This window comes from Streptomyces sp. NPDC001868 (genome assembly GCF_040297125.1).
Taxonomy (GTDB): Bacteria; Actinomycetota; Actinomycetes; order Streptomycetales; family Streptomycetaceae; genus Streptomyces.
Window position 1 is genome coordinate 1 of record NZ_JBEOYO010000010.1, and the last position, 115,343, is coordinate 115,343.

103 protein-coding genes and 3 tRNA genes (1 of these 106 running past the window's edge) are annotated in these 115,343 nt (G+C 69.5%); 59 read left to right on the forward strand and 47 right to left on the reverse strand.

Features of this window, described 5'->3' with window-relative positions:
* Positions 1-6: 6 nt before the first annotated feature.
* On the forward strand, positions 7-174 hold the full coding sequence (locus ABT147_RS47315; protein WP_502983092.1) for a hypothetical protein: 168 nt from the start codon (positions 7-9) through the stop codon (positions 172-174).
* Here ABT147_RS47315 and ABT147_RS14505 read toward each other — a convergent pair.
* Positions 137-1,585 carry a CCA tRNA nucleotidyltransferase gene (locus ABT147_RS14505; protein ID WP_351405643.1) on the reverse strand — a complete coding sequence of 483 codons (1,449 nt, stop codon included), beginning with the start codon at positions 1,583-1,585 and terminating at the stop codon, positions 137-139. The genes ABT147_RS47315 and ABT147_RS14505 overlap by 38 nt on opposite strands.
* A 235-nt stretch (positions 1,586-1,820) precedes the next feature.
* Here ABT147_RS14505 and ABT147_RS14510 point away from each other — a divergent pair, with 235 nt between their 5' ends.
* The 7 genes from ABT147_RS14510 (at position 1,821) to trxA (ending at position 11,495) form a co-directional block, all read left to right on the forward strand.
* Entirely contained in the window at positions 1,821-4,229 is a 2,409-nt protein-coding gene (locus ABT147_RS14510) for a DUF6049 family protein (RefSeq protein ID WP_351405645.1), read from the forward strand.
* Positions 4,230-4,276: 47 nt separating this feature from the next.
* Entirely contained in the window at positions 4,277-6,496 is a 2,220-nt protein-coding gene (gene murJ / locus ABT147_RS14515; RefSeq protein WP_351405647.1) for a murein biosynthesis integral membrane protein MurJ, read from the forward strand.
* 118 nt (positions 6,497-6,614) lie between these two features.
* Positions 6,615-8,342, forward strand: a complete 1,728-nt coding sequence (locus ABT147_RS14520) for a protein kinase family protein (protein WP_351405649.1) — start codon at positions 6,615-6,617, stop codon at positions 8,340-8,342.
* A gap of 24 nt (positions 8,343-8,366) precedes the next feature.
* Positions 8,367-9,077: an RNA polymerase sigma factor SigM gene (gene sigM, locus ABT147_RS14525; protein ID WP_351405651.1), complete on the forward strand. Its 711-nt coding sequence runs from the start codon at positions 8,367-8,369 to the stop codon at positions 9,075-9,077.
* A complete protein-coding gene (locus ABT147_RS14530; RefSeq protein WP_351405653.1) occupies positions 9,074-9,976 on the forward strand; it encodes an anti-sigma factor family protein in 903 nt (300 codons plus the stop codon). The genes sigM and ABT147_RS14530 overlap by 4 nt, the downstream gene beginning before the upstream one ends.
* 173 nt (positions 9,977-10,149) lie before the next feature.
* On the forward strand, positions 10,150-11,121 hold the full coding sequence (trxB, locus tag ABT147_RS14535) for a thioredoxin-disulfide reductase (RefSeq protein WP_351405655.1): 972 nt from the start codon (positions 10,150-10,152) through the stop codon (positions 11,119-11,121).
* Between the two features lie 41 nt (positions 11,122-11,162).
* A complete protein-coding gene (gene trxA, locus ABT147_RS14540) occupies positions 11,163-11,495 on the forward strand; it encodes a thioredoxin (RefSeq protein WP_045558506.1) in 333 nt (110 codons plus the stop codon).
* Positions 11,496-11,547: 52 nt separating this feature from the next.
* Here the strand turns inward: trxA and ABT147_RS14545 are convergent, their stop codons facing one another.
* From ABT147_RS14545 to rpmH, 9 genes are all read right to left on the reverse strand, one after another.
* Positions 11,548-12,165: a GNAT family N-acetyltransferase gene (locus tag ABT147_RS14545; protein ID WP_351405658.1), complete on the reverse strand. Its 618-nt coding sequence runs from the start codon at positions 12,163-12,165 to the stop codon at positions 11,548-11,550.
* 324 nt (positions 12,166-12,489) lie between these two features.
* A complete protein-coding gene (locus tag ABT147_RS14550; RefSeq protein WP_351405660.1) occupies positions 12,490-13,587 on the reverse strand; it encodes a ParB/RepB/Spo0J family partition protein in 1,098 nt (365 codons plus the stop codon).
* Complete coding sequence (locus ABT147_RS14555; RefSeq protein ID WP_351406009.1) at positions 13,584-14,657, reverse strand: ParA family protein; 1,074 nt, start codon at positions 14,655-14,657, stop codon at positions 13,584-13,586. The genes ABT147_RS14550 and ABT147_RS14555 overlap by 4 nt, the downstream gene beginning before the upstream one ends.
* Positions 14,658-14,945: 288 nt before the next feature.
* Positions 14,946-15,662 carry a 16S rRNA (guanine(527)-N(7))-methyltransferase RsmG gene (gene rsmG / locus ABT147_RS14560; RefSeq protein WP_351405662.1) on the reverse strand — a complete coding sequence of 239 codons (717 nt, stop codon included), beginning with the start codon at positions 15,660-15,662 and terminating at the stop codon, positions 14,946-14,948.
* A gap of 115 nt (positions 15,663-15,777) precedes the next feature.
* Entirely contained in the window at positions 15,778-16,290 is a 513-nt protein-coding gene (locus tag ABT147_RS14565) for a Jag family protein (RefSeq protein WP_351405664.1), read from the reverse strand.
* A gap of 15 nt (positions 16,291-16,305) precedes the next feature.
* Entirely contained in the window at positions 16,306-17,604 is a 1,299-nt protein-coding gene (yidC, locus tag ABT147_RS14570; RefSeq protein WP_351405666.1) for a membrane protein insertase YidC, read from the reverse strand.
* A gap of 3 nt (positions 17,605-17,607) precedes the next feature.
* On the reverse strand, positions 17,608-17,961 hold the full coding sequence (gene yidD / locus ABT147_RS14575; RefSeq protein WP_351405668.1) for a membrane protein insertion efficiency factor YidD: 354 nt from the start codon (positions 17,959-17,961) through the stop codon (positions 17,608-17,610).
* Positions 17,958-18,329 carry a ribonuclease P protein component gene (gene rnpA, locus ABT147_RS14580; RefSeq protein ID WP_078853524.1) on the reverse strand — a complete coding sequence of 124 codons (372 nt, stop codon included), beginning with the start codon at positions 18,327-18,329 and terminating at the stop codon, positions 17,958-17,960. The genes yidD and rnpA overlap by 4 nt, the downstream gene beginning before the upstream one ends.
* Before the next feature lie 21 nt (positions 18,330-18,350).
* The gene (rpmH, locus tag ABT147_RS14585; RefSeq protein WP_005482975.1) at positions 18,351-18,488 is read right to left on the reverse strand and encodes a 50S ribosomal protein L34; all 138 of its coding nucleotides are present in this window, start codon (positions 18,486-18,488) and stop codon (positions 18,351-18,353) included.
* Between the two features lie 417 nt (positions 18,489-18,905).
* On the opposite strand from rpmH, the gene dnaA reads away from it, so the two are divergent.
* The 9 genes from dnaA to ABT147_RS14630 all read left to right on the forward strand — a co-directional run bounded on the left by dnaA (position 18,906) and on the right by ABT147_RS14630 (position 31,977).
* Positions 18,906-20,909, forward strand: coding sequence for a chromosomal replication initiator protein DnaA (dnaA, locus tag ABT147_RS14590; protein ID WP_351405670.1), 2,004 nt, complete (start codon positions 18,906-18,908; stop codon positions 20,907-20,909).
* Between the two features lie 881 nt (positions 20,910-21,790).
* On the forward strand, positions 21,791-22,921 hold the full coding sequence (gene dnaN, locus ABT147_RS14595) for a DNA polymerase III subunit beta (RefSeq protein ID WP_215456970.1): 1,131 nt from the start codon (positions 21,791-21,793) through the stop codon (positions 22,919-22,921).
* 207 nt (positions 22,922-23,128) lie between these two features.
* Complete coding sequence (gnd, locus tag ABT147_RS14600) at positions 23,129-24,004, forward strand: phosphogluconate dehydrogenase (NAD(+)-dependent, decarboxylating) (protein ID WP_351405673.1); 876 nt, start codon at positions 23,129-23,131, stop codon at positions 24,002-24,004.
* 112 nt (positions 24,005-24,116) lie between these two features.
* A complete protein-coding gene (gene recF / locus ABT147_RS14605) occupies positions 24,117-25,241 on the forward strand; it encodes a DNA replication/repair protein RecF (RefSeq protein WP_351405675.1) in 1,125 nt (374 codons plus the stop codon).
* Positions 25,238-25,771, forward strand: coding sequence for a DciA family protein (locus ABT147_RS14610; protein ID WP_351405677.1), 534 nt, complete (start codon positions 25,238-25,240; stop codon positions 25,769-25,771). The genes recF and ABT147_RS14610 overlap by 4 nt, the downstream gene beginning before the upstream one ends.
* A gap of 395 nt (positions 25,772-26,166) precedes the next feature.
* Complete coding sequence (gene gyrB / locus ABT147_RS14615; protein WP_351405679.1) at positions 26,167-28,230, forward strand: DNA topoisomerase (ATP-hydrolyzing) subunit B; 2,064 nt, start codon at positions 26,167-26,169, stop codon at positions 28,228-28,230.
* 42 nt (positions 28,231-28,272) lie between these two features.
* Positions 28,273-30,879, forward strand: a complete 2,607-nt coding sequence (gene gyrA / locus ABT147_RS14620) for a DNA gyrase subunit A (RefSeq protein WP_351405681.1) — start codon at positions 28,273-28,275, stop codon at positions 30,877-30,879.
* An 18-nt stretch (positions 30,880-30,897) separates the two neighbouring features.
* Complete coding sequence (locus tag ABT147_RS14625) at positions 30,898-31,731, forward strand: DUF3566 domain-containing protein (RefSeq protein ID WP_351405683.1); 834 nt, start codon at positions 30,898-30,900, stop codon at positions 31,729-31,731.
* A gap of 169 nt (positions 31,732-31,900) precedes the next feature.
* Positions 31,901-31,977: transfer RNA gene (locus tag ABT147_RS14630), tRNA-Ile, on the forward strand.
* Positions 31,978-32,032: 55 nt separating this feature from the next.
* Here the strand turns inward: ABT147_RS14630 and ABT147_RS14635 are convergent.
* The 12 genes from ABT147_RS14635 to ABT147_RS14690 all read right to left on the reverse strand — a co-directional run bounded on the left by ABT147_RS14635 (position 32,033) and on the right by ABT147_RS14690 (position 39,176).
* Positions 32,033-33,190, reverse strand: a complete 1,158-nt coding sequence (locus tag ABT147_RS14635; protein WP_351405685.1) for a tyrosine-type recombinase/integrase — start codon at positions 33,188-33,190, stop codon at positions 32,033-32,035.
* Positions 33,190-33,378, reverse strand: a complete 189-nt coding sequence (locus ABT147_RS14640; protein WP_351405687.1) for a helix-turn-helix domain-containing protein — start codon at positions 33,376-33,378, stop codon at positions 33,190-33,192. The genes ABT147_RS14635 and ABT147_RS14640 overlap by 1 nt, the downstream gene beginning before the upstream one ends.
* Positions 33,375-34,799: a replication initiator protein RepSA gene (repSA, locus tag ABT147_RS14645; protein WP_351405689.1), complete on the reverse strand. Its 1,425-nt coding sequence runs from the start codon at positions 34,797-34,799 to the stop codon at positions 33,375-33,377. The genes ABT147_RS14640 and repSA overlap by 4 nt, the downstream gene beginning before the upstream one ends.
* Positions 34,796-35,449, reverse strand: a complete 654-nt coding sequence (locus tag ABT147_RS14650; RefSeq protein ID WP_351405691.1) for a DNA cytosine methyltransferase — start codon at positions 35,447-35,449, stop codon at positions 34,796-34,798. The genes repSA and ABT147_RS14650 overlap by 4 nt, the downstream gene beginning before the upstream one ends.
* Complete coding sequence (locus ABT147_RS14655; protein ID WP_351406011.1) at positions 35,449-35,661, reverse strand: hypothetical protein; 213 nt, start codon at positions 35,659-35,661, stop codon at positions 35,449-35,451. Before ABT147_RS14655 ends, ABT147_RS14650 begins: the two co-directional genes overlap by 1 nt.
* Before the next feature lie 5 nt (positions 35,662-35,666).
* The gene (locus ABT147_RS14660; RefSeq protein ID WP_351405693.1) at positions 35,667-35,849 is read right to left on the reverse strand and encodes a hypothetical protein; all 183 of its coding nucleotides are present in this window, start codon (positions 35,847-35,849) and stop codon (positions 35,667-35,669) included.
* Positions 35,850-35,942: 93 nt separating this feature from the next.
* Positions 35,943-36,248 (reverse strand): hypothetical protein, encoded by a 306-nt coding sequence (locus ABT147_RS14665; protein ID WP_351405695.1) that lies wholly within the window; start codon positions 36,246-36,248, stop codon positions 35,943-35,945.
* Between the two features lie 14 nt (positions 36,249-36,262).
* A complete protein-coding gene (locus tag ABT147_RS14670) occupies positions 36,263-36,454 on the reverse strand; it encodes a mobile element transfer protein (protein WP_055519984.1) in 192 nt (63 codons plus the stop codon).
* A 19-nt stretch (positions 36,455-36,473) separates the two neighbouring features.
* Positions 36,474-37,151, reverse strand: a complete 678-nt coding sequence (locus ABT147_RS14675; RefSeq protein ID WP_351405697.1) for a DUF2637 domain-containing protein — start codon at positions 37,149-37,151, stop codon at positions 36,474-36,476.
* 80 nt (positions 37,152-37,231) lie between these two features.
* Positions 37,232-37,399 (reverse strand): hypothetical protein, encoded by a 168-nt coding sequence (locus ABT147_RS14680; RefSeq protein ID WP_351405698.1) that lies wholly within the window; start codon positions 37,397-37,399, stop codon positions 37,232-37,234.
* Positions 37,400-37,482: 83 nt separating this feature from the next.
* On the reverse strand, positions 37,483-38,844 hold the full coding sequence (locus ABT147_RS14685; RefSeq protein WP_351405700.1) for an FtsK/SpoIIIE domain-containing protein: 1,362 nt from the start codon (positions 38,842-38,844) through the stop codon (positions 37,483-37,485).
* Between the two features lie 2 nt (positions 38,845-38,846).
* On the reverse strand, positions 38,847-39,176 hold the full coding sequence (locus ABT147_RS14690) for an SCO3933 family regulatory protein (RefSeq protein ID WP_351405702.1): 330 nt from the start codon (positions 39,174-39,176) through the stop codon (positions 38,847-38,849).
* Between the two features lie 191 nt (positions 39,177-39,367).
* Between ABT147_RS14690 and ABT147_RS14695 the strand changes: the two genes are divergently transcribed.
* The 3 genes from ABT147_RS14695 (at position 39,368) to ABT147_RS14705 (ending at position 42,370) form a co-directional block, all read left to right on the forward strand.
* Positions 39,368-39,688, forward strand: a complete 321-nt coding sequence (locus ABT147_RS14695) for a putative quinol monooxygenase (protein ID WP_351405704.1) — start codon at positions 39,368-39,370, stop codon at positions 39,686-39,688.
* 32 nt (positions 39,689-39,720) lie between these two features.
* Positions 39,721-40,920 carry a helix-turn-helix domain-containing protein gene (locus tag ABT147_RS14700; protein WP_351405706.1) on the forward strand — a complete coding sequence of 400 codons (1,200 nt, stop codon included), beginning with the start codon at positions 39,721-39,723 and terminating at the stop codon, positions 40,918-40,920.
* Positions 40,921-41,794: 874 nt separating this feature from the next.
* Positions 41,795-42,370 (forward strand): hypothetical protein, encoded by a 576-nt coding sequence (locus tag ABT147_RS14705; protein ID WP_351405707.1) that lies wholly within the window; start codon positions 41,795-41,797, stop codon positions 42,368-42,370.
* A gap of 848 nt (positions 42,371-43,218) precedes the next feature.
* On the opposite strand, the gene ABT147_RS14710 is transcribed toward ABT147_RS14705, so the two are convergent.
* Positions 43,219-43,566, reverse strand: a complete 348-nt coding sequence (locus tag ABT147_RS14710) for a DUF6344 domain-containing protein (RefSeq protein WP_351405708.1) — start codon at positions 43,564-43,566, stop codon at positions 43,219-43,221.
* Positions 43,567-43,974: 408 nt separating this feature from the next.
* Here ABT147_RS14710 and ABT147_RS14715 point away from each other — a divergent pair, with 408 nt between their 5' ends.
* On the forward strand, positions 43,975-44,103 hold the full coding sequence (locus ABT147_RS14715; RefSeq protein ID WP_003999697.1) for a DLW-39 family protein: 129 nt from the start codon (positions 43,975-43,977) through the stop codon (positions 44,101-44,103).
* A 405-nt stretch (positions 44,104-44,508) separates the two neighbouring features.
* Positions 44,509-46,047, forward strand: a complete 1,539-nt coding sequence (locus tag ABT147_RS14720) for a hypothetical protein (protein WP_351405710.1) — start codon at positions 44,509-44,511, stop codon at positions 46,045-46,047.
* 199 nt (positions 46,048-46,246) lie between these two features.
* Here ABT147_RS14720 and ABT147_RS14725 read toward each other — a convergent pair whose 3' ends face one another.
* Positions 46,247-48,178, reverse strand: a complete 1,932-nt coding sequence (locus ABT147_RS14725; protein WP_351405712.1) for a serine/threonine-protein kinase — start codon at positions 48,176-48,178, stop codon at positions 46,247-46,249.
* Between the two features lie 280 nt (positions 48,179-48,458).
* Positions 48,459-49,007, reverse strand: coding sequence for a helix-turn-helix domain-containing protein (locus ABT147_RS14730; RefSeq protein ID WP_033530590.1), 549 nt, complete (start codon positions 49,005-49,007; stop codon positions 48,459-48,461).
* A gap of 182 nt (positions 49,008-49,189) precedes the next feature.
* On the opposite strand from ABT147_RS14730, the gene ABT147_RS14735 reads away from it, so the two are divergent.
* Positions 49,190-49,262: transfer RNA gene (locus ABT147_RS14735), tRNA-Ala, on the forward strand.
* A 454-nt stretch (positions 49,263-49,716) separates the two neighbouring features.
* On the opposite strand, the gene ABT147_RS14740 is transcribed toward ABT147_RS14735, so the two are convergent.
* Positions 49,717-50,421, reverse strand: a complete 705-nt coding sequence (locus tag ABT147_RS14740; RefSeq protein ID WP_351405714.1) for a DUF5324 family protein — start codon at positions 50,419-50,421, stop codon at positions 49,717-49,719.
* 361 nt (positions 50,422-50,782) lie between these two features.
* Here ABT147_RS14740 and ABT147_RS14745 point away from each other — a divergent pair, with 361 nt between their 5' ends.
* Both ABT147_RS14745 and ABT147_RS14750 read left to right on the forward strand, forming a co-directional pair.
* Complete coding sequence (locus ABT147_RS14745; RefSeq protein ID WP_351405716.1) at positions 50,783-51,316, forward strand: peptidylprolyl isomerase; 534 nt, start codon at positions 50,783-50,785, stop codon at positions 51,314-51,316.
* 154 nt (positions 51,317-51,470) lie between these two features.
* The gene (locus ABT147_RS14750; protein WP_351405718.1) at positions 51,471-52,367 is read left to right on the forward strand and encodes a rhomboid family intramembrane serine protease; all 897 of its coding nucleotides are present in this window, start codon (positions 51,471-51,473) and stop codon (positions 52,365-52,367) included.
* Positions 52,368-52,670: 303 nt separating this feature from the next.
* On the opposite strand, the gene crgA is transcribed toward ABT147_RS14750, so the two are convergent.
* The gene (gene crgA, locus ABT147_RS14755; RefSeq protein WP_045558527.1) at positions 52,671-52,925 is read right to left on the reverse strand and encodes a cell division protein CrgA; all 255 of its coding nucleotides are present in this window, start codon (positions 52,923-52,925) and stop codon (positions 52,671-52,673) included.
* 142 nt (positions 52,926-53,067) lie between these two features.
* Here crgA and ABT147_RS14760 point away from each other — a divergent pair, with 142 nt between their 5' ends.
* The 6 genes from ABT147_RS14760 to ABT147_RS14785 are packed head-to-tail and all read left to right on the forward strand — an operon-like array spanning position 53,068 to position 57,534.
* Positions 53,068-53,916, forward strand: coding sequence for a DUF881 domain-containing protein (locus ABT147_RS14760; RefSeq protein WP_351405720.1), 849 nt, complete (start codon positions 53,068-53,070; stop codon positions 53,914-53,916).
* 17 nt (positions 53,917-53,933) lie between these two features.
* Entirely contained in the window at positions 53,934-54,626 is a 693-nt protein-coding gene (locus ABT147_RS14765) for a class E sortase (RefSeq protein ID WP_351405722.1), read from the forward strand.
* A gap of 53 nt (positions 54,627-54,679) precedes the next feature.
* The gene (locus ABT147_RS14770) at positions 54,680-54,841 is read left to right on the forward strand and encodes a hypothetical protein (RefSeq protein WP_351405723.1); all 162 of its coding nucleotides are present in this window, start codon (positions 54,680-54,682) and stop codon (positions 54,839-54,841) included.
* Positions 54,838-55,488, forward strand: coding sequence for an aminodeoxychorismate/anthranilate synthase component II (locus tag ABT147_RS14775; protein ID WP_060884000.1), 651 nt, complete (start codon positions 54,838-54,840; stop codon positions 55,486-55,488). Before ABT147_RS14770 ends, ABT147_RS14775 begins: the two co-directional genes overlap by 4 nt.
* Positions 55,485-56,768, forward strand: coding sequence for a class E sortase (locus ABT147_RS14780; RefSeq protein ID WP_351405725.1), 1,284 nt, complete (start codon positions 55,485-55,487; stop codon positions 56,766-56,768). Before ABT147_RS14775 ends, ABT147_RS14780 begins: the two co-directional genes overlap by 4 nt.
* Positions 56,769-56,793: 25 nt before the next feature.
* Positions 56,794-57,534 (forward strand): class E sortase, encoded by a 741-nt coding sequence (locus ABT147_RS14785; protein ID WP_351405727.1) that lies wholly within the window; start codon positions 56,794-56,796, stop codon positions 57,532-57,534.
* 199 nt (positions 57,535-57,733) lie between these two features.
* Here ABT147_RS14785 and pknB read toward each other — a convergent pair whose 3' ends face one another.
* The 6 genes from pknB to ABT147_RS14815 all read right to left on the reverse strand — a co-directional run bounded on the left by pknB (position 57,734) and on the right by ABT147_RS14815 (position 65,857).
* Entirely contained in the window at positions 57,734-59,722 is a 1,989-nt protein-coding gene (gene pknB / locus ABT147_RS14790) for a Stk1 family PASTA domain-containing Ser/Thr kinase (RefSeq protein WP_351405729.1), read from the reverse strand.
* 169 nt (positions 59,723-59,891) lie between these two features.
* A complete protein-coding gene (locus tag ABT147_RS14795) occupies positions 59,892-61,358 on the reverse strand; it encodes a peptidoglycan D,D-transpeptidase FtsI family protein (protein ID WP_351405731.1) in 1,467 nt (488 codons plus the stop codon).
* The gene (locus tag ABT147_RS14800; RefSeq protein WP_351405733.1) at positions 61,355-62,791 is read right to left on the reverse strand and encodes an FtsW/RodA/SpoVE family cell cycle protein; all 1,437 of its coding nucleotides are present in this window, start codon (positions 62,789-62,791) and stop codon (positions 61,355-61,357) included. The genes ABT147_RS14795 and ABT147_RS14800 overlap by 4 nt, the downstream gene beginning before the upstream one ends.
* 27 nt (positions 62,792-62,818) lie before the next feature.
* Positions 62,819-64,348: a Stp1/IreP family PP2C-type Ser/Thr phosphatase gene (locus ABT147_RS14805; protein WP_351405735.1), complete on the reverse strand. Its 1,530-nt coding sequence runs from the start codon at positions 64,346-64,348 to the stop codon at positions 62,819-62,821.
* Positions 64,349-64,476: 128 nt separating this feature from the next.
* Positions 64,477-65,001, reverse strand: coding sequence for an FHA domain-containing protein FhaB/FipA (locus tag ABT147_RS14810; protein WP_351405737.1), 525 nt, complete (start codon positions 64,999-65,001; stop codon positions 64,477-64,479).
* A gap of 10 nt (positions 65,002-65,011) precedes the next feature.
* A complete protein-coding gene (locus tag ABT147_RS14815) occupies positions 65,012-65,857 on the reverse strand; it encodes an FHA domain-containing protein (RefSeq protein WP_351405739.1) in 846 nt (281 codons plus the stop codon).
* Between the two features lie 485 nt (positions 65,858-66,342).
* Between ABT147_RS14815 and ABT147_RS14820 the strand changes: the two genes are divergently transcribed.
* Together ABT147_RS14820 and ABT147_RS14825 are read left to right on the forward strand one after the other, a co-directional pair.
* Positions 66,343-66,426 (forward strand) — tRNA-Leu (locus tag ABT147_RS14820).
* A 445-nt stretch (positions 66,427-66,871) separates the two neighbouring features.
* The gene (locus tag ABT147_RS14825; protein WP_351405741.1) at positions 66,872-69,682 is read left to right on the forward strand and encodes a beta-L-arabinofuranosidase domain-containing protein; all 2,811 of its coding nucleotides are present in this window, start codon (positions 66,872-66,874) and stop codon (positions 69,680-69,682) included.
* A 97-nt stretch (positions 69,683-69,779) separates the two neighbouring features.
* Here the strand turns inward: ABT147_RS14825 and ABT147_RS14830 are convergent, their stop codons facing one another.
* Positions 69,780-70,433, reverse strand: a complete 654-nt coding sequence (locus ABT147_RS14830; protein ID WP_351405743.1) for an FMN-dependent NADH-azoreductase — start codon at positions 70,431-70,433, stop codon at positions 69,780-69,782.
* Positions 70,434-70,534: 101 nt separating this feature from the next.
* On the opposite strand from ABT147_RS14830, the gene ABT147_RS14835 reads away from it, so the two are divergent.
* From ABT147_RS14835 to ABT147_RS14850, 4 genes are all read left to right on the forward strand, one after another.
* Positions 70,535-70,912 carry a winged helix-turn-helix transcriptional regulator gene (locus ABT147_RS14835; RefSeq protein ID WP_351405745.1) on the forward strand — a complete coding sequence of 126 codons (378 nt, stop codon included), beginning with the start codon at positions 70,535-70,537 and terminating at the stop codon, positions 70,910-70,912.
* Between the two features lie 117 nt (positions 70,913-71,029).
* Positions 71,030-72,538: a DUF2252 domain-containing protein gene (locus ABT147_RS14840; protein WP_351405747.1), complete on the forward strand. Its 1,509-nt coding sequence runs from the start codon at positions 71,030-71,032 to the stop codon at positions 72,536-72,538.
* Between the two features lie 186 nt (positions 72,539-72,724).
* Complete coding sequence (locus ABT147_RS14845) at positions 72,725-73,639, forward strand: J domain-containing protein (RefSeq protein WP_351405749.1); 915 nt, start codon at positions 72,725-72,727, stop codon at positions 73,637-73,639.
* A 159-nt stretch (positions 73,640-73,798) separates the two neighbouring features.
* Positions 73,799-74,128: a rhodanese-like domain-containing protein gene (locus ABT147_RS14850; protein ID WP_351406013.1), complete on the forward strand. Its 330-nt coding sequence runs from the start codon at positions 73,799-73,801 to the stop codon at positions 74,126-74,128.
* Positions 74,129-74,207: 79 nt separating this feature from the next.
* Here the strand turns inward: ABT147_RS14850 and ABT147_RS14855 are convergent, their stop codons facing one another.
* Positions 74,208-75,407 carry an acyl-CoA dehydrogenase family protein gene (locus tag ABT147_RS14855; protein WP_351405751.1) on the reverse strand — a complete coding sequence of 400 codons (1,200 nt, stop codon included), beginning with the start codon at positions 75,405-75,407 and terminating at the stop codon, positions 74,208-74,210.
* A 346-nt stretch (positions 75,408-75,753) separates the two neighbouring features.
* Here ABT147_RS14855 and ABT147_RS14860 point away from each other — a divergent pair, with 346 nt between their 5' ends.
* From ABT147_RS14860 to ABT147_RS14870, 3 genes are read left to right on the forward strand one after another with little or no spacing between them, the layout of a single operon-like run.
* Positions 75,754-76,731, forward strand: coding sequence for a DUF5819 family protein (locus ABT147_RS14860; RefSeq protein ID WP_351405753.1), 978 nt, complete (start codon positions 75,754-75,756; stop codon positions 76,729-76,731).
* A gap of 5 nt (positions 76,732-76,736) precedes the next feature.
* Complete coding sequence (locus tag ABT147_RS14865) at positions 76,737-78,062, forward strand: HTTM domain-containing protein (protein ID WP_351406015.1); 1,326 nt, start codon at positions 76,737-76,739, stop codon at positions 78,060-78,062.
* A complete protein-coding gene (locus tag ABT147_RS14870) occupies positions 78,059-78,847 on the forward strand; it encodes a TrmH family RNA methyltransferase (protein WP_351405755.1) in 789 nt (262 codons plus the stop codon). The genes ABT147_RS14865 and ABT147_RS14870 overlap by 4 nt, the downstream gene beginning before the upstream one ends.
* 94 nt (positions 78,848-78,941) lie before the next feature.
* On the opposite strand, the gene paaN is transcribed toward ABT147_RS14870, so the two are convergent.
* Entirely contained in the window at positions 78,942-80,648 is a 1,707-nt protein-coding gene (gene paaN, locus ABT147_RS14875) for a phenylacetic acid degradation protein PaaN (RefSeq protein ID WP_351405757.1), read from the reverse strand.
* A gap of 146 nt (positions 80,649-80,794) precedes the next feature.
* Between paaN and ABT147_RS14880 the strand changes: the two genes are divergently transcribed.
* Positions 80,795-82,312, forward strand: a complete 1,518-nt coding sequence (locus ABT147_RS14880; RefSeq protein WP_351405759.1) for a 3-hydroxyacyl-CoA dehydrogenase — start codon at positions 80,795-80,797, stop codon at positions 82,310-82,312.
* The gene (locus ABT147_RS14885) at positions 82,309-82,899 is read left to right on the forward strand and encodes a TetR/AcrR family transcriptional regulator (protein WP_351405760.1); all 591 of its coding nucleotides are present in this window, start codon (positions 82,309-82,311) and stop codon (positions 82,897-82,899) included. Before ABT147_RS14880 ends, ABT147_RS14885 begins: the two co-directional genes overlap by 4 nt.
* 66 nt (positions 82,900-82,965) lie before the next feature.
* On the opposite strand, the gene ABT147_RS14890 is transcribed toward ABT147_RS14885, so the two are convergent.
* Positions 82,966-83,451, reverse strand: a complete 486-nt coding sequence (locus ABT147_RS14890) for an Lrp/AsnC family transcriptional regulator (protein WP_319692808.1) — start codon at positions 83,449-83,451, stop codon at positions 82,966-82,968.
* A 189-nt stretch (positions 83,452-83,640) separates the two neighbouring features.
* Between ABT147_RS14890 and pdhA (ABT147_RS14895) the strand changes: the two genes are divergently transcribed.
* From pdhA (ABT147_RS14895) to ABT147_RS14920, 6 genes are all read left to right on the forward strand, one after another.
* On the forward strand, positions 83,641-84,777 hold the full coding sequence (pdhA, locus tag ABT147_RS14895; RefSeq protein WP_351405762.1) for a pyruvate dehydrogenase (acetyl-transferring) E1 component subunit alpha: 1,137 nt from the start codon (positions 83,641-83,643) through the stop codon (positions 84,775-84,777).
* Positions 84,774-85,778 (forward strand): alpha-ketoacid dehydrogenase subunit beta, encoded by a 1,005-nt coding sequence (locus ABT147_RS14900; RefSeq protein ID WP_351405764.1) that lies wholly within the window; start codon positions 84,774-84,776, stop codon positions 85,776-85,778. Before pdhA (ABT147_RS14895) ends, ABT147_RS14900 begins: the two co-directional genes overlap by 4 nt.
* Positions 85,778-87,181, forward strand: coding sequence for a dihydrolipoamide acetyltransferase family protein (locus ABT147_RS14905; RefSeq protein ID WP_351405766.1), 1,404 nt, complete (start codon positions 85,778-85,780; stop codon positions 87,179-87,181). The genes ABT147_RS14900 and ABT147_RS14905 overlap by 1 nt, the downstream gene beginning before the upstream one ends.
* Positions 87,182-87,262: 81 nt before the next feature.
* Positions 87,263-88,204 carry an NTP transferase domain-containing protein gene (locus tag ABT147_RS14910; RefSeq protein WP_351405768.1) on the forward strand — a complete coding sequence of 314 codons (942 nt, stop codon included), beginning with the start codon at positions 87,263-87,265 and terminating at the stop codon, positions 88,202-88,204.
* The gene (locus tag ABT147_RS14915) at positions 88,201-89,571 is read left to right on the forward strand and encodes a molybdopterin molybdotransferase MoeA (RefSeq protein ID WP_351405770.1); all 1,371 of its coding nucleotides are present in this window, start codon (positions 88,201-88,203) and stop codon (positions 89,569-89,571) included. The genes ABT147_RS14910 and ABT147_RS14915 overlap by 4 nt, the downstream gene beginning before the upstream one ends.
* Before the next feature lie 111 nt (positions 89,572-89,682).
* Positions 89,683-90,774, forward strand: coding sequence for a potassium channel family protein (locus ABT147_RS14920; protein ID WP_351405772.1), 1,092 nt, complete (start codon positions 89,683-89,685; stop codon positions 90,772-90,774).
* Between the two features lie 98 nt (positions 90,775-90,872).
* Here the strand turns inward: ABT147_RS14920 and ABT147_RS14925 are convergent, their stop codons facing one another.
* On the reverse strand, positions 90,873-91,721 hold the full coding sequence (locus tag ABT147_RS14925; protein ID WP_351405774.1) for an ABC transporter permease: 849 nt from the start codon (positions 91,719-91,721) through the stop codon (positions 90,873-90,875).
* Entirely contained in the window at positions 91,718-92,749 is a 1,032-nt protein-coding gene (locus ABT147_RS14930) for an ATP-binding cassette domain-containing protein (protein WP_351405776.1), read from the reverse strand. Before ABT147_RS14930 ends, ABT147_RS14925 begins: the two co-directional genes overlap by 4 nt.
* A gap of 284 nt (positions 92,750-93,033) precedes the next feature.
* On the opposite strand from ABT147_RS14930, the gene ABT147_RS14935 reads away from it, so the two are divergent.
* Positions 93,034-94,014, forward strand: coding sequence for an NAD(P)H-quinone oxidoreductase (locus tag ABT147_RS14935; RefSeq protein WP_351405778.1), 981 nt, complete (start codon positions 93,034-93,036; stop codon positions 94,012-94,014).
* Between the two features lie 58 nt (positions 94,015-94,072).
* Here the strand turns inward: ABT147_RS14935 and ABT147_RS14940 are convergent, their stop codons facing one another.
* A complete protein-coding gene (locus ABT147_RS14940) occupies positions 94,073-94,471 on the reverse strand; it encodes a hypothetical protein (RefSeq protein WP_351405780.1) in 399 nt (132 codons plus the stop codon).
* Between the two features lie 1,060 nt (positions 94,472-95,531).
* Here ABT147_RS14940 and ABT147_RS14945 point away from each other — a divergent pair.
* Positions 95,532-96,074 carry a bacterial proteasome activator family protein gene (locus ABT147_RS14945; protein WP_351405782.1) on the forward strand — a complete coding sequence of 181 codons (543 nt, stop codon included), beginning with the start codon at positions 95,532-95,534 and terminating at the stop codon, positions 96,072-96,074.
* Positions 96,075-96,161: 87 nt separating this feature from the next.
* On the opposite strand, the gene ABT147_RS14950 is transcribed toward ABT147_RS14945, so the two are convergent.
* A complete protein-coding gene (locus ABT147_RS14950; RefSeq protein WP_351405784.1) occupies positions 96,162-97,811 on the reverse strand; it encodes a protein kinase domain-containing protein in 1,650 nt (549 codons plus the stop codon).
* Positions 97,812-98,201: 390 nt separating this feature from the next.
* Here ABT147_RS14950 and ABT147_RS14955 point away from each other — a divergent pair, with 390 nt between their 5' ends.
* A complete protein-coding gene (locus ABT147_RS14955) occupies positions 98,202-99,776 on the forward strand; it encodes a protein kinase domain-containing protein (RefSeq protein ID WP_351405785.1) in 1,575 nt (524 codons plus the stop codon).
* Positions 99,777-99,840: 64 nt separating this feature from the next.
* On the opposite strand, the gene ABT147_RS14960 is transcribed toward ABT147_RS14955, so the two are convergent.
* On the reverse strand, positions 99,841-101,145 hold the full coding sequence (locus ABT147_RS14960) for a phosphotransferase (protein WP_502983087.1): 1,305 nt from the start codon (positions 101,143-101,145) through the stop codon (positions 99,841-99,843).
* Between the two features lie 551 nt (positions 101,146-101,696).
* Between ABT147_RS14960 and pdhA (ABT147_RS14965) the strand changes: the two genes are divergently transcribed.
* Genes pdhA (ABT147_RS14965) through ABT147_RS14975 form a run of 3 tightly spaced genes read left to right on the forward strand, consistent with a single transcriptional unit; the run spans position 101,697 to position 105,387 of the window.
* Positions 101,697-102,920, forward strand: a complete 1,224-nt coding sequence (gene pdhA / locus ABT147_RS14965) for a pyruvate dehydrogenase (acetyl-transferring) E1 component subunit alpha (RefSeq protein ID WP_351405789.1) — start codon at positions 101,697-101,699, stop codon at positions 102,918-102,920.
* The gene (locus ABT147_RS14970; RefSeq protein WP_351405791.1) at positions 102,917-103,933 is read left to right on the forward strand and encodes an alpha-ketoacid dehydrogenase subunit beta; all 1,017 of its coding nucleotides are present in this window, start codon (positions 102,917-102,919) and stop codon (positions 103,931-103,933) included. The genes pdhA (ABT147_RS14965) and ABT147_RS14970 overlap by 4 nt, the downstream gene beginning before the upstream one ends.
* A gap of 11 nt (positions 103,934-103,944) precedes the next feature.
* The gene (locus tag ABT147_RS14975; protein WP_351405793.1) at positions 103,945-105,387 is read left to right on the forward strand and encodes a dihydrolipoamide acetyltransferase family protein; all 1,443 of its coding nucleotides are present in this window, start codon (positions 103,945-103,947) and stop codon (positions 105,385-105,387) included.
* A gap of 334 nt (positions 105,388-105,721) precedes the next feature.
* Here ABT147_RS14975 and ABT147_RS14980 read toward each other — a convergent pair whose 3' ends face one another.
* Complete coding sequence (locus ABT147_RS14980; protein WP_351405795.1) at positions 105,722-106,570, reverse strand: D-alanyl-D-alanine carboxypeptidase family protein; 849 nt, start codon at positions 106,568-106,570, stop codon at positions 105,722-105,724.
* A gap of 322 nt (positions 106,571-106,892) precedes the next feature.
* On the opposite strand from ABT147_RS14980, the gene ABT147_RS14985 reads away from it, so the two are divergent.
* The 3 genes from ABT147_RS14985 to ABT147_RS14995 all read left to right on the forward strand — a co-directional run bounded on the left by ABT147_RS14985 (position 106,893) and on the right by ABT147_RS14995 (position 109,757).
* Positions 106,893-107,555: a GntR family transcriptional regulator gene (locus ABT147_RS14985; protein ID WP_351405797.1), complete on the forward strand. Its 663-nt coding sequence runs from the start codon at positions 106,893-106,895 to the stop codon at positions 107,553-107,555.
* Complete coding sequence (locus tag ABT147_RS14990) at positions 107,552-108,868, forward strand: MFS transporter (RefSeq protein ID WP_351405799.1); 1,317 nt, start codon at positions 107,552-107,554, stop codon at positions 108,866-108,868. The genes ABT147_RS14985 and ABT147_RS14990 overlap by 4 nt, the downstream gene beginning before the upstream one ends.
* A gap of 121 nt (positions 108,869-108,989) precedes the next feature.
* Complete coding sequence (locus ABT147_RS14995) at positions 108,990-109,757, forward strand: TSUP family transporter (RefSeq protein ID WP_351405801.1); 768 nt, start codon at positions 108,990-108,992, stop codon at positions 109,755-109,757.
* Between the two features lie 91 nt (positions 109,758-109,848).
* On the opposite strand, the gene ABT147_RS15000 is transcribed toward ABT147_RS14995, so the two are convergent.
* Complete coding sequence (locus ABT147_RS15000) at positions 109,849-110,673, reverse strand: maleylpyruvate isomerase family mycothiol-dependent enzyme (RefSeq protein WP_351405803.1); 825 nt, start codon at positions 110,671-110,673, stop codon at positions 109,849-109,851.
* 232 nt (positions 110,674-110,905) lie between these two features.
* On the opposite strand from ABT147_RS15000, the gene ABT147_RS15005 reads away from it, so the two are divergent.
* Positions 110,906-111,724, forward strand: a complete 819-nt coding sequence (locus tag ABT147_RS15005; protein WP_351405805.1) for a carbon-nitrogen family hydrolase — start codon at positions 110,906-110,908, stop codon at positions 111,722-111,724.
* Positions 111,725-111,788: 64 nt separating this feature from the next.
* Here ABT147_RS15005 and ABT147_RS15010 read toward each other — a convergent pair whose 3' ends face one another.
* The gene (locus ABT147_RS15010; RefSeq protein ID WP_351405807.1) at positions 111,789-112,283 is read right to left on the reverse strand and encodes an LURP-one-related/scramblase family protein; all 495 of its coding nucleotides are present in this window, start codon (positions 112,281-112,283) and stop codon (positions 111,789-111,791) included.
* A 176-nt stretch (positions 112,284-112,459) separates the two neighbouring features.
* Here ABT147_RS15010 and ABT147_RS15015 point away from each other — a divergent pair, with 176 nt between their 5' ends.
* Entirely contained in the window at positions 112,460-114,298 is a 1,839-nt protein-coding gene (locus tag ABT147_RS15015) for a thioredoxin-like domain-containing protein (protein ID WP_351405809.1), read from the forward strand.
* Positions 114,299-114,340: 42 nt separating this feature from the next.
* On the opposite strand, the gene ABT147_RS15020 is transcribed toward ABT147_RS15015, so the two are convergent.
* Together ABT147_RS15020 and ABT147_RS15025 are read right to left on the reverse strand one after the other, a co-directional pair.
* Entirely contained in the window at positions 114,341-114,577 is a 237-nt protein-coding gene (locus tag ABT147_RS15020) for a DUF6458 family protein (RefSeq protein ID WP_351405811.1), read from the reverse strand.
* 120 nt (positions 114,578-114,697) lie between these two features.
* A protein-coding gene (locus ABT147_RS15025; protein WP_351405813.1) for a M18 family aminopeptidase crosses the window boundary here: on the reverse strand, positions 114,698-115,343 show its final stretch. Its footprint extends 653 nt past the window's final position; only the last 646 of its 1,299 coding nucleotides appear in the window; the start codon falls outside the window, past its right edge; the stop codon is at positions 114,698-114,700.

Below are 115,343 nucleotides of genomic sequence, written 5' to 3' on the forward strand. Positions count from 1 at the left end.
CGGCTGCTGGACTACGAGGCGTCCGTGGCGCCGCTGTTCGCGGACCCGCTGTTCACCGCGATCTGCTGGTACGACCGCCAGCGGTTCGACGAGGATCACCGCGCTGCTTTCCTCTCAGGCGGCGAAGTACCTGTCGCTACGAAGCCTGAGACGTCTGGGCCCACCACTCCTTGAGCGCCGTCACCGCTTCGTCGTGCCCCATCGGCCCGTTCTCCAGCCGCAGCTCCAGCAGGAACTTGTACGCCTGCCCGATCACCGGGCCAGGCCCGACGCCCAGGATCTCCATGATCTGGTTGCCGTCGAGGTCCGGGCGGATGGCGTCCAGCTCCTCCTGCTCCTGGAGCTGGGCGATGCGTTCCTCCAGACCGTCGTACGCGCGGGACAGAGCGGTCGCCCTGCGCTTGTTCCGCGTCGTGCAGTCGGAGCGGGTCAACTTGTGGAGCCGGTCCAGGAGCGGGCCGGCGTCGCGCACATAGCGGCGGACGGCGGAGTCCGTCCACTCGCCCATGCCGTACCCGTGGAAGCGCAGATGCAGTTCGACCAGGCGCGAGACGTCCTTGACGAGGTCGTTGGAGTACTTGAGGGCCGTCATACGCTTCTTGGTCATCTTGGCGCCCACCACCTCGTGGTGATGGAAGGAGACCCGGCCGTCCGTCTCGAATCGACGAGTGCGGGGCTTACCGATGTCGTGCAGCAGCGCGGCAAGCCGCAGAGTGAGATCCGGTCCGCTGTCCTCGAGCGCGATCGCCTGCTCCAGGACGATCAGTGTGTGGTCGTAGACGTCCTTGTGCCGATGATGCTCGTCTCGTTCGAGTCGCAGCGCCGGCAGCTCGGGCAGGACATGCTCGGCGAGGCCGGTGTCGACCAGCAGGCTCAGGCCCTCACGGGGGTGAGCGGACAGGATCAGCTTGTTCAGCTCGTCCCGTACCCGTTCCGCCGAGACGATCTCAAGACGGCCTGCCATGTCGGTCATCGCCGAGACGACCTCGGGGGCCACCTCGAAGTCCAACTGAGCGGCGAAACGCGCGGCCCGCATCATCCGCAGCGGATCGTCGGAGAAGGACTCCTCAGGGGTGCCGGGGGTACGCAGCACGCGCGCCGAGAGGTCCTCGAGCCCACCGTGTGGGTCGATGAACTCCTTCTCAGGAAGGGCCACTGCCATCGCGTTCACGGTGAAGTCGCGGCGTACGAGATCTTCCTCGATCGAGTCGCCGTACGACACCTCGGGCTTGCGCGAGGTCCGGTCGTACGCCTCGGAGCGGTAGGTCGTGACCTCGATCTGGTAGCCGTCCTTGTGCACTCCCACCGTGCCGAAGGCGATCCCGACCTCCCAGACGGCGTCCGCCCAGGGGCGCACGATCTTCAGCACGTCCCCGGGCCGGGCGTCCGTCGTGAAGTCCAGGTCGTTGCCGAGCCGGCCCAGCAGCGCGTCCCTGACCGAACCGCCGACCAGGGCGAGCGAGAACCCGGCTTCCTGGAAACGGCGGGCGAGGTCGTCGGCGACAGGGGACACCCGCAGCAGTTCACTCACCGCGCGGCGCTGCACCTGGCTCAGGGCACTGTTGTCTTCGTTGGCGTTCGGCACAACAGAAAAGGGTACGTGGCGCCGGTGGCAACGGTCGCCTCCATTGAATGTGCACAAGAGCTTCGCGCAGGCGACCCCCTCACCGACCTCCTTGATACGTGCGCATACAGGGACAGCCCTGCCTCGTCCCCGATCTTGTGGGGCGGACCGCGGCACTTCCACTCAGCGCGCATCGTTACCATGCGTGGACGCACATTCCGACGACCACTGACGACGACGAGGGACGGGCGAGCGCGTGGCCGAGGCGGCAGACTTCCAGGGGACCAGTCCCTCACCTGCCCGCCGGTGGCTGCTGCGCACCGGAGCGCTCTTCGCCGGGGCACCCCTGCTGGCCGGTCTGTTCCAGCTGCCCGCGGCCCCGTCCGTGCAGGCGGCGCCAAAGGCCTCCCTGGCCGAGGCCACGGGGTCGAACACCGTCGAGGTCTCCCTGGACTCGCTCACCCCCAGCGTGCCCACCGACGGCGACACGGTCACCGTCTCGGGCACGGTCACGAACAAGGGCAAGCAGACGGTCACGGACGCCCATGTGGGCCTGCGCGTGGCCTCGACGGCCGTGACGGGCCGCTCGGCCATAGACACCGCGGCCAAACGCACCGGCTTCGACCCGTACAGCGACGGGGAGGAAGTCGGCGGGAAGTACGTGGAGAAGTTCTCCAAGCTCACCTCCGGTGTGGCCCAGCCCTTCACCATCTCGGTGCCCGTGAAGGAGCTGGATCTCGGCTCGGACGGGATCTATCAGCTAGGTGTCTCGCTCTCGGGCAGGACCGCGGCCGCTCAGTACGACCAGGTCCTCGGCATTCAGCGCACCTTCCTGCCGTGGCAGCCCGACGAGGCCGGCACCAAGACCAAGACGACCTACCTCTGGCCGCTGATCTCCACCACCCATCTGACGGCGGAAACCGGTCCGGGTGAGCAGCAGACACCGTTCTTCCTCAACGACGACCTCGCCAAGGAGATCTCGGCGGGCGGACGCCTGGAGCAGATGCTGACGCTGGGCAAGGACCTGGACATCACCTGGGTGATCGATCCGGACCTGCTGGCGTCGGTCGTCGCGATGACCGAGAACTACCGGGTCCGGAGCGGGAGCACCACCGTCGCGGGCACGAACCAGGCCGTCGCCAAGCAGTGGCTGGCGGACCTGGAGACAGCGGTCCAGGGCGAGGAGGTGATCGCCCTCCCCTTCGCAGACCCCGACCTCGCGTCGCTGGCCCACAACGGCAAGACGATCACCGGCTCCCTCAGCCGGCTGAAGGACGCCACCGATGTGGCCTCGGACACCGTCCAGAACATCCTCCGCGTGGCACCGGAAACGAACTTCGCCTGGCCCGTCAACGGCGCCGTCGACCCGTCGATCGTCAAGGTCGCCATTTCCGCGGGAGCCGACAAGGTGATCGCCCGCAGCGACAGCCTGCAGGAGAGCAGGAGCCTGTCCTACACGCCCAACGCGGCCCGGCCCATCGGCGGCGGCACCACGGCGGTGGTCGCGGACGCCCGGCTGTCGACGGCGTTCCAGGGCGACATGACGAAGGCCGAGAAGTCCACGCTGGCGGTGCAGCGGTTCCTCGCGCAGAGCCTGATGACGGACCTCCAGAACAACAAGCAGCGCAGCGTCGTGATCGCCCCGCAGCGCATGCCGACGGCGAGCCAGGCGCAGACGATGGCGCAGGCTCTGACCGCCCTCCAGGGGGGGAACTGGTCGCAGCCCCAGGAACTGTCCGCGGCCGCCGCCGCGAAGCCCGACCCCGACGCCAACACCAAGATCCCGTCGGCCTCGACGCGCTCCTCGACTGTGTGCAGGCAGGCGCTGCCGAAGTCGGCGTTCGAGGAGATCCAGGCCACACAGGTCGGCCTCGACCGGTTCAAGGTGATCCTCTCCGACCAGTCCCGCGTGGTCACGCCGTTCGGCAGGACCATGGACCGGGAGATGTCCACCTCCTGGCGGGGCCGCTGCATGGAGGCGGCGGTCTACCGCAACGACGTGCAGAACTACCTCGACTCGCTCACCGAGCAGGTCCGGCTGATCGAGAAGTCCGAGACGAAGCTCTCGGGGCGCAGCGCGACGATTCCCGTGACCGTGCAGAACAACCTCGTGCAGGGTGTCGACAACCTGACGCTGCGCCTCACCTCGCTGGCCCCCAAGCGCCTGAAGATCGGTGACGACGACTTCGACGAGCAGTCCGTCGACATCTCCGGCGAGCGCCGCGAGTCGGTGAAGTTCACCACCAACGCCGAGGCCAACGGCAAGGCCGACGTCGTCGCCCAGCTCTACACGGCGGACGGCGAGAAGTACGGTGACGAGGTCAGGTTCACGGTCAACGTCACCGAGATCACACCCACGGTGATGCTGGTCATCGCCGGTGGCGTCCTGCTCCTCGTCCTCGCCGGCTTCCGGATGTACACCCAGCGCAAGCGCGCCGCCGCCCGGCTGGAGGCGGAGGGAACCCCGACGGACGACGACGCGTCGGAAAGCACTGTGGAGAGCGAGGACGCGAACACCGAAGCGGCCTCAGTCGTACACACTGCCGAGGAGGAGGTCCCGGCGAAATCCGGGACGGACGAGCCGGAGCACCCGAGTGACCCGGCACCGGACACCGCTCCGGAAAGCGCCGACCCGTCCGGCACGGGTGAGAGAGTGGACCGTTGAGCGATTGTCGTGGCCGGTTGGCCCGGGGACGATGAGGTGGGGTAGCCATGAACGCGCCGTACGACGGTGACCGCGGCCAGGGCGCGGCCGACTCGGGGTATCCCGACGGCCCGCTGCCCGGGCCGGGCCAGGTCCCGCCGCAGCCTCCCGCGGACATGTACCTCCAGGACGCCTACGACCAGGACCCCTTCCGCGCGCGGGATCTCGCCGCCCAGGACCCGGTGGCCGAGGCGCTCTACGACCGTGCCGCGCACCCGCCGCCCGCTCCGGGCACCTACCAGCCGCAGCAGCCGCTCTACTCGCAGCCGTCGGCGCCGCAGTACGCCCCCGACCCGCGTGTATGGGCGCAGACGCCGGCGCCCGAGCCCGAAGGGCCGACACGGCATCTGCCGTACGGCGACGACGCACGCACGACCCAGTTCGTCGGTGTGGACGACCTGGTGACCCAGGCCGGCGAGGAGCGCCACGAGCCGGACGCGTTCGCCCATCTCTTCCGCGACCAGCAGCAGAGCGGCCCTGCCCCCACGGGTCAGCCCTCCGTTCCCGGTCCGGCTCACGCCCCGACGCCCGGTCCGGGCCGCCCGGCCCACGAGGAGCCCGCACCCGCTCCGACGCCCGCGCCTGCCGCGAAGAAGGGCGGGCGGGCCTCCGGCCTGCTGAAGTCGAGCGCCGTGATGGCGGCGGGCACCATGGTGTCGCGCCTCACGGGGTTCATCCGCTCGGCGATGATCGTCTCGGCGCTCGGCCTCGCCCTGCTGGGCGACGCCTTCCAGGTGGCCTACCAACTGCCGACGATGATCTACATCCTGACAGTCGGCGGCGGCCTCAACTCCGTTTTCGTACCGCAGCTCGTACGTGCCATGAAGGACGACGACGATGGTGGCGAGGCCTACGCCAACCGTCTGCTGACCCTCGTCATGGTGATCCTCGGCCTCCTCACGGCGCTCGCGATGTTCGCCGCTCCGCTCCTGGTCCGGGCGCTGTCCGTGGGCGTCGCCAACAATGCTGCGGCCAACGAGACCGCGATCACCTTCACCCGCTACTTCCTGCCCTCCATCTTCTTCATGGGCGTCCATGTGGTGATGGGTCAGATCCTCAACGCGCGTGGCCGGTTCGGCGCGATGATGTGGACCCCGGTCCTCAACAACGTCGTCATCATCGTTACCCTCGGCGCGTTCCTCTGGGTCTACGGCAGCGCGGCAGACTCCGGCATGACGGTGGAGAACATCCCGCCGGAAGGCGAGCGGCTGCTCGGTATCGGCATCCTCCTCGGTCTCGTGGTCCAGGCCCTCGCGATGATCCCGTATCTGCGGGAGACCGGTTTCCGGCTAAGGCTTCGCTTCGACTGGAAGGGACACGGCCTCGGCAAGGCCGCGATGCTCGCCAAGTGGACGATCCTGTTCGTGCTGGCCAACCAGGCGGGCGCGCTCGTGGTCACACAGCTGGCCACGTCCGCGGGTATCGACTCCGCCGCCAAGGGCACCGGCTTCGCCTCCTACGCCAACGCCCAGCTCATCTGGGGCCTGCCGCAGGCCATCATCACCGTCTCGCTCATGGCCGCCCTCCTGCCGCGCATCTCGCGCTCGGCCGCCGAGGACGACACGGGTGCCGTTCGTGACGACATCTCACAGGGCCTGCGAACCACGGCGGTCGCCATCGTGCCGATCGCCTTCGGCTTCGTCGCGCTCGGTATCCCGATGTGCACGCTGATCTTCGGTTCCTCCGGCACCGGCGCGGCCACGAACATGGGCTTCATGCTGATGGCCTTCGGGCTCGGCCTGATCCCGTACTCCGTGCAGTACGTCGTCCTCCGCGCCTTCTACGCGTACGAGGACACCCGGACCCCGTTCTACAACACGGTCATCGTGGCCGCCGTCAACGCGAGCGCCTCCGCGGTCTGCTTCTTCGTGATCCCGGCCCGCTGGGCCGTGGTCGGCATGGCGGCCTCGTACGGTCTGGCGTACATGATCGGTGTCGGCGTCGCCTGGCGTCGGCTCAAGAAGCGGCTGGGCGGGGACCTGGACGGATCCAAGGTCATGCGGACGTACGCGCGGCTGTCCATCGCCTCGCTGCCCGCCGCGCTGCTCAGCGGCGCCGCCTGCTACGGCATCAGCCGGACCCTGGGGCAGGGCGTCGGCGGCTCGATGCTCGCACTCGTCGGGGGAGGAATCGTTCTGCTCGGTGTCTTCTACGTCGCCGCACGACGCATGCGCATCGAAGAGCTCAACTCGATGGTCGGTATGGTCCGGGGACGGCTGGGGCGCTGAGGCTGGGGTACGCGCACAACCATCGTCCGCCGACGCGTGTCGCTCATAGCGGCGGACTGTGGGCACAATTGGCTTTGGCGTCTCAGAGCGCTCAACGGATGGGGAGGCAGGAACGACGGTGGCGGAACGGAGCACGGCTGCCGTCGACGTGGCAGACAACAGCGGCGACGAGCCGCTGACCGCACAAGCGGACCAGTCCACGGCCGACGGGGAGGCCCAGAACCGGGAGCGGGACACGGAAAGCTCGGCGAGCGAAGAGGCACAGGGGAGCGGCGGTACCGAGAGCCCTTCGAAGACGACACCGCCCGAACTGCACAGCGGCCACAAACTCGCCAGGCGCTACCGCCTCGAAGAGTGCGTCACCCGTCTGGACGGTTTCAGCAGTTGGCGTGCCGTGGACGAGAAACTGCGCCGAGCGGTCGGGGTGCATGTGCTGCCCGCCGACCACGCGCGCGCTCGTTCCGTGCTGGCGGCGGCCCGCTCCTCGGCGTTGCTGGGTGATCCCCGCTTCGTCCAGGTGCTGGACGCGGTCGAGGAGAACGACCTCGTGTACGTGGTGCACGAATGGCTGCCGGACGCCACGGAACTGACGGCTCTGCTGGCCTCCGGTCCGCTGGAACCGCACGACGCGTACCAGATGGTCACGCAGATCTCCCACGCCATGGCCGCCGCGCACCGCGAGGGTCTCTCTCATCTGCGGCTCAACCCGAGCGCCGTGCTGCGTTCCGCCTCCGGGCAGTGGCGCATCCGCGGTCTCGCGGTGAACGCCGCGCTGCGCGGCATCGGCTCGGACACCCCGCAGCGTACGGACACCGAGGCGATCGGCGCCCTGCTGTACGCGGCGCTCACCCAGCGCTGGCCGTACGAGAACGACGCGCACGGCCTCTCCGGGCTCCCCAAGGGCGTCGGCCTCATCGCACCCGACCAGGTCCGGGCGGGCGTCCACAGAGGGCTGTCGGAGCTCTCCATGCGCGCGCTCGTCAACGACGGTGCCACCGCATCCCGCCACGAGTCCCCGTGCACGACGCCGGAGGAGCTGGTGAAGGCGGTCGGTGAGATGCCGCGTATCCGCCCGCCGGAGCCCACGTTCACCGCGCCGCCCGACTACCAGCGCACGACGTACCAGCAGGGGACGTACGGCCGTCAGGCCCCACACCCCGGCGCCACCCAGCCGATCCAGACCCCGCCGCCCCCGCTGCAGAGCCGGACCGGCAAGGCCCTCAAGTGGGCCGTCTCGGCACTGCTGATCGCCGCACTCGGACTCGGCAGCTGGCAGTTGGCCGACACGCTCATGAACCGGGCGGACCAGTCCAGCGACCCGGACACGAGCCAGACGACGGACGGCAACGACAAGGGCACCGACAAGGCCAAGCCGATCACGACCCTCAGCATCAAGGACGCCGCGGAGTACTACCCGGACGGCAAGCCCCAGCACGCGAACGACGCGGACCTGACGTACGACAACGACGCGTCGACGTACTGGCGGTCCTACTCCTTCACCGGCGGCCCCACGCTGGCGCCGTACAAGCAGGGCATCGGCATCGTCTACGACCTCGGCTCGGCGCAGGAGGTGTCGGCGGCCTCGATAGGGCTTTACTACGCCGGCGACCACACGACGGCCACGCTCTACGCGGCCGACTCCCTGTCGTCGTCCGCTCCGCTCAGCAGCATGACGAAGATCGCCACCAACAGGACGACCGGAACGGAACTGAAGATCTCCACGAAGAAACCGGTGAAGACCCGGTACGTTCTCGTCTGGCTCACGGATGTACCCAAGGCGGCCGGCGATCAGTACAGCAACCCCGGCTACAAGCAGGCGATCACCGATGTGAAGTTCACGGGCTGAGAGTTCATCGAGGGAGGGGGTCCGATGGCGCACAGCGCTGATCACAGCGGGGTAAGCGATCAGGATCTCCTCGCCCGGCATGTCGAAGGCGACCCCGACGCCTTCGGTGAACTCGTACGGCGGCACCGAGACCGGCTGTGGGCGGTGGCCCTGCGGACCCTGGGCGACCGCGAGGAGGCCGCCGACGCCGTCCAGGACGCTCTCGTGTCCGCCTATCGGGCCGCCCATACCTTCCGGGGCCAGTCGGCGGTCACGACCTGGCTGCATCGCATCACCGTGAACGCCTGCCTGGACCGCGCCCGCAAGGCGGCCTCCCGCAAGACGTCACCCGTCGACGACACCGAGCGCCTGGAGCAGCTCCTGGAGCCGCACGAGTCGGCTTCCGCTCCGGCTGAGCGCAACGATCTTCACCGCCAGCTGCTGGAGGCTCTGGGCACCCTGCCGCGGGACCAGCGGGCGGCGCTCGTGCTGGTGGACATGCAGGGCTACCCGGTGGCGGAGGCCGCGCGGATCCTCGATGTGCCGACCGGCACGGTGAAGAGCCGCTGTGCCCGTGGCAGAGCCAGACTTCTGCCGCTCCTGACCCATCTCCGTACGGATGGCGAGGGTGATGGCGGCAAAAAGTCGGGGCGTGGAAGGAACCGGGCGCAGGGGACATCCGTCCCACCCGCAGCGGGACCAGATGCAGGGCCAAGCGATTCAGCTGCTGTGAAGGGCGGAGGTGGGCGAGCGTGACATCCACGACCGACACGGCCGGGCACCCGGAAGTCACGGAGATCTCCGACCTCAGCGAAGGTCTGCTCCCCCCTTCCCGTACCGCGCATGTCCGCAGCCACCTGGACGAGTGCCCTCTCTGCGCCGACGTGTACGCCTCACTGGAGGAGATCCGCGGTCTGCTCGGCACCCTGCCCGGCCCTCCCCGCATGCCCGACGACGTGGCCGGACGGATCGATGCCGCCCTGGCCGCCGAGGCCCTTCTGAACGCCACGGCACCCGAGCACGAGACCGCCGAGGAACCTGCCGCCGCTGACGCCGCCCTCACGGCGGGGACCACGGACACCGCGCATGTTTCACGTGAAACATGCGCGGTGGATCGCCCCGCCGGTCGTCCACGCGCGTCCACCGGCCCGGGCCGGACACGTCAGAAGCGCCTCACGCGTCGTAGGACGGTCATCGGTGCCGTCTTCGCGATGGCGGCCCTGGGGTTCGGTGCCGTCCTCGTCCAGTCGAGCGGGGAGAACGAAGGCCCCTCGAGCGCGACCAGGACACCGGCCTCGGACACGTTCTCCGGCGTCAAGCTGGAGAAGCGGGTCGACGACCTCCTGAGCGAGACCGAGACCCGGAGCACGCCTGAGAAGGACGGCTTCGGCACTCAGGCGACCCCGGACAAGACCACCAACACCTTCGTCAAGATCGAAGTGCCCGACTGCATCGCGAAGGGCATCGGCGACACCACGGGCGCGATCGCTTCCGAGCCGGGTACCTACCGGGGAGCCGACGCATATCTCGTGCTGCTGCCCGACCGCTCCGACGACGCACGCGTCACCGCCTACGTGGTCGACGCCTCCTGTCTGGGCCAGGCTCCGAAGCCCGTCGGCGACGTTCTCCTGAAGGAGTCCTACGCTCGCCCCTGAGGACTGTCCCTCGCGCTGTGCCACCCCCTGGCATCCCTGTGCGGTGTCCCGTCTCCGTGTGCCCGGACACACCGGGAATGCACGCCCCTTAGGATCCGTTGGGTGGGGTGAGAGTTCCGAGTACAGCTCCCACCGGCAGTACGCAGCAGTCTCCAGAGACGAGGAATCAAGCCGTGAGCGACGTCCGAAACGTGATCATCATCGGCTCCGGGCCCGCCGGCTACACGGCGGCGCTCTACACCGCGCGCGCGTCGCTGAAGCCGTTGGTCTTCGAGGGCGCCGTCACCGCAGGCGGCGCGCTGATGAACACCACCGAGGTGGAGAACTTCCCCGGTTTCCGGGACGGCATCATGGGCCCCGACCTCATGGACAACATGCGGGCCCAGGCCGAGCGCTTCGGTGCCGAGCTCATCCCGGACGACATCGTCGCCGTCGACCTGAGCGGCGAGGTCAAGACCGTCACGGACACCGCCGGCACGGTGCACCGCGCCAAGGCCGTCATCGTCACCACGGGCTCCCAGCACCGCAAGCTCGGGCTGCCCAACGAGGACGCCCTCTCCGGCCGCGGAGTCTCCTGGTGCGCCACCTGTGACGGGTTCTTCTTCAAGGACCAGGACATCGCCGTGATCGGCGGCGGTGACACGGCGATGGAGGAGGCGACGTTCCTCTCCCGGTTCGCCAAGTCCGTGACCATCGTCCACCGCCGGGACACACTGCGTGCCTCCAAGGCGATGCAGGACCGCGCGTTCGCCGACCCGAAGATCTCCTTCGTGTGGGACAGCGAGGTCGCCGAGATCCAGGGCGACCAGAAGCTCGCCGGACTCAAGCTGCGCAACCTCAAGACGGGCGAGACCTCCGAGCTGCCGGTGACGGGTCTGTTCATCGCGATCGGCCACGACCCGCGCACGGAACTCTTCAAGGGCCAGCTCGACCTGGACGACGAGGGCTATCTGAAGGTGGCCTCCCCGTCGACCCGGACGAACCTGACCGGTGTCTTCGGCGCCGGTGACGTCGTCGACCACACATACCGCCAGGCGATCACCGCCGCCGGCACCGGCTGCTCCGCCGCCCTCGACGCCGAGCGCCACCTCGCCGCCCTCGCCGACGGCGACCAGGCCGCCGAGCCCGAGAAGACCGCCGTCTGACCCCCGTCCGCCCCACCGCACCAACCAGTTAGGAGCCCTCAGTGGCCGGCACTCTGAAGAACGTGACCGACGACTCCTTCGAGCAGGACGTCCTCAAGAACGACAAGCCCGTCCTGGTGGACTTCTGGGCCGCCTGGTGCGGTCCGTGCCGCCAGATCGCGCCGTCCCTCGAAGCGATCGCCCAGGAGTACGGCGACAAGATCGAGATCGTCAAGCTCAACATCGACGAGAACCCGGCCACGGCTGCCAAGTACGGCGTCATGTCCATCCCGACGCTGAACGTGTACCAGGGTGGCGAGGTCGCCAAGACCATCGTCGGTGCCAAGCCCAAGGCAGCGATCGTGCGCGACCTTGAGGACTTCATCGCCGAGTGATGTTTCACGTGAAACACAAAGGGGCCGACCCGAGCGGGTCGGCCCCTTCGTTTTAGAGCGGTCGCAACGCCGGCTCCTTCTGAACGGCTCCCAGAAGCCGGTCCAACGCCAACTCGACGTCCTCCTTCCAGGAGAGCGTCGTCCGCAGCTCCAACCGCAGCCGGGGATAGGTGGGATGGGGGCGAACCGTCTTGAAGCCCACGGCCGTCAGATGATCGGCGGGAAGGACACACGCCGGTTCCTTCCAGCGGGCGTCCCCGAACGCCTCGATCGCCTTGAAGCCCCGCCGCAGCAGATCCTTGGCTACCGTCTGGACCATCACACGGCCGAGCCCCTGGCCCTGGTAGCCCTGCATGATGAACGCGGTCATCAACTGGACCGCGTCGGGAGACACCGGACTCGTGGGGAACGCCGTCGCGCGGGGCACATAGGCCGGAGGCGCGTACAGCACGAAGCCCACCGGCACCTCGTCCACATAGACGACCCGGCCGCAGGACCCCCAGTCCAGCAGGACGGCGGAGATCCACGCCTCCTTCTCCAGGGCGGGGGTGCCCGCTCTTACCGCGGCCTCGCCGCTGACTGGGTCCAACTCCCAGAAGACACACGAGCGACAGCGCTTGGGAAGGTCCTGAAGGTTGTCCAGCGTGAGCGGTACGAGCTGACGCCCCATGAAGGCTGTTCCTCGCTTCCTTCGCCCGCAGCGTCGCGAGCGGCTGTCAGAGCGCTCCGCTCCCTGAGCAGGCTGCCGACGAATCCGCCGACCGCCCCCAGTCCCAGGCCTGCGGTCACCAGTCCGGAACGGCTCACGGTTCGCATGGGCCCGCCTCTCCACAAAAGACCCGCCAGGTCGATGCGCCATACCCGAACGCATCGTATCCACGATGCGATTGCCTAGATACCGCCTCAAAGCAAAGAGCGGGCTGTGTCCGGTATACATCGGACACAGCCCGCTCAGGCGGTCGACGAGCCGAAGGCCGTCCTTTCCTTCGGAGACTCAGGCCTCCGCGTCCTCCGAGTCGTCGTCCAGGAGACTCTTCTGGAGGGCGAGCTTCTCGCCCGGGGCGAGCGTGCTCAGAATGCGCTCAAGGTCCTCCGTGGACGCGAACTCCACGGTGATCTTGCCCTTCTTCTGACCAAGATCGATCTTCACTCGCGTCTCGAAGCGATCCGAGAGACGGGTCGCGAGCTCGCCCAGCGCCGGGGAGGGGACGGAGCCTGCTCGTGGCCCCTTGGACCGTCCCGAAGCCTTAGGGTGCGAACCCATGAGGGTGACGATCTCTTCGACGGCTCGAACCGAGAGTCCCTCGGCCACGATCCGGTGAGCCAGCTTGTCCTGCTCCTCCGAGTCGTCGACGGAGAGGAGCGCCCGGGCGTGCCCGGCGGAGAGAACACCGGCGGCCACACGGCGCTGGACCGGCGCCGAGAGCTTCAGCAGACGCAAGGTGTTGGAGACTTGCGGACGGGACCGACCGATACGGTCCGCCAACTGGTCATGCGTGCAGTTGAAGTCCTTGAGCAACTGGTCGTAGGCGAACGCCTCTTCCAGCGGGTTCAGCTGAGCACGGTGCAGGTTCTCCAGCAGCGCGTCCAGGAGAAGCTTCTCGTCGTCCGTGGCCCGCACGATCGCCGGGATCGCGTCCAGCTCGGCCTCGTGGCAGGCGCGCCAGCGTCGCTCGCCCATGATGAGTTCGTAGCGGGCCGGGCCCACCTGCCGAACGACGATGGGCTGGAGAAGGCCGACCTCCTTGATGGAGGTGACGAGTTCCTGGAGAAGGTCCTCGTCGAACACCTCGCGCGGCTGACGCGGGTTCGGGGTGATGGAGTCGAGAGGCAGCTCGGCGAAGTAGGCACCGACCGGTGCTGCGGGCAGCTCCGCCGCGCCGTTCGGCGACAACTCCTCTGTTTCACGTGAAACAGGCGGCAGAGTGGCCAACTTCGAGGCTGCCACCCCACGCTCCGGGGTGAAGACAGATGGCGCCGCCGGCGGTGCGGATGCGGGTGCTCCCGCTGCCGGCGATTCCTTCTCTCCTGTCGCGGCCGCGGGGATCAGTGCGGCGAGGCCACGGCCCAACCCCCTCCGTCGATCACTCACTGGATCCCCTCCACCACACTCGGATTGTTCTGAGCACCGATGTGGGCGTGCGTCGGGTCGTACCCCACGCCGACGCCCTTCAGTGCGATTTCTCGTGCTGCCTCAAGGTAGGAGAGGGCACCGCTCGATCCTGGATCATAGGTCAGCACCGTCTGCCCATAGCTCGGCGCCTCGGAGATACGGACCGAGCGGGGAATGCTCGTCCGCAGCACCTCCTCGCCGAAGTGGGTGCGCACCTCGTCCGCGACCTGGGACGCCAGGCGCGTCCGGCCGTCGTACATGGTGAGCAGGATGGTCGACACATGAAGGACGGGGTTGAGGTGCCCCCGTACCAGGTCGACATTGCGGAGCAGCTGGCCGAGGCCCTCCAGCGCGTAGTACTCGCACTGGATCGGGATGAGAACTTCCTGGCCGGCGACCAACGCGTTCACCGTCAGCAGGCCGAGCGAGGGCGGGCAGTCGATGAGGATGTAGTCCAGAGGCTGCTCGTACGCCTGAATCGCTCGCTGCAGCCGGCTCTCTCGTGCCACCAGGGACACCAGCTCGATCTCCGCACCGGCGAGATCGATCGTGGCGGGTGCGCAGAAGAGACCCTCTACATCGGGAACGGGCTGGACGACTTCTGCCAGCGGCTTGCTGTCGATCAGCACGTCATAGATGGACGGCACATCGGCGTGATGATCGATGCCCAGCGCGGTGGAGGCATTGCCCTGGGGGTCGAGATCGACCACCAGGACACGGGCACCGTGCAGAGCCAGCGAGGCGGCGAGGTTGACCGTCGTCGTGGTCTTCCCGACGCCGCCCTTCTGATTGGCGACCACCATGACTCTGGTCTGCTCGGGCCGAGGCAGACCTTCGCCGGCACGGCCCAGAGCCTCTACCGCCAGTTGGGCAGCACGACCGATGGGAGTGTCGTCCATCGGGGGCGGTGTTTCACGTGAAACATCCTCCCCCATCGACTCGGTACGGGGACCGGGGACCGGATCGGTCATCGGTCCCGCGATGTTGGCGTCGGACCGCAAGGATTCACTCTCCTCGACTTCAGGCTCGCAATGAACAGAGCCTCCCATGTCTTCGGGGTCGTGAACCAGTGAGGCCTGGCGTTCTGTGGAGAATTCCACCTCTGTGGAAAACTCCGTTACCTCTCCGAGTGACCCGAGAGGCTTCCGGTCGCGCGGTTCGGCCGCGGCGCGGCCACGGCTGATGATGCCGTGAAGCAGTGAGCGACGTTTCACGTGAAACACGATGCCTAGCGGCACACGCCCCGCTCGCGCGACACTCCGAGATGCGTAGGTTTGGAAGCTTGTGTGGAGTACTACTCGTCGTCAGGACGGATCAGCGAACGTCCAGATCAATGCCTAGCGGCGGCGACGTGCTCGCCCGGTCCGGGCCGCCTTCGCCCGCTTCGCCGCGAAGCGCACGCCACCCGGGCTCTCCCCGACCTCCACACGGACCACCGTGGACAGGGGATCGACCACACCTTCGCCGACATGGTGGATGGAGGTCTCCACCGCACCGAGCTTGCTGAGGGCCGTGGCAGCGCTCTTCAGCTCCTCCTCCGCGGTGTCGCCCTTGAGCGCCAGCATCTCTCCGTAAGGACGCAGCAGAGGGATACCCCACCCGGCCAATCGGTCCAGCGGGGCCACAGCCCGAGCCGTCACCACATGGACGGGCTGCAGCGTCCCGAGGACCTCTTCGGCCCGCCCCCGGACGACGGTCACATGGTCGAGGCCCAGGAGCTCGACGACCTCGGTCAGGAAGTTCGTGCGCCGCAGCAGGGGCTCTAGCAGCGTGATCTTCAGATCCTCCCGGACCAGGGCCAGTGGAATGCCGGGCAGGCCGGCACCGGAACCGACATCGCACACCGTCACCCCCTCGGGCACGACCTCGGAGAGCACCGCGCAGTTCAGCAGATGCCTCTCCCACAGGCGAGGCACCTCACGCGGGCCGATGAGCCCTCGCTGTACTCCCGCCTCAGCCAGGAGCTCGGCGTACCGGACCGCGTCCGCGTAGCGATCACCGAATACGTCGCGCGCCTGCTCGGGCGCAGGGGGGAGCTCCGCTGACTCCGTCACGGGGACCGTCCTTCCGTACCGCAAGAGCGCACTGGGCGCTGACATCAGAACAACAGGCTGACAAAGTTCGGCCCCGCCTGCGGGCAGACGGGGCCGGAGAAACGTACGGACCGAATCAGGCGGGCAGCACGACGACGAAGCGCTGCGGCTCCTCGCCCTCGGACTCGCTGCGCAGTCCCGCTGACTTGACCGCGTCGTGCACGACCTTGCGCTCGAAGGGCGTCATCGGCTTCAGCTTCACGGGCTCGCCGGTGCTCTTGGCCTCGGCTGCCGCCTTGGCGCCCAGCTCGGAGAGCTCGGCGCGCTTCTGGGCGCGGTAACCCGCGATGTCCAGCATCAGACGACTGCGGTCGCCGGTCTCTCGGTGCACGGCCAGGCGCGTGAGCTCCTGGAGTGCCTCGAGCACCTCGCCCTCCCGGCCGACGAGCTTGGTCAGATCGCGGCTGCCGGAGTCGCTGATGATCGAGACAGAGGCACGGTCGGCCTCGACGTCCATGTCGATGTCGCCGTCGAGATCGGCGATGTCCAGCAGACCTTCCAGGTAGTCCGCAGCGATCTCACCCTCCTGCTCCAGGCGGGTGAGGGTGTCGCCACCCTCGGAGGCGGTGGAGGTGGTGCCTTCCGTCACGGGATGGGCTCCTTCTTACTTCTTGGACGGGGACTTGGGGCGCTGCTGGCCCTTGCGCTGACCGGACTGGGCCTTGCTGCGGCCACCGGTACCGGACTTGGGCGCGGCCTTCTGGGCAGCGGCCGCCGGCTTGGTGTCCTCCGGCTTGGCGTCCTGGGGCTGGTCGGACTTGGTCAGCGAAGTGGGCTCGGTCTTCGGCTCGTCGTCGTCGGCGGTCTTCGCAGCACCGGACTGACGCTGGGCCTTGGTCAGGCGCTTGGGCTGCTGACGCTTGGGGGTGCCAGGTGTGGGCGTACCGTCCTCGGCCGTCGCGACGGCGGCGGCCTCGCTCTTGACCACGGTGCCGTCGCCCTGGGCCGCGAGGCCCTCCTTGCCCAGGCCGGTGATGAACTTCCGCTCGTGCTCGTTGCGGTCACGGCCCTTGGCGACGATCGCCTTGACGATGGCGCGCTCACGACGGTTGCGGGTCTTGCCGTGCCGCGTGACGTGCTTGAAGAGGCGCTCCAGGTAGGCGGCCTGGGCCTTGGAACCCGGGGTCGGATTGTTGTGGATCACGTACATCTGCTGGCCCATGGTCCACACGTTGGTGGTCAGCCAGTAGACGAGGACACCGACCGGGAAGTTGATGCCGAAGACAGCGAACATGATCGGGAAGACGTACATCAGCATCTTCTGCTGCTGCATGAACGGCGTCTTCACCGTGGTGTCGACGTTCTTCGTCATCAGCTGACGCTGCGTGTAGAACTGCGACGCCGACATCAGGACGATCATGACCGCGGTCACGATGCGGACGGTGGTCAGCGAGGCGTCGAGCGCGGCGACGTCCGCGGAGCTGTCGGTGAACTTCGCGGCCAGGGGAGCACCGACGATGTGCGCCTTCTGGGCACTCTGCAGCAGGCTCTCGTTGATGACACCGATGGTGTCGTTGTTCGCGATGCTGTTGAGCACGTGGTACAGCGCGAAGAAGAACGGCGACTGGGCCAGGATGGGAAGGCACGAGGAGAGCGGGTTGGTACCCGTCTCCTTGTACAGCTTCATCATCTCTTCGGACTGACGCTGCTTGTCGTTCTTGTAGCGCTCCTGGATCTTCTTCATCTCGGGCTGAAGCGTCTGCATCGCCCGGGTCGCCTTGATCTGCTTCACGAAGAGCGGGATCAGGCAGATACGGATCAGGATCACCAAGGACACGATGGACAGGCCCCAGGCCCATCCGGTGTCAGCGCCGAAGAGGGCGCCGTACACGCTGTGGAACTGGACGATGACCCAGGAGACAGGTGTCGTGATGAAGCTGAAGAGGCTGGCAATCGTGTCCACTAATCATGCTCCTTGGGCATGGGACGGGCTCTCGGCGGCCGGGCTCGAGGGAACGTGCCCCTCGGTGGCCGGTTCGGCGGCGGAGGACCCGCCCTTGCGTGCGCGCCACGTGCCACGCAACATCTCGTGCCACCGTGGACGCTTGCGCTGCGGGACATGGTCCACACCGCCGAGCGACCACGGATTGCACCGCAGGATGCGCCAGGCAGTGAGTGCCGTTCCCTTGATCGCACCGTGCCGGTCGATGGCCGTGTAGCCGTAGTGGGAGCACGACGGGTAGTACTTGCACACCGGCCCGAGCAGCGGACTGATCGTCCACTGGTACAGCTTGATCAGCGCCAGCAGCGGGTACTTCATCGTGCGCCCCCTCCCAGCAGCCGCCCTATGGCGGCATCCAGGTCTTGGGCCAGTTGTACGTGGTCGGCGTCACCCGCTCCGGGCAGCGCTCGTACGACTACCAGGCTACCGGGGGGGAACAGGGCGACTCGATCGCGCATCAGATGGCGAAGCCTGCGCTTCACCTTGTTGCGTACGACCGAACCACCGACGGCCTTGCTCACGACGAAACCCGCACGCGTCGGGGGAGCGCTCTCCCCAGGCGCGTGCGGGTCCGTGGCACCGCTACGTAGGTGAACGACGAGGAGTGGGCGTCCGGCCCGGCGTCCTCGTCGTACCGCGGTCGCGAAGTCCTCGCGCCGCCTCAGCCGATGCTCGGTAGGCAGCACGACGTCATGACCTGATCGGGATCAGGCGGACAGGCTGGCGCGACCCTTGCTGCGGCGGTTCGCGAGAATCGCGCGACCGGCACGGGTACGCATCCGCAGGCGGAAGCCGTGGGTCTTCGCGCGACGACGGTTGTTCGGCTGGAAGGTGCGCTTGCTCACTCGGGGGCTCCAGAAAGAAATCGGTGTTTGCGGGTGCCGTCCTGGCTGTCACCGTGCGCCCACGAGTAGCTCGTATAAACGCCCGAGTGCACCGCTGTCCGATCACCTGACGCGATCTGTGCCCATCGGAGGCAGGCGGCAGCAGCCATCGACAACTCGACCTGGTTACGGTACGCGCGGCTACGCCATCCGGTCAAACCGAAGGTCACAGGGAGACACTATCCACAGGCTGGGGACAACAACTTGAACCGTACCCGTCGCCGTGACTACCGTGACTGAACTCCGATTCGTTCCTTTTCCTTTGGCTGCTGGGCACCGACCCACCCACCAGCACCTCGTTTCGAGCGCCCCACCCGAGTTTCAAACCGACCTGTCCCAGAACCACACGTTCGTGGGACCTGTGAGAGAGCGTGCCCTGTGGCTGACGTACCTGCCGATCTTGCCGCAGTGTGGCCACGAGTACTGGAGAAACTCCTCGGTGAGGGCCGCGGTCAAGGCGTCGAGGTGAAGGACGAGCGCTGGATCAAGCGCTGTCAGCCGCTCGCTCTCGTCGCGGACACGGCGCTTCTCGCCGTCCCGAACGAGTTCGCGAAGGGCGTACTCGAAGGCCGTCTCGCGCCGATCGTCAGCGAGACCCTGAGCCGGGAGTGCGGCCGCCCGATCCGTATCGCGATCACCGTCGACAGCTCCGTCGGCGAGACTCCGCCCCCGCCGGCCCAGCGCCGTTTCGAGGAGCCGGAGCTCCCTTCCGTCCCGGCCCAGAGCCGCGACGGTTACGACAACAGGAACGCGTACGACGGCCAGGGGCGCGACGCCCGCGGCGGGTACGAGAACCAGAACACGTACGACGGCCAGAACGGATACGACGGCCAGGCCCGCGATCCCTACAAGGGGTACGGCCGGCATCGCGCCGACGACCGGGGTCCGGGACGCGGCGAACAGCTGGGCGGCGGGCCCGGCGACCAGCTGCCGCCGCCGCGCGCGGACCAGCTCCCCAACGGCCGCTCGGACCAGCTGCCGACCGCGCGCCCCGCGTATCCGTCCGAGTACCAGCGGCCCGAGCCGGGCGCCTGGCCGCGGCAGGACGACTACGGCTGGCAGCAGCAGCGGCTCGGTTTCCCGGAACGGGACCCGTACGCCTCGCCGTCGTCGGACTATCGCTCGCAGTCGATGGACCGGCCGCCGTACGACCAGCAGCGCTCCGAGTACGACCAGCCCCGCGGCGACTACGACCGGCCCGGTGCCGACTCCGACTACGCGCGGCCGGACCGGCGTGAGCGGCCCGAGCCGCCGCCGGGCTCGGGACATGTGCACCGGGGCGGCCCGGCGAGCAGCGCGCCCGGTCCGCTGGCGGCGCAGCCCGCGCCGGCGCCCGGTCCCGGCGAGCCGACGGCCCGCCTGAACCCGAAGTACCTCTTCGACACCTTCGTCATCGGCGCCTCGAACCGTTTCGCGCACGCGGCGGCGGTGGCCGTCGCCGAGGCGCCGGCGAAGGCGTACAACCCCCTCTTCATCTATGGGGAGTCGGGGCTCGGCAAGACGCACCTCCTGCACGCGATCGGGCACTACGCGCGCAGCCTCTACCCGGGCACGCGGGTGCGGTACGTGAGCTCGGAGGAGTTCACCAACGAGTTCATCAACTCCATCCGCGACGGCAAAGGCGACAGCTTCCGCAAGCGGTACCGGGAGATGGACATCCTGCTCGTCGACGACATCCAGTTCCTCGCGGACAAGGAGTCGACGCAGGAGGAGTTCTTCCACACCTTCAATACGCTCCACAACGCGAACAAGCAGATCGTGCTCTCCAGCGACCGGCCGCCCAAGCAGCTGGTGACCTTGGAGGACCGGCTGCGGAACCGTTTCGAGTGGGGTCTGATCACCGATGTCCAGCCGCCCGAGCTGGAGACGCGTATCGCGATCCTCCGCAAGAAGGCGGTGCAGGAGCAGCTCAACGCCCCGCCGGAGGTGCTGGAGTTCATCGCGTCCCGTATCTCGCGCAACATCCGCGAGTTGGAGGGCGCGCTGATCCGGGTGACGGCGTTCGCGTCGCTCAACCGGCAGCCGGTGGACCTCGGGCTGACCGAGATCGTCCTCAAGGACCTGATCCCGGGCGGCGAGAACGCGTCCCCGGAGATCACCGCCACCGCGATCATGGCCGCGACCGCCGACTACTTCGGGCTCACCGTCGAGGACCTCTGCGGCACCTCGCGCGGCCGTGCGCTGGTGACGGCCCGCCAGATCGCCATGTACCTGTGCCGCGAGCTGACCGACCTGTCGCTGCCCAAGATCGGCGCGCAGTTCGGCAACCGTGACCACACCACCGTCATGCACGCCGATCGCAAGATCCGTGCGCTGATGGCCGAGCGGCGCTCCATCTACAACCAGGTGACGGAGCTGACGAACCGCATCAAGAACGGCTGACAGAGAGCCGTCGTACGTCGCTGAGGGCGCCCCGGGACGAGTTCCCGAGGGCGCCTTCGGCGTTCCCGGGAGGCCTCGTCCGTCGCCGGGCCGTCATCAGCTGTTCGAATACCTGCCGCGTTACGGCCCCCCTCCACAGATTCGGGGACTTTTTCCCGTCCACACCCTGGGGACCGGGAAGTTATGCAGATCGTGTCCACAGGGCCGGTGGGCACGAGATCATCGAGGCAGGTCAGCCCCCTGTGGATTCGTGGACGAAAGATCTCCACAGGCTGTGGACGAAGCGGGGATCCACAGGCTGTGGACGGAGTTGTCCACCGACGACCCACAGGCTGAGGCCGGTTGTCCCCAGTGATCGTCGGCTTCTCCACATGCCTGTCCACTGTTCGGCAAGCCAACGCGCCTTCTCACCGTGTCGAGTGAAAGGCGTCACACGAAGTTGCCCGGTTGGGCTGTGGGAAAGACGGGTAAACCTGGGGACGCCGTTGGGGAGAAGTACCCCCGGGCTGTGCACGGTGTGTGCAGAACTTTCTGTTCTCCACAGATACCCCTGGTTGTCCACCGCCTCCACCCACAGGGTCGGTGGACAAAATTTGCCGCCTGAGCTGCGAAAACGGGGTTATCCACGGTTTCCACAGGCCCTACTACTACTCCCAACTAGAGAGAGCTGGGAATCCGTTTCGAAGTGGGTCCTGTGCACAACTCGCTCCGGGCTGCCCGACCGCGCCTCGTCACGACTTGACCCCGAGAGGCTCCGAGTGTCAGCGGTGTGCGTCAGACTGTTCCCCGGTGTCCTTCCCCTCACCAGACGCAGCGACACCGAGACAGACGACGAAGCCAGGCAGGGCGAGAAGCGCCGGCAACAGCAGGAGGCGGCAACAGTGAAGATCCGGGTGGAACGCGACGTACTCGCGGAGGCCGTGGCCTGGGCGGCGCGCAGCCTCCCGGCCCGTCCGCCGGCGCCGGTCCTCGCCGGCCTCCTTCTGAAGGCCGAGGAAGGCCAGCTGAGCCTCTCCAGCTTCGACTACGAGGTCTCCGCGCGGGTCTCCGTGGAGGCGGAGGTCGACGAGGAGGGCACGGTGCTCGTCTCCGGCCGCCTGCTCGCCGACATCTGCCGCGCCCTCCCCAACCGCCCGGTGGAGATCTCCACAGACGGTGTACGGGCGACGGTGGTCTGCGGCTCCTCCCGGTTCACCCTCCACACACTGCCTGTGGAGGAGTACCCGGCGCTGCCGCAGATGCCGAACGCCACGGGCACCGTCCCCGGCGAGGTCTTCGCCTCCGCCGCCGCCCAGGTGGCCATCGCGGCCGGCCGTGACGACACGCTGCCCGTCCTCACCGGTGTGCGCATCGAGATCGAGGGCGACACGGTCACGCTGGCCTCCACCGACCGCTACCGCTTCGCGGTCCGCGAGTTCCTGTGGAAGCCGGAGAACCCCGAGGCGTCCGCGGTCGCCCTGGTGCCCGCCAAGACGCTCCTGGACACCGCCAAGGCCCTCACGAGCGGCGACAGCGTCATCCTGGCGCTCTCCGGCTCGGGCTCCGGCGAGGGCCTGATCGGTTTCGAGGGCGCGGGCCGCCGTACGACCACGCGGCTGCTGGAGGGCGACCTCCCGAAGTACCGCACGCTGTTCCCGACGGAGTTCAACAGCGTGGCCGTCATCGAGACCGCCCCCTTCGTGGAGGCCGTCAAGCGTGTCGCCCTGGTCGCCGAGCGGAACACCCCGGTGCGGCTGAGCTTCGAGCAGGGCGTGCTGATCCTGGAGGCGGGCTCCAGCGACGACGCACAGGCTGTGGAAAGGGTCGACGCCCAGCTGGAGGGCGACGACATCTCGATCGCGTTCAACCCCACGTTCCTGCTGGACGGCCTGAGCGCCATCGACTCCCCGGTCGCCCAGCTGTCGTTCACGACGTCCACCAAGCCCGCGCTGCTCAGCGGCAAGCCGGCCGTGGACGCCGAGGCGGACGAGGCGTACAAGTACCTGATCATGCCGGTGCGGCTCAGCGGCTGACCGGCCGGACGCCTCCGCGGCCGGGCCGCCGGAGGTTGTCCACAGTGCTGCGGGGCCCGGTGGATCACCGGGCCCTCGGTGCGAAGCCGCAGGTCGGGGCGTACTTATGAGCGCGTATGCCCACAGGTGTGCGTGAGCGTCCGGGTTTAGGCTCGTGCGTGGGTACGCAGGTGCCCTCATGCCACGTCGCAACCTAAGGAACAACTGATGGAGCTCGGTCTCGTCGGCCTCGGCAAGATGGGCGGCAACATGCGCGAGCGGATACGCCGCGCTGGCCACACCGTCATCGGATACGACCGGAACCCGGATCTCGCCGATGTCCACAGCCTCGAAGAGCTTGTGGGCAAGCTCAAGGGCCCGCGGGTCGTGTGGGTGATGGTCCCGGCCGGTGCCGCCACCCAGTCGACCGTCGACGAGCTGGCCGAACTGCTGCAGCCCGGCGACGTCGTCGTGGACGGCGGCAACTCCCGCTGGACGGACGACGAGAAGCACGCCGAGGAGCTGGCGGCCAAGGGCATCGGCTTCGTCGACTGCGGTGTCTCCGGCGGCGTCTGGGGCCTGGAGAACGGCTACGCGCTGATGTACGGCGGCGACGCGGAGAACGTCGCCAAGGTGCGGCCGGTCTTCGACGCGCTGAAGCCGGAGGGCGACCTCGGCGCGGTGCACGCCGGCAAGGTCGGCGCCGGGCACTTCGCGAAGATGGTCCACAACGGCATCGAGTACGCCATGATGCAGGCGTACGCCGAGGGCTGGGAACTCCTGGAGAAGGCCGACTCGGTGACGGACGTCCGCGAGGTCTTCCGTTCCTGGCAGGACGGCACGGTCATCCGCTCCTGGCTGCTCGACCTGGCGGTGAACGCCCTCGACGCGGACGAGCACCTGGACGGACTGAAGGGCTACGCACAGGACTCCGGCGAGGGCCGGTGGACCGTGGAGGCCGCCATCGACCACGCCGTGCCGCTGCCCGCGATCACGGCCTCGCTCTTCGCGCGGTTCGCGTCGCGCCAGGAGGACTCTCCGCAGATGAAGATGATCGCGGCGCTGCGGAACCAGTTCGGCGGCCACGCGGTCGAGAAGAAGTAGCCCACGGCACCGAAGCCGAGAACGGCCAAGAACGAACACACGCCCGGTCGACGAGAAGTCGTCCACAGGGCCGCTCGGCGGTCCACAACCCTGGGGAGGTCGGCACCCGACCATGCACGTCACGCATCTGTCGCTGGCCGACTTCCGCTCGTACGCCCGGGTCGAGGTCCCGCTCGACCCGGGCGTCACCGCGTTCGTGGGCCCCAACGGGCAGGGCAAGACGAATCTGGTCGAGGCGGTCGGCTATCTCGCGACCCTCGGCAGCCACCGGGTGTCGTCGGACGCGCCCCTGGTCCGCATGGGCGCCGACCGCGCGGTGATCCGGGCACAGGTGCGCCAGGGCGAGCGGCAGCAACTGGTCGAGCTGGAGCTGAACCCGGGCAAGGCCAACCGCGCCCGCATCAACAGGTCCTCGCAGGTCAGACCGCGTGACGTCCTCGGCATCGTACGAACCGTGCTGTTCGCGCCCGAAGACCTCGCCCTGGTCAAGGGCGACCCCGGTGAGCGGCGGCGCTTCCTCGACGAGCTGATCACCGCCCGGGCCCCGCGCATGGCGGGCGTGCGCTCCGACTACGAGCGGGTCCTCAAGCAGCGCAACACGCTCCTCAAGACGGCCGCGCTGGCCCGCCGGCACGGCGGTCGCACCATGGACCTGTCCACGCTCGACGTATGGGACCAGCACCTCGCGCGCGTGGGCGCGGAGTTGCTGGCCCAGCGCCTGGACCTGGTCGCCGCGATCCAGCCCCTCTCCGACAAGGCCTACGAGCAGCTGGCACCCGGCGGCGGCCCGGTCAGTCTGGAATACAAACCCTCCTCTCCCGGCATCGTCGGCCACGCGCGCGAGGAGCTGTACGAGCAGCTGATGGCCGCCCTCGCCGAGAGCCGCAAGCAGGAGATCGAGCGGGGCGTCACCCTCGTGGGGCCCCACCGGGACGATCTGGTTCTCAAACTCGGTCAGCTGCCCGCCAAGGGATACGCCTCCCACGGCGAGTCCTGGTCGTACGCCCTGGCCCTGCGGCTCGCCTCGTACGACCTGCTGCGGGCCGAGGGGAACGAGCCGGTGCTGATCCTGGACGACGTCTTCGCCGAGCTGGACTCCCGTCGGCGGGAGCGCCTGGCGGAGCTGGTCGCGCCCGGCGAGCAGGTTCTGGTGACAGCCGCCGTCGACGACGACGTACCGGACGTACTGACGGGGACGCGGTACACCGTGTCCGACGGGACGGTGGAGCGGGCATGAGCGGATCCGAGGGAACCCCGAAGCCTCCCGAGCCCTCCGGCGTGGACCTCGCGCGCGTGGCGCTGCGCGCAGCGAAGGAGGCCGCACGCGCGCGTGGTGAGGCCACCCAGCAGAAGAAGCAGGCCAGGCGCGGCGGCGGGCTGCGCTCCGGCGCGCGTGCCGACGGCCGCGACCCGATGCCCCTAGGCCCCGCGATCAACCGTCTGATCACCGAACGGGGCTGGGAGACACCGGCCGCCGTCGGCGGGGTCATGGGCCGCTGGCCCGAGATCGTCGGTGACGACCTGGCCAGGCGGTGCGTGCCGGAGCGGTACGACGAGGACGAGCGGGTTCTGCACGTGCGGTGCGACTCGACGGCGTGGGCGACGAACGTGCGGCTGCTCGCTCCGCAACTGGTCGCCCGGCTCAACGAGGATCTCGGACACGGCACCGTGCGGCTGCTGAAGGTCCACGGACCCGCCGGTTCCACCCGTCGCTACGGGCCGCTGCGTGCCCCGGGCAGCACCGGGCCCGGCGACACCTACGGGTGACCGTCCTCACATTTCCGGGCGCTTCCGCACCCATGACCGGGGGTCCTCCGCCGCCCGGCGAACGGCCGTGCGCTCCGGCGCGCGCGTTCGCGTGCGGTTGCGAACATCGACCTGACCCGGGAGTAGCAAAGGGTTGACACCCGGAAGCGCTGAGTGCCGCTGTGAGCCTCTTGGAGCCCCGCTCCGCATATGGGGAGTCGGGAGAGACCGGTTCAGGGCGGCACATGCGGACTCAGGTACCGGCAAACCCCCATCACGGTCGGCGCTACCGGTAGACTGGAAGCTAATCCCGCCCCATTCGTGGGGACCGCTTCGGAAACACCGTTCACCACAGACAAAGGCTTCCACCGCAACATGCCGCAGCCGCTCCGGCAAACCCGCCGGGAGCCTGGCTTGTGCTGTGCCAGAAAGGGCGCTTCGTGGCCGATTCCGGCAACCCCAACGAGAACATCCCGTCCACCGGTGCCGGCGCCAACGGCGAGGTCACAGCCTCGTACGACGCCAGTGCCATCACCGTCCTCGAAGGGCTGGACGCGGTCCGCAAGCGGCCCGGCATGTACATCGGCTCGACCGGTGAGCGCGGCCTGCACCACCTCGTGCAGGAGGTCGTGGACAACTCCGTCGACGAGGCCCTGGCCGGCCACGCGGACACCATCGACGTGACGATCCTGGCCGACGGCGGTGTCCGCGTCATCGACAACGGCCGTGGCATCCCGGTGGGCATCGTCCCGTCCGAGGGCAAGCCGGCCGTCGAGGTCGTACTGACCGTCCTGCACGCGGGCGGCAAGTTCGGCGGCGGCGGCTACGCGGTCTCCGGCGGTCTGCACGGCGTCGGCGTCTCCGTCGTGAACGCCCTGTCCAGCAGGGTCGCCGTCGAGGTCAGGACCGACGGCTACCGCTGGACTCAGGACTACAAGCTGGGCGTCCCGACGGCTCCGCTGGCCCAGCACGAGGCGACGGACGAGCACGGCACGTCGGTGACCTTCTGGGCCGACGGCGACATCTTCGAGACCACCGAGTACTCCTTCGAGACGCTCTCGCGGCGCTTCCAGGAAATGGCGTTCCTCAACAAGGGGTTGACGATCAACCTCACCGACGAGCGCGAGGTGGCGAAGGCCACGACCGGTGCGGACGAGGCGGGTGCCGACGAGAAGGACGAGGTCAGGACCGTCTCGTACCACTACGAGGGCGGCATCGTCGACTTCGTGACGCACCTCAACTCCCGCAAGGGAGACGTGGTGCACCCGACCGTCATCGACCTGGAGGCGGAGGACAAGGACAAGAGCCTGTCCCTCGAGGTCGCGATGCAGTGGAACAGCGGTTACAGCGAGGGTGTGTACTCCTTCGCCAACATCATCCACACGCACGAGGGCGGTACGCACGAGGAGGGCTTCCGGGCCGCGCTGACCTCGCTGATCAACAAGTACGCGCGCGACAAGAAGCTGCTCCGTGAGAAGGACGACAACCTCACGGGCGACGACATCCGCGAGGGTCTGACCGCGATCATCTCGGTCAAGCTCAGCGAGCCGCAGTTCGAGGGCCAGACGAAGACCAAGCTGGGCAACACGGAGGCGAAGACCTTCGTGCAGAAGGCGGTCTACGAACACCTCAACGACTGGCTGGACCGCAATCCGGTCGAGGCCTCGGACATCATCCGCAAGGGCATCCAGGCGGCCACCGCACGCGTGGCGGCCCGTAAGGCCCGTGACCTCACGCGTCGCAAGGGCCTGCTGGAGACGGCGTCGCTGCCGGGCAAGTTGTCCGACTGCCAGTCGAACGACCCCACCAAGTGCGAGATCTTCATCGTCGAGGGTGACTCCGCCGGTGGTTCGGCCAAGTCCGGCCGCAATCCGCAGTACCAGGCGATCCTCCCGATCCGCGGCAAGATCCTGAACGTCGAGAAGGCGCGGATCGACAAGATCCTGCAGAACCAGGAGATCCAGGCACTGATCTCCGCCTTCGGCACCGGGGTCCACGAGGACTTCGACATCGAGAAGCTGCGCTATCACAAGATCATCCTGATGGCGGACGCCGACGTCGACGGCCAGCACATCAACACCCTGTTGCTGACCTTCCTGTTCCGCTTCATGCGCCCGCTGGTCGAGGCCGGACACGTGTTCCTGTCCCGTCCTCCGCTGTACAAGATCAAGTGGGGCCGGGACGACTTCGAGTACGCGTACTCGGACCGTGAGCGCGACGCCCTGATCGAGCTGGGCCGGCAGAACGGCAAGCGGGTCCGCGAGGACTCGATCCAGCGCTTCAAGGGTCTCGGCGAGATGAACGCCGAGGAACTGCGCATCACGACGATGGACCAGGAGCACCGAGTCCTCGGTCAGGTCACGCTCGACGACGCCGCGCAGGCCGACGACCTGTTCTCGGTCCTGATGGGCGAGGACGTCGAGGCGCGCCGCGCCTTCATCCAGCGCAATGCCAAGGACGTCCGCTTCCTCGACATCTGAGTCGGTCTCAGCTGACCGCGCCAGAAAGGATCTTCACCAGCAATGACCGACGAGACACCTCTTCCCCCCACAGGTCCGAGCACTCCTGAAGAGGGCGAGATCGCCCTGCGCGTCGAGCCCGTCGGGCTCGAGACCGAGATGCAGCGCTCGTATCTCGACTACGCGATGTCCGTCATCGTGTCGCGCGCGCTGCCCGACGTACGGGACGGCCTCAAGCCCGTCCACCGCCGGGTTCTCTACGCGATGTACGACGGCGGTTACCGGCCCGAGAAGGGCTTCTACAAGTGCGCCCGCGTCGTCGGTGACGTCATGGGCACCTACCACCCGCACGGCGACTCCTCGATCTACGACGCGCTGGTCCGTCTCGCGCAGCCGTGGTCGATGCGGATGCCGCTGGTGGACTCCAACGGCAACTTCGGTTCCCCGGGCAACGACCCGGCCGCGGCCATGCGGTACACCGAGTGCAAGCTGAAGCCGCTGTCCATGGAGATGGTCCGTGACATCGACGAGGAGACCGTCGACTTCACGGACAACTACGACGGCCGCAACCAGGAGCCGACGGTTCTGCCGGCGCGCTTCCCGAACCTGCTGATCAACGGCTCGGCGGGCATCGCGGTCGGTATGGCGACGAACATCCCGCCGCACAACCTCCGTGAGGTCGCGGCCGGCGCCCAGTGGTACCTGGAGAACCCCGAGGCCTCCCACGAGGAGCTGCTCGACGCCCTGATCGAGCGCATCAAGGGCCCGGACTTCCCCAGCGGTGCTCTGGTGGTGGGCCGCAAGGGCATCGAGGAGGCGTACCGCACGGGCCGTGGCTCGATCACGATGCGCGCGGTCGTCGACGTCGAGGAGATCCAGAACCGCCAGTGCCTGGTGGTCACCGAACTCCCCTACCAGGTCAACCCGGACAACCTCGCGCAGAAGATCGCCGACCTGGTGAAGGACGGCAAGATCGGCGGCATCGCGGACGTCCGCGACGAGACGTCCTCCCGTACGGGGCAGCGCCTGGTCATCGTCCTGAAGCGGGACGCGGTCGCCAAGGTCGTCCTGAACAACCTCTACAAGCACACCGACCTGCAGACGAACTTCGGCGCGAACATGCTGGCGCTGGTGGACGGCGTACCGCGGACCCTGTCCCTGGACGCGTTCATCCGGCACTGGGTGACGCACCAGATCGAGGTCATCGTCCGGCGTACGCGCTTCAGGCTGCGCAAGGCCGAGGAGCGCGCGCACATCCTGCGTGGCCTCCTGAAGGCCCTGGACGCCATCGACGAGGTCATCGCGCTGATCCGGCGCAGTGACACCGTGGAGATCGCGCGTGAGGGCCTGATGGGCCTTCTGGAGATCGACGAGATCCAGGCCAACGCGATCCTGGAGATGCAGCTGCGCCGCCTGGCGGCCCTGGAGCGGCAGAAGATCGTCTCCGAGCACGACGAACTCCAGGCGAAGATCCGTGAGTACAACGAGATCCTGGCCTCGCCCGTGCGTCAGCGCGGCATCATCAGCGAGGAACTCGCCGCGATCGTCGAGAAGTTCGGCGACGACCGGCGCTCCAAGCTGGTCCCCTTCGACGGTGACATGTCCATCGAGGACCTGATCGCCGAAGAGGACATCGTCGTCACGATCTCGCGTGGCGGTTACGTCAAGCGCACCAAGACCGAGGACTACCGCTCGCAGAAGCGCGGCGGCAAGGGCGTACGCGGCACGAAGCTCAAGGAAGACGACATCGTCGACCACTTCTTCGTGTCCACGACCCACCACTGGCTGCTGTTCTTCACCAACAAGGGCCGCGTCTACCGGGCCAAGGCCTACGAACTGCCGGACGCCGGACGTGACGCGCGTGGACAGCACGTCGCCAACCTGCTGGCCTTCCAGCCGGACGAGGCGATCGCCGAGATCCTCGCGATCCGCGACTACGAGGCCACGCCGTACCTGGTGCTCGCCACCAAGGGCGGTCTTGTGAAGAAGACGCCTCTGAAGGATTACGATTCGCCCCGTTCGGGCGGTGTCATCGCGATCAACCTCCGTGAGAAGGAGGACGGTTCCGACGACGAACTGATCGGAGCCGAACTCGTATCGGCAGAAGATGACATCCTTCTGATCAGCAAGAAGGCACAGTCGATCCGCTTCACGGCGACGGACGAGGCACTGCGGCCCATGGGCCGTGCCACCTCGGGTGTCAAGGGCATGAGTTTCCGTGAGGGAGACGAGCTGCTCTCGATGAATGTTGTTCGACCCGGTACGTTCGTGTTCACTGCCACAGACGGCGGGTACGCGAAGCGGACCGCCGTCGACGAGTACCGCGTCCAGGGTCGCGGCGGCCTCGGTATCAAGGCCGCCAAGATCGTCGAGGACCGGGGTTCGCTCGTCGGCGCGCTGGTGGTCGAGGAGACCGACGAGATCCTCGCCATCACGCTGTCGGGCGGTGTGATTCGTACGCGAGTCAACGAGATCAGGGAAACCGGCCGTGACACCATGGGCGTCCAACTGATCAACCTGGGCAAGCGCGATGCCGTGGTCGGCATCGCTCGTAACGCCGAGGCGGGGCGAGAGGCGGAGGAGGTCGACGGCGGCGACGCCGTGGACGAGTCCGTCGAGGGTGCTGTGTCGACCGGTACGGACGAGGGTGAGGCGCCCTCGTCCGAGTAGCACGAGGAGTGAGTCAGCGTGAGCGGAGCCACGGGCGCCGGATCGTCCGGTACTTCGGCCGGCAATTCGACCGGGTCGGAGGCGGACGGCGGCGGCCGTGGCTCCGCCGCGCGTGCGATGGACACGCACACGACCCAACTGAAAGCGATCAAGCCGAGTGCGACCGATTCGGCCACGCCCTCGCCCGAGAAGCCTGGACCCCAGGGGGGAACCGTGACGGACACCCGTGGTCCGCAGACCCAGCAGCCCGCGCCGGGCACCCCGGCCGCGGCGCCGGGCGGGCCCGGCCGCAAGGCTCCGGCGCAGCCTCAGCCCCCGGCTCAGGCCCACGCACAGGCTCCGGCCCAGGCGGGTGGTTCGGCACTGCCCGGTGAGCGGCAGTCGCAGCAGCAGTCCGGTCCGTACCACCCGCCGCAGGCCTACCAGCCGACTCCGGAGGGCTCGTCCCGCAAGCCGCGTACGGGAGCGCGCACGACGCCTCGTACGCGCAAGGCGCGGCTGCGGGTGGCCAAGGCCGACCCGTGGTCCGTGATGAAGGTCAGCTTCCTGCTCTCCATCGCCCTCGGCATCTGCACGGTCGTCGCGGCCGCGGTGCTGTGGATGGTCATGAACGCGATGGGTGTCTTCTCCACGGTCGGCGCCACCATCTCCGAGGCCACCGGCTCGAACGAGTCCAACGGATTCGATCTGCAGTCGTTCCTGTCCCTGCCGAACGTGCTGATCTTCACCACGGTCATCGCGGTCATCGACGTCGTCCTCGCGACCGCCCTCGCCACCCTCGGCGCGTTCATCTACAACCTCTCCGCGGGCTTCGTGGGCGGCGTCGAGCTGACGCTCGCCGAGGACGAGTGAGCACGGTCACGACCTAGGGGAATCGCCTACGGGGACGGCGCCGAACGCCGTCCCCGACGGTGTGCCCCACCGCGTCACGGACCCCCTCCGGGTATCGATTTTGGGACTCCCCACGTCGTGCGCTAATCTTCAGGAGTCAGCGCGCGGGACACACACCGCAGAGCGCGGCGGGGCTATAGCTCAGTTGGTTAGAGCGCATCCCTGATAAGGATGAGGCCACAGGTTCAAATCCTGTTAGCCCCACCAGCCAAAACACCACCTGCTCTTTGAGTAGGTGGTGTTTTGACATCTACGGCTGACATCAGCCGATGATTTGATCTTCCAGTAGCTCGGCGAGCATCTCGGTTGCTTCGCGTTGGTCGGAGCCGACTACGTGTGTGTAGACGTCCATGGTCATGCTGATCTGGCTGTGCCGGAGGATCGTCTGAGCCACCTTGGGGTGCACCTTCAGGAAGGCGAGCAGGGTCCCGCAGGTGTGCCGAGCGAGCCGAACTGTGATCCGACGCACACCGGCCCGCTTCACGAGGGCGTTGAAGGCTCGGGAGAAGCCCACCGGATCGGTCAGCCCGCCGCGCTCCGAGGAGAAGATCACGTCATGATCCGGCTCTTGCCCCCAGGAGTCCCCAACGATCTGCCGTTCCAGATCTTGCAGTACCCGACGCTCTTCCAGGGCGCGGGCGCAGAACTCCGGAAGCGGCAGCACGGCCGTCGAGGAATCGGTCTTGAGGTCCTTGAGGATCAGTCCCACGCCCTTCTCCCGCTGCACCTGCTTGGTCGGGGTGAACTGCCGGTTCTCGAAGTCGATGTCTTGCCAGCGAAGGCCCAGCACCTCGCTCCGACGTAGCCCGAGGACGAGGATCAGAACGCAGGCCGCGTAGAAGCGGTGAGCGCGGGCAGTCCGCAGGAAGCTGATTGCCTCACGCGCGCTCCAGGCCCTTCCCTTGTCCTTGCTGACCTTGGGCATGTCGACCAGGAGCGCGACGTTGCGCGTCAGCAGCTCCTCACGCATGGCGCGGTTGAGCGCGTTCCGGAGCGTGCGCAGCACCTCGAAGCGGGTAGCCGCGGGAACCTTCTCGCGCGTCAACGCGGCCATGCACGTGCGGATCTGTGCTGGCGAGAGCTTCACCATGGGCTTCTTGCCGAGGTGAGGCACGAGGTAGAGCCGCACCTTCGACTCGTACTTGACGTAGGTGTTGTGCTCGCGATCCGGCTTCACGATGTGCTCAAGCCAGTAAGCCAGCCACTCCCCGAGACTCCAGGACCGGGACGGCATCGGGATGCCGTTGCGTTCCTGGTCTTGGAGCTTGCCGAGCTTTTCGTTGGCTTCGTCCCAGGTGGAGCCATAGACGTACTTCCGGACCCGGTTGCCGTCGGTGTCGGTGACGTAGGCGGCACCCTGGTAACGGCCGTCCTTGCGCTTGGCGATCGTTCCGCCGCCGTTGGGTCGACGCTTGGCCATCAGCCGGCCTCCCTCATCCGATCGACGATGAAGGTCCGTACAGCATCGGCGGGTATGCGGCGGCAGCCGTCGACCTTGATGGAGACGAGACGGCGCGTGCGGATCAGGTCGTAGACCTTGGTCCGGCCCATCCTGAGCTTCACCATGACCTCCGGCACGGTCAGCAGATCCGGGATGGCGGTGGTCATGCGTCGGCTCCTTCAAGGTCGAGTTGGTTGTGCCGTTCTTCGCGGGCGGTTTCGCGGTTGAGTTGGATGTCCCGGCGGATGGTGGCCGCGAGCCAGGATTCGCCGGGGGTATAGCCGTGGCCGGCGTAGGTCCAGTGGGCGAGCGTGAGTGTGGTTGCTTCCGGGGTGTCGTCGGGGTCGGGCAGACCGAGGGCCGCGCGGTGCTGGGCAGCGCGGTAGTCGGCCCGGACCTGGCGGAGAGCGCCGAGGGTGGTGGAGTAGCGGCGGGACTTGGTGGAGAAGTGGCCCCGGAAGCCGAGCATGTGAGCCCAGTCCCGGAGCTTGCGATCCGGGTAGAGGGCGTGCAGGTCTAGGCACGCTTCGATCAGTCGGCGGGGGTGGTCGGGCACGCCGAGGAGGACGAGGGCTTCCTTGTTGCCGATCCGGCGGTCCACGGTGCCGGTGGTCTCGGCCGCCTTCGTGGCGTACTTCGCGACGTACGAGGCCACGGCCTGTTCTGTGATCTCTTCGCCGTGGCCGAAGGCGCCGATCGGCTGTACATCGAGCTGGGTGCCCCATCGCAGCGTGCGGGCCGGCTCGATGCGCGCTGGCTGGTCGGCGTTCGGCTGGTGGCGGGCCGGGGGCACGTCGACAGCGACGCGGGCGGCGGCAGCGTGGATTGCGTCGGTGAGCAGGTCGACGCTGGCCCAGGCCGGGGGCGGGGAGTCGGGCCCGTCCGGTCCGTCGAAGCGGATCACCGCATGGAAGTGCACGGCCCCGCGCTTCTGGTACTCAGCGACCTTGCCGAAGGACAGCCGGGACTGTTCGCGGGCGGCTTTCTGCGTGAGGCCGGCTCGCTTGGCGATCTCGCGGCGGAGGTAAATCGTGAAGTAGCGCCACAGGTCGGAGGCGTGGTTGTTCCACAGCACCGCGCCCGCGTAGTCGTACGAGGCCGCGTCGAGGGCGGTGCCGAGTTCGGGCGCGTCTTCGGGGTGCCGGGTGCCGCAGCGGCAGGGCTGGTTGCCGGGGCGGTTGTGGACGGGGCCGAAGGAGGGGGCTGTGAGGGTGGCGAAGACGCGGGGGTGTTCGCGCACGGTCTCGGGGGTGCCTTTGACGGGGTCGCCGGTCAGGCCGGCGCGGATGAGGTGGTAGGTGTCGCCGGCGTAGGTCCAGGCGCAGGCCGGGCAGCGTGAGGCACGGCGGTTGCCGCAGGCGATGCGGAGCATGCCGCCCGGCTCGGTGTCGGTGGAGTAGGCGTGCAGAATCGTGCGCGTGCTCGGGTCTATCGTCTTCGTGCCGCCCATCAGCCGGATGGGGTCGGAGCAGCCGCCGGTACGGCGGATCTGCTCATTCCAGCGGTCGAAGTCGGCCGAGCCGGCCACCCTCAGCACGTCGGCGAGGGTGGCCGGGTCGAGACCCGCCAGGGTGGCGGTGTCGGTCACGCAGCCACCCCCAGCCGGGAGGCGAGGAAGGCACGGCCGATCAGCTCGGTGTAGGCGGGCGGGATGCACTCGCGGATGCCGTCGCGGTTCATCCACGGCACGCCCATCACGCGGCGGGCGTGGTCGACGCCGGAGAAGTTGCCGATGAACTGGCCGAAGTGGCCGGGCGGGACGGGGCGGCCCATCTTGGCCTGCGGGGCCGTGTGCCGGGGGTGGCGGGGCTGGACGAGGGAGAAGCCGCCGCCGGTTTCGAAGTAGCGGTGCCGGTAGGTGTCCAGGCCGAACATGGGCCCGCACAGCAGCACGGGCGTGCGGAGCTTGGGCAGCGCGCCGCGCACGTTCTCGATGACGAAGGGCCGTCCGGTCGCTTCGAGGGCGGCGCGGGTCGGCGCGATCAGGTCGGGGTGGGCGTTGCCCTGGAGACGCTGGCAGTCGCTGTCGAACTGGCAAGGCGGGGAGGCGTGAATGAAGTCGAACCCGGCTCCGTGCTCGCGGACGTAGTCGAGCGCGTCCGCCTGGACGAACCGGTACGGGTAGCGGGGCTGCGGGACGAGGTCGACGCCAGTGACGTCAAGGCCGGCGTCCTCGTACCCCTTGGCGGCGCCGCCCTGGCAGCAGAACAGGTCCAGGACCCGAAGCGAGGCGGTCATCACTTGCCCCCCTTGCGGTGGGCGGGGCCGTGGTTGTCGGTGTAGTCCTGGACGAGGGCCTTGACGTCGTTGTCGCCGTTGGCGTGGTCCTCGGTGCCGCAGCCGCCGCACACGTAGTCGCCCTGGGAGCGGCTGTACTTGGTGCTGGCCTTGACGCGCAGGCCGGGGCTGTCCTCGGTGGGCGTGAGGTCGGCGGGGAGTTTGCGGAACATCCCGGTCACCGCCGGGTCTTCGCGGAGGCGGACGCGGGGAGGTTGTGGCCGGTGCCCCGGCAGACGTTGCAGACGACGCTGAGCAGGACGCGGGAGTCGTCGGAGTGGCGGGCGCCGGTGGTGATCGAGACGACGGGGAAGCCGTCGCAGTTGCGGCAGACCGGACGGTTCGGGACGCGGGAAGGCATGATGAAGGTAGCCCTTTCGGATCGGGAGATCGGGAAGTGGTGGAGCCGTCCGGGGCGGCGGAAACTTGGCGGTTGAGGCCGCCCCGGAGGGTGTTACTTGCCGAGCGCGCGAGACGATCCCTTGCGCTTGGCGGTGCGGCTGAGCGTGTAGGTGATGCCGCAGGTCGCCGACAGGACCGAGACGAGCGACGCGGCGATGACCTGGGTGACGTACGCGATGACCAGCAGCACGACCACGGAGCCGGCGGTGATGACGAGGGTCAGCACGATCGGACCCTTGTAGGAGCGCGGGGCTTCCTGCACGATCACGACCTTGCGCACGTCGGTGCCGGGCGGGATCTGCTGGTAGACGTGGGCGGGGATGTGTCCGGCGCGGCGCTGTTCGTCGGGCAGTCGCATCGGGGTACCCCCTCTCAGGCCGTGCAGCGGTGGGTGCGGGCGGCGAGTTCGGCCGCCGACCGGTCGCCGTATTCGGACGAGAAACCGCACTTCGGGGCGGTGCACGCGGCCGTGTGCTTGGTCTGGCCGCGCCCGTTGTAGAAGGAGCCGACCTTGACGGGACCGATGCGGATCACGTCGTAGAAGGTGTTCGGGCGGCGGGACATGGGTGAACCTCCTTGTCTGTCAGGCGAGTTGGGCGGCGATTGCGCCGGCGAGGTCGTCCGGGATGCCGAGGCGGGCGCGCAGGGTGGCGGTGTCGATGTCGGTACCGGTGCGGGCGCGGTGGTCGGTGGCGACCTTGCGGGCGTGGTCGACCAGCGCCGGAGGCACGACCGGGGCGTTCACGGCGGGGACCGGTTGAGCGGCGGGCAGTTCCGGCACGGACGCCGGCTCAGGCGCCGGGACCGGGGCCGGGGCGGGCGGTTCGTCGCGGACCGTCTCGACCTCGACCGGAGCCGGCTCCTCACCGGCCGCCGCCGGGGCGGAGGGCACGTGGTCGACGGTGGGGGCGTGGACGAGGAGCGTGCCGCCGAGGAAGGCCAGCGCGGGCCAGCCAGCCACGAGGATGCGCAGCCAGGCCGGGACCGCGTTCAGGTCGAGGAGTCCGGCGGTGGCGACGTTGGCCCCGAGGGAGGCGGCCAGGGCGATCACGAACCAGGTCCAGGCGGCGCGGTCGCGGCGGGCGGTGCGCAGCCGGCGCCACGCGGCGACGAGGAGCAGGTCAACGCTGATCGGGTAGGCCCATGCCTTCCAGCCGGACTGTCCGGCCGCTTCGGCGAGGTCGTGCAGGTGGGCGAAGGACAACGCCCCGGCGATCACGGCCTGTACGAGTACGGCGTCCGGGCGGATCGAGCGGGTCACAGTCTTCACCTCCTTCGCGGGATGTCGGGCCGGGGCAGGGCGGGGAGCAGGTGTCCGGCCGCCCGGCCCCGGGCAGGGGTTCAGTCGTCGGCGGGGATCTCGCCGGCACCCAGGCAGTTCAGGCACAAGCCGGTCTGCTGACCGACCGCCCGCTGCTTGCGTCCGACGCGGACCGTGCGGGAGACCTCACCGGTACCGCCGCACGGCGAACAGGGCTTGGTCTGCGGTTTCGCGGGTTTGCGGGCCATGAGCGATCTCCGTTCGGTTTTCGGCATGGCGCGGGTAGGGACATGGCGCGGGAGCGGTCACGCCGACCGTGGAGCAGGGGGTGTTACTCGGCGCTGAGCTGCGGCTGTACCAGCGGCGGCACGGTCGGCATCGGCGGCACGACTAGCGGCGGCGGGGTCATCCGGGCGACCGGCTTGAACGGCGCCAGGAACGGCAGATCGGGGGTGAGGTGGGCGAACTGGCGGCAGACGGCAGCCGCTTCGGCCGGGGTGATCTCGGGGGTGCGGATGCGGGACCAGCCGCCGGAGGTGTCGCCGGCCACCGCCGTACCGGGACGGTTGGCAGCGATGCCGGTGGCCGCCACGACCGCGTCCGGGGAGATGTCCGACAGCCCCATCTCGGCACTGGCCTTGTCGTTGACACGGTGCACCACACGCCCGGTGAGCTGGGCCCGCAGAGCGGTTGCACCACGACCGAGGTCGGAGCCGAACCGCTGCCCGCACACCTCCAGGAAGATCCCGATCGCACGGGCCATCTGACCCAGCCGCACCAGTTGCATGACCGTGCGGTCGCGGGCTGGCTCATCCTTCTTGGAGATCACCAGGAACAGTTCCGCGATCTCGTCGATCAGCACCACCAGCGGCACCGGCCGAAGACGCTCGGGCAGCTCCCACAGATCCGACACCCCGTGCAGGGCGAGGAGGTCGAAGCGCTCTTCCATCTCGACGACCAGCGCGTCTATCAGCCGTGCGGCATCTTCCGGGGTGGTGACCAGCGCCGACAGCCGGGGCGCGTAGCGGCTCTGCTCCACACCGCGCTTGCAGTCGATCCCGATCAACCCCACCGGCAACTGCGCGAGCCCCTTGATCAGACTGCGCTGATAGACCGACTTCCCCGACAGCGTGGCCCCGAGCGTCAGCGCCATCGGAACCGCGCGGTAGTCACGCTCGAAGACCGTTCCGTCCTCCCGCAGCGCGACCGGGACAACCAGATCACGGGACCGGGCCTTGCGCGGCAGACGGACCCTGTTGAGCACGTCGTAACCGGTCATCCGCAGCTCGACATAGCCCGGCTTGATCTCCGCCACCGACACCGAACGGACACCCCAGGCGTGACGCAGGCGCTCGGTCGACGCGGCGATGTCAGCGGGCTCCAAGCCGGCGGGGAGACGGAGCGTCACCCGCAGACCGGTCGAGGTCGGGGCAACCCGGCGGACCTTCGGCGGCACCGGCCGAACCTCCTGGCGGGCCAGGTTGCGGGCCACGAAGGCGCGGAAGCGAGACGGCTGCACCGTCAGCCCGCACACCTCCATGGTCGAGCTGTAGGTCCAGGTGAACCGGCCCCAGGTGACCGGCAGACCGACCAGCGACCAGTACGCACGGGGAGCGCGTGCCTTCGCGTAGCCGAGCCCGCCGGCACCAGCGGCCACGGTCCCGAGTTCCACCCAGGGGGACAGGTCGGCCATGATCAGGCCGCCGAGGTGACCGCGACCGCGCGGAACGAGATCCCGTGCCGCTTCTGGCCGTTGAACTCGTTCTCCCAGTCACGCGCCTTGAGGCCGATCACCCGCACGGGCATGCCCGGCGCCAGGCCCTCGGGGAGACCGGTCTCCGGCACGGTCACCTGGTAGAGGTTGCCCTCACCCTCGTCCGAGACCAGCAGGCCCACGGTCGACAGACCCGCGTTGGTCTCGCGGTCCACGGCCCGTTCCCCGGTCTTCTTGTTGACCATCTTCGGTTCGGGCGCGGTCGCCACGAACACCACGGCGGTCGAGAGGTCGATTTTGAAGGACGGCATTATGGAGTCTCCCTTTGAGGGACAGGCCCCGGGCTGCGTTGTGATCTTGGCGGATGGCACGCAGTTCGGGGCCGCTTGTGTTCCGACACCACCGAAGCTACTCGCAGAAAAACTGCGAGTCAACAGAAAAGCTGCGACTAGTAGGAGAACTCCGAGTCTGCGAGACTAGACGTGACAAGGAAGGTGGAGATATGAGCAACTTTGGGCTTTTTGTTCGCTTTACGTTGCGCGACGGTGCAGGCGAGGCGTTTGACGCGCTGGTGGAAGCGACCACCGCAGGCATTCGGGCACACGAGCCCGGCACGCTGATCTACTCGTGCCACGAAGTCGAGGGCGCGCCCAACGAGCGGACCTTCTACGAGCTGTACGCCGATCACGCAGCTTTCGAGGAGCACGAGCGCCAGCCCCACACGCGCCACTTCCTCAGCGAGCGGGACAAGTACGTCGAAAAGACCGAGGTTGACCGGCTCCAGCCGTACGCCGGCAAGTACCCGACCGGAGCCGACAAGTGAGTGGCTCAGACACCGTCACTGTCGGCCAACGAGTGAAGGAGCTGCGTCGAGCCGCAGGCATGTCCCAAAGCGACCTCGCCGCCGCCATGGGACGCTCCGAGAGCTGGGTGTCCCAGGTCGAGAGAGGCGTACAGCCCGTCGAAAGGCTGTCGATCCTCCAGGGCCTCGCCGATGCGCTCAACGTGTCCGTGCGAGAGGTGAGGGCCGACGCTGCACCCGCCGAAGAGGCCCCGCCTGAGGACCTGCCGAAGAGCAATGATCTCGACGGACTACGTGTAGCACTGACCGGCCACCCTGCACTGGCCAGCTTGTTTCAGCAGGCTCCGACCAAGCCCGAGCCATCACTCGCTGACTTCCGCCGACAGGTGGAGGAGGCATGGGCACTTGCGCACGCATCGAGCTACGCAACGCTGAGCGATCACCTCGCTGAACTCCTACCGAGCATCGAGGCCGCAGTGCGCCACGCGCCGGCGGGAGACCGCACCGAACTGCATGCCTTGCGCGCCAAGGCGTACCAGGTAGCCGCAGCGAGTTTCACCCGGCAAGACCAGGCGGACGCGGCATGGATCGCAGCCGATCGGGCGCTACAGGCAGCCGAGCTAGCAGGTCAGCCCTTGGAGGTTGTCTCCAGCCTGTTTCGCATGGCGCATGCCTTCATGCGGCAGCAGCACATGGAGCAGGCCGAGCAGGCCGCGAAGTCGGCGGTAGCCGTCATGGCTCCCAGGGCGGAGGCGGCGACGTGCCCACCAGAGGAACTGTCTCTCCTCGGCGCCATGAATCTGGTTCTTGCCGTGATCAATGCGAGGGAGGGGCACCGGGGTCCAACACGCCACCACATCGAGCGAGCACGAGAGATCGCAGCGCGGTTGGGTGGGGACCGAAACGACTTCGACACGGAGTTTGGGCCGACCAACGTCGAGATCCACGCTGTGAGCACGGCGGTCGAACTGGGGGACGCAGGCCTTGCCCTGGAAGTAGCTGAGCAGGTGGACGCATCGGCACTCTCGAATGAGCGGCAGGCCCGTTTCCTGCTTGACGTGGCGCGGGCGCACGCGCAGCGGCGACACGTCGGGGAAGCCACAGCCGCGCTTCTGGAAGCCGAGGCCCTCACACCCGAGCAGATCCACGATCACTACTTGGCACGCGAAATCATCCGGGACCTGATCCAGCTCTCAGAGCCCCGCGTGCCTGGTCCGCTGCGCGACTTGGCCGATCGAAGCGCTGTCGTCTAGCCGAGCTGTTACAGGTTTCTCTACCTCATCAAGCCCTCCGCCCATCCGGGCGGAGGGAGGGTGGGGGACTCAGCCTGTGGGGTCTGGCCGGCCTCAACCGTGGCGCACTTGGGATGGAACAGAACACCACCACGCCACCACTGGGAACATCGGCTCTCTCTCGCTTCACCGGCCTCAGGGGTTGTCGCCTCAGCCCTAGCTTTGCGGCCCACGGTTGGGCGGGACCCGAAGGGGTTTGGAGGCTCTTGGCCTTCGGCCATCCGGTCGCGCTGGCCCACCGGCTTTCCGGTCGCCGCTACGAGGATGCACACCCCACCGGCCCGCACTGCGGGCCGGCGCGGGCTCGTGGCTCGGGGCTTCGCTCTTGCCTTCGGCCCGCGCCGCCCCGGCCACGGCCCCGCGCCACTCACGTTGCCCCGGGGTGCCCCTCGTTTCACGCTCCGACCCCGCCAAGGACCGATGCCCCGGACCGGGCCTGACACCCCACCACGACCCGACATCACCAGGCCCCAGCACAGGCACGGCATGACCCCACAGCAGGTACACGTGATCCGCCACGTACCCGACAAGACGATTTGTGATCAAAAGCAGGTGCGCCACGGTTGAGGCCGGCCAGACCCCACAGGCTGAGCTGTGGTGGGGCCGGTGGGGGCGGGGGCGGTCGGTTCCGCGACTTTAGCCAGCCACTTTGGGGGGAGCCTCGAAGATCATGGCCCCAACGTCGTGCTTTACCGGGCAGCTCAGGAGACTGCCCGACCCGCCGGAAGCTTACGGGGCCATGATCACTCCCCCCAAAGCAGCTCCCGGCCAAAGTCGCTCCACCGACCTTCGCTACGAGGTGCAGCCGCTCACATCGGACGGTACCGTCCGATAGGTGAAGATTCTCCGCATTCTTCAGCCGGGGCGCCAGCCCCGGGATATGAGACAGAGGCGGGACGAGGAGCGACGACGGGCCATGGAGCCGCGCCAGGCCGGGGAGCCGAGACAGGTTGCGGAGCCGCAGCCACCCCTCCCACTTCCCGAGCGAGAACCTGAAGATCCTCCCCTTGATCTCTTCCGGGGCAGACTTCGGATGTTCCTCTGGACAGTGGTCGTCGCGCTTCCGCCTTTGGCGGTCGTACTCGTACCCTGGGCTGCAGGGAAGGTTCCTCATCCGGGCCCGGCGCGCATCGTCGGTAGCCCGGAGCTGGTTCTTACTGGAGTCCTCCTAGCCATTGCAGGCGTCTACGACCTCATCGTCACCCCGTTGAGGACGAGCGCCACGGCCTACAAGTTCATCATGACGGGTTGCTTACTTGGCACCTTTTTTCCTGCCTTCATCGCATATCTACGGGTTGCGAAGGTACCCGAGGAGCTGCCCGATACCTTGTCCGTAGCCCTCGTGCTTGTGAGCTTTGGGCTGTGCATCACCTTGGGAAGCCTGTCGGCGTGGGCGGCAGCGAAGGGATAGATATGAACGATGCGATCGCGGTGATCTCGATCGTTGTCGGTGTCGCTGCAGCAGGCTTCGCGGCTCTGGTTACTTGGAGGTACACCGGTACCCGCGACGCTGAGAACGCACCTGCGGCCGTAGAAGTCCAGGTAAAAGACGACAGCGGGAACATGGAGTACCGGTCCTTCCACGTTACGCATCTGCAAGCTCGGCGACTGCTCACCATGATCGGAGCAGTCGGTCACGAAGTGGACAACAGCCCGCAGAGGCCCACAAGGTATACGCCGCCTGTGCGGCATCAGCTACACAAACTTGGATAGCGGCGATGCATGTGCCATGAGTGCCCTATTTGAACGGGCCACAGGCGAGCAACAGCAGGTGAACACCGCTACACGCCCTAGAGCACAGGTCGGCACCATGGCAATTCAGGTGCTGCTCGCAGCGCGATCTTCCAAACTGGTACTCCAGACCGGAGCGAACCCGTTCTTGTCAAGACGGCCCCCGGCGGCTGACATCAGCGGCTGACACCAACAAGCGCGAACAGCAGCGGTCGGCGCCGAACCTCAGCGGACCGTCAGTCGAGGCGCAGAGCTGGTTGGCCGATGTCGCAGGTCTCCGATGATCGACCTGATAAGGATGAGGCCACAGGTTCAAATCCTGTTAGCCCCACCAGCATGAAGACCCTCAACCGATGTCGGTTGGGGGTCTTTGTCGTTCATGTCGTTCAGGGCGGTGGCCGAGGAGTGCGAATGACGAAACCCCCGGCCCATTCCGGCCGGGGGTTCTCTTTGTTCTCCGAGGCTGTTCCGCGGGGCGTCGTACGCAAGATCGCCACTGTGATGGTGCGGGTTACCGCCTGATCCACATCAGCGCTGAAGGGGTGGGACGGGCCCTTCGGCCTGCGGGAGAGAGGGCTCCAGGGCGGCGGCGTCAGGGGCCGCCGAGTCCAGCGGCGTGCGGTGGCGGCAGGAGGGCGAGGAACCGTGGGCCTCGGCGCGGATGCGCTGCTTCATCGTGGGGGGCAGGGCGCGGTCATGGGACCGGGCCGGTAGGGCCATCGCCGGCGTCGTCGTGGTGGCCGCGCAGTTGCGGGTGGTCTCGGCCTGCGGTACCGCGGCCGAGGCCGTGGTCGTGATCAGACCGAGCGCCGTGCAGAGTGCGAGAACGGCGGTGACGATGGCGGTCCACAGCTTCATGACCTTGTTCTGGGCCATGGCCCCTCACTTTCGGGTTGGGCGATTTGCGTACTTTCCTCATGATGTGTATGTGGGCTCCGAAATCGCGGACCGACGCCCATGGCGCGTGGATGTTCAGATGAACACCACTCGGATGGGTGCAAGGGCTCGGAAAGATCCAGGAGGCCCGCAGGGGGCCGCAGGAGAGCACAGGAAGGGGACGGGGCGAGGTGGGCGGGAAAAGAGGCGGAGTCCGCCGGTCCGTCGAGGTGTGCGAGATGTGAGGGACCTGTGTGATGAGCCTGCGATCGGAACAGTGGCATCCGGTTCTACTGAGGCCTTCCCGGCGGGAGTTGAGGGGCCGACGCAGGTCACCGATCGGTCTCGGTCGGTGTGTATAGTCGGGCGCCAGAGGTCCCCTACGTCAAGGAAAGACGAGGTCGCGCGGTGAAGAAGCTTCTCCTGGTCGCACTGGCCGCCATCGGCGGGCTCCTCGTGTACCGCCAGATCCAGGCGGATCGCGCCGAGCAGGATCTGTGGACGGAGGCGACTGACTCCGTGCCCACGGGTTCGTGAACATCGACATCAGTCTCAGAGCAGACCCCGGCCGCGCTCGCGGTCGGGGTTTTGTGTCGTTCGGGCACCTCGCCCCTGTCGTCCCGGACGTTTGTGTGCATTTCGCCGAGCTTGGATTCGCTTCAGCGAACGACGTGCTTGCGGCAGCGAAACGGCGGTCCGCGTAGAGGCGGTTTTCGGCCGCTCCTCCCCAGGAACTCGGGCATCGGCGCCTACGGACCGGCAGGATGGGCGCGTTCAGGGCCGTGGCATCCGAGGCGCTGCTGAGGATCACGACCGCTGGACGGGGCAGGGTCCGCTGAGCTTGTTTCCGGGCATCGACTGCCCAGGCTTCTTCCGGGCTTCGACTGCGGAGCCTCGACTTCGGAGCAGCGACTTCGGGTCTACGACGAGGGGTGGCGCGTGATGGGGCGGCGCACGGTCTGGTGGCGAGCTGCGGCAGCCGTGGGAGCGGCCCTGTGCGCGACGACGGCGTCGGCCGGATCCGCCGCGGCGGCCGACGCGCCCACTCCGTACTCCTACGCCGAGGGCGCGAGCACGGTCGAGGGCGCCAAGAGCAGTACGGGTGCCGTGCGGCTGGCGGCCGGCCGGACGTACAAGAGCTCCATCGGCCCGGGCGCCAAGCTCTACTACCGTCTCGACCTCGGCGCCGCCGCCAACGCGTACGTCTCGGCCACGGCCGTGCCGGAGGCCGGAGCGGCGGTCGGCTCCGCGGACGGCGTGAGGGTGTCCCTGCAGGACGCGGACGCCCATCGCTGTTCGTACGAGACCGCCCGCTTCGGCCCGACCCGCAGTGCGCACCCTGTCACCGCCTGGGCCTCGCGTGAGATCGGCAGCGACGAGTACATGTGCCAGGGGGCCGGGGTGTACTACGTCGTCGTCGAGCGGGTCGGCTCGGCTGCGGGAGGCGGGACAGGGGCGGGGGCAGGGGCAGGGACGAGCGCGGGATCGGCATCGGGTTCGGTTTCGGGATCGGTGTCGGGTTCGCCCTCGGAGGGATCGTCCGAGGAGTGGGGGCTGGAACTCGGGTTCGTGTCGGAGCCGGCTGTCACGAAGGGGGGTGCGACGAGCGCGCCCGAGAGCTGGAACTCCGCATCGCCCGAAGTCCTGTCCGGCGACCCCGAGCGTCGCCGCGGCGGGAGCGGCTTCGCCACGGCGGGCCCCGTGACGCAGGGCGTCTGGCAGGACGAGGCCGGGATCAGGGCCGGGGAGACGCTCTTCTACAAGGTGCCCGTCGGCTGGGGACAGCAGCTCCACGCCACCGCCGAGCTGGGCAGTACGACCGCCGGCGACGGCTACGTGGGGAACGCGTTCGTCATGTCGCTCTACAACCCCGTACGTGGCTTCGTGGACGACACGACGACCAACTACGGGGGCGAACAGCGGTCCGCCGCCCTGGACCCGCTCCCGCCTGTCGCGTACGAGAACCGTTTCTCCCTCGACGGCGAGGTGAGCGGGATGCGGTTCGCCGGCTGGTACTACCTCGTGCTGCACGTCGGTACGTCGGTCGCCGAGCGGTACGGCGAGGAGCCTCTCGGTTTGACCCTGCGGGTGCGGCTGGAGGGCGAGGCAGGGGCCGGACCGGTCTATCTGGGCGCCTCTGAGCCGCGTGGGGTCTTCGAGGTCAGCGAGGGGGACCAGGAGGCCGCGGAGAGCGGGGCCACGGGGGACACGTTGGACGGCGCTGGGGACAGCGGCGGTGGTGAGGACGCGGAGACTTCCGGTGGCGGCGAGGGGTCCGGGAGCGCCTCCGGCGCCAGTGACCAGCGCCTCGCCATGACGGTCGTCGCGGCCGGCGGCATCGGCACGGGGAGCCTGCTGGTGCTCGGACTCGTGGTGTGGACCCTCGTGGCGCGCAGGCGTGCGTCCGCCGCAGCGGAGGCCGAGCGGCCCAAGGCGGGTGCCGCCCCGCGGGGGCGGCATGGGGCGTCACGGGGGTGGTAGGGCGAGCGGTCGTGCTGGGGACGGTGAGGTGTGGCGCCGGGCGCTGACGGGCGGGCCCTGGTGGACGGCAGTTGTTTCGGCGATCGCGGCTGAACCGGCGGGCGAGTGCTGTCGGGGAGCGCCGTCGGGGAGCGCTGCCGGGGGAGGCAGACTCGGCCTAGGGGCGTCGGTGAGTGTCGGTGTGCGTCGGTGGTCAGGATCAGAGTTGGCCCAGCGCCCAGAACCCCACCGCGAAGCAGGCCAGTGCGAGCAGCAGGACCGGAACGACCACCTTGACGGGCGGGCCCGGACGGCGCCGGGGAAGCGCCCGCGATCGACGTGGAACCTGCGGGGGCCGAGCGGTGTATGAACCAGTAGAGGCGAAAGCGTGCTGCTGCACCGCCGCGATCGGGGTCTGAGAGAGGCCCGGCTCCGGGTGCGCATGGGGGGAGGGCACATGTACGGGTTCGGGGTGCTGCACCGGGGCAGTTTGGACAGGCGTCGCGGCGGGGGGAGTGGCCTGCTGCTCGGGTTGGTCCTCTGGGTGGCCGGGGCCAGGGAGGCGCTGCTGCTCCGACTGACGCGCCGGCGCCTGGGCGGCGAGCACCTGGGGCGGCGGCAGATGGAAGCTGCCGGTGTCCGACATCGTGGACGGCCGCGGGGGTACGGGGTCGCGCTCGGGGCGTGGGGGTACGGCGGCGGGGGGCGACTCGGGCGATACGTGGCCGGTGTGCGCCGGAGAGGCCGAAGAAGCCGCAGGCGAGGAGCCGGAATCGTGAGACCACTGCCCGGCGCCGGCGCCGGTGGAGCCGGTGTGGGGCGGGGCGTTGGTGGGCATGGGCGGCGGCGATATGGAGCCCGTGTACGGAGGCTGAGGCACGGAGTCTGTCGGCGCTGCGGGTAGCGCGATGCCTGTGCCGGGCTGGGACGGCGGGCCCTGGGGCGGCGGGCTGTATGGCGGCGGATTGTGCGGCGGCGGTGGCGTCGCCTCAGCGCCGGGCTGTGAGACCCCCTGGGCAGCCGGCCCTGCGATCGACGACGAGGACGACGGCGCGGGGGGGAAGGGCAGTGACGCGGCGGATGGGGGCGGCAGTGACGCGGCGGGCAGAGAGAACGGGGAGGAGTCGGGAGGCGAGGGAACGGCTGGAGCCGGTGGAGAGGAAGAGGGCTGCCGACCGGGCGAGTTGGAGGGAGTGCCAGTGCCCGAGCTGAAAGTCGGCGAGGACATGCCGCCGGTGCTCGTGCCCGTCTTGTCCAGCCCCGATGCCCTGTGCAGGGGACCTTCCGGGGCGAACCCCTTGGGGAGCGGGCCGAGTTGGTCGAAGACCTCCACCAGCTCGTCGTCGGGCCCCGGCTCGGGCAGGAGTTCTGTGGCCGCTGCGAGGGCCTTGCGGGCGCCTGTGGCGGTGCGGAAGCGGGAATCGGGGTCGGGCTGGAGCAGCGTGGCGATGACCTGCCACAGCGGCTCGGGAATGCCTCGCGGGGCTTTCGGCGTGCCGTGGGCGGCGAAGTGCTCGATGAGGGCCTTGGAGTCGGGTTTCGCGCCCTCCAGGAGGTACAGGGCGACGAGGCCCACCGCGAAGAGGTCGGCCGGGAAGTCCGGGTCGGCGCCCAGCATCTGCTCGGGAGCGAAGTAACCCGGCGTTCCCACCACATAGTTGGTCTCGGTCAGCCGGGGCTCGCCCAGGCGCATGGCGATGCCGAAGTCGGACAGGCGCAGGCGGGGCCGGGCCGTGCCGGTGGCCTCCAGCAGCACGTTGGCGGGCTTGATGTCGCGGTGGATGACGCCCTCGGCGTGCACGGCGGCGAGGCCGGACAGCAGCTGGTCGAGCAGGCCACAGACATAGGCGGGCGGAAGGGGCCCGTAGTCGTTGACGAGGTTGACCAGGGAGCCTCCGGCCACCAGGTCCATGGTGAACAGGACCTTGTCGTCGTCGGCGGCCCAGCTGGCGGGCGCGAGCACATGGGGATGGTCGATCCGCACGGCCTGCTCGCGGACGAAGCGCAGCAGAGCATGCGCGTCACGCTGTTGCAGGACCTTGGCGGCCACATAGCGACGGCGGCGGTGGTCCCAGGTGCGCCAGACCGCGCCGACTCCCCCGCGCCCGATCGGGTCGACCAGTTCGTACCGGCCGGCGAAGACCTCACCCATGGCTGTGCGTCGTTCCCCCTTCGGCTCCCCCCTGGCTGCCCACCGGCGGAGGGCACGGCGCTCGCGCCGCCCTCCGCGGAGCCGGCTCGCACGTGCCCGGCTCCCCGGAGCTTGCTTCCTTCCGCTGTCCCCCTGCCGTTCTCTTCCGCTGCGACTTCTCCGGCTCTCCTGGAGCCTACGTCCACGTATCCGTGGCTCACGAGGGGCCTACAGACCCCTCGTCCCCCGTATCGGCCTGGGCCCGGCCGCCGAACCCCCTTCCGGGGACCGGGCCTTGGGCTCAGTTCTGGTGGGACTGGTAGTGCGCCACCGCGTCCGAGGTGCGGCCCGCGCCGTACACCCGGAGGAACTCTGCCAGTTCCGGGTGGGTCGGGGCGAGGGTGTCCGCCGCCTCGATGATGTCGCCCGCGGCCGCCACCGAGCGAAGCAGCGACTGGATCTCGCGGACGACCCGCTTGACGGTGGGCGCCCCCGAACTCGTCGTCGACTGCGTGGTGTTGCTGAGCACCGATCCCCCCTGTGACTTCTTGATCTCGTCCATGCGCTCGGTCGCCTCGGCGGCGCTCACGCTGCCGTCCGCGACCTGACCCGCCAGGTCCTGCAGCAGCTGCACCCGCTGGACCACCGCCGGGTTGCCGATCTTGGCACGCTGACCGCTCATCAGCTGCGACAGCATCGGTGCGGACAGGCCCAGCACCCCCGCGAGACGGGCCTGGTTGAGACCCAGGTCCTCGATGAGCCTACGGAAGAGCGCCCCCAACGGCTCTCCGTACCAGTTCCGCTGCAGCTCCCGGGCTCTTGCGGTCGCTTCCTGCTGTGCGGCGTCCATTGCGTCTCCCCATCGCTTCCCCAAATACCGTGGTTCGCTGTAGCGAACCACGACGAGCATCTTACGGAGAGTGGTCGTTCACGGGGACCCCCAATCTTTTTGCGAGATCCCGGGGGTGACCCGGTACTCTGGTCTGCGAAGCCCCCCGGTGGTCGGTGCCTCCGGGTGGATGCTTCCCTTCCGGGGCCTTAGCTCAGTTGGTAGAGCGCTGTCTTTGCATGGCAGATGTCAGGGGTTCGACTCCCCTAGGCTCCACAGCGGATTGACCGGGCCGGATGTCGTAGGACATCCGGCCCGGTCATTTTTCTTGCCTCCGGTGCCGGCGTCTTCAGCCCCGCTCTGGATGGGGTTCGTCGCGATCGCTATCTGTGCATTCAGCGAAGAGAGGGCCGCTGGAACGGGTGGACGGGTGGTGGCACGTGTCGACGTGCGCATATGCGAAACAGGTGCACTGGGTCACCCAAGTGCACGCCGGAATGTGTGCGTCACCCTTCGCAACCGGATCAACACATTCCGGCCCCTGTGTTCCGTCGGCTCTGGAGGCGGTGACGTTTCACGTGAAACAGCCCTGTGGGGCAGAAGAACTCCAAGTCTTCTGCCCCACAGGGCTGTTGAAAGATGTCCCGCCGAACGCACCCCCGGGCAGGCGGAGCCAGCCGGAAACGCGTCCTGGGGCGGCCTCGGTGAAAATGACCTCGGCCGCCGGTTCTCAGGGGCGGTTGTCGCGGTCTGCCGCCGCCTCCTCCTCGGCCTGCTTGGCCTGGACCTCGGGGTCGAGGGCGGACTGGCCGCTGCCGTCGACGGAGGACAGGTGACCGGGGTCGGAGACCTCGGTGGCGGCGGGGGGCTCGACCAGCCAGTCGGGGTTGGCCTGCTTGTCCCACCACTTCCAGGCGGCGAAGGCACCGCCCGCCAGGACACCCAGCACGGCCATGCCCTTGACGGCACGGCCGAGCCTCGCGCGGCGCTGCTGCCTGCGGATCAGCCTCTCGATCTGCCGAGGCGAGACCTGTCCGCGCAGCGCGGCCAGCGCCGCGACACTGCGGGCGGTGGCCTCCTCACGGACGGGGCCGGCGGCGGCCACGGCCTGTTCGATACGTGGACGGGAGTAGTCGGCGGCCTGGCGGGCCGCCTTGCGGGTGCGGACGGCGGCTTCATGGGCCGCTTGATCGACCTTCGGCGGTACATGCGTGCGGGCCTGCTCCAAGCGCGGAACGACATGGGCGCCGTACTGGACGCGTGCCTGTACCGCGGCCTGCGACACCTTCGGCGCGAGTCGTACGCGTGCCTCTTGTGCGTAGTGCGAGGCCTTGTCCTTGGCCGTGTCGGCGTAGGGCGCCACCACTTCCGCGGCGTGCATCACGCTGTCCTTCGCCGAGCCGGTCGCGGCGCGCACGCTGTCGATGCGGGTCACGGGATCCTCCTCCTCGGTGGCGTACGGTAATTCGACTTTCCACCCTTTTGGGGATCATGCCTCCCGGAGCGCTCCGGGGCATGTGCGGGCGGGCATCCGGGTCACGAGCACCGGCTCCGGCTGATCATCGAGCAAGAGCCGCTCTGAACCGGTCACGTGCAATAGAGGATGAATACGGGACAACGGGAATTTGTCCGCGACAGTGCCGACAATGCCACGGATCGCCGCGAAGCGCGCCGGTACCGGGGGTACTCGACCGGTTTTCCCCGTCCATGTCGTACGAGAGCGTGGGCGTCGGGGGACGGACGGCGTCGTCCGTGCGAGGATCGGGGGAGTCACAAAGGACAACGGAAGGCAGATCGTGGCAGAGCAGCTGTACGCCACCCTGAAGACCAACCATGGCGACATCGAGGTACGGCTGCTGCCGAACCACGCGCCCAAGACGGTCCGTAACTTCGTCGAGCTCGCCCAGGGCGAGCGTGAGTGGACCAACCCGGCCACCGGCCAGAAGTCCACGGACAAGCTCTACGACGGCACGGTCTTCCACCGGGTGATCAGTGGATTCATGATCCAGGGCGGTGACCCGCTGGGCAACGGCACCGGTGGTCCCGGCTACCAGTTCGCGGACGAGTTCCACCCGGACCTCGCCTTCGACAAGCCCTACCTGCTGGCCATGGCCAACGCGGGGCCGGGCACCAACGGGTCGCAGTTCTTCATCACCGTCTCCCCGACGGCGTGGCTGACCCGGAAGCACACCATCTTCGGTGAGGTCGTCGACGCGGGCAGCCAGAAGATCGTGGATGCCATCGCCGGCGCCCAGACCAACCCGCGCACCGACCGCCCGGTCAACGACGTCGTCATCGAGTCGGTCGTCGTCGAGACCCGCCAGGGCTGAGCCCGCAGGGTTCCGCGCGAGGTACGAGCACGCCGGGTTCACCGTTGCGGACCGGACCGAAAGGTTCCACAAGGTCCGAAGGGAACCAATCGCCCCGCTCATCCGTAAGGATGGGCGGGGCGACGCGTTCCACACACGAGACGGAGGGGACCCGATGGACCAGGTGCCGAGCAGCTCGCCGGACGCGCAGAGCCTGCCCACCTGCTACCGGCATCCGGACCGCGAGACCGGTATCCGCTGCACCCGCTGCGAGCGACCCATCTGCCCCGAGTGCATGGTGAGCGCCTCCGTCGGCTTCCAGTGCCCCGAATGCGTCCGCGGCGGCTCCGGCACAGGCCACGCGCCCTCCGCCTCCGCCCCGCGCACCCTCGCGGGCGGCACGGTCGCCTCCGACCCCCGGCTCCTCACCAAGATCCTGGTCGGCGCGAACCTGCTGTTCTTCCTGGTGCAGCAGACATCCGCGGGTGAGACGTTCACCGACCGGTTCGACCTCATCGGACGGGCCTGGGTCCCGGAACTGGGCCTCTCGCTCCAGGGCGTCGCCGAAGGCCAGTGGTACCGGCTGGTGACGTCGATGTTCCTGCACAGCGGCGTCACGCACATCCTGTTCAACATGCTCAGCCTGTGGTGGATCGGCGGCCCTCTGGAAGCGGCTCTCGGCCGAGCCCGCTATCTGGCTCTCTATGTCGTCGCCGGCCTCGCGGGCAGTGCGCTCACCTACCTGCTCGCCGAACCGACCCAACCGTCGCTCGGTGCCTCCGGCGCCATCTTCGGGCTCTTCGGCGCCACCGGCGTCCTCATGCGCCACCTCAAGTACGACATGCGCCCGCTGATCATCCTGCTGGTGATCAACCTGATCTTCACTTTCGCCCCGATGTTCAACATTGCCTGGGAGGCCCACGTCGGCGGCCTCGTCGGCGGTGTACTGATCGGCTACGCGATGGTGCACGCGCCGCGTGAGCGGCGGGCGCTGGTCCAGTACGGCGTGTGCGCTCTGGTACTGGCCGTAGTGGTGATCATGACCGTGCTCAGGACCGCGCAGCTGACCTGAGGTGATGGCGGACCGTCACCGGTTCAGCGCTCCTTCGGCACCGTTACAGCACCGTTGTCCACAGACCGTGGCGGATCTTGTGCATAGGGTGCGGGAACAGGTGTGCCCCCTGTCGCTCACCTGTGTTTTCACAGGTCAGACAGGGGGCGAACATGTTTGCGGATGCCGGTAGGTCAGTCGTACCGGCGTCAACGCCCAGTGAGTTATCCACAGATCGTCGTTCTTTTTCCCCACTGTGGAAAACACCTGTGGATAACTCGGTGGATAGCTCTGGGGAGAGCTACTGCCACCGGGCGGAGACCGCTACTTCCACTGGGTCGAGACGCCGAATCCCGCGGCGATGAAGCCGAAGCCCACCACGATGTTCCAGTTGCCGAGCGAGTCGATCGGCAGCGAGCCGTCGGTCACATAGAAGACGACGATCCAGGCCAGCCCGATGAGGAACATGGCCAGCATGACCGGCGCCACCCAGCCGCGGCTGTTCAGCTTGATGTTCGTGGCCTGCTTGGACGGCGGAGGCGTGTAGTCAGCCTTCTTGCGGATACGTGACTTCGGCACGAGGGTCTCTCCTGTCGATGCGCTGCGTGGCCGCGCAGGGAACTGTGGCGGGCTCCGGGGCAGCGTACAAGGGGACACTGAATGCTCCCCCGGGCGTCCGTTAGCGTAGTGCTTCCGCGGCGCCTAAGGAGATAAGGGTACGTTGAGCAATTCAGCCGACTCCCCCGAGGCTGGTTCCGGCACCTCCCCCGAGGCCGGGTCCGGCGACTCCTCCGGGACGGGTTCCGACTCGGCCGCCCGAGACGCCGACACCTCCTCCCGAGGCGGTTTCCGCCCCGTACGTGTGCTCACGGTCGGGGTCTTCGCCCTCGCCGGGCTGATCTTCTTCACCAGCTTCGACACGGCCAAGGGCACCAACATCCGTACGGACGCCTCGCTGCTGAAGCTCTCCGACCTGATCCAGGAGCGCAGCCACAAGAACGGGCAGCTCGACGAGTCCAACGCGGTGCTCCGGGACGACGTCGAGGCCCTCGCCGAGCGGGACGACGGCAGCACCAAGGCCGAGGACGCGAAGCTGAAGGCGCTGGAGAAGAACGCCGGCACCCAGAAGCTCAAGGGCGACGCCCTCACGGTCACGCTCAACGACGCCCCGCCGGACGCCACCGCCAAGCTCCCCGGCTACCCCGAGCCGCAGCCCGACTACCTGGTCATCCACCAGCAGGACCTGCAGGCCGTGGTGAACGCACTGTGGCTGGGCGGCGCCGAGGGCATCAAGGTCATGGACCAGCGGCTGATCTCCACCAGCGCCGTGCGCTGCGTCGGCAACACCCTGATCCTCCAGGGCCGCGTGTACTCGCCCCCGTACAAGATCCAGGCGGTCGGTGACCCGGAGAAGCTGCAGAAGGCGCTCGCCGCGAGCGAGGCGATCCAGAACTACATGGTGTACGTCAACGTCTACGGGCTGGGCTGGAAAGTCACCGAGGACGGGCCGGTGACTCTTCCCGGCTACTCGGGCACAGTGGATCTGAAGTACGCGAAGCCCGTGGAGTAACGGCAGCCGGGGGACCCGTGTCGGTGCGCGTGATCGTGAGGACCGTCAGCGAACTCTGCATCACCGTCGGCACCCTGATCGTGCTCTTCGTCGTCTACGTGCTGTTCTGGACCGGCGTGAAGGCCGACACCGAGATGGACCACCAGGTCGACCTGCTCCAGGACCAGTGGGCGAAACAGCCCGTGAGGCCGACGCCCGGCCCGGGCGCCTCGGCGGCACCGGAGCCGCCCGCCCCGTACCGGGACGGCAAGGCCTTCGCCCTGATGTACATCCCGCGTCTTGGTTTCACGTGGAACAAGCCCGTCCTCGAAGGCACGAAGACGGACACTCTCAAGAAAGGGCTCGGGCACTACGCGAACACCACGCAGCTGGGACAGAAGGGAAACTTCGCGGTCGCCGGCCACCGCCGGACGTACGGCGATCCCTTCAAAGATTTTCCCAAGCTGCGACCCGGCGACGCGGTCGTCCTGACCGACGGCGCGGACTGGTTCACGTACGTCATCGACAAGGGGCCCTACCGGACATTGCCCACGGACGTCCAGGTCATCGACCCCGTGCCGAAGAAATCGGGGTACGCGCGCGTGGGGCGCTATCTGACGCTGACGACGTGCGACCCGGAGTGGGGACACAGTCATCGGCTCATCGTCTGGGGACATCTGGATTCCACGCAGCCTGTGGAGTCAGGGAAACCGGAGGCACTACGCCGTTAGTCTGGTGGCGGTACGGCGTGAGTCCGGTGCCGTGGTGTGAAGGAAGGGACGGCATGTACGGCTGGATCTGGCGACATCTGCCGGGTAACGCGTGGCTGAAGGCGCTGTTTTCCCTCGTGCTGACCCTGGCCGTCGTCTATGTCCTCTTCCAATACGTCTTTCCCTGGGCGGAGCCCCTGCTCCCCTTCAACGATGTGACGGTGAACGACCAGTGAGTGCCGCCCGACCCGCCCGGGTCCTCGTCGTCGACAACTACGACAGCTTCGTCTTCAACCTGGTCCAGTACCTGTACCAGCTGGGCGCCGAGTGCGAGGTGCTGCGCAACGACGAGGTGGCGACCTCCCACGCCCAGGACGGCTTCGACGGTGTGCTCCTGTCCCCCGGGCCGGGCACCCCCGAGGAGGCCGGCGTCTGCGTCGACATGGTCCGCCACTGCGCCGCGACCGGGGTCCCGGTCTTCGGCGTCTGCCTCGGCATGCAGTCCATGCAGGTGGCGTACGGCGGTGTCGTGGACCGCGCTCCCGAACTGCTGCACGGCAAGACGTCGCTGGTGGAGCACGAGGGCAAGGGCGTCTTCGCGGGCCTGCCCACTCCCTTCACCGCGACCCGCTACCACTCCCTGGCCGCCGAACCGGCGACCGTGCCGGCCGAGCTGGAGGTCACGGCGCGCACCCACGACGGGATCATCATGGGCCTCAGGCACCGTGAACTGCCCGTCGAGGGTGTGCAGTTCCACCCCGAGTCGGTGCTCACCGAGCACGGCCACCGCATGCTCGCCAACTGGCTGGCGGAATGCGGCGACCAAGGTGCCGTGGCGAGGTCGACAGGGCTCGCGCCCGTGGTGGGCAGGGCCACGGCGTGACGGCCCTGCGCCCCGAGCGCGAGAGTGCCCCCTACGGCGGCGAGGCCGCGTACGGGGGCGCCGAGTCGTTCGAGGCGGAGGCCTTCGAGCCCGGGGCGCCGTTCGGTGACACGGCCGAGCCCCAGCAGTGGGCCGCGCAGCAGGCCCCGCAGTACATCCAGGGCGAGTGGTACGGGCAGCAGCAGCCGTACGCGAGGCCCTCGTTCGAGCCGTACGAGGCCTACGAGCCGCGTCCCCAGGCCCCGTCCGCCGGCCCCCAGAGCCCGTACGACGGTCTGTACGAGGTCTATGAAGGGGCGGGTGTCCACGGGGGAGCCTCGCCCGACACCGCCCAGGAGCACCCGCCGATCGACGAGGAGACCGTGGCGCTCCGGGTGGAGGAGGCGCGGCGTATAGCCGCCGAGGCCGAGCCGATACCCGCGCCCCCCGCTCCCGGAGGCCGTGCGGCCCGCCGTAAGGCCGCGAGACGGCACGGGAGGCACGGGGGGTCCCCTGGGGCCCATGGGGCGTCTGGAGGCGCTCAGGGGCCCGAGGAGGCCTTAGGAGCGGACGGGTCGATATCCCCTCGCTCCCGGATCGAGGCCCGGCGGGCGGCGCGGGCGCGGAAGCCCAGCGCGGGAGTGATCGCGAGCCGGGCCATCGGCGAGGTGTTCATCACCACCGGTGTGGTGATGCTGTTGTTCGTCACGTACCAGCTGTGGTGGTCGAACATCCGGGCCCATCAGCAGGCGGGCAGGGAGGCGACGAGCCTCCAGGAGGAGTGGAAGAGCGGCAAGCGGGCGCCCGGCGCGTTCGAGCCGGGGCAGGGTTTCGCCATCCTCCACATTCCGAAGCTGGACGTCGTCGTGCCGATCGCCGAGGGCATCAGCAAGTCGAAGGTCCTCGACCGCGGCATGGTCGGGCACTACGACGAGAACAGCATCAAGACGGCGATGCCCGAGGACAAGACGGGCAACTTCGGCATCGCCGGCCACCGCAACACCCATGGTGAACCGTTCCGTTACATCAACCGGCTCAAGCCGGGCGACCCGATCGTCGTGGAGACGCAGGACAAGTACTACGTCTACGACATGGCCTCCATCCTGCCGGTGACACCGCCGGCGAACGTCAGCGTGCTCAACGCCGTGCCCCCGGGGTCGGGTTTCACCGGACCCGGCCGCTACATCACGCTGACCACGTGCACGCCGGAGTTCACGAGCAAGTACCGCATGATCGTGTGGGGCAAGATGGTGGAGGAACGGCCGCGCAGCGAGGGGAAGCCCGACGCGCTCGTCCAGTAGGGGCTCGACCAAGGGCGGAAGAACTGTGGCAGTGACCACCGACGACACCGAAGAGAAGACAGACGCGCCCGAGACCGCACCACCCCGGCGCCGTATGAGCCGGCTCGCCATGGCGGTCAGCGTCTTCGGTGAACTCCTCATCACCGCGGGCCTGGTGCTCGGACTGTTCGTCGTCTACTCGCTGTGGTGGACGAACGTCCTCGCCGACCGCGAGGCCGACAAGGAAGCGAACAAGGTCCGCGACAACTGGGCCTCCGACGGCGGCCCGGGCGCCCTGGACACCAAGGACGGCATCGGCTTCCTGCACGTCCCCGCCATGAGGAACGGCGAGGTCCTGGTGAAGAAGGGCACCTCCACCAAGATCCTCAACGGTGGCGTCGCCGGCTACTACACCAACCCGGTCAAGGCGACCCTCCCCAGCTCCGACAAGGACGGCAACTTCACCCTCGCCGCCCACCGCGACGGTCACGGCGCGAAGTTCCACAACATCGACAAGCTCGGCAAGGGCGACGCGATCGTCTTCGAGACCCGTGACAACTGGTACGTCTACAAGGTCTACGACACCCTCACCGAGACCTCGAAGTACAACGTCAAGGTCCTCTCGAACGTCCCCAAGGAGTCCGGCAGGAAGAAGGCCGGCAAGTACATCACCCTCACCACCTGCACGCCCGTCTACACCTCCCGGTACCGGTACATCGTTTGGGGCGAGCTGGAGCGCGTGGAACGGGTGAACGCGGAACGCACGCTGCCGAAGGAACTGCGGTAGCCGTTCCGCTGGTTTCCTGCTCTTGGGTTTCCTGCTCCGGGTTCCTGCTCTTCGGGATGTTTCACGTGAAACAGTCGGTTTCACGTGAAACGTCGGGACGACGAAGGAGCCCCAGCACCCTCCCTGAAGGGGGTGCCGGGGCTCCTTCGTCGTGCGGGACGAGGTGGTCGATCAGTCCTCGTCCTGGGAACCGGTGGGGCTAATCGAAGAAGCCGCCGCCGTCGCTCCCGCCATTGTTGTTGTTGCCGTTGTTGCCGAAGCCCACCGAAGCGAGGGTGATCGTCGTCTGGGCCGGGTCGGCGCCGTTGCCGCCGTCCGGGTCCTGGTCGGTGACGAGTGCGGTGTCGCTCTGGTCGCTGCCGTTGGCGAACTGGATGTTGGTGAAGCCGGACGCCTGCAGGATCTGCTTCGCCTGGCCCACGGTCCGTCCCACGACGTTCGGGACCTCGACCTGCGCCGGCTCCTCCTCTTCGGCCGCCTTGCCGATCTGGATGGTGACCGTGTCGCCCTTGTTCAGCTCGGAGCCTGCCTCGGGGTTGGTCGCGACGACCTTGCCGACGAGGTTCTCGTCTTCGGTCTCGACCTCGGTGCAGGTGCCGACGAGGTTGTTGGCCGTCATCTGGGCCTTGGCGGCGTCACAGCCCTGGCCTGAGACGTCAGGGACGGTCTCCTTGTCCGGCGCCTTTGCGACCGTCAGGGTGACCGTGGAGCCCTTTTCGATCTTGGTGCCGATCGGGTCCTGGTCGATGACGACGTTGGGGGTGCGGTCGGACTCCTCGGTCTTCCTGTCGACCTCGAAGCCCTTTTCCTTGAGCTGGGACTGAGCCTCGTCGAAATCAAGGCCCTTCACATCGGGAACGGTGATCTTCGGAGCACCCGTCGAGATCACCAGGGCGATGGTGTCGCCCTTCTTGACCTTCGTGGCGGCGGCAGGATCCTGCTTGCAGACATTGCCGGTCTTCTGGTCCTCGCACTCGTCCTTGGTGGTCGTCACCAGCAGGTCGACGTTCTGGGCCGCCCGTTTGGCCTCCGCCTCGCTCTGGCCCACGAAGTTCGGTGCCTTGAGGGTGTCGTTGCCGGCGTTGCTGCCCGGAAACATCCACATGCCGATGAGGATCGCGCCGATCAGCACCAGCACACCCGCGACGACCAGGAGGATCGTCGAGGTGTTGTTCTTCTTCTGCTGGCGGCGTCGGCCCTGGCGGTCGTCGTAGCCGTAGCCGTCGTCCGGGCCGACCGGTGGCAGCATCGTTGTCGCACCGGCGTCGGCGCGCAGGGCGGTGGTCGGCTGTTCGTCAGGGTAGCCGCCGTAGCCGACCGAGCCCATGGCCGCCGTGGCCGCGACGGGCTGGCCGTCGAGGCAGGCCTCGATGTCGGCGCGCATCTCGTCGGCGGACTGATAGCGGTAGTCCGGGTCCTTGACCAGCGCACGCAGGACGATGGCGTCCATCTCCGGAGTGATCTCCGGGTCGAAGACGCTCGGGGGCTGCGGCTCCTCCCGCACATGCTGGTAGGCGACCGCCACGGGGGAGTCACCGACGAACGGCGGGCGGACCGTCAGCAGCTCGTAGAGCAGACAGCCCGTCGAGTACAGGTCGGATCGGGCGTCCACCTGCTCGCCCTTGGCCTGCTCCGGGGAGAGGTACTGGGCGGTGCCGATGACCGCGGACGTCTGCGTCATCGTCATACCGGAGTCGCCCATGGCGCGGGCGATGCCGAAGTCCATGACCTTGACCTGGCCGTTGCGCGTCAGCATGACGTTGGCCGGCTTGATGTCCCGGTGGACGATCTGGTTGCGGTGGGCGTACTCCAGTCCCTGGAGGATGCCGATGGTCATCTCCATGGCCCGCTCCGGCAGCAGCTTGCGGCCGCTGTGGAGAAGCTCACGGAGGGTGGAGCCCTCGACGTACTCCATGACGATGTACGGGATCGAGACCCCGTCGATGTAGTCCTCGCCCGTGTCGTAGACCGCCACGATCGCGGGGTGGTTGAGCGAGGCGGCAGACTGGGCTTCTCGGCGGAACCGGGCCTGGAAGGTGGGGTCGCGCGCGAGGTCCGCTCGCAGCGTCTTCACCGCCACGGTGCGGCCGAGGCGGGTGTCCATCGCGAGGTAGACCTCCGCCATGCCACCACGGCCGAGCACCTGGCCCAGCTCGTACCGGCCGCCGAGGCGACGCGGCTCTTCCATAGCTTCCTACCAGCCCTCTCCGTCGGTCCCGACCGCACCCATGTGTGGTCCGGCGGCTGTGCTCCGGGCATACGGTACCCGGCTCGCCTTCTGTGACCTGGCCAACCGCGTCACCCGATACAGGACCGGTATCGCAACGTGCACCGATGTGAAGGCGACGTGAGCGGCGTCACTTCTTGCTGTTGATCACTGCCTGCATCACGCTCTTCGCGATCGGGGCGGCGAGGCCGCCACCGGAGATGTCACCGCGCTCGGCGTCACTGTCCTCGACGACCACGGCCACGGCGACCGGCGAGCTGCCGTCCTCGAGCTCGGCGTACGAGATGAACCAGGCGTACGGCTTCTCCTTGTTGTCGAGGCCGTGCTGGGCGGTACCGGTCTTGCCGCCGACGGTGACGCCCTCGATCTTCGCCTTGCCGCCCGTGCCCTGTGGGTCGTTGACGACGGTCTTCATCATGTCCTGGAGCTTCTGGGCGGTCTCCGGCGAGACCGCCTGGGACAGCGTCTCGGGGTCGTGCGTCTCGATGACGTCGAGGTTGGAGGCGCGTAGTTGGTCGACCATGTAGGGCTTCATCAACTCGCCGTCGTTGGCGACGGCCGAGGCGACCATGGCCATCTGGAGCGGGGTGGTGCGGTTGGAGGCCTGGCCGATGCCGTCCAGGGCGTTCTGCGGGGCGTTGTCCTCGGGGTAGACGCTTTCGGCGGTCCGCACCGGGACATCCAGCTCGTCCTCGTTGAAGCCGAACTTCTCGGCCTGCTCGCGCATCTTCTCGTTGCCGACGTTGTCCGACATCTTCGCGAAGACGGTGTTGCAGGAGACCATCAGCGCGTAACGCAGGGTGGCGTTCTTGCACACGCCGTGCTCGTTCGTGAGGTCGGTTTTCGTGCCGGGCAGCTGGTAAGGGTCGGGCGTGCTCGTTTTGTCGTCGATGTCCGAGACGACATCGTTCTCCAAGGCGGCAGCGGCCGTGACCACCTTGAACGTGGAGCCCGGCGGGTAGGTCTCGCGCAGCGCGCGGTTCAGCATCGGCTTGTCGGAGTCCTTGTCCAGCTTCTGGAAGGCCTTGCTGTCCTTGCTGCTGATGCCGGCGAAGGTCGACGGGTCGTACGACGGGGTGGAAGCCAGGGCGAGGATCGCGCCGGTCTTCGGGTCGAGCGCGGCGACTGCGCCCTTCTTGTCGCCGAGGCCCTCGAATGCCGCCTTCTGCGCGGCGGCGTTGAGGGTGGTGACGACGCTGCCGCCCTCCTTCTTCTTGCCGGTGATCATGTCCAGCGTGTTCCGGAAGAAGAGCCGGTCGTCGTTGCCGGTGAGGATGCCGTCCTCGAGGCTCTCCAGTTGGGTGGCGCCGATGATCTGGGAGGAGTAGCCGGTGACGGGCGCCCACATCTCGCCGTTCTTCCAGGTGCGCTTGTACTTGTAGTCCGTGCCCTTGGTGGCGACCGACCCGGTGATCGCCTTGCCGTCGACGATGATGTCGCCGCGCGGGGTGCCGTAGCGCTCGATGGCCACCCGGCGGTTCTTGGTGTCCGTCTTCAGGGAGTCGGCCTGGACGTATTGGATCCAGTTGTCGCGGATGAGCAGGGCGAGCACGAGGAGCCCGCAGAAGATCGCGATCCGGCGCAGGGGCTTGTTCACGGTCGGACCACCTGGGTCATCTCGGCGTCGGGGTTCGGGGCGGGCGACGGCGCCGGGCGGCGCGCGGTGTCGCTGATGCGCAGCAGGATGCCGATCAGTGCCCAGTTGGCGATGACGGACGAACCGCCGTACGCGACGAAGGGCAGCGTCATACCGGTCAGCGGGATCAGACCCATGACGCCGCCGGCGACCACGAAGACCTGGAGACCGAAGGCGCCGGACAGGCCGACCGCCAGCAGCTTGCCGAACGGGTCGCGGGCGGCGAGGGCGGTGCGGATGCCGCGCTCCACGATCAGCCCGTAGAGGAGCAGGATCGCCATGACTCCGGCCAGGCCCAGTTCCTCACCGAAGGTGGCGAGAATGAAGTCGGAGTTGGCGGCGAAGCCGATGAGGTCGGAGTTGCCTTGGCCGAGGCCGGTGCCGAGCGTGCCGCCGGAGCCGAAGGCCCACAGGGCTTCCATGGACTGCGCCGAGTGGCCGATCACGGTCTTGGAGAGTTCCCACTCGCCCATGGGGTCCAGCCAGGCCTGGACGCGCTGCTGCACATGGATCTCGAACGAGGCCACACCGACGGCGCCGACGGCGGACATCAGCAGACCGAAGACGATCCAGCTGGTCCGCTCGGTGGCGACGTACAGCATGATCACGAACATGCCGAAGAACAGCAGCGAGGTACCGAGGTCGGTCTCGAAGACCAGGATCAGGATGGAGATGACCCACACGACGATGATCGGACCGAGGTCGCGACCGCGCGGCAGGTAGAGACCCATGAAGCGGCGGCTGGCGAGAGCGAGGGCGTCTCTCTTCACCATGAGATAGCCGGCGAAGAAGACCGCGATGATGATCTTCGCGAACTCTCCTGGCTGGATGGTGCCGAGGCCCGGGATCGCGATCCAGATCTTGGCACCGAAGGTCTCGGCCCCGAGGCCGGGAACCAGCGGCAGCATCAGCAGCACGAGGGCCGCCGCCATGGAGATGTAGGTGTAGCGCTGCAGGACCCGGTGGTCCTTGAGGAAGATCAGGACGGCGATGAACAGGGCGACGCCGATCGCGGAGTTCAGCAGCTGCCGCGGTGAGGCTTCGACGTACGTGCTGCTCAGTTGCAGCCGTTCGGACTGGTCGAGGCGGTAGATGGCCACCAGTCCGAGCCCGTTCAGCAGGGTCGCCAGGGGCAGCATCAGCGGGTCCGCGTAGGGCGCGAACTTGCGTACGACAAGGTGCCCAATGCCAGCCATGGCGCCGAGGCCGAGACCGTAGGCGGCCAGGCCGGCCGGAACCTTGTCGTCCAGGGCGAGGCCCACGTTGACGTAGGCGAACACCGGGATGACGACCGCGAACGCCAGCAGCGCCAGCTCGGTGTTGCGTCGGCTCGGGGTGCCGATCGCGCCGATCGTGGACGTGTGCTGCGTCGATGGGTTGGTAGTACTGCTCATCGTGTGAGTGGGCCCCTCGCGGCTTGCCTACTGCTCACCGCACCGTGAGACCAGTTCCTGCTCCTCCTCCGAGAGGCTGGGGCCGGTCGACGGTGTGGGTGCGGTCTGGGTCGGGGACGGGGACGTCGACGGTTTCGACGTCGGGGACGGTGTGGCCTTGGACGTGAGGGAGGTCTTCGTGGTTCCCGTGACTCCGCCGGCCTCGCCCTCGCCGGTCTTGGCGTTGTTGTCCGCGGCCTCGCGGCGCTCGGCGTTCTTCTTGCACGCCGACGCCTGGGTGGACAGCTCCGTGATCTTCTTCTGGGCGTCGCTCAGACCGCCCTCGGCGATCGTGGCCTCGACCAGCTTCTGCTGATAGGGCGGCAGGTACTTGAGTTCGATCTCGGGGTGGTCCTTCTCGACCTTCGAGAGCGAGATCCAGGCCAGGTCCTGGCTGATGCCGCGGTACAGCGCCACATGGTCGTCGTTGGAGCCGACGTAGTACTGCGTCTGGGTCCAGCGGTAGCCGCTGTACAGGCCCCCGCCGACCACGGCGAGGGCGAGGACGCCGAAGAAGGATCTCTTCAGCCACCTGCGCTTCTTGCGCGGCTTGACGAAGTCGTCGTCGGAGTAGTCGCCGAAGCTGCCCGGCGCCGGCATGTATCCGGTGGTGTCGCCGGAGCCGGGCGGGCCGAACTCGCCGCCGCCCTGTCCGTGCCCCTGGCGGCCGAGACCGGAGGCGCGGCCGGCCGGGGTCTGCATGATGCCGTTGTCCTGCAGATGGAGCTGGTTCTCGGCGACCGCGCCGACCACGACCGGGGTGTCGGAGAGCTGCCCGGCGAGGGTGTCCCCGGTGTCGAGGTCGAGGACGTCGGCGATGATGACCGTGATGTTGTCCGGGCCGCCGCCGCGCAGCGCGAGCTGGATCAGCTCCTGCACGGTCTCCTGCGGGCCCTGGTAGCTGGCGAGTGTCTCCTCCATCGTCTGGTGGGACACGACGCCGGACAGCCCGTCGGAGCAGATCAGGTACCGGTCGCCGGCGCGGACCTCGCGGATGGAGAGGTCGGGCTCGACGTGGTCGCCACTGCCCAGCGCGCGCATCAGCAGGGAGCGCTGCGGGTGGGTGGTGGCCTCCTCCTCGGTGATACGGCCCTCGTCGACCAGACGCTGCACCCAGGTGTGGTCCTGGGTGATCTGGGTGAGGACGCCGTCCCTGAGGAGGTAGGCGCGGGAGTCGCCGACATGCACGAGGCCGAGTCGCTGGCCGGTCCACAGCAGGGCGGTGAGCGTGGTGCCCATGCCCTCCAGCTGGGGGTCCTCCTCGACCATCGCGCGCAGCTGGTCGTTGGCGCGCTGCACGGCGGTGCCGAGCGAGGTGAGGATGTCGGAGCCGGGGATGTCGTCGTCGAGCGTGACGAGGGTGGAGATCACCTCGGAGGAGGCGACCTCACCGGCGGCCTGGCCGCCCATGCCGTCGGCGATCGCGAGCAGGCGGGGACCGGCGTAGCCCGAGTCCTCGTTGCCCTCGCGGATCATGCCTTTGTGCGATCCGGCGGCGAAGCGCAGTGACAGACTCATGCGCACCTCGCCCGTCGGCTCCGGGTACATCCGCACGGTGCCCACCCTCCGGTCGGGAGCGCGCCGGGACCCCTGGTGGGGGTCGCCCCTGCGTGCTCGCTCCGCTCGCGCCTATTCATGATGTAGCACTACTTCCGCAGCTCGATGACGGTCTTGCCGATGCGGATCGGCGCGCCCAGCGGGATCGGCGTGGGAGTCGTCAGTCGGTTCCGGTCGAGATACGTGCCGTTGGTGGACCCCAGGTCCTCGACGATCCACTGGCCGTCGCGGTCCGGGTAGATCCGGGCGTGCCTGCTGGAGGCGTAGTCGTCGTCCAGCACGATCGTGGAGTCGTGCGCGCGGCCCAGACTGATGGTCTGGCCCTGCAGTGCCACGGTCGTACCCGTCAGCGTGCCCTCGCTGACGACGAGTTTGGTCGGGGCGTTGCGCCCGCGGCGGCCGCCGGTGGCGGGCGCGGGCTGCTGGCCGCGTTGCTGCGGTGGCGCGGCCTGGCGGGCGGCCTGCTGTGGCCGCGCGGCCTCCCGGCGCGACCCCCGCTGGGTGACGCGCGTACCGAACAGGTCGCTGCGGATGACCTGCACGGCCACGATCACGAACAGCCACAGTACGGCCAGGAAACCCAGCCGCATGACCGTGAGGGTCAGCTCTGACATTGCCCCCGCTTCACCCTTCGGCTTGCCGGTAAATGATGGTGCTGCTGCCCACGACGATCCGCGAGCCGTCGCGGAGCGTAGCGCGGGTGGTGTGCTGCCCGTCCACCACGATGCCGTTGGTGGATCCGAGATCCTGGATCGTCGAGGGCGTTCCGGTCCGGATCTCGCAGTGCCGGCGGGAGACGCCGGGGTCGTCGATCCGCACGTCGGCTTCCGTGCTGCGTCCCAGCACGAGCGTCGGGCGGGAGATCTGATGGCGGGTGCCGTTGATCTCGATCCAGTAGCGCATGCGCCCACCGGCCACCGGAGCGGCGGGCGGCCGCTGACCGAGCGGTGCGGCGCCGGGGCGGCCACCGCCGGGCGGCGGCGTGGCCGGCATGGGCGGGGCACCGGCGGGTGCCGCGGTGGGCGGGTATCCGTAGCCGCCGGGGCGGCCCGCTGCGGGGCTCGCCGGGGCGCCCGCGGGGGCCTGCTGGTCGGTGGAGGAGGCGAGCGTACGGCTGCGCACCCGGTACAGACCGGTGTCGAGGTCGTCGGCCTTCTCCAGATGGACCTTGATGGGGCCCATGAAGGTGTAGCGCTGCTGCTTGGCGTAGTCGCGCACCATGCCGGCCAGCTCGTCGCCGAGCTGGCCCGAGTAGGGGCTGAGGCGCTCGAAGTCGGGCGTGCTCAGCTCCACGATGAAGTCGTTGGGGACGACCGTCCGGTCACGGTTCCAGATGGTCGCGTTGTTGTCGCACTCCCGCTGGAGTGCTCCCGCGATCTCCACCGGCTGGACCTCGGACTTGAACACCTTGGCGAAGGTGCCGTTGACCAGACCTTCGAGACGTTGCTCGAACTTCTTCAGGACTCCCATGGGGCACCTCCTCCGTCGTCACCGCTCTGCGTACCGCATCGGTACTGCTTACTGATCGTATCCACGCGCCGGGTAATCGGCTGGTTCCCCCTGTCGGCCCGGTCGACCGGTGTCACCCGGTATCCACGCCCACTGAAGTCCCCTCCCGGATTCCCGCCGGAGCTCCTCTTCGAACTACCCCGCGCGAACTCTGCCAAGGATCGTAGAGGCGGCGCGAGACCAGTGTCCCGCACCGGACTGTGCACCCCGTCCCTCTCCCTGGGAGATGGCCGGGACCGGTACGAGGTTGATACGTGAACCAGCACTCGTTGATACGTGGCAGGAGGGGCCATGTGTTCGGTCCGTGCTGGTCGACCGGGTCACGTCGCCGTGGAGGCGGTCGGCCGCCGATAAGGGATGTGAAGCCACCCTCTCCAGCGTGCTAATCTTCTCGATGTCGGAAGGCGCCAACACCGAGAGGAACGGGGCCCGAAGACACACCCAATGCGCGGGTGGCGGAATAGGCAGACGCGCTGGATTCAGGTTCCAGTGCCCGCAAGGGCGTGGGGGTTCAACTCCCCCCTCGCGCACAGCGAAGCGGTCCCATCGTGATCACGATGGGACCGCTTCTTTTTGTCTGCTCGCGCACCGCGCGGAGGGGCCGGGCGGGCCAACCGCAGGGCTCTGAAGTGTGAGGAGTCTCTCAGGGGATTCGGTAAGGGCTTTCGGTATCCGGTGGCGCGGGACGGCGTGGGGGCGTGCCGTGTTCCGCGTGCGCGGCCGGGAGTGGCGTCGGGGTCAGTAGCGCGTGAATCGCCGTAGATGGGCATACGGATGATGTTTCACGTGAAACGGTGCCGAGCGAGCGCATATGGCTGCCCGGTTGCGGGTCCTGGCCTCGTGAAACCCGTCAGTACCGTTGACGCTCGATCGCCTCATCCCTATCTTCTGGTCGGACATTCGCACAACGTTCGCAATTTCGAACGTGATGCTCGCTTTGTCCGACGCCCCCACCTGCCAGAGACGAGGCGCACCATGGCACCGCCCCTCTCCAGACGCTTCCTCCTCCAGTCCGCGCTGCTCGCCGCGGCCGTACCCGGAGTCTCCTTCTCGGCGGGCGGCGGCCGCGCGGCCGCCGCCACGGTTCCGACGCCGTCCACCTGGTCCGTGCGGCCCTTCGAGCTCAAGGACGTGACGCTCGGCCAGGGCCTGTTCGCCGACAAGCGTCAGTTGATGCTCGACCACGGCCGCGGCTACGACGTCGACCGGCTGCTGCAGGTCTTCCGCGCCAACGCGGGGCTCTCCACCAAGGGCGCGGTCGCCCCCGGCGGCTGGGAGGGACTCGACGGCGAGGCCAACGGCAACCTCCGCGGCCACTACACCGGGCACTTCCTGACGATGCTGGCCCAGGCCTACGCCGGCACCAAGGACACGGCGTACTCCGACAAGATCCGCTACATGGTCGGCGCCCTGACCGAGGTGCGCGCGGCGCTGCGCACCGACCCGCGCATGCTCGCCGTCACCGGGAAGTTCGGCACCGCCCAGGAGAACGTCCGCGGCTCCTATCAGTACGTCGACCTGCCGAACAGCGTGCTCGGCGGTGCCTCGGCGATCACCCTGTCGGCCTGGGTGAAGCCCACCCACAACGCCAACTGGACGCGGGTCTTCGACTTCGGCAACAACAACACCCGCTACATGTACCTGGCGGCCCGCAACGGGAGCGGCTTCCCGCGCTTCGCCGTCACCACCAACGGGCCCGGCGGGGAGCAGGGCCTCAACGGCACCGCCGCGCTGCCGCTCAACCAGTGGAGCCATCTCGCGGTCACCATCGGCGGCGGCACCGGCACGCTCTACGTCAACGGCACGGCTGTGGCGCAGAACACGGCGATGTCGCTCACCCCGGCTGCCCTCGGCACGCTGGCGAACAACTGGCTGGGGCGGTCCAATTTTCCAACCGACCCCGTCTTCGCGGGAGCGTTCGACGAGTTCAACGTCTGGTCGCGGGCGCTGACCGCCGCGGAGATCACCTCGCTGCAGAACAATCGGGCCCAGGCCTCCTCGGCGGGCCGGGGCAACCTGGCCTCGTACGACTTCTTCGAGACCGGCGGCGGCACCTTCGCGGACGGCTCCGGGCGCGGACTGACCGCCACCCTGCGCCGCACCTGGGGCGCTCCCAGCCACGCCGGGTTCCTGGCGGCGTACCCGGAGACGCAGTTCATCGCGCTGGAGTCGATGACCAGCGGCGACTACACGCGCGTGTGGGCGCCGTACTACACCGCGCACAAGATCCTGCGCGGTCTGCTGGACGCGTACCTCCATGTCGACGACGCGCGGGCGCTTGACCTGGCGTCGGGCCTGTGCGACTGGATGTACTCCCGGCTGTCGAAACTGCCGGACGCCACCCTGCAGCGGATGTGGGGCATCTTCTCCAGCGGTGAGTACGGGGGCCTGGTCGAGGCGATCGTCGATCTGTACGCGATCACCGGCAAGGCGGACCATCTCGCGCTCGCCAAGCTGTTCGACCTGGACAAGCTGATCGACGCCTGTGCCGCGAACACGGACACGCTGGACGGGCTGCACGCCAATCAGCACATCCCGATCTTCACCGGGCTCACGCGGCTGTACGACGTCACGGGCGAGGCGCGCTATCTGACCGCCGCGAAGAACTTCTGGGGCATGGTGATCCCGCAGCGCATGTACGGGATCGGCGGCACCAGTACGGCCGAGTTCTGGAAGGCGCGCGGGGTCATCTCGGGGACGATCAGCGACACCAACGCCGAGTCCTGCTGCGCGTACAACCTGCTCAAGCTGAGCCGGAGCCTGTTCTTCCATGAGCAGGACCCGAAGTACATGGACTACTACGAGCGGGCCCTGCTCAACCAGGTCCTCGGCTCCAAACAGGACAAGGCCGACGCGGAGAAGCCGCTGGTCACGTACTTCATCGGGCTGAAGCCCGGTCATGTGCGCGACTACACCCCCAAGCAGGGCACCACCTGCTGCGAGGGCACCGGCATGGAGAGCGCCACCAAGTACCAGGACTCGGTGTACTTCACCAAGGCCGACGGCAGCGCGCTGTACGTCAATCTGTACAGCGCCGCCACGCTGAACTGGTCCGCGAAGGGGGTGACGGTAGCCCAGAGCACCGACTACCCCCGGGAGCAGGGCTCCACGATCACCATCGGGGGCGGCAGCGCGGCCTTCGAACTGCGGCTACGGGTGCCGTCCTGGGCGGGTGCCGGCTTCCGGGTGACCGTCAACGGCAGTGCGGTGAGCGGCACTCCGGCGGCGGGGAGTTACTTCACGATTCCCTCCCGCACCTGGCGCACCGGGGACGTCGTGCGCGTGACGATCCCGTTCCGGCTGCGGGTGGAGAAGGCCCTCGACGACCCGTCGCTCCAGACGCTGTTCTACGGGCCGGTCAACCTGGTCGGAAGGAACAGCTCCACGAGCTATCTGTCGGTCGGGCTGTACCGCAACGCCGGGCTCTCCGGCGATCTGCTGCCCTCCCTCACCCCGGTGAGCGGGAAGCCGCTGCACTACACGCTCGGCGGAACGGAGTTCGCCCCCTTCCACGAAGGGACCGAGGATCCGACCCACGCCTACGTCAAGCGTTCCGAGCCGCGGGTCGTCCTCGGCGGCACCGACTCGGGTGTCGCCAACCCGGCGAAGTCCGACGGCACGACGCTGTTGGACGAGATCTGGGCCGGGGCGCCGTTCGCGGACAAGGGCGCGCTGGTGGCGCGTGTGCAGTCGACCGTCGGTTCCTGGGTGTCGGCCGGGCTGCTGAGCCAGGCCGACGGGCAGAAGGTGGTGACCACCGCGCAGAACGCGACGTACGCGGCGTGACGGCACGGGCGGCCGCTCCTCCGGTGGGGTGGCCGCCCTTCGCGTTCTCCGATGGGCCTACGCGGCTCGTGTTTCCCGGCGGGCCTACGCGGCGGCCCTACGCGGCGAGGCGCTCGGCCAGGCTCTTGGCCTTGGCGACCGCGTCGTCGAGGGCCTTGGCGCGGGAGGCCTCCGAGAGCGGGATCAGCTCGCTCATCGCCGGGTTGTGCGGGGCCATCGTGAGCTCCGGGACGATGAAGTCGACCTCCAGGCCGAGGGCTTCGGAGAGGACCGCCGTCAGGTAGTTCTGCACGTACTCCAGGGGCTCGCGCGGCGTGCCCGGGGCGTAGGAACCGCCGCGGCTGGCGACGACCGTGACCGGGGTGCCGTTCGTCCTCGAGTCCGGGTTCATGGCGGTGCGGCCGATGAGGACCACGTTGTCCAGCCATGCCTTGAGGGTCGACGGGATCGAGAAGTTGTACATGGGGGCGCCGATCAGGATCGCGTCCGCCTCCTCCAGCTCCACGATGAGCTTCTCCCGCTCGGCGAAGGCCGCGGCCTGCTCCGGGGTGTGCGTGGACGGGTCCGCGAAACCGGCGGTGTGCGCGTCGGCGCCGATGTGCGGCACGGGATCGGTGTGCAGGTCGCGATGGATGACGGTGCCGTCCGGGTGCTGCTCCTCCCAGGCCTTGCGGAAGGTCTCCGTCACGGAGCGCGACGTCGAGGCGCCGAGGGGGAACACGGACGAGTCCAGATGCAGCAGCGTAGCCATGGGCACTCCAAGAGAAGTGGCTTCGTTTTCGTACTCGACTATGGATAGCATAGTCACTTACTTTTTTTCATCCCCATACTCGGGCCCAGTACTCTTGCCTCATGGCGGAGCAGCGGCAGGACATCCACGGCGCGCGGCAGTGCCGGCAGGTCGACGAAGGCATCACCCGTGTGTTCGCCCTGCTCGGCAAGCGCTGGACGGGGCCGATCGTGTCCGTGCTGCTGCCGCATCCCGCGCACTTCGTCGACCTGCGCAGGGCCATCCCCGGCATCAGCGAGCGCATGCTCTCCGACCGCCTCACCGAACTCGGCGCCGCCGGCCTGGTGGTGCGCGAGGTCGACGCGGGGCCACCGCTGCGCGTCACCTACCGCCTGACCGAGGCCGGCGCCGCGCTGGAACCGGCGCTGCGGGAACTCCAGGACTGGGCCGGGGTCCATCTGCCGCGGAGCTGGCCGTGTGCGGGGGCGGCGCGGGAGTAGCGCGGCGGGTGGGCGCGGCTTTTCCACAGGTGTGGGCCGGTGGGCGCGTAGTTGTCCACAGGGTCTGACGTGTTTCGGCCACCGGCTGTACCGTCGTCACAAGTTGATGTTCGTGCGATGACGTGTGCGGGGGAGGCGGTCCGAGTGACCGAGGCCGGTACGACGGCAGGGCCGGTGGCCGAGGCGGAGTCGACGGAACTCCGGGAGACCGGGGCGAGGGCCGCGGTGTCGCCGGGGGCCGGCGCGAGGGTGCCGGGGGTGCCCGGGTTCGCCCGGTGGCCCTCGGTGGGGTCGCCCAAGGACGAGGGCAAGGCGCTGCGCACACGGGTGCCCCGCAGCGCGCACGCGGATCTGACGCTCACCACCGACCGGCCGGACGCGGTCGCCGCGGTGGAGGAGTCCAACCGCGGCCGGATCGCCGGTCTCACCCCGATAAGGGTCGGCAGGATGTCGGCCACCCCCTTCGCGTTCCTGCGCGGCTCGGCGGGCCTCATGGCCCACGACCTCGCCCGCACGCCCATGACCGGCATCGGCACCCAGATCTGCGGCGACGCCCACGCGGCCAACTTCGGTCTGTACGGGGACGCGCGCGGCGGCCTGGTCATCGACCTCAACGACTTCGACGAGACCGTGCACGGTCCCTGGGAGTGGGACCTCAAGCGCCTCGCCGCCTCGTTGGTGCTCGCCGGCCGCGAGGCGGGCGCCGACGAGGACATCTGCCGCAAGGCGGCGTACGACGCGACGGGCGCCTACCGGCGCACGATGCGGCTCCTCGCCAAGCTCTCGGCGCTCGACGCGTGGAACGCCATCGCGGACGAGGAACTGGTCTCCTACACCGACGCCCACGACCTGCTGGGCACGCTGGAGCGGGTCTCGGAGAAGGCGCGCGCCAACACGAGCGGCCGTTTCGCGGCGAAGGCGACCCGGCCGGTCGAGGGCGGCGGACGCCACTTCGTGGACGCCCCGCCGGTGCTGCGCCGCGTGGAGGACGCGGAGGCCGCCGCCGTGGCCACCTCCCTGACGCAGTACCTGACCACGCTCTCGGAGGACCGCCATCCGCTGCTCGCCCGGTACGCCGTGCACGATGTGGCTTTCCGCGTGGTCGGCACCGGTAGCGTGGGCACCCGCTCGTACGTCGTGCTGCTCCTGGACCACCGCGGGGAACCGCTCGTCCTCCAGGTGAAGGAGGCCCGTCCCTCGGCGCTGGAGCCGCACCTCGCGACCGCCGGCTTCGAGGTGCCGGAGGTGGACCACGAGGGACGCAGGGCGGTCTTCGGCCAGAAGCGTATGCAGGTCGTCAGCGACATACTGCTGGGCTGGACCACGGTCGACGGACTGCCCTTCCAGGTACGCCAGTTCCGTAACCGCAAGGGCAGCGTCGACCCCGCGGCGCTGGCCGCCGACCAGATCGACGACTACGGCCGTATGACCGGCGCCCTCCTCGCCCGCGCCCACGCCCACAGCGCCGACCCCCGCCTCATCGCCGGCTACTGCGGCAAGAACGACGAACTCGACGAGGCGACGGCCACGTTCGCCGTGACCTATGCGGACCGCACGGAGGCGGACCACGCGGACCTGGTGGCGGCGGTGCGGGCGGGGCGGATCGCGGCGGAGGTGGGGGTCTGAGGGAGGGCCCTCGGGGCGGCCGGGGTTCCGGACACGGTCGGGGTGCGGTTCCGGATACGAGTCTGGATACGAGTCCGGATCTGGGGCCGGACATGGGTTCGCATACGGGGCAGGCCTTCGCCCCTGCGTCCGCAGGTCTCCGGTGGCTTTCGGTGGGGCTCGGAGCCGTGGCCTAGGCTGGGTCGGGTGACGACCCCGGAAGCCGAGCAGACACCGTCCGAGCGCCCCGCCGAGCCTGTGGAGCCCGAGGAGGGCACGGAGCCCGTCGAAGGCGCGGCGCCTGTCGGGGGCGCGGCGTCCGCCGAGGGCGCCGGCTCCGGGCGGCCCGAGGAGCGGCTGGAGCGGGCCGTGCGGGCGGCCGAGCAGGCGCTGATCGAGTACGAGATCGCCGTCGAGACCTTCCGGGTCGAGGTGGAGAACTTCTCCCGGCTGCACCACCAGAAGCTCGGCCCCGTGTACGCGCGGCTCGACGAGCTGGACGCCCGGATCGCCGAGGCGAAGGCAGAGCGCACCGGTGACCCCGAGGACGTGCGCAAGGCGCAGGAGGCGCGGGCCCGGGTCATGCCCATGCCGGGCGTGGAGGAGCTGTTCCACGGCTGGATGGACTCGGACGGTCTGTTCCCCGAGGCCGCGGCCATGCTCACCGACCAGCCCGTGCGGTCCCCGGAGCGGGTGCGCCCGAGCGACGAGGCCCGCAGGCTCTACCGCGAGCTGGTTCGCAAGGCCCACCCCGACCTGGCACAGGACGACAAGGAGCGGGAGCGGCGGGACGAGTTCATATCGCGGGTGAACGCCGCGTACGGGCGTGGTGACGAGGCGCTGCTGCGGGAGCTGTCCGCGGAGTGGGCGGCCGGGCCCGTGCCGGAGGAGCGCAGGCCGAGCCGCGCCGAGGAGCTGTACGCCCGCCTCGAATGGCTCGCCCAGCGCAAGGAACTGCTCGCCCTCGTCGCCCGCGAGCTGGAGGAAGGCGCCATCGGCTCGATGCTCCGTCTCGCCCCGGACGACCCCGACCGCCTCCTCGAAGAGATCGCCGACCAATTGCTGGCGGAGGTCGAACAGCGGGAAGCGGAGCTGGCGGAACTGCTCGGCCAGGACGGATAGCCCGGACTGTCCGGACAGTCCGGACAGTCCGGGGAGGTCTGCTCTGACCTGCCGTGTGCCGTGCCCCGCTCTGCCTGCGCCGTCCGGTCGGACCGTCGAGGGCTCGGGCCGACGGCTGTCCGGTCCGGTAGCGTCGTACGCATGCATTTCGGAGCTGGTGTGCCCACGGTCGAGGTCGGAGACCTCAAGGACGACGACTTCCTGCTGGATGTCCGGGAGGACGACGAGTGGCAGGCGGGTCATGCCGAAGGGGCGCTGCACATCCCCATCAGTGAGTTCGTGGCGCGCTACGGCGAGGTGACCGAGGCGGCTCCGCAGGACGGCAGGATCCATGTGATCTGCCGTTCGGGCGGGCGTTCGGCGCAGGTCACCATGTATCTCGTCCAGCAGGGCATCGACGCCGTGAACGTGGACGGCGGCATGCAGGTCTGGGCGGCCGCCGGACGTCCGGTGGTGGACGACAAGGGCGGAACGGGGTTCGTTCTCTAGCGAACGAGCGCGGGGACCGTAGGCGGGTGGGGGCGCGCGGGCAGGGTGTGCGCGCCCCGAGTCGCGGCGTGCGCGGCGCTCAGGTCAGTGGGTGTGCCGCCAGAAGGTCGCCCAGTGCTTCCTCCTGGGCCGCCGCGGGGCCGAGCGAGAGTTCGAGGTGCTTGGCCCAGGCGTGATAGCGGTGCAGGGGATAGTCGACGTCGGCGCCGAAGCCCCCGTGCAGATGCTGCGCGGTCTGCACGACCCGTCGTACGCCCTCCGAGGCCCAGATCTTGGCCACGGCGACATCTCCGGCGGCGGGCAGCGCGCCCCCCGCACCGGAGGTGATCCGCCAGGCGGCCTGCCACAGTGTCGCCTCCATCGCACGGAGGTCGATGAAGCGGTCGGCGGCCTGTACGGCGACGGCCTGGAACGAGGCGATCGGGAAGCCGAACTGTTCCCGTTTGCCGGCGTACTCGCTGGTCATGTCGAGTACGCGCTCGCCCAGCCCGAGCGCCAGCGCGCACGTCCCGGTGGCCAGCAGTTCCCGCAGCCGCTCCCACGCCCCCTCCGCGTCGATGATGTCCCGCGCGGCGATCCGTGCCGACTCCAGCCGTAGTTCCGCCAGCCGTTCCCCGGTGGTGGAGATCTGCTCGGCGAGCGTCACCCCCTCGTGGGCGCGGGGAACGAGGGCGAGCACGGCCCGGCCGTCGGCGGCAGCGGTCGCGTCCCCCTCGGCGCCGTCGTCGGCGAGGCCGGGGGCGACCGACTCGGGTGCGACCGTCGCGGGGACGACGACGAAGTCCGCGTTGTGCGCCCAGGGCACCGCCGTCTGCACGCCGTCCAGGACCCAGGTGCCGTCGCCGTCCCGCCGTGCGGACACGGCGAGTTCGGCCGGATCGTGGCCGGTGCGGCCGTGCGCGGCGACGGTCAGAACGACCTCGCCCCGGCCGACGCGTGCGAGCAACTCCGCCTTCAGCTCCTCGCTCCCGTGCGCCTGCACGGCCACGGCTGCCGCGCTGCTCTCCAGCAACGGCCCCCTGGCCAGCACCTTCGCCGACTCGCGCAGCACCAGGCACAGTGCGATCGGGTCGAGGCCCGAACCGCCGTACGCGGGGTCCAGCAGCAGGCTCAGCAGGTCCGCGTCGGCGAGCTTCGCCCACAGGGCGCGGTCGAAGTCGTCCGCCACGGCACCCGGTACGAGCGACGGGCTCGGTATCCCGTCCGGCGCGACCCCGGCGAACACCGCCCGTGCCGCCTCGGTCGCCGCCCGCTGCTCCTCGGTGAAGGTGAAGTCCACGGTCCCGCCCCTTCCGTGTCGCCGATGACGGGGCGTCAAGATAGAACAGGTTCTAGAAGAAGGGAATGGTGCGGCGGGGCCGAGGCGCTGGTCGGGTGACAACGGGGCGGTCCGGGCGGTCCGGGCGGGCCGGGCAGGCGGCGGAGCGGTCGGGGGCGGCTTGCGGGAGAGAGGCGGACCACACCGCGCCGTAAGGTGTCCCCCGCTGTGGATAACCTCAGGGGTGCCGTGTGAGCGGTGTGACGATGTGACTGCTGTGGCTGTCGGGGCTGTGCCGGAGGTGCGCGGCTGAGTAAGTTCCGGTGGGGAAGTGGACCGGTGAGTGGGAATCGGGGAGCGGGGCGGAATGGACGCGAACGACGAGGTCTCGAGCGCCCGGCGAGGGCCGGACGAGCCCGAGGGCTCCGCCTCCGCGAGCGACGGGCCCCCACAGGCCCGCCCTCCCCGGCAGACCCCGGACCCGGACCCGTACTCGGACCCGGACCCCGCCTCCGACGCGGACCCAGCCTCCGACCCGCCGCCGGTCTCGACCTCGATCTCGATCCCTGCTCAGGCCCCGGCCTCGGACCCAGCCTCGGACGCGCCCACGCCTGAGCCCGCGTCCTCGCGCCCGCCGCAGCCGGTCTCCGGTATCGGCGCGCTCACCCTGCCGTACCAGATAGCCGTGGCCCTGGTGCTCGCGGTCGTGGCGGTGGCGACCTGCGCGCATCTCGGGCTGTTGTTCCTCCATATCGCGCCCTCGAACACGCTGACGAAGCAGCACGGTCGGGCGGTGGACGAGTGGGTGTACCCGGAGTTCGAGCAGAACTGGAAGCTGTTCGCGCCGAACCCGTTGCAGCAGAACATCGCGGTGCAGGCGCGCGCCGAGGTCCGTACCCCGGACGGTGGGACGCGCGAGACCGGTTGGTACGACCTGTCCGCGTTGGACGGCGCCGCGATCGACCGGAATCCGCTGCCGAGCCACACCCAGCAGAACGAGCTGCGCCGGGCCTGGGACTTCTATGTCGCCACGCATGACGGCGAACACCGCGCCACCTCGTCGCGCGGCGATCTGTCCGAGCGCTATGTGCGCCGCATCGTGGTGATGCGCCTCGACCGCGAGCAGGCCGGCGGGTCCGACGGTGTGATCGAGCGGATCCAGCTGCGGTCCCGTAGCACCAATGTGCCGTCGCCCGAGTGGAGCGAGGAAAAGGTGTCCGACAAGCCCGTCGTCCGTGAGCTGCCCTGGTGGTCGGTGACCGACAACGACCGGACGGACGCCGCCGCCAACGCGGCCGGCGCCGGCCGGAGCGTCACCGGTCGGACGGAGGCGAGCGCCGAATGAGCTCCATGAGCCCGACCGGCCCGGTCCGGCCGGTGAGCCCGACGGGGCGTCTCACCGCCGCGATAGCCAACGGCATCACCCGTGTCTCGGATCGCGCGCTGGGTCCGTACCAGAGCGCGATCATCCGTATCGGCTTCTCCGTGACCTGGCTGTTCTTCCTGCTGCGCGAGTTCCCGCACCGACGCGAGCTGTACGGCCCCCAGGGGCCCTGGAGCTGGGAGCTGGCCCAGCGGCTGACCGCGGACAACGACGCCTTCACGGTGCTGATGTGGTCCGACAGCATGGTGTGGTTCGAGATCGTCTACGCCGTCGCCGTCCTGTCCAGCTTCCTTCTGCTGCTCGGCTGGCGCACCCGCGCGATGAGCGTGCTCTTCATGGTGGGCGTCCTCTCGCTGCAGAACCGCAGCGTCTTCATGGGCGACGGCGGCGACAACGTCCTCCACCTCATGGCGATCTATCTCGTCTTCGTCCGCTGCGCCCAGGTCTGGTCGCTGGACGCACGGCGCGCACGGCGCACGCGCGAGCGCGTGGAGCGGGACGGCAGGGCGCCGGAGGACCGGGTCGGTCCCGCCCTGTGGTGCGTGCTCGGGTTCGCGCTGCTGGTGGCGACGTTCGGCGGTCTGATTCCAGGGGGTCTACTGGGCGGCTGGCTGACGTTCTTCTGGGGGTTGTGGGCGGTGCACGGCTTGTGGTGGGCCGCCGGACGCATCGAATCGGACCCCAAGCCGCGCGTGCTGCTCGACATCGTCGGCAACCTCACGCACAACGCCGTCCTGGTCGTGGTCATGGCCGAGGCGTGTCTGATCTACGCGGCGGCCGGCTGGTACAAGGTCCAGGGCGGGCGCTGGCAGGACGGCACGGCCGCCTACTACCCGCTCCACCTGGACTACTTCTCGCCCTGGGCCGCGCTCTCCGACCTGATGACGTCCAGCGGCACGATGGTGATGCTGGTGACGTACGGGACGGTGATCGTGCAGGTCGCCTTCCCGTTCACGCTCTTCAACCGGCGCGTCAAGAACGTCCTGCTGGCGGTCATGATGACCGAGCACGCCGTGATCGCCGTCGTGCTGGGCCTGCCGTTCTTCTCGCTCGCGATGATCACCGCCGACGCCGTCTTCCTGCCGACGTCCTTCCTGAAGCGCCTGGGCGGCCTGGTGGCACGCGCGCGTGAGCGTGTCGTACGTCGTGTGCTGCCAAGGCGGGCCCTCCCGGTCCCGGGGCCGCGTGACCCGCAACGGCCACCGCTCCCGCAGGACACGGAGACGGAGGCGGAGACCGAGAAGAAGGGGACGGGGACGGCCGAGCAGGCCCGCGTAGGCTTCACCGCATGAACGATCCGGTGAGCGATCCGGTGAGCGGCGCAGAGGACGGGCCGACCGACGCCCCCCTGCGGACCTGGCGTCGCCTCGCCGACACCGCCGTCCTGCTGGACGGATTCCACGCGCTCAAGCACGCCGTGCGCTTCGGCGCCGACGTGCCGGTGGCCGTCACCGCCGACCGCACGGCGGCGCTCGCCCTCGCCGACGATCTGGCGCCGGACGTACGGGACCGGCTCGCGGACCTCCTCCAGGAGGTCCCGCAGGAGACGTACCGGACCCTCGTGCCGCGCCCGCACCCCACCGCCGTCGCCGCCCTGGCCGTACGCCCCTCGCGCGCGGCCCAGTTGGCGGTGCTCGCCCACACCCCGCGCACCGCCCCCGTCGTCGTCCTCGACAACCCGCGCAACCTGGGCAACGCGGGGGCCGTGATCCGGCTGGCCGCCGGTTTCGGTGCGACCGGTGTGGTCACCACGGGCACCCTGGACCCCTGGCATCCCACGGTCGTCCGTGGCGGGGCGGGCCTGCACTTCGCGACCGCCGTCGAGCACCTGGAGGTAGCCGATCTGCCCCCGGGTCCGCTCTTCGCGCTCGATCCCGAGGGCGACGACATCCGGGGCCTGAAGCTCCCGGACGACGCCGTCCTCGCCTTCGGCTCCGAACGCAGCGGCCTCTCCACCGAACTCCGCGCCCGGGCCGACCACTTGCTGTCCCTCCCGATGCGCCCCCAGGTCTCCAGCTACAACCTGGCGACCAGCGTGGCGATGACGCTGTACCACTGGAGCTTGGGCGCTTCCTAGAGACACCTGAGCCGCAGCGCCCCGAAAGGGGCGCGGGGAACCGCGCGATCAGCCACAACGGACCCGCAGCCGCTCCCACGCCCCATGCGACCCCCTACGCCTCGCGCCGCACCTCCACCACACGGAACCGGTTCGCCACGAACGCCCCGTCGCACAACGCCGCGTTGGCGGCGGGGTTGCCACCCGACCCGTGGAAGTCCGAGAACGCCGCCGTCTGGTTCACATACACCCCACCCGTGAGGTTCAGCGACAACTGCGCGCACTCCTCCAGGCAGACCTCCTCGACGGCCTCGGCCACCTCGTCGGAGGTCGTGTACGCGCCGACGGTCATCGCGCCCTTGTCGCCGATGGTCCGGCGCAGCAACTCCACCCCGTCCGCCGCCGAGTCGACGGCGACGGCGAACGACACGGGCCCGAAGCACTCACTCATGTAGGCGGCCTCGTCCTCGGGCCGCTCCCAGAACTTCCGCGCGCCGTCGAGCTTCACGATCACCGGTGTGCGGACGACCGCGCCGGGGAAGTCCGGGTGGGCGATCTCCCGTGAGGCGAGGGCGACTTCGCCGAGCGACGCGGCGGCTTCGAGGCGGGCCTTGACGTCGGGGTTCACGATCGCGCCGAGCAGAGCGTTCGCGCGCGCGTCGTCGCCCAGCAGGCCACCGATCGACCTGGCGAGGTCCGCGACGACCTCGTCGTAGGACTTGGGGCCCTCGTCGGTGGTGATGCCGTCGCGGGGGATCAGCAGGTTCTGCGGGGTGGTGCACATCTGGCCGCTGTACAGCGACAGGGAGAAGGCCAGGTTGGAGAGCATGCCCTTGTAGTCGGCGGTGGAGTCGACGAGCACCGTGTTGACGCCGGCCTTCTCCGTGTAGACCTCCGCCTGGCGGGCGTTGGCCTCCAGCCAGTCGCCGAAGGACGTCGAGCCGGTGTAGTCGATGATGCGGATCTCGGGGCGGGTGGCCAGGTCCTTGGCGATGCCCTCGCCGGGGCGTTCGGCGGCCAGCGCCACCAGGTTGGGGTCGAAGCCGGCCTCGGCGAGGACCTCGCGGGCGACCTGGACGGTGAGGGCGAGCGGCAGCACCGCGCGCGGGTGGGGCTTCACCAGGACCGCGTTGCCGGTGGCGAGGGAGGCGAACAGGCCCGGGTAGCCGTTCCACGTCGGGAAGGTGTTGCAGCCGATGACCAGGGCGATGCCGCGCGGGACTGGCTTGAACCGCTTGGTGAGCGTGAGCGGGTCGCGCTTGCCCTGGGGCTTGCTCCACTGCGCCTCGTCGGGGGTGCGGACCTGCTCCGCGTACGCGTACGCCACCGCTTCCAGGCCCCGGTCCTGGGCGTGCGGGCCGCCGGCCTGGAAGGCCATCATGAAGGCCTGGCCGCTGGTGTGCATGACGGCGTGGGCGAACTCGTGGGTGCGGTCGCTGATCCGCTTGAGGATCTCCAGACACACCGCCGCGCGCGCCTCGGCGCCCGCGTCGCGCCACGCGCGCTGTCCCGCCTTCATGGCGGGCAGCAGCGTGTCGACGTCCGCGTGCGGGTAGGTGACGCCGAGCTCGATGCCGTAGGGGGAGACCTCGCCGCCCACCCAGTCGTCGGTGCCGGGCTGGCCGAGGTCGAGTCGGGTGCCCAGGAGGGCGTCGAAGGCGGCCTTGCCCTCGGCCATGCCCAGGCTGCCGTTCTCGCCGTACGCCTTGGGGTGTTCGGGGTGGGGCGACCAGTACGCGCGCGTGCGGATCGCTTCCAGCGCCTGGTCGAGCGTGGGCCGATGCTCGGCGATGAGGGCGTGCGCGGACGGTTCGGCGGCCATGCGTGACCAACTCCTCACGTCAGGGCTCTTCGTCGGGCTCTGACCTGGGCAGGAACATGCGGACAGAGTTAGAGTAACCGAACGATCGGTCGGGACAAGGGGGTCCGCCGCATCTGTGGACAACCCCGTGCGGGAGGATCGCGCACATGACAGGACTCGACCTCAGCAGCCCCGTGGCCGTCGTCGGTACCGGCACCATGGGCCAGGGCATCGCCCAGGTCGCACTGGTCGCGGGCCATCCCGTACGAATGTTCGATGCTGCCCCCGGCCGTGCGCGGGAGGCCGCCGACGCGATCGGCGCCCGGCTGGACCGGCTCGTCGCGAAGGACCGCATGACCGGCGCAGACCGGGACGCCGCGCGCGCCCGGCTGCACGCCGCCGAGAGCCTCGACGACCTCGCGGACTGCGGGCTCGTCGTCGAGGCGATCCTGGAGCGGCTGGAGGTCAAGCAGGAGCTGTTCCGCGCGCTGGAGGGCGTCGTCGGCGAGGACTGTCTGCTCGCCACCAACACCTCCTCCCTGTCCGTCACGGCCATCGGGGGCGCCCTGCGCAACCCGGGCCGTTTCGTGGGCCTGCACTTCTTCAACCCCGCGCCGCTGCTGCCCCTCGTCGAGGTCGTCTCCGGGTTCGCCACCGACGTCACGTCGGCCACGCGCGCGTACGAGACGGCCCGTGCCTGGGGCAAGACACCGGTCGCCTGTGCCGACACCCCCGGCTTCATCGTCAACCGCATCGCACGGCCGTTCTACGCCGAGGCCTTCGCGGTGTACGAGTCGCAGGCCGCTGAGCCCGTCACCATCGACGCGATCCTCCGCGAGTGCGGCGGCTTCAGGATGGGCGCCTTCGAGCTGACCGACCTCATCGGGCAGGACGTCAACGAGTCCGTCACCCGTTCCGTGTGGCAGGCCTTCTTCCAGGACGTGCGCTTCACGCCCTCGCTCGCCCAGCGGCGGCTCGTGGAGTCCGGCCGGCTCGGCCGGAAGACGGGCCAGGGCTGGTACGAGTACGCCGACGGCGCCGAGCGCCCCGAGCCGCACACCGCCGACCCGGTCCCGGCGCCCGCCTATGTCGTCGTCGAGGGCGATCTGGGCCCCGCCTCCGAGCTGCTCGCGCTGATCCGGGAGGCGGGCATCTCCGTCCGCGAGGACGAGGAGGACCACGGCACCCGGCTCGTCCTGCCGAGCGGCGGCCAGCTGGCCCTCGCCGACGGGCAGACCTCCGTGGAGTTCCGGGACGTCGTCTACTTCGACCTCGCGTTCGACTACCGCAGGGCGACCCGGATCGCCCTGTCCGCCTCGCAGGACACCTCACCGCAGACCCTCGCGGAGGCCACCGGGCTCTTCCAGAAGCTCGGCAAGGACGTCAGCGTCATCGGGGACGCCCCCGGCATGATCGTCGCCCGCACGGTGGCGCGGATCGTGGACCTCGCGCACGACGCCGTCGCCAAGGGGGTGGCCACCCAGGAGGACATCGACACGGCGATGCGGCTGGGCGTCAACTACCCGCTGGGGCCCTTCGAATGGAGCCGCAGGCTGGGGCGCAACTGGGCGTACGCCCTCCTGGACGACCTGCACCTGCGCGACCCCTCCGGGCGCTACGCGCCGTCCCTGGCGCTGTACCGCCACGCCTACGCCTCCGACAAGCGGGAGGGCACCTCCTCATGACCACCGCCAAGCGCGACACGTACACCCCGGAGACGCTGCTGTCCGTCGCCGTCCGGGTCTTCAACGACCGCGGCTACGACGGCACCTCCATGGAGCATCTCTCCAAGGCGGCCGGTATCTCCAAGTCGTCGATATACCACCACGTCACGGGCAAGGAGGAGCTGCTGCGCCGGGCCGTCAGCCGGGCGCTGGACGGGCTCTTCGGCATCCTCGACGAGGAACCCGCGCGCGCGGGACGCGCGGTGGAGCGCCTGGAGCACGTCGTACGGCGCATGGTCGAGGTGCTCATGAACGAGCTGCCCTACGTGACCCTGCTGCTGCGGGTGCGCGGCAACACCGACACCGAGCGCTGGGCGCTGGAGCGGCGCCGCGAGTTCGACCACCGGGTCGCCGAGCTGCTGAAGGCCGCCGCCGCCGACGGGGACGTGCGCGGCGACGTGGAGGTGCGGCTCGCGACCCGGCTCGTCTTCGGGATGATCAACTCCATCGTGGAGTGGTACCGGCCGGACGGACGGGGCATGGGCGAGCGGGAAGTGTCGGAAGCGGTGGCGCACCTGGTCTTCTCGGGACTTCGCGCCCAGGACTGAGCGCCCTCGGGAAGCCCGTGCGCCCGCGCGCGGGGTGGGGCGCCCGGCCTGTTCCACGCCTTCCTCTCACCCCTCCGGTTCGACGTCCTCCTCCTCGAACACCAGCAGTGTCCGGGTGCTGAGCACCTCCGGGATGGCCTGGAGCTTGGTGAGGACGACCTCGCGCAGGGCCCGGTTGTCCGAGGTGTGCACCAGCAGCAGGACGTCGTAGTCGCCGCCGACCAGCGCGATGTGGGCGGCGCCGGACAGCTGGCGCAGCTGGTCGCGGACCGTGCGCCAGGAGTTCTGCACGATCTTGAGGGTGATGTAGGCCGAGGTGCCCTTGCCGGCGCGCTCGTGGTTCACGCGCGCCCCGAAGCCGCGGATCACGCCGTCCTCGATGAGGCGGTTGATACGGGCGTAGGCATTGGCACGGGAGACATGGACGCGTTCGGCGACGGACCGTATCGAGGCGCGGCCGTCGGCCTGGAGCATGCGCAGGATGTCCTGATCTACGGCGTCCAGCGGTCGCGGGGGCGGCAGGGCCGGGCCGTGCTCCGGCGGCTCGGCCATTTGTTCAGGCGCCATGTGCCCCTGCCTCCCTACCATGGACGTACTGCGTTCATTTCAGGCTGTGCAGAACCGTTTGTCCACAGCCTGAGGGTGCCTGTAGCCAAAATGCGTCAACGACCGAACAATCGGTAGGTGAGACGCGTCACAGCCGTGCCGCGTCCCGGAGCCACTCCCACGAGGAGGTGCCGTATGACGGTCATGGAGCAGCGGGGCGCGTACCGCCCGACACCGCCGCCCGCCTGGCAGCCCCGCACGGACCCCGCGCCGCTGCTGCCCGACGCCCTGCCGTACCGCGTGCTCGGCACCGACGCGGCGGCCGACGCCGACCCCGCGCTGCTGCGCCGGCTCTACGCGGAGCTGGTGCGTGGCCGCCGCTACAACACGCAGGCCACGGCCCTGACCAAGCAGGGCAGGCTCGCCGTCTATCCCTCCAGCACCGGCCAGGAGGCCTGCGAGGTCGCCGCCGCGCTGGTCCTCGAAGAGCGGGACTGGCTCTTCCCGAGCTACCGCGACACGCTCGCCGCCGTCGCCCGAGGCCTCGACCCCGTGCAGGCGCTCACGCTGCTGCGCGGCGACTGGCACACCGGCTACGACCCGCACGAGTACCGCGTGGCCCCCCTGTGCACCCCGCTCGCCACCCAGCTCCCGCACGCCGTGGGCCTCGCGCACGCCGCCCGGCTCAAGGGCGACGACGTGGTGGCGCTCGCCCTGGTCGGCGACGGCGGCACCAGCGAGGGCGACTTCCACGAGGCGCTCAACTTCGCCGCCGTGTGGCAGGCCCCGGTCGTCTTCCTCGTCCAGAACAACGGCTTCGCGATCTCCGTCCCGCTCGCCAAGCAGACCGCCGCCCCGTCGCTCGCCCACAAGGCCGTCGGCTACGGGATGCCGGGCCGTCTGGTCGACGGCAACGACGCGGCGGCCGTGCACCAGGTGCTCGCCGAAGCCGTGGCCCACGCGCGCGCGGGCGGCGGCCCCACCCTGGTCGAGGCGGTGACCTACCGCATCGACGCCCACACCAACGCCGACGACGCGACCCGCTACCGGGGTGCCGACGAGGTCGAGACCTGGCGCGCGCACGACCCGATCGCTCTCCTGGAGCACGAGCTGACCGAGCGCGGCCTCCTCGACGAGGACGGCGTCCGGGTCGCCCGCGAGGCCGCCGAGACGATGGCGGCCGACCTGCGCGAGCGCATGAACCAGGACCCGGTGCTCGACCCCATGGACCTCTTCGCCCACGTCTACGCCGAACCCACTCCTCAACTGCGCGAACAGGAAGCCCTGCTCAGGGCCGAGCTGGCGGCGGAGCAAGAAGGGGCGCACCGATGACCACCGTCGCGCTCAAGCCCGCCACCATGGCGCAGGCGCTCACCCGCGCCCTGCGCGACGCCATGACCGCCGACCCCACCGTGCACGTCATGGGCGAGGACGTCGGCGCCCTCGGCGGTGTCTTCCGGGTCACCGACGGGCTCGCGAAGGAGTTCGGCGAGGACCGGGTCACCGACACCCCGCTCGCCGAGGCGGGCATCCTCGGCACGGCCGTCGGCATGGCCATGTACGGGCTCCGGCCGGTCGTGGAGATGCAGTTCGACGCGTTCGCCTACCCGGCGTTCGAGCAGCTCATCAGCCATGTCGCCCGGATGCGCAACCGCACGCGCGGGGCGATGCCCCTGCCGATCACCATCCGTGTCCCGTACGGCGGCGGCATCGGCGGCGTCGAGCACCACAGCGACTCCTCCGAGGGGTACTACATGGCGACTCCGGGGCTCCATGTCGTCACGCCCGCCACGGTCGCCGACGCCTACGGCCTGCTGCGCGCCGCCATCGCCTCCGACGACCCCGTCGTCTTCCTGGAACCCAAGCGCCTGTACTGGTCGAAGGACTCCTGGAACCCCGAGGAGCCCCAGCCCGTGGAGCCCATCGGCCGCGCGGTCGTGCGCCGCGCCGGCCGCAGCGCCACCCTGATCACCTACGGCCCGTCCGTACCCGTCTGTCTGGAGGCCGCCGAGGCGGCCACGGCCGAGGGCTGGGACCTCGAAGTCGTCGACCTGCGCTCCCTGGTGCCCTTCGACGACGAGACGGTCGCCGCGTCGGTACGGCGGACCGGGCGCGCGGTCGTCGTCCACGAGTCCGGCTCCTACGGCGGCCCGGGCGGCGAGATCGCGGCCCGTGTCACCGAGCGCTGCTTCCACCACCTGGAGGCGCCCGTGCTGCGCGTCGCCGGGTTCGACATCCCCTACCCGCCGCCGATGCTGGAGCGGCACCATCTGCCCGGCGTCGACCGGATCCTGGACGCCGTGGGGCGCCTGCAGTGGGAGACGGAGAACTGATGGCCCAGGTGCTGGAGTTCAAGCTGCCCGACCTCGGCGAAGGGCTCACCGAGGCCGAGATCGTCCGCTGGCTGGTCCAGGTCGGGGACGTCGTCGCGATCGACCAGCCGGTCGTCGAGGTCGAGACGGCCAAGGCCATGGTCGAGGTCCCCTGCCCCTACGGCGGTGTCGTCACCGCCCGCTTCGGCGAGGAGGGCACGGAACTGCCCGTGGGGGCACCGCTGTTGACGGTGGCCGTGGGGGCGCCGGTCGCCGACGGTTCCGCCGGGCACGCGGGCGCGGCCGGAGCGGAGAAGGACGAGGGCTCCGGCAACGTCCTGGTCGGATACGGCACGGGAGCGCCTCCGGCGCGCCGCAGGAGGGTGCGGCCGGGGGAGCCCGCGCGGTCCGTCGTGCCGGTGCCCGTCCCGGCCGCTATTCCGTCACGCCCGGACGGTGCGGCTGTTCCGTCACGCCCGGGCGAAGCGGCTGCTCCGGCGCGCCCGGACGGGCCCGTGCCGGTCATCTCCCCGCTCGTCCGCCGCCTCGCCCGCGAGAACGGCCTCGACCTGCGGGAACTGAAGGGTTCCGGCCCCGAAGGGCTGATCCTGCGGGCGGACGTGGAGCACGCGCTGCGGTCCGCCGCGCCCTCGGCCCGGGTGCCGCAGGCGCAGGAGGCACCGGCCGTGCGGCCCGTCGCGGTCCCCGCCGCACAGCCCGCCGCGACAGCCGCCCCCGGCACCCGCGTCCCCCTGCGTGGCGTCCGGGGCGCCGTCGCCGACAAGCTCTCCCGCAGCCGGCGCGAGATCCCCGACGCGACCTGCTGGGTGGACGCCGACGCGACGGAACTGATGAACGCGCGCACCGCCATGAACGCCGCCGGCGGCCCGAAGATCTCCCTCCTCGCGCTGCTCGCCCGGATCTGCACCGCCGCGCTGGCCCGTTTTCCGGAGCTGAACTCGACGGTCGACATGGAGGCCCGCGAGGTCGTACGGCTCGACCGGGTGCACCTCGGGTTCGCCGCGCAGACGGAACGGGGGCTGGTCGTGCCCGTCGTACGGGACGCGCACACCAGGAACGCGGAGTCGCTCGGCGCCGAGTTCGCCCAGCTGACCGAGGCGGCCCGGACCGGGACACTGACGCCGGGCCAGCTGACCGGCGGGACCTTCACGCTGAACAACTACGGCGTGTTCGGCGTCGACGGTTCCACACCGATCATCAACCACCCCGAGGCCGCCATGCTCGGCGTCGGCCGCATCGTCCCCAAGCCCTGGGTGCACCGGGGCGAGCTGGCGGTACGACAGGTCGTCCAGCTCTCGCTCACCTTCGACCACCGGGTGTGCGACGGCGGCACGGCGGGCGGCTTCCTGCGGTACGTGGCGGACTGCGTCGAACAGCCGGCGGTGCTGCTGCGCACGCTCTGATCACCGACTCCCCCGGTCCGCTCCGTGATTGCGCGGCCTCCTCGCGTTCCCTGTGATCGTGAAGGCACGCATACTCGGAGGGTGACCGCGTACGAGCCCCCGGGCGGCCCCGGTACCGAGGCGTTCGACGCCGTCGTGCTCGCCGGAGGAGCCGCCCGGCGGCTCGGCGGCGCCGACAAGCCCGCCGTGCGCGTGGGCGGACGGGCCCTGCTCGACCGGGTGCTGACCGCCTGCGCCGGGGCCGGGGCGACCGTCGTCGTCGCCGACCCCCGGCCCACCGCGCGGCCCGTGCTGTGGGCCCGCGAAGAACCTCTCGGAGGCGGCCCTCTCGCCGCGCTGGGCGCCGGCCTCGGGCACACCACCGCGCCGTACGTCCTCGTCCTCTCCGCCGATCTGCCGTTCCTGGACGAGGAGGCGGTGCGGCGGCTGCTCGACGCGCTCCTGACCGGTGCGGGCCAGGCCGACGGCGTCCTGGTCACCGACCCCGACGGCCGTGACCAGCCCCTCGTGGCCGTCTACCGGGCCGAGGCCCTGCGCCGTGAGCTGGCCCGGCTCGCCGCCGAGCACGACGGGCTCACCGGGCTCCCTCTGCGACGGCTGACCGCCGCGCTGCGCCTCACCCGTATCACCGACCCCCTCGCGTCCTTCGACTGCGACACCTGGGACGACATCGCCGCCGCCCGCGCACGGATCAGGGAGCATGGCCACGTGTTGGATGAATGGATTTCCGTAGTCAAGGACGAGCTGGGGATCGACCTGGACGTCGACATCACCGAGCTGCTCGACCTCGCCCGTGACGCCGCCCACAGCGTGGCCCGGCCCGCCGCCCCGCTGACCACGTTCCTCGTCGGCTACGCCGCCGCCCGGGCCGGGGGAGGCCCCGAGGCGGTCACCGAGGCCGCCCGCAAGGCGTCCGCCCTGGCCCTGAGCTGGGCCGCCGAGGACACCCCCGACGCCAAGCCGGACACCGGACCCGCGGTCGCGCCCGGCGGCGGCCAGGACACCGGTCCGGCCGCCGGATGACCGCCCAGGACGCCGAGGAACTCGACGTGGAGGAGGCGCTGGCCGTGGCCAACGACAGGGCCGTCCGGGGACCGGGCGAACCCCGCTCCTCCCGCGAGACACCCACGACCGAGCGGGCCGACGCACACCGCGCCGACGCGCACCGGGCCAAGGACGACTCCCCCCACAAGGCCACCTCCTGGCCCGAGGCCCGGGCCGTCGCCGAGCGCGCCGCCCGCTCGGCCGGCCGCCGGGCCCCCGTGTCGGTCACCGTCGACAAGGCGCTCGGCCTCGTTCTCGCCGCCCCCCTCACCGCCCTCACCGACCTCCCCTCCTTCGACACCTCCGCGATGGACGGCTGGGCGGTCGCGGGCCCGGGCCCCTGGGAGGTACGGGCGGACGGTGTGCTGGCAGGGCACTCCGAGCCCGGGCGGCTCACGGACGGGGAGGCGGTCCGGATCGCCACCGGCGCCCGTATCCCGCTCGACACGACCGCCGTCCTGCGCAGCGAACACGGCCTCACCGACGACAACGGGCGACTGCACCCGACCCGGGACCTGGCCCACGGGCAGGACATCCGCCCACGGGGCCAGGAGTGCCGCACCGGCGACCAACTGCTGCCGCTCGGCACCCAGATCACCCCCGCCGCGCTCGGACTCGCGGCGGCCGCCGGGTACGACACCCTGAGCGTCCTCCCCCGCCCACGCGTCGAACTGCTCGTCCTGGGCGACGAACTGCTCACCGACGGGCTCCCGCGCGAGGGCCTGATCCGGGACGCCCTCGGGCCGATGCTGCCGTCCTGGCTCCGGGCACTCGGCGCCGAGATCACCGCCGTACGCCGCATCGGGGACGACGCCGACGCCCTGTACCGGGCCGTGAAGAAGTCCTCCGCCGACCTCGTCGTCACCACGGGCGGCACGGCCGCCGGACCCGTCGACCATGTCCACCCCATCCTGCGCCGCCTCGGGGCCGAACTCCTCGTCGACGGCGTGAAGGTGCGTCCGGGCCATCCCATGCTGCTGGCCCGTATCAAGCAGGATCAGCACCTCGTCGGTCTCCCCGGCAATCCCCTGGCCGCCGTCTCCGGGCTGTTCACGCTCGCCGAGCCCCTGCTGCGGACCCTCGCCGGACGCGCCGCCCCGGAGCCGTACGCGATGCCGCTGCGGGAGGCGGTGCACGGGCACCCCTACGACACCCGGCTCGTTCCGGTCGCCCTGCGTGGGGACGATGCCGTGCCGCTGCACTACAACGGTCCCGCTATGCTCCGCGGCATCGCCACCGCCGATGCCCTTGCCGTCGTACCGCCCGGAGGTGCCCGCCCCGGTCAGGAGCTGGAGCTGCTCGACCTGCCCTGGGCGACAGCGGGCATCCAGGTGTGTTTCACGTGAAACGTCCTTTGGCCGACCGGCCATGCGACCGACGATGTTTCACGTGAAACAACGAGTGGTGGGGGGCGAAGTGCAGTCAGGGGATGTACGTCGAAACGGGGAGTGTTTCACGTGAAACTGCCGGGCCATGATGCGATCGCCCGCAACGCGGACGAGCGTCTGGTGACCCACCAGGTGAAATTGCCGAGACGGGAGGTCGAGCGGCCGATCCGGCAGGTCGGCAAGCGGCTGGCGATGGCCTTGTTCGTGCTGGTCGCGACCGCGTTCATCGTCTATGCCGACCGCAGCGGGTACAACGACAACTCCGACGGTTCCGTCGACCTGCTCGATGCTTTCTACTACGCCACCGTCACCCTCTCCACCACCGGCTACGGCGACATCACCCCGGTCAGTGACGCTGCCCGGTTCACCAACATCTTCGTGATCACGCCCCTGCGGGTGCTGTTTCTGATCATCCTGGTCGGGACCACGCTGGAGGTCCTCACAGAGCGCACGCGTGAGGAATGGCGACTGAAACGCTGGAGGGCGACCTTGAGGGAGCACACCGTTGTAGTCGGCTGGGGGACGAAGGGGCGGTCGGCGATCCAGACCGTTTGTGCGACAGGGCTCAAGAAGGAGCAGGTCGTCGTCGTGGACCCCAGCTCCAAGGTCATCGACGCCGCGACGGCCGATGGATACACGGGCGTGGTCGGGGACGCGACCCGCAGTGATGTGCTGTTGCAGGCCGAGGCCCAGAAGGCGCGGCAGATCATCATCTCGACCGCGCGGGACGACACCGCCGTACTGGTCGCGCTGACCGCCCGCCAGCTCAACCGCGGGGCGAAGATCGTGGCCGCCGTACGGGAGGAGGAGAACGCGCCGCTGCTGAAGCAGTCGGGGGCGGACGTCGTGATCACCAGTGCCAGCGCGGCCGGACGGCTCCTCGGGCTCTCCGTGCTCAGCCCCGCCGCCGGCATGGTGATGGAAGACCTCATCCAGCAGGGCAGCGGGCTCGACATCGCCGAACGGCCGGTCATAAAGGCCGAGGTGGGGCGCGGCGTACGGGAGACCGAGGATCTGGTGGTCAGCGTGCTGCGCGGACATCGGGTGCTCGGCTACGACGATCCGTCCATCGGCGAGCTCCAGCTGACGGACCGGCTCATCACCATCGTCCGTGCCACGCCGAGCACGAAGATCACCCCTGAGACCAAGCATCTGCCGTAGCGGATCGGCGGCGACGGGTACGGGAACGGCGAAGAGGGCGCCCCGGGGACGTGTCCCGGGGCGCCCTCACCGTATGACCGGCCGGTCCGGCGGACCGCCTACTTGCGGTTGTACAGCCGCATCGTGATCGGCCCGAAGACCAGCACGAACAGGGCGGACCAGCCCAGCGTCCAGGCGATCTCCGCGGTCGGCCACTCGCCCGCCATCAGCTCGCGGACCGCCGAGGCCAGATGGGTGACCGGGCTGTTGTTGACGAACGCCTGGAGCCAGCCCGGCATCGTGCTCGGGTCGACGAAGACGTTGGACAGGAAGGTCAGCGGGAAGATCACCATCATGCTGACGCCCATCACGGACTTCTCGGTGCGCAGCATCAGGCCGAACATCGTCCAGATCCACGAGAACGCGAACGAGAAGACGATGAGCAGCGCGACCCCGGCGACCACGCCCACCACTCCGCCGTCCGGGCGGTAGCCGAGGATCATGCCGACGGTGAGCATCACCACGGACGCGATCGCGTAGCGCAGGGCGTCGCCCAGCAGATAGCCGACCATCGTCGACGGCCGCCAGATCGGCAGTGAGCGGAACCGGTCGAAGACACCCTTCTCGATGTCCGTGTTGACCGAGACACCGGTGTACATCGTGATCATCACGACCGACATCACCAGGATGCCCGGCAGCAGGAACTGGATGTACTCCTCCGGGGAGCCGGCCAGCGCCCCGCCGAAGAGGTACGTGTACATCAGCACCATCATGATCGGGAAGGCGGTGACGTCGAAGAGCTGCTCCGGCACGTGCTTGATCTTGAGCATCGCCCGCCAGCCGAAGGTCAGGGACGCCGACAGGGCGCTGGGCCGCGGCGGCCGGTCCTTGGAGATGAGCAGCGCGGCGAGCGACTCGGCGCTGACAGGGGCGAGTTCCTTGTTCTCGGTGGTGGTCGCGGTGCTCATGCCGCCGCCTCGTCCTTCGTCTCGGGGGCGTCGGCGGCCTGGGTGGCCGCCGCCTTGGTGTCGTGTCCGGTGAGGGCGAGGAACACCTCGTCCAGGCTGGGCTGCCCCAGCGAGAAGTTGTCGACGGTGATGCCAGTGCGGGCCAGCTCGGCGAGGGCCCGGGCGGCGGCCTCGGCGGCACCCTGTCCGTTGGCGGATCCCGCGCCCACGCGTGCCGTCAGCGCCACCGGGTCGGGTTCGCGCTGCACATCGGCGTCGAGGGCGAGCCGCAGGACCTCCTCGGCCTGGGGCCGCTGGGCCGCGTCGCGCAGCCGCAGATGGACGGAACCGGCGCCCACGGACGCCTTCAGCTCGCCCTTCGTGCCCTCCGCGATCACCTTGCCGTGGTCGATGACGGCGATCCGGGACGCCAGTTGGTCGGCCTCGTCCAGATACTGCGTGGTCAGCAGCACCGTCGTGCCCTGGGCGACCACGGCGCGCACGATGTCCCACACCTGGTTGCGGCTGCGCGGGTCGAGGCCGGTCGTCGGCTCGTCCAGGAACAGCAGGTCGGGGGTGTTCAGGATGGACGCGGCGATGTCGATACGGCGCCGCATACCGCCCGAGTAGTGCTTGACCTGTTTCGCGGCCGCCTCGCTCAGCCCGAAGGCCTCCAGCAACTGTTCGGCGCGATGCCGCGCCGCCCGCTTGTCGTGGCCGAGGAGCCGGGCGAGCAGTACCAGGTTCTCGGTGCCGGTCAGGTCCTCGTCCACGGAGGCGTACTGCCCGGTCAGGCTGACCCGGCCGCGTACCTCGTCGGCCTCCCGGACGACGTCGTGGCCGAAGACGTGCGCCTCGCCCCCGTCGGGGCGCAGCAGGGTGGCGAGCATCTTCACCGTGGTGGTCTTGCCGGCGCCGTTCGGGCCGAGGACGCCGTAGACCGTGCCCGCCGGCACGGCCAGGTCGACGCCGTCCACGGCCCGGGTCTCGCCGAAGGTCTTCACCAGACCCGCGGTCTCGATCGCGAGGCCGGACGTCTGTGCGCTCATGTCTGGGATCCTTCCGCGTACGGGGCCCGTGTCCGGGGCTACGCAAAGGGAGACCACCGGGACCGCCGAAACTCATCGGTCGCCGCGTGGGAAGTCGGGACCGCTTCGACATCGGGTGCGAAGCAGGGGGCCGAGAGCCCGTGCGGCCGTAAGGTCTCCACGGTCTCTCCGATGGTGAGCGATTGCACCCTAATTAGGACCAAGGGCGCAAGAGGATGGGACCGGGGAAGCAGGCCACCGTCGCAGGGGGCACGGCGTGGAGGCCGAGGAGTAGCGTCCCTCTCATGCATGCGATCACGATTCCCGAACCCGGTGGACCCGAGGCCCTGGTGTGGGACGAGGTCCCCGATCCGGTGCCCGGCGAGGGCGAAGTGCTCATCGAGGTGGCGGCGAGCGCGGTGAACCGCGCCGATCTGCTCCAACGGCAGGGCTTCTACGACCCGCCGCCCGGCGCCTCCCCCTATCCCGGCCTGGAGTGCTCCGGGCGGATCGCGGAGACCGGGCCCGGTGTGGCCGGGTGGAGCGTCGGCGACGAGGTGTGCGCGCTGCTCTCGGGCGGCGGTTACGCGGAGAAGGTCGTCGCCCCGGCGGGGCAGCTGCTGCCCGTGCCCGCCGGTCTCGACCTCAACCGGGCCGCCGCGCTGCCCGAGGTGACCTGCACGGTCTGGTCGAACGTCTTCATGATCGCCCACCTGCGCCCCGGCGAGACGCTCCTCGTGCACGGCGGCTCCAGCGGCATCGGCACGATGGCCGTCCAGCTCGGCAAGGCCGTCGGCGCGAAGGTCGCCGTCACGGCGGGCACCGAGGAGAAGCTCGCACAGTGCGCCGCCCTGGGCGCGGACATCCTGATCAACTACCGGGAGCAGGACTTCGTCGAGGAGGTCCGCAAGGCCACGGACGGCAGGGGCGCGGACGTCGTCCTCGACAACATGGGCGCCAAGTATCTCGACCGCAACGTCCGGGTCCTCGCCGTCAACGGGCGCCTCGCGATCATCGGTATGCAGGGTGGCGTCAAGGGCGAGCTGAACATCGGCTCCCTCCTCGCCAAGCGGGCCGCGATCAGCGCGACCTCGCTGCGCGCCCGCCCCCTGGAGGAGAAGACCGCCATCGTCGCCGCCGTGCGCGAGCATGTGTGGCCGCTGCTCGACGGCGGTCACGTCCGCCCGGTCGTCGACCGCGAGATCCCCATGGACGACGCGGCCACGGCCCACCGGGTGCTGGAGGAGAGCGGCCACATCGGCAAGGTGCTCCTGGTGGTGCCGTAGGGCGCCGACGGGAACGCCGCATGAACCGCCTGGCTCGCCACGGCTGTCGGTACCGCTCTCAGTACCGCCTGATCCGTAGCCCTATGAAGGCGAGGCCGAGGCCCAGGCCGATCAGCACGAGGCCGCTGCCGAGGGCCAGGACCTGCACGACGGGTTCCTCGGCGGTCGCGGGGCCCGGCGGGGCGGCCGGTACGGGCAGGGCGGCGTTCTGCGACGGCTCGGGGGCGACGCCGGGGTCGGGGCCGTCCGGTTTCCCGGTGGGCTTCTCCGGGGGCGCGTAGGCGTCCTCTTCCGGTTCCACGGGCCCGGCGTCCTCCCGCCCCGGCCGCTCCCGCCCCTCGCCCGCACGGCTGCCGGCCCAGGAGGTCGCGGGGTCGGGCTCGGCCGCGTACCCGGCCGACCCGGCCCCCGCCACCAGGACCACGAGCAGTCCCGCGACGAGAACCAGTCCCGTCACGCGCACCGACCGAAGCCAAGGATCCACGCGCCCAGACTCACACGCGTCCCGCGGGGAGGCATCTCGGCTGCTGCCCCTTGAGAACCGGCCAGGCCCGCCTCATCCCCCGAGGGCCGACCGACGGGCCACCCGAGCCTGAAGGGGGTTGGCCAGGGCCGATCGGGGGACCCCGGGCCCCGCCGGAGACCGGTCGAGGTCTGCCCCGAGTCCGCAGGTGCCGACCGAAGGCCATCCACGCCGGCTGGAGACCTGGCCGGAGACCTGGCCGGAGACCCGGCCGGGGGCCGCGCCGAGCCCGCGAAGGTGGTGGCCAGGGGCGGCCGAGCGCGCGGAGGCCCGTCCGCAGCCCCGCCAAAGCTCGCAGGAGGCGACCGAGGTCTGTCCCGCGCCTGCAGGGGCTGGTCGGAGTCGGCCGGGGGGTCACCCGAGTGTGCGGAGGCCCCCCCCGAGCCCGCCGGAAGTCGGCCGAAGCGCGCCCCGAGGCCCGCCGAAGACCGGCCTAGCCCCACCCGATCCCGCCCCGGCTCGCAGAAGGCCGGTCGTGCCGCACCCGATCCCGCCGGGAGTTGCCACCTACCCCAGGAGGCCGGCCGAGGCCCGCCGGTGCCCGTCGCGGCCGACAGATGCTGACCAATGCCCGTCCGAGGCCCGCCGACAGTCGGCCGGTTTCCTCGGCCGTCGCCCTCGGCCGGGATGCATCCAGCCCGCTCACCAGGCCCGTACGCGCTGCACCCTCCTGCCCATCCCCGAATTACGCACCCCCCGATCCACGCCGCCGCCCCACGCCGCGACCCCACATGCCCCACGAACCACCCGACCCCGCCCCCAGCCCGGTCGGCCCGCCGTTCCCGCCCCCAAATCGCCGCCGCCGAAGGCCCCCGCGGTCACAAACCCCCGCCGCCGCCGAAGGCCCCCGCGGTCACAAACCCCCGCCCCCGCCGAAGGCCCCGACGGTCACAAACCCCCGCCCCGGACGCGAACAGCTCGTGCGTAAACGGTGGATCACCCTCCGTGGGGGGCACCAGGATGGTGAGGTGTACGCGTGCGAGAGAATGGCGGCATGGAGATGCCGAGGAACGAACGGTCGCCCGAACAGCCCCAGATCCTGGTCGTGGGCCAGGACGGAATGGCGGTGGGCGGCGCAGGAGGCGAGGACTCCCGCGAGGTCCCGGTGACGGAGATGGTGGAACAGCCGGCCAAGGTCATGCGCATCGGCAGCATGATCAAGCAGCTGCTCGAAGAGGTGCGGGTCGCGCCCCTCGACGAAGCCAGCCGGGCCCGGCTGAAGGAGATCCACGCCAGCTCGGTCAAGGAACTGGAGGACGGCCTGGCGCCCGAACTGGTCGAGGAACTGGAGCGGCTGTCCCTGCCGTTCACGGACGAGGCCATCCCGAGCGACGCGGAACTGCGGATCGCGCAGGCCCAGTTGGTCGGCTGGCTCGAAGGCCTCTTCCACGGGATCCAGACGACGCTGTTCGCCCAGCAGATGGCCGCCCGGGCCCAGTTGGAGCAGATGCGCCGCGCGCTGCCGCCCGGCGTCGGCGGCCACGAGGGCGACGACGACCCGCGGACCCTCGGCCGCTCGGGCGGCCCGTACCTCTAGCCCCCGGCCACACCCCGACCCTGCACACCTGCGCAAAGGGCCCGGCACATGAAGTGCCGGGCCCTTCCTATGCCAAGAGGCCGCGCGTCAGGCCGGGTTGCCCGTCGAGACCTTGAGGATGATCGAGGGCATGTCCTTGGGGTCGACGTCCTCGTCGGCCGAGGGGTACTGCTCCATGACCGTGCCCTCGCCGTACGTGTTCTCGTCGACCTTCTGGGTGTCGTACTCCCAGCCTGCGGCCTGGAGGCACTTCTTCACCGAGTCGATGTTCTTGAAGGTGAAGTCCGGCAGCAGGATCTTGTCGGGGTCGTTGTACGACTCCGACGGCTCCGTGCACTCGGTCGACTCGATGACCTTCGACGTGTCCGGGCCCTTGTGCCCCTCGACCACGGTCGGCGACGGGGACGTGCTCGCGCCGTCGTCGCCCCCCGTGCTCTCGGTGCCGCTGTTCAGGCTGAGCGCCACGATCAGACCGGCGATCGCGACGATCGACACGGCGATCGCCCCCACGATGACGCCCTTGTTGCTCTTCCCGCCCCCGGACTGCCCCGCCGAGAGCGAGGACTGGTGGGGCGCGATGTTGTACGGCGGCGGGGTGGCCGCCCCCTGCTGCGGCGCGTACGCGGCGGTCTGCGGCGGCGTCTGGTAGCCGCCCTGCTGCGGGTAGCCGTAGGACGGGGCCGGTGTCGGAGCCGGCGTCGGCGGGCCGTATCCGCCCGTCGAGTGCGGCTGGTACGGCGTCTGGACGCTGCCGGCCTGCGGGGCGCCGGTCTGGTCGACGGGCGGGAAGACCGCGGAGGAGACCCCGGCGCCGCTGGCCGTCTGCGCGCCCGGCACGATGCTCGGCGCGACGGGCTGGAGGGAGGCCGCGACCCGCAGGCACTCGTCCCGCATGGCCTCGGCGCTGGGGAACCGCTCGTTCGGGTTCTTCTTCAGCGCGCGGGCGATGATGGCGTCCACGGCAGGCGGCAGCGAACGGTTGATCGAGGAGGGAGCGACCGGCTCCTCCTGGACGTGCGCGTACGCGATGGCCAGCGGCGAGTCCGCCTCGAACGGCAGGCGGCCGGTGGTCAGTTGGAACAGCATGATGCCGACCGAGTACAGGTCGGAGCGGGCGTCGACCCCGCGGCCGAGGGCCTGCTCGGGCGACAGGTACTGCGGGGTGCCGACGACCATGCCGGTCTGCGTCATCGAGGTCACGCCCGACTGCATGGCGCGGGCGATGCCGAAGTCCATGACCTTCACGACATTGCGCTTGGTCATCATCACGTTGCCCGGCTTGATGTCCCGGTGGACCAGGCCCATCTCGTGGCTGATCTCCAGCGCCGCCAGCACATCGGCGGTGATCTTCAGCGCCTTGTCGGAGGGCATCGCGCCGAGCTGGGCGACGTCCGCGTCGAACACCGAGCCGAGCGGGCTGCCCTCGATGTACTCCATGACGATGTACGGCGTCGTCATGCCGTCCATCTCGTCCTCGCCGGTGTCGAAGACCGAGACGATGTTCGTGTGGGTGAGCTTCGCCACGGCCTGTGCCTCGCGGCGGAAGCGCTCGCGGAAGGCCTGCTCGCGGCCCAGCTCGGTGTGGAGTGTCTTGATCGCGACTTGTCGGTCGAGCACCGCGTCGTACGCGAGGTGGACGGAGGCCATGCCGCCCTCGCCGAGCAGGTCACGCAGCTGATAGCGGCCACCGGCTAGCGACCGCCCCGCGTACCGGTCCTGTGCGGCGTCCTGGCTCATCTTTCTGCGTCCCCCATCGGCGCGCGCGAAAGCTGCTGGCGTGGCTCCCGCGATCGGTGATCCCTGATGATGCTGGTGATCCTTTGTGCTATTCCCGGCCAAGTCTGCCCCAGGGCACTGACACGTCAAGCGCGGTGCCCGATCCGTGACCGTACGCGAAAGAAGCGTCGCGGAAGCGTTACAGGGGGCGTACGCCCGGTACACAGAACTTGCACGAGTGAGCGCGCTGCGGGTTTCATGGCCGATCAACCTTTGAATCCACCTTGAATCCGTCGTGAACCCGTCGCGCATCCAACCCGGACCGGCCACTTGCGTGAAGGCTGTAGCGTGGCCGACGGAGACCGTAACAAGTACCGCGCGGACCGCGGGCAGAAACGACGGCGAGGACTGATGGCACAGCAGCAGCGCTCTCAGGGCCCGTCCGACCCCGAGGCGACTGGCGGCGGCATGTCAGACGCGCCAGAGTTGTGGGGCAACGGCGGGCTTGTCGGTGACGGTCGGTACCGGATGACCCACAGACTGGGCCGGGGCGGTATGGCCGAGGTGTTCGCCGCCGAGGACGTACGGCTCGGCCGTACGGTCGCGGTCAAGCTGCTCCGCTCCGACCTGGCCGAAGACCCCATTTCCAAGGCCCGCTTCACGCGCGAGGCCCAGGCGGTGGCCGGTCTCAACCACCACTCGATCGTGGCGGTCTACGACTCCGGCGAGGACGTCGTGAACGGCACCCCCGTGCCGTACATCGTCATGGAACTGGTCGAGGGCCGCACCATCCGCGATCTGTTGATCAACGCGGAGGCGCCCGGGCCCGAGCAGGCGCTGATCATCGTGTCCGGTGTGCTGGAGGCGCTCGCCTACTCCCACCAGCACGGCATCGTGCACCGCGACATCAAGCCGGCGAACGTGATCATCACGCACAACGGCGCCGTGAAGGTGATGGACTTCGGCATCGCGCGCGCCCTGCACGGGGCGTCGACGACGATGACGCAGACCGGCATGGTCATGGGCACGCCCCAGTACCTCTCCCCGGAGCAGGCGCTCGGCAAGGCCGTCGACCACCGCTCCGACCTGTACGCCACCGGCTGTCTGCTCTACGAACTCCTCGCGCTGAGGCCGCCGTTCATCGGTGAGACCCCGCTGTCGGTGGTCTACCAGCATGTCCAGGACATTCCGGTGCCGCCGTCCCAGGTCTCGGACGGGGCGGCGCCGCCGGAGCTCGACGGCCTCGTCGTGCGCTCCCTCGCCAAGGAGCCGGACGACCGGTTCCAGACGGCCGAGGAGATGCGCGGCCTCGTCCAGTACGGCCTGCAGATGCTGTACGACCAGGGTGGCCACACCGGCACCTGGAACACCGGGCCCGTCACCGTGCACGACGGCCGGCACACACCGCCGGGCGGTATGTCCGGTACTGCCGTCATGTCGCACCCCGGGGAATCGGGCACCTCGCAGATCGCACAGCCGATCCTGCCCGGGTACGGCGGCGGTGGCCGGGACGACGGCGGCTTCGAGGGGCGCGGCAACCGGGGCAGCGGTCGCGGCAAGCTGTGGATCCTCGCCGTTCTCGCGGTGATCGCCATCGCGGCGGGCGTCGCGCTGGCGCTGAACAACAACGGCGGTGGCACCGGCGGCGGTGACACCGAGACCTCGAAGTCTCCGACGGCCACGACGTCCAGCAAGGACAAGGACACCAGCGAGTCGCCCACCGACGATCCCACCGAGGAAGAGACGCAGGAGAGCACCGGCTCGGGCGACAACCCCGACTACACGCCGTCGTACACGCGGTCCCCGTCCTTCAGCCAGTCGCCGACGCAGAGTCAGCCGACGGACGAGCCGACGGACGAGCCGACGACGGAGGAGCCGACGACGGACGAGCCGACGGACGAGCCGACGACCGAGGAGCCGACCGACGACAGCGGCGGCGGGGACACCGCCGGTCTGCCGGGCGGCATCGGCGAGGACGAAGGGTGACCGTGGCGTGACGGGAGTGGCGTGACGGGAGTGGCCCTCGCCGGGCCGCTCCGCGCACGCCGGCTCACTCCACGAACGCCTCGCGCACCGCGTCGTACTCCCGTGTCCACCACACCACCAGCGCCGAGGCCGCGGGGAACTGCGGGTCGGCGCGGGTGTCGCCGCGCTCGTAGTGCCAGCGCAGCATCCAGAAGTCGTTGAGCCGCTCCCACCACACGCGGTGCACGGCGGCCGCGAGTTCGGCCGGGGCGGCGCCCGCGGAACGCCGGTACGCGCGCGCGTAGGACCGCACGCGTGCCAGGTCGAGGGCGCCGACGGGACGTACGAAGAAGATCACCGCGGCCCGGACCGCCTCCTCCGCGCGCGGCTGCACACCGAGCCGGTCCCAGTCGAGGATCGCGGCGGGCACCTCGGGCACGTCGTCCCGGTAGAGCACGTTGAACGGGTGGAAGTCCCCGTGCACCCAGCCCACCGAACCGCCCCGGGGCGGCCGGTGTCCCGCGTGCCGCTCCAGCAGCTCCCGCCGCTCCAGCAGCCGGTGCCGGGCGAGCGCGTCGAAGGCGTCGGCCGGCCGGTGCCGCCGTACGCGGTCGAGCAGACCGTCGATGAGGGCGAAGGTGTCGACGGGATCCGCGCTCTCGGCCCCGACCGCCCCCACGTTCCCGATCGCCCCCACGTTCCCGACGGCCTCGATCGCGCCGACCGCTCCGATCGCGCCGACCGCCTGCGTGCCCCCTACGGCCCCTACGACCCCTGCGGCCCCTATGTCTTCCGCGCGGCCGTCGGCCCGGGGCGCGGCGTCCGCCCTTCCCGGGCCCTGCCGCTGGGCCGGGATCAGCCGCTTCCGCGCGGGCGGCACCGGCATCATCGGCATCACTGGAACCGTTGGCACCACTGGAACTGCTGACATCACTGGCACCACCGGCTCCTGTGCCTGCATCACCCGCTCCAGAGACGCGTGTACGACGCCCAGGAGTGCCCCGAGGCGGCCGCACTGCCGGGGGGTGAGCTGGCCGCCGTGCCGGTGGCGTCCGTCGATCCAGGGGTGCAGGGCGTAGGCGTGGCCGCCGACGACCGCGACCGTCCGTCCGTCGCGCGCGGCCAGCGGCGGGGCCACGGGAACGCCCAGGTCGGCGAGGCGCTGGGTGGCCCGGTGCTGGCGGACGATCGCGGCCGGATCGGCGGTCTCGGGGTCGAAGTGGTGTTTGAGGAAGTACCGGCCGCGGGTGGTGGAGAGCCGGTAGCCGCGGTTGAGGAGCCCCTCGTCGACGGGTTCACAGGTCAGTGCGGACCCGGCGGCGTACCGCTCCAGCAGCGGGCCGAGAGGGGGCGCGTGGAGCATAGGGGGTGGTACAGATGAGCGCGGCACGCGCCAGATGTTAGGGCACGCGCCGAGCCGCTGACCTCACGCTTGTCACACACAGTCGTTACCGATCGCAGAGCGCACAGATCCGAACTGTGGCTCGACGTGCACACATGCGGGCCTCGTGCACGCCACGCCCGGGAGGAAATATGGGGATTCGGCCGTCTTCGCGAATAGAGCGACTTCCTCGGGCGATCTCACGGCCCGCCTCCGGCGAAGTCTTCCCGTGGCCGGGGTGGCCGGGATAACGTGCCGGTGTTCCGGCCCCCTGCCAGGCTGTAGCCAGTGCTGTGACCAGCAGCTGTTCCCGACGGACGCGACTTACTTGGACCCCCTAGTACCGAATTACTTGGAAATCCAAGGAAAATCGCAGGTCAGTAGGGGTTTCACAGGAATGTGACGCACTGGGTAACGTGCCTCGTGCAGGGCGCTCGCCGGGGCACCTGTCACGTCTGTTCCCGGCCAAGGGCACCCACCCCGTGCACGGGTTACCGGGATCAGGCGAGCCGCACTGGCCACCCGGCAACCCCGGGGGCCGGACCGACGGAGGAGCACACGTGACCGTGGAGAGCACTGCCGCGCGCAAGCCGCGACGCAGCGCCGCAGGCAAGACCGGCAGCACCGGCAGCAAGGCCGCCGGCACCACCGGCACCAGGCGCGCCACTGCGAAGAAGCCGACCGACGCCCAGCCCGAACTCGTTCAGCTGCTGACGCCCGAGGGCAAGCGCGTCAAGAACGCCGAGTACGACCCGTTCGTCGCCGACATCACCTCCGACGAGCTGCGTGGCCTGTACCGCGACATGGTGCTGACCCGCCGCTTCGACGCCGAGGCCACCTCCCTCCAGCGTCAGGGCGAGCTGGGCCTGTGGGCCTCGCTGCTCGGCCAGGAGGCCGCCCAGATCGGCTCCGGGCGGGCCACCCGCGAGGACGACTACGTCTTCCCGACCTACCGTGAACACGGCGTCGCCTGGTGCCGGGGCGTCGATCCGACCAATCTGCTCGGCATGTTCCGCGGCGTGAACAACGGCGGCTGGGACCCGAACAGCAACAACTTCCACCTCTACACGATCGTCATCGGCTCCCAGACCCTGCACGCCACGGGCTACGCCATGGGCATCGCCAAGGACGGCGCCGACTCGGCGGTCATCGCCTACTTCGGTGACGGCGCCTCCAGCCAGGGCGACGTCGCCGAGGCCTTCACCTTCTCCGCGGTCTACAACGCGCCGGTCGTGTTCTTCTGCCAGAACAACCAGTGGGCCATCTCGGAGCCCACGGAGAAGCAGACCCGCGTCCCGCTGTACCAGCGCGCCCAGGGCTTCGGCTTCCCGGGCGTCCGCGTCGACGGCAACGACGTACTGGCCTGCCTCGCGGTCACCAAGTGGGCGCTGGAGCGCGCCCGCCGGGGCGAGGGCCCCACCCTGGTGGAGGCGTACACCTACCGCATGGGCGCCCACACCACCTCCGACGACCCCACCCGGTACCGCCACGACGACGAGCGGGTGGCCTGGGAGGCCAAGGACCCGATCGCCCGCCTGCGCGGTTACCTGGAGTCCGAAACGGACACGAACGAGGGATTCTTCGCGGAACTCGAAGCGGAGAGCGAGGCGTTGGGAAGGCGAGTGCGCGAAGTGGTGCGTGCCATGCCCGACCCGGACCACTTCGCCATCTTCGACAACGCGTACGCGGACGGACACGCGCTCGTGGACGAGGAGCGCGCCCAGTTCGCCGCGTACCAGGCGTCGTTCGCCGATGTGGACGCAGAGGAGGGCGAGAAGCGATGACCACACAGACAGCCGCGCAGACGGCCGGGCAGCCGGGCGTGAAGAGCATGGCGATCGCCAAGGCGATCAACGAATCGCTGCGCAGGGCCCTCGAAGCCGACCCCAAGGTCCTCGTCATGGGCGAGGACGTCGGCAAGCTCGGCGGGGTGTTCCGGGTGACGGACGGCCTGCAGAAGGACTTCGGCGAGGACCGGGTGATCGACACCCCGCTCGCCGAGTCGGGCATCGTCGGCACCGCCATCGGCCTCGCCCTGCGCGGGTACCGCCCGGTGGTCGAGATCCAGTTCGACGGCTTCGTCTTCCCCGCGTACGACCAGATCGTCACCCAGCTCGCCAAGATGCACGCGCGCTCGCTGGGCAAGGTCAAGCTCCCGGTCGTCGTCCGCATCCCCTACGGCGGCGGCATCGGCGCGGTCGAGCACCACTCCGAGTCCCCGGAGGCGCTCTTCGCGCATGTGGCGGGCCTGAAGGTGGTCTCGCCGTCGAACGCGTCGGACGCCTACTGGATGATGCAGCAGGCCATCCAGAGCGACGACCCGGTGATCTTCTTCGAGCCCAAGCGGCGCTACTGGGACAAGGCCGAGGTCAACCCGGAGGCCATCCCCGGCCCGCTGCACAAGGCCCGTGTCGTCCGTGAGGGCACCGACCTCACGCTCGCCGCGTACGGCCCGATGGTGAAGCTCTGCCAGGAGGTCGCCGACGCGGCCGCCGAGGAGGGTCGCGCCCTGGAGATCCTGGACCTGCGGTCGGTGTCCCCCCTGGACTTCGACTCGATCCAGGCGTCCGTGGAGCGCACCCGCCGGCTGATCGTGGTCCATGAGGCGCCGGTGTTCTTCGGTTCGGGCGCGGAGATCGCCGCCCGTATCACCGAGCGGTGCTTCTACCACCTGGAGGCCCCGGTCCTGCGCGTCGGCGGATACCACGCCCCGTATCCGCCGGCCCGCCTGGAGGAGGAGTACCTGCCGAATCTGGACCGGGTGCTCGACGCCGTCGACCGCTCGCTGGCGTTCTGAGGGAGAGGTCCGTGACGACGATGACAGACACGTCTCCGCGCGAGTTCAAGATGCCCGACGTGGGCGAGGGACTCACCGAGGCCGAAATCCTCAAGTGGTACGTCCAGCCCGGTGACACCGTCACCGACGGCCAGGTCGTCTGCGAGGTCGAGACGGCCAAGGCCGCCGTCGAACTGCCCATCCCGTACGACGGTGTCGTACGCGCACTGCACTTCCCCGAGGGCACCACGGTCGACGTCGGCACGTCGATCATCGCGGTGGACGTCGCGGGTGGCGCGGCGCCGCCCGCCGCCGAGGAAGCGGCGCCCGCCGCGAAGCCCGCTCCCGCGGCGGCGCCGGCGGCCAAGAAGCACGAGGGCCGCAAGCCGGTCCTCGTCGGCTACGGCGTCGCCGAGTCCTCCACGAAGCGCCGCCCCCGCAAGGGGGTCCCGGCAGCGGCGGCGCCCGCCGAGGACACGCTGTACGCGGCCACCGCGATCCAGGGTGTCCAGGGCGAGCTGAACGGGCACGGGCACGCCTCCGGCGGGCAGCGTCCGCTGGCGAAGCCACCGGTCCGCAAGCTGGCCAAGGACCTCGGTGTGGACCTGGCGACGATCACCCCGTCCGGCCCGGACGGCGTCATCACCCGCGAGGACGTCCACGCGGCGGTGGCCCCGGCCACGGCCCCGGAGCCCGTCGTGGCCGCCCCCGCGGCGCCCACGTCCGCCGCCGCGCCCGCCGTCGCCCCGGCGCCGGCGGCGTCGTACGACGGCGCGCGCGAGACCCGTGTCCCGGTCAAGGGGGTCCGGAAGGCGACGGCGGCGGCGATGGTCGGCTCGGCGTTCACCGCGCCGCATGTCACGGAGTTCGTGACGATCGACGTGACACGCACGATGAAGCTGGTCGAGGAGCTGAAGCAGGACAAGGAGCTCGCGGGCCTGCGGGTCAACCCGCTCCTGCTGATCGCCAAGGCGCTGCTGGTCGCGATCAGGCGCAACCCGGACATCAACGCCTCCTGGGACGAGGCGGCCCAGGAGATCGTGGTCAAGCACTATGTGAACCTGGGCATCGCGGCGGCCACCCCGCGCGGTCTGATCGTCCCGAACATCAAGGACGCCCACGCGAAGACGCTGCCCCAGCTGGCCGAGTCGCTGGGCGAGCTGGTCTCCACGGCCAAGGAGGGCCGGACCTCCCCGGCCGCCATGCAGGGCGGCACGGTCACCATCACCAATGTCGGTGTCTTCGGCATCGACACCGGCACGCCGATCCTCAACCCCGGCGAGTCCGCGATCCTCGCGGTCGGTGCGATCAAACTCCAGCCGTGGGTCCACAAGGGCAAGGTGAAGCCCCGTCAGGTCACCACCCTGGCGCTCTCCTTCGACCACCGGCTGGTGGACGGGGAGCTGGGTTCCAAGGTCCTTGCGGACGTGGCGGCGATCCTGGAACAGCCGAAGAGGCTGATCACCTGGGCGTGACGTCCTCCACTGGGTTAGCTCACGGCGAAGGGGCAGGTCGCACATTCCTGTTGCGACCTGCCCCTTCTGCTGTGGCTCCACTTAGTCCCTGTCCGTCAGCGCTGGTTGAGCACGTAAACCGGCGCCCCGTCCCCCCGCCCCCCGTCGCGCCACGGGGGCGGGTGCCGGCCGGTCGAGCGTGTTGCAGAATCAGCGACTCACGCTGTGCGACCGCGAACTTCTCGTCTCGGATTGTTGCTTGCTCGGTTCGGTCACTTGAACTGAGACATACGGCAAGGGGGCCACCGCGGTGAGCGGTGGCCCCCTTGCCGTACCTCGGAAGAGGTCTCAGCGTCTACAGCGTGGCGAAGCCGTAGTCCATCAGCTTCTTCACGTCCGCCATGCGCGTGGTCTCGTTGGTGGAGGTGAGGACGGTGCCCACGATCGTCTTGCCGTTGCGGGTCGCGGAGAAGATGAGGCAGTACTTGGCCTCGGTGCCGGAACCCGTCTTGATACCGATGGTGCCCTTCCAGCCGAGAAGTTTGTTGGTGTTCTCCCACGTCGCCATGGTGCGGGTGCTGCCGGTCTTGGTGATGGTCTTCGCCGTGTACGCCTTCGTAGCCACGATCTTCTTGAACGTCGTGTTCTTCATGACGTTGCGCGCGAGCTTGCTGAGGTCACGCGGGGTCGAGGCGTTGGCACCCTTGCTGATGCCGTCGAACGAGTCGAACTTCGTGTTCGTCATGCCGAGGCTCTTGGCCGTGGTGTTCATCTTGGCGATGAAGTTCTTGGTGCGGGCCGCGACCGTCGAGCCGGAGCCGAACTTGTCGGCCAGCGCCATCGCGGCCTCGCAGCCCGACTTCAGCATCATCCCGTACAGCAGCTGACGGACGGTGACCTTGTCGCCGACGATCAGGTTGGCCGACGAGGCGCCGTTCTTGACGATGTAGTCGCTGTACTCCTTCTTGATCGTCACCTTGGCGTCAAGGTTCAGGTTCGACTGCGACAGCACGACCTTGGCGGTCATGACCTTCGTGGTGGAGGCGGTGAGCCTCTTGGTGTCAGCGGCCTTGGTGAAGAGGACCTTGCCGTTGGCGCTGTTCATCACGAACCCGCCCTTGGCGGTGATCGTGGGCTTCGCGGGGGCGGCCTGCGCGGGAGCGGAGCCGACGACTCCGGTCGCGATCATCGCACCGGTGGTCATGACGACTGCAGCGGCTCTGCGGACACGTACGCCCTTTATGGCGGTAATCAAGTCAAGTACCCCGATTGCGTCAAATGTCTGTGGAGCGCGGCCACTTGGGCTCCGGTTGCGGGCAAGCAGGGCCGCTTCTCGTGTGACAAGTGAGTAGCACAAAAGGTTGTGCGCTGGGTGAGATGGGGGTCAATTCAAGTCCATCTCACAGTCCCCTGACGGGTTCAGAATGGGTTCGGAGTGGGGCGAGATGGGGTGTTCGGGGAGGGGTCGCCGTCCCGGATCGTGGACGGGAGCGGCGATGGGTACGTGTTGTATCTATGCTGTCGGCATGCCTTCCGCTCCCGCCCCCGCCGTGAAGCAGCCCCCCGCCGCCGACCGGGTGTACGCCCACGTCAAACAGGGTGTCCTGGAGCGGCATTACGAGGGCGGCACGCTGCTCACGGAGGGCGAGCTGGCCGAGGCGGTCGGGGTGTCCCGGACGCCCGTGCGGGAGGCCCTGCTGCGGCTGGAGGTCGAGGGGCTGATCAAGCTCTACCCGAAGAAGGGCGCCCTGGTGCTGCCCGTCTCCGCGCAGGAGATCGCTGACGTCGTCGAGACGCGGCAGCTGGTCGAGGAGCACGCGGTCCGCAAGACGGTCCCGGCCTCACCGCGACTGATCGAACGGCTGGAGGGACTGCTCGAACAGCAGAAGGCGCAGGCCGCCGCGGGGGACCTGGCGGGCGCCGCCGTCACCGACCGCTGTTTCCACGCCGAGATCGTCCGCAGCGGCGGCAACGAGATCCTCTCCCGCCTCTACGACCAGCTCCGCGACCGGCAGCTGCGGATGGGCGTGGCCGTGATGCACGCCCACCCGGACCGCATCACCAAGACGCTCACCGAGCACGAGGAGATCCTCCAGGCGCTGCGTACGGGCGACGCGGAGGCGGCGGTGGACCTCGTGCACCGGCACGTCAGCTGGTTCTCCAACCTGGCGCGGGGGGAGGTCCGTTGAGCCGCCCCGCCATATCCTCGTCCGCCGGGTCCCTGCCGGGGGACCCGCCCGGTGGCCGCCGCGCCCTCGCCGTCTGGGGTGTGGGTGTCTCCGTCTACTTCGTCGCCGTCATCTTCCGTACGTCGCTGGGGGTGGCCGGCCTCGACGCCGCCGAGCGCTTCCAGGTGGGCGCCTCCGCCCTGTCGACCTTCTCGATACTCCAGCTGCTGGTCTACGCGGGCATGCAGATACCCGTCGGCCTGTTGGTCGACCGGCTCGGCACCAAGAAGGTGCTGACCCTCGGCATCCTGCTGTTCACGGCCGGCCAGATCGGCTTCGCGCTGTCTCCGTCGTACGGCACGGCGCTGGCCTCGCGGGCGCTCCTGGGCTGCGGCGACGCGATGACGTTCATCAGCGTGCTGCGGCTGGGCAGCCGCTGGTTCCCGGCCCGGCGCGGACCGATGGTCGCGCAGATGGCGGGCCTGGTCGGTATGACGGGCAACCTGATCTCGACGCTGCTGCTGGCCCGGCTGCTGCACGGCGTGGGCTGGACGGCGGCGTTCCTGGGCAGCTCGGTCGCCGGTCTCGTCGTCCTCGTCCTGACCTTGCTGTTCCTGAAGGACCACCCCGAGGGGCACGAGCCGGAGCCCTTCCCGCACCACGGGGCGGCGTACGTCCGGCGGCAGATCGCGGCGTCCTGGCGGGAGCCCGGCACCCGGCTCGGGATGTGGGTGCACTTCACCACGCAGTTCCCGGCGATGGTGTTCCTGCTGCTGTGGGGGCTGCCGTTCCTGGTGCAGGCGCAGGGTCTCAGCCGGGGCACCGCCGGTGAACTGCTCACTCTCGTCGTCCTGTCCAACATGCTCGTCGGACTGGTGTACGGCCAGATCGTCGCCCGGCACCACGCGGCGCGGCTTCCGCTGGCGCTCGGCACGGTCCTCGCGACGGCGGCGGTCTGGGCGGCCACGTTGCTGTACCCCGGCGAGCACGCGCCGATGTGGCTCCTGATCGTCCTCTGCGCGGTCCTGGGCGCCTGTGGCCCGGCCTCGATGCTCGGCTTCGACTTCGCCCGCCCGGCGAACCCGCCGGAGCGTCAGGGCACCGCCTCCGGAATCACCAACATGGGCGGTTTCGTCGCCTCGATGACGACCCTCTTCGCGGTCGGCGTCCTCCTGGATCTGACCGGCGACGACTACGGCATCGCCTTCTCGGCAGTCTTCGTCCTCCAGGCGCTGGGCCTGAGCCAGATCTTCCGCCTGCGCGGCCGCGCGGCCCGCCGTGAGAGGGAACGCCTGGTGGCCAGCCGGGTGGAGACGGTGCACGTCCCGGCGTAAGGCGCTTGGCCTCCTTACGCTGCTGTCCTGATTCGTCAGGTGCGCTGGCGCTTTCAACCCTTACAAGACGGTGATCCGTCCCGTAGCTTGATCAAGCTCTGTGGGCTACGGGGGGATCGCCATGGATGTCTTCGACGTGCTCGGACTGCTGCTCGCCGCGACGGCGGCCGGGTGGGTGGACGCGGTGGTGGGCGGCGGCGGGGTGCTGCTCATCCCCGTGCTGCTGCTGACGTTCCCGCACCAGGCGCCCGCGACGGCGCTGGGCACCAACAAGGTCGCCGCGGTCATGGGCACCGCGACCGCCGCGTACATGTACCAGCGGCGGACCAGGCTCGACCGTTCGATACTCCTGCCGGCCGCGGCGCTCGCCGTCCCGTCCAGCGCCCTGGGCGCGCTGTTCGCGGCCAACGTCCCCACCGGGTACTTCCGCCCCGTCATCATGGCGCTGCTCGTCGGCGTGGCGCTCCTGGTGGCGGTCAGGCCGTCGTTCGGCGTGCGGCACCCGGAGGCGGCGGTGACCAGGCGCCGCCGTATCGCGGCCGTCCTTCTGGCGGGCGTCGGGATCGGCTTCTACGACGGGGTGTTCGGCCCCGGCGTCGGCACCTTCCTGATCATCTCCTTCACCACGCTCCTGGCCACCCAGTTCCTGGAGAGCGCGGCCATGGCGAAGGTCGTCAACGCCTCGTCCAACCTGGGCGCGCTCGCGGTGTTCGCCTGGCAGGGCAATGTGCTGTGGGCCCTCGGGCTGGGCATGGCCGTGGGGAACATCGTGGGGGCCGTGCTCGGTTCACGGACCGCGCTCAAGAGGGGCTCGGGCTTCGTCCGGGTGGTGCTGGTGGTCGTGGTGGTGGGGATGGTGACGAAGATGGCGTTCGACCAGTTCGCGTGAGCGCGCGGTCGCGCGCACGCGCCCCGGCCGGGCGAGTGCCGGGCGAGTGCCTGGCGGGTGCCGGGAGAGTGTGGTGCGGGGCCGTCGTGAGCTACACGGTCACCGCGAACACGCGCAGGATCGCCGCGATCAGCTGCGGGTCGCCCTCGCCCTTGATGCGGTCGGCGACGAGGTCTGCGGTGACCCGGCCGCAGGCCAGCCGGACGTAGGTCTCCCAGTCGAGGGTGATGGTGGCGGCGGGGCCGAGGGCGGGGGTGGTCTCCAGGGTGCCGCGGCCCTGCATGTCGACGCGGACGGTACGCAGGAACTCCACCGGGCCGTGGACGTCGAAGACGACGGCCGAACTGCGCGGCGCCTGGGCGTCCTCGGCGACGACCTTCGGCAGGACGGACAGCAGCTCGTCACGGACGACGTGCGCGCCCGGCGAGTCCAGGTTCCCCGGCCGGCCCAGCGCGGCCCGCAGGTCCTGCTCGTGGACCCAGACATCGAACGCGCGGTTCCGCATGGCCTGTTCGAGGGTCAGCTCGGTGCTGAGCGGGCCACGGATCTTGTGCCCCGGGTCCCGCGACTCGTTCCGCAGCTGGCGGTTGCGCCGGATGATCGTGTACTCCAGCTCGGAGGTCATCTCCGGCGCGGTGTGGTGACGGCGGGCGTCGACCTGCATCTCCATGTACCGCTGGTGCTCGGTCCGGACGTGGTACAGGTCGCGGGGGAGGGTGTGGATCGGCCGCGGGTCGCCGAGCATCTCGCAGTCCAGGCCGATGACATGGGAGACCACATCGCGCACCGACCAGCCCGGGCATGGTGTCCGACGGTTCCACTCGCCCTCCACGAGCGGCGTCACCAGCTCGGATATCGCGTCCACGGAGTGGGTCCAGGCGTCGGCGTAGGGCTGAAGAGTGGGATGCAGACTCACGGAACGGGACCCCTCGGGCGGTCGGTACGTGTCAGTACGGTCGGTGCGTGTCGGCTCTGTGTGTGTCGGTCTTCAGTTGGGGCGTCGGCGTTGACGGCGGTGAGTGGGCGTCGGCGGCTGTCAGTGGGTGCTGTGGAACGTTAAGTTACGCTGCTGTGAGGCACCCCGGCAGTGCTTTCGTGTGACGATCGTAGGCCGGTGTGGACGGCTCGAATGCCAGGACGGTGGTAGTGTGCGCGCCTCGCTCATCCAGATCGGTGTAGATGAGGATGAATCGGTCGATTCGCGCAGGCGGCGCGTGGCGTCGCTGGTGAGGGAGCAGGCCGGCGCCGATCTCGTCGTCCTCCCGGAGCTCTGGACCACCGGCGCTTTCGCGTTCGAATCCTTCGCCACGGCGGCCGAGCCGCTGGAGGGGCCGACGTACGAGGCGATGGCCAAGGCGGCGAGCGACGCGGGTGTCTGGCTGCACGCGGGCTCGATTCCCGAGCGCACTGATTCCGGCAGTAGCTCCACCGCGGGTGACGGATCTCTTTACAACACCTCCCTCGTCTTCTCACCGTCCGGCGACCTCGCCGCCGCCTACCGCAAGATCCACCGCTTCGGTTTCGACAAGGGCGAGGCGGTGCTGATGAGCGCGGGCTCGGAGCTGGTGACGCTCCCCCTGGCCGGGACGACCGCAGGCATCGCCACCTGCTACGACCTCCGCTTCCCCGAGCTCTTCCGGGGGCTCGTCGACGCGGGCGCCGAGATGTTCGTGCTCTCGGCGGGCTGGCCGGAGCGCCGCCGCTCCCACTGGACGCTGCTGGCGCAGGCCCGGGCCGTGGAGAACCAGGCCTACGTCCTCGCCTGTGGAACGGCCGGTACGCACGCGGGAGTTCCACAGGCCGGTCACTCGATCGTGGTCGACCCCTGGGGCGAGGTGCTGGCGGAGGCGGGCCCCGACGAGGAGGTCCTCACGGTGGAGTTCGATCCGGGCAAGGTTTCGACCACGCGTGAGCAGTTCCCGGCGCTGAAGGACCGGCTGCTGGGACTGGAGACACCGCGCCGCTGATCTCCGGCCCGGTCCGGCCCGGCCCGGTGTCGCCGCCGTCAGTCGTCCTCGTCGGTCGTCCTCGTCAGTCGTCCTCCTTCTCCTTCTCCGCCAGGTTGATCACGCACACCGTGACGGCGATGAGCAGGGCCGGATCCGCGTCGTCGCGGACGACGTCCAGGCCGTAGGTCTCGCGGACCCGCAGCCATCGGCGGGAGATGTGTGCCAGGAGTTGGCCGTCGTACTCGATGACGAACTCGCGGTCGAGGATCTTGCCGCTGACGTCGAGCTCGGTGCCGTCCGCGAGGGAGACGCGGTAGTGGTTGCGCAGGAGGGACAGGCGTTTGCGGCGGACGGTGGCCAGGGTCCGGCCGTCCCGCTCGACGACCATGGTGTCGCGCAGGGCGAACATCTTCTGCCGGATGTCGATCAGTACCTGTCCCCGGGTGTCCTTCAGCTCGAAGGTGTCCCGCAGCCGCATGGCCTTGCCGTCGACGAGGAAGGCCTTGGAGCCGTGCTCGTCCTCGATCCAGTAGTCGTCACCGATGCCGAGAAGCCGGTCGCGCACGAGGAATCTCATACCTTCAGGCGTTCCCCGGGACCCGCTCCGAAACGTCGAACGTAGGCCGAAGGGCGCAGCCCGGGCGCCCGGCACGGCAACGCCGGAGAAGGATCCCGCGAGAGTTGTCCACAGGCTGTGCGCGAGGTTGTCCACAGGCTTGCGAGCGGGGTGGCGACAAGTGGCACCCTTGATCCATGAGCGATTCCACGACCGAGCACCCGGCACCCCGCCGTGTCCGTGTCCGCGCGCCCGAGCTGATCGGGAAGGGCGGCTGGCTGAACACGGGTGGGCAGCAGTACACCCTCGCTGACCTGCGGGGGAAGATAGTGGTGCTGGATTTCTGGACGTTCTGCTGCATCAACTGCCTGCATGTCCTGGACGAGCTGCGGGAGCTGGAGGAGAAGCACCGGGACACGGTGGTGGTCATCGGGGTGCACTCGCCGAAGTTCGCGCACGAGGCGGAGCACGGGGCGGTGGTGGACGCCGTCGAGCGGTACGGGGTGGCGCACCCGGTGCTCGACGACCCGGAGCTCGCCACCTGGAAGCAGTACGCGGTACGGGCCTGGCCGACCCTGGTGGTGATCGACCCGGAGGGGTATGTGGTCGCCCAGCACGCGGGCGAGGGGCATGCGCACGCCATCGAGCGGTTGGTCGCCGAGCTGGAGACCGAGCACGCGGGCAAGGGCACGCTGCGGCGCGGCGACGGGCCGTATGTGGCGCCGGAGCCCGAGCCGACGGCGCTGCGCTTCCCCGGCAAGGCCCTGCTCCTGCCGGACGGCGACATCCTCGTCAGCGACACCACCCGGCACCGGCTGGTCCGGCTGGCGGCGGACGGCGAGACCGTCGTACGGATCTACGGCTCCGGTGAGCGCGGGTTCGTGGACGGCGGCGCGGAGCACGCCCGCTTCAGCGAGCCGCAGGGGCTGGCGCTGCTGGACGGCGGTGCCGTGGTCGTCGCCGACACCGTGAACCACGCCCTGCGTCGGCTCGACCCGGCCACCGGGAATGTCACCACCCTCGCGGGCACCGGCCGCCAGTGGTGGCAGGGCTCGCCGACCTCCGGGCCCGCCTGGGAGATCGACCTGTCCTCACCGTGGGACGTGGCGGTGTTCGGCGGCAAGGTGTGGATCGCGATGGCGGGGGTCCACCAGTTGTGGACGTACGACCCGGCCGACTGCACGGTCGCCGTGGCCGCCGGCACGACCAACGAGGGGCTGGTGGACGGGCCGGGCGACGAGGCCTGGTTCGCGCAGCCTTCGGGGCTCGCGGCCACCGCCGACCGGCTCTGGCTCGCCGACTCCGAGACGTCCGCGCTGCGCTGGGTGGACCTCGACGGGGCGGTCCACACGGCGGTCGGGACGGGGCTCTTCGACTTCGGGCACCGGGACGGCGCCGCCGGACAGGCGCTGCTCCAGCATCCGTTGGGGGTCACCGTCCTGCCCGACGGCTCGGTGGCGGTCAGCGACACCTACAACCACGCGCTGCGCCGCTACGACCCGGCGACGGGTGATGTCACCACACTGGCCACGGACCTGAGAGAGCCGAGCGACGCGGTGCTCGTGGGGGACGACATCGTGGTCGTGGAGTCGGCCCGCCACCGGCTGACCCGGCTGCGGCTGCCGGAGGAGACGGTGAAGGTCGAGGCCGTCGCCCACCGCACCCGGCGCGCGGCCACCGAAGTCGCCCCCGGCAGCCTGCGGTTGGACGTCGTCTTCCAGGCCCCGGCGGGGCAGAAGCTCGACGAGCGGTACGGCCCGTCGACCAGGCTGCTCGTCTCCGCCACCCCGCCGGAGCTGCTCCTCCGGGGCGAGGGAGCGGACACGGACCTGTCCCGCGACCTCGAACTGAACCCGTCCATATCCGAGGGCGTGCTCCATGTCTCGGCGATGGCCGCCTCCTGCGACAGCGATCCGGCCCACGCGTACCCGGCCTGCCATGTCCACCAGCAGGACTGGGGCGTGCCGGTCCGGCTCACGCAGGGCGGGACGGACCGGCTGCCGCTGGTGCTGGCGGGGATGGACGAGGGCCTCTAGGGGCGCCGGCCGCGCCGCTGGAGGCTTGTGCGGGCGTGGGTCCTAGTACCCCTGGTATCCACCCCGCTGCTGGCCGTTCTCGTCGACGACCGGAGACGTGGGGGGCACCACGACCCGCCTCCGCTTGGCGATGCTGCTGAACGTCGCGACGCCGATGAGTCCGACGATCATGAAGATGATGCCGACCAGGTCGAGGTTGACCCCCTGCATGTCCCAGTCGGTGGCGAACGTGAGGATGGCCCCCACCGCGATCAGAATGATGCACCCGCCCAGGCCCATGAGTGTTCCTCCCATTGTCCGGTTGGGTCGGCCGGTCGTTCCGGTCGTTCGGTCCTACCGGTCGACATCGGGTACCCGGACTGGCCGGTCAGTAACAGCGGTTGGGGGCCGGGCGGGGGATCAGCCCTCCAGGAAGGCCACCAGAGCGTTCGCCAGGAGGTAGGGGTCCTTCGCGCCGCACAGCTCGCGGGCGCTGTGCATCGAGAGGATGGCGACGCCGATGTCGACGGTGCGGATGCCGTGGCGGGCGGCCGTGATGGGGCCGATGGTGGTGCCGCAGGGCATGGAGTTGTTGGAGACGAACGTCTGGAACGGCACACCGGCCTTCTCACAGGCGGCGGCGAAGACGGCGCGGCCCGAACCGTCCGTGGCGTAGCGGTTGTTGACGTTGACCTTCAGGATCGGGCCGCCGTCCGCGCGGGGGTGGTGCGTCGGGTCGTGGCGCTCCGCGTAGTTGGGGTGGACGGCGTGCCCGGTGTCGGAGGAGAGACAGACCGTGCCGGCGAAGGCACGTGCCCGGTCCTCGTAGGAGCCGCCGCGGGCGAAGACCGAGCGCTCCAGCACCCCGCCGAGCAGCGGACCGTCGGCGCCGGTGTCGGACTGGGAGCCGTTCTCCTCGTGGTCGAAGGCGGCGAGGACGGGGATGTACGGGAGTTCGTCACCCGAGCCTGCGACGGAGACGAGTGCGGCCGTACCGGCGTGCACGGAGAGGAGGTTGTCCATGCGGGGACCGGCGAGCAGGTCGTTGTCGCGGCCCAGATACGCG

What these genes read in the sequence shown, in the direction of transcription:
- pknB (WP_351405729.1), bottom strand. Translation starts at nt 59,722, where the DNA reads ATGGAAGAGCCGCGTCGCCTCGGCGGCCGGTACGAGCTGGGCCAGGTG.
- ABT147_RS14945 (WP_351405782.1), top strand. Translation starts at nt 95,532, where the DNA reads ATGGAGATGCCGAGGAACGAACGGTCGCCCGAACAGCCCCAGATCCTG.
- yidD (WP_351405668.1), bottom strand. Translation starts at nt 17,961, where the DNA reads ATGAAGTACCCGCTGCTGGCGCTGATCAAGCTGTACCAGTGGACGATC.
- ABT147_RS14870 (WP_351405755.1), top strand. Translation starts at nt 78,059, where the DNA reads ATGAACGATCCGGTGAGCGATCCGGTGAGCGGCGCAGAGGACGGGCCG.
- ABT147_RS14860 (WP_351405753.1), top strand. Translation starts at nt 75,754, where the DNA reads ATGGACGCGAACGACGAGGTCTCGAGCGCCCGGCGAGGGCCGGACGAG.
- ABT147_RS14890 (WP_319692808.1), bottom strand. Translation starts at nt 83,451, where the DNA reads ATGGCCGAGCCGCCGGAGCACGGCCCGGCCCTGCCGCCCCCGCGACCG.
- ABT147_RS14970 (WP_351405791.1), top strand. Translation starts at nt 102,917, where the DNA reads ATGACCACACAGACAGCCGCGCAGACGGCCGGGCAGCCGGGCGTGAAG.
- recF (WP_351405675.1), top strand. Translation starts at nt 24,117, where the DNA reads ATGCACGTCACGCATCTGTCGCTGGCCGACTTCCGCTCGTACGCCCGG.
- paaN (WP_351405757.1), bottom strand. Translation starts at nt 80,648, where the DNA reads ATGGCCGCCGAACCGTCCGCGCACGCCCTCATCGCCGAGCATCGGCCC.
- ABT147_RS14650 (WP_351405691.1), bottom strand. Translation starts at nt 35,449, where the DNA reads ATGACCGCCTCGCTTCGGGTCCTGGACCTGTTCTGCTGCCAGGGCGGC.
- ABT147_RS14930 (WP_351405776.1), bottom strand. Translation starts at nt 92,749, where the DNA reads ATGAGCGCACAGACGTCCGGCCTCGCGATCGAGACCGCGGGTCTGGTG.
- ABT147_RS14865 (WP_351406015.1), top strand. Translation starts at nt 76,737, where the DNA reads ATGAGCCCGACCGGCCCGGTCCGGCCGGTGAGCCCGACGGGGCGTCTC.
- ABT147_RS14690 (WP_351405702.1), bottom strand. Translation starts at nt 39,176, where the DNA reads ATGCCGTCCTTCAAAATCGACCTCTCGACCGCCGTGGTGTTCGTGGCG.
- ABT147_RS14815 (WP_351405739.1), bottom strand. Translation starts at nt 65,857, where the DNA reads ATGGGAGTCCTGAAGAAGTTCGAGCAACGTCTCGAAGGTCTGGTCAAC.
- ABT147_RS14880 (WP_351405759.1), top strand. Translation starts at nt 80,795, where the DNA reads ATGACAGGACTCGACCTCAGCAGCCCCGTGGCCGTCGTCGGTACCGGC.
- ABT147_RS14720 (WP_351405710.1), top strand. Translation starts at nt 44,509, where the DNA reads ATGGGGCGGCGCACGGTCTGGTGGCGAGCTGCGGCAGCCGTGGGAGCG.
- ABT147_RS14545 (WP_351405658.1), bottom strand. Translation starts at nt 12,165, where the DNA reads ATGGGGCGTCAGCTCGTACCGCTCACGCTGGACAACCTTCAGGACCTT.
- ABT147_RS14985 (WP_351405797.1), top strand. Translation starts at nt 106,893, where the DNA reads ATGCCTTCCGCTCCCGCCCCCGCCGTGAAGCAGCCCCCCGCCGCCGAC.
- ABT147_RS14950 (WP_351405784.1), bottom strand. Translation starts at nt 97,811, where the DNA reads ATGAGCCAGGACGCCGCACAGGACCGGTACGCGGGGCGGTCGCTAGCC.
- ABT147_RS15010 (WP_351405807.1), bottom strand. Translation starts at nt 112,283, where the DNA reads ATGAGATTCCTCGTGCGCGACCGGCTTCTCGGCATCGGTGACGACTAC.
- ABT147_RS14685 (WP_351405700.1), bottom strand. Translation starts at nt 38,844, where the DNA reads ATGGCCGACCTGTCCCCCTGGGTGGAACTCGGGACCGTGGCCGCTGGT.
- ABT147_RS14915 (WP_351405770.1), top strand. Translation starts at nt 88,201, where the DNA reads ATGACCGCCCAGGACGCCGAGGAACTCGACGTGGAGGAGGCGCTGGCC.
- ABT147_RS14655 (WP_351406011.1), bottom strand. Translation starts at nt 35,661, where the DNA reads ATGTTCCGCAAACTCCCCGCCGACCTCACGCCCACCGAGGACAGCCCC.
- ABT147_RS15020 (WP_351405811.1), bottom strand. Translation starts at nt 114,577, where the DNA reads ATGGGCCTGGGCGGGTGCATCATTCTGATCGCGGTGGGGGCCATCCTC.
- ABT147_RS14770 (WP_351405723.1), top strand. Translation starts at nt 54,680, where the DNA reads ATGTACGGCTGGATCTGGCGACATCTGCCGGGTAACGCGTGGCTGAAG.
- ABT147_RS14830 (WP_351405743.1), bottom strand. Translation starts at nt 70,433, where the DNA reads ATGGCTACGCTGCTGCATCTGGACTCGTCCGTGTTCCCCCTCGGCGCC.
- ABT147_RS14840 (WP_351405747.1), top strand. Translation starts at nt 71,030, where the DNA reads ATGACGTGTGCGGGGGAGGCGGTCCGAGTGACCGAGGCCGGTACGACG.
- ABT147_RS14835 (WP_351405745.1), top strand. Translation starts at nt 70,535, where the DNA reads ATGGCGGAGCAGCGGCAGGACATCCACGGCGCGCGGCAGTGCCGGCAG.
- pdhA (WP_351405762.1), top strand. Translation starts at nt 83,641, where the DNA reads ATGACGGTCATGGAGCAGCGGGGCGCGTACCGCCCGACACCGCCGCCC.
- sigM (WP_351405651.1), top strand. Translation starts at nt 8,367, where the DNA reads ATGGCGCACAGCGCTGATCACAGCGGGGTAAGCGATCAGGATCTCCTC.
- ABT147_RS14710 (WP_351405708.1), bottom strand. Translation starts at nt 43,566, where the DNA reads ATGGCCCAGAACAAGGTCATGAAGCTGTGGACCGCCATCGTCACCGCC.
- ABT147_RS14905 (WP_351405766.1), top strand. Translation starts at nt 85,778, where the DNA reads ATGGCCCAGGTGCTGGAGTTCAAGCTGCCCGACCTCGGCGAAGGGCTC.
- murJ (WP_351405647.1), top strand. Translation starts at nt 4,277, where the DNA reads ATGAACGCGCCGTACGACGGTGACCGCGGCCAGGGCGCGGCCGACTCG.
- ABT147_RS14665 (WP_351405695.1), bottom strand. Translation starts at nt 36,248, where the DNA reads ATGCGACTGCCCGACGAACAGCGCCGCGCCGGACACATCCCCGCCCAC.
- ABT147_RS14670 (WP_055519984.1), bottom strand. Translation starts at nt 36,454, where the DNA reads ATGTCCCGCCGCCCGAACACCTTCTACGACGTGATCCGCATCGGTCCC.
- ABT147_RS14800 (WP_351405733.1), bottom strand. Translation starts at nt 62,791, where the DNA reads ATGAGCAGTACTACCAACCCATCGACGCAGCACACGTCCACGATCGGC.
- ABT147_RS14660 (WP_351405693.1), bottom strand. Translation starts at nt 35,849, where the DNA reads ATGCCTTCCCGCGTCCCGAACCGTCCGGTCTGCCGCAACTGCGACGGC.
- ABT147_RS14640 (WP_351405687.1), bottom strand. Translation starts at nt 33,378, where the DNA reads ATGACCACCGCCATCCCGGATCTGCTGACCGTGCCGGAGGTCATGGTG.
- ABT147_RS14980 (WP_351405795.1), bottom strand. Translation starts at nt 106,570, where the DNA reads ATGACCACCGGTGCGATGATCGCGACCGGAGTCGTCGGCTCCGCTCCC.
- ABT147_RS14725 (WP_351405712.1), bottom strand. Translation starts at nt 48,178, where the DNA reads ATGGGTGAGGTCTTCGCCGGCCGGTACGAACTGGTCGACCCGATCGGG.
- ABT147_RS14695 (WP_351405704.1), top strand. Translation starts at nt 39,368, where the DNA reads ATGAGCAACTTTGGGCTTTTTGTTCGCTTTACGTTGCGCGACGGTGCA.
- ABT147_RS14825 (WP_351405741.1), top strand. Translation starts at nt 66,872, where the DNA reads ATGGCACCGCCCCTCTCCAGACGCTTCCTCCTCCAGTCCGCGCTGCTC.
- ABT147_RS14730 (WP_033530590.1), bottom strand. Translation starts at nt 49,007, where the DNA reads ATGGACGCCGCACAGCAGGAAGCGACCGCAAGAGCCCGGGAGCTGCAG.
- ABT147_RS14680 (WP_351405698.1), bottom strand. Translation starts at nt 37,399, where the DNA reads ATGGCCCGCAAACCCGCGAAACCGCAGACCAAGCCCTGTTCGCCGTGC.
- ABT147_RS14750 (WP_351405718.1), top strand. Translation starts at nt 51,471, where the DNA reads ATGGACCAGGTGCCGAGCAGCTCGCCGGACGCGCAGAGCCTGCCCACC.
- gyrA (WP_351405681.1), top strand. Translation starts at nt 28,273, where the DNA reads ATGACCGACGAGACACCTCTTCCCCCCACAGGTCCGAGCACTCCTGAA.
- ABT147_RS14900 (WP_351405764.1), top strand. Translation starts at nt 84,774, where the DNA reads ATGACCACCGTCGCGCTCAAGCCCGCCACCATGGCGCAGGCGCTCACC.
- ABT147_RS14805 (WP_351405735.1), bottom strand. Translation starts at nt 64,348, where the DNA reads ATGAGTCTGTCACTGCGCTTCGCCGCCGGATCGCACAAAGGCATGATC.
- ABT147_RS14925 (WP_351405774.1), bottom strand. Translation starts at nt 91,721, where the DNA reads ATGAGCACCGCGACCACCACCGAGAACAAGGAACTCGCCCCTGTCAGC.
- ABT147_RS14810 (WP_351405737.1), bottom strand. Translation starts at nt 65,001, where the DNA reads ATGTCAGAGCTGACCCTCACGGTCATGCGGCTGGGTTTCCTGGCCGTA.
- ABT147_RS14935 (WP_351405778.1), top strand. Translation starts at nt 93,034, where the DNA reads ATGCATGCGATCACGATTCCCGAACCCGGTGGACCCGAGGCCCTGGTG.
- ABT147_RS15015 (WP_351405809.1), top strand. Translation starts at nt 112,460, where the DNA reads ATGAGCGATTCCACGACCGAGCACCCGGCACCCCGCCGTGTCCGTGTC.
- ABT147_RS14955 (WP_351405785.1), top strand. Translation starts at nt 98,202, where the DNA reads ATGGCACAGCAGCAGCGCTCTCAGGGCCCGTCCGACCCCGAGGCGACT.
- ABT147_RS14885 (WP_351405760.1), top strand. Translation starts at nt 82,309, where the DNA reads ATGACCACCGCCAAGCGCGACACGTACACCCCGGAGACGCTGCTGTCC.
- gnd (WP_351405673.1), top strand. Translation starts at nt 23,129, where the DNA reads ATGGAGCTCGGTCTCGTCGGCCTCGGCAAGATGGGCGGCAACATGCGC.
- ABT147_RS14610 (WP_351405677.1), top strand. Translation starts at nt 25,238, where the DNA reads ATGAGCGGATCCGAGGGAACCCCGAAGCCTCCCGAGCCCTCCGGCGTG.
- ABT147_RS14995 (WP_351405801.1), top strand. Translation starts at nt 108,990, where the DNA reads ATGGATGTCTTCGACGTGCTCGGACTGCTGCTCGCCGCGACGGCGGCC.
- ABT147_RS14635 (WP_351405685.1), bottom strand. Translation starts at nt 33,190, where the DNA reads ATGGCCAAGCGTCGACCCAACGGCGGCGGAACGATCGCCAAGCGCAAG.
- ABT147_RS14555 (WP_351406009.1), bottom strand. Translation starts at nt 14,657, where the DNA reads ATGGGAGGCTCTGTTCATTGCGAGCCTGAAGTCGAGGAGAGTGAATCC.